We start from the raw sequence: 115,343 nt of genomic DNA, 5'->3' as shown, positions 1-115,343 counted from the left end.
CGGAAGCACGATGCTAAAGAAAAACTTCCAATTGGTGCAACCATCAATAAAAGCGGCTTCACGCAGCTCATCCGGGATTGAAGATTGAAAAAACGTTCTAGCAATGATGAGTTGAAACACCGTTACGGCCGACGGAATAACCATTGCCCACAAGGAATTCAACATGCCAAGGTCTTTCACGAGCAAATAAGTCGGGATGAGACCTCCTTGAAAAAACATAGTAAATACAATGCCGAACATGAAGATGTTGCGTCCTACTAAATCTTTGCGTGAGAGCGCATACCCCGCAGTAATGGTTAAAGACACTTTAATGATCGTCCCAACGACCATGTAAATAAGAGAGTTCATATAACCAAGCCAGATTCGCTGGTCTTGAAAAATCCTCTCATAGCCTATTAATGTTACATCTTTCGGTATCAGCATGGTACGTCCCTGATTGACGGCGTCCGGGTCGCTAATCGAGGCGATGACGATAAAATAGAGCGGATAGATGACAACTGCCAGTATTAGTATAAAGAAGCTCAGGTTGGCCCCGTCGAACCAACGATCCCCGTTGCTCCTCTTCCAAGTTTCATTCAAGATCTATCCCTCCTCACCATAACGAATTTTGTTTCATGGCTTTCGCCAATCTATTCATAACGATTAATATAATAAAATTGGCAACATTATTGAACAAACCGACTGCGGCGGAGTAGCTGAATTGCGTATTCAATATCCCCCGTTTGTAGACATACGTCTGCACGATTTCTGACGACTCTGCATTCAACGAATTCTGCAGCAAGTAAGCCTTTTCAAATCCGACTGTCATAAAATGTCCCATATTCAAGAGAAGCATAACAATTACCGTAGGCATAATGCCCGGCAAATCGATGTTCAGGATTCGCTGCAGCTTGCTCGCACCGTCAACAACGGCCGCTTCATGCTGTTCCGGATTGATCGATGTGAGCGCAGCCAAATAGATAATCGTTCCCCAGCCGGCATTCTGCCATACGCCAGACCAAACAAAGATGCTCTTGAACCATTCGGGCTCTCCCAGAAAGTTGATGGCCTCCAACCCGATCATGCCCAGCATCTGATTGACGATTCCCGTGCGAACGCTCAGAAACAAGTATAAAATCCCTACCAAGACAACAACGGAAATAAAGTGCGGCGCATAAGTAATCGTTTGGACAAGGCTCTTAAATCGCTTGGAACGCAATTGATTCATGAGCAATGCCAGCATGACCGGTATTGGAAATAATACCAGCTCATAAGCTGAGATCAATAACGTATTTTTAAGCACATCCATAAATTGCGGTGAGCTTAAAAACGCTTCAAAGTGCTGCATGCCGACCCATGAGCTGCCCCATATCCCTTTCATCGGTCTAAAATCTTTGAAGGCGATTTGCAAACCATAAATCGGGCCGTACTGGAAAATCACAAAATACAAAAGTGTCGGAAAAAGCAATACATAGAGCTGCCAATTCACTTTTATGGCAAGCCAGGTTCTATTGAAACCTGTGACCGCAAATCTTCTTCTTGGCTGCGGTTCTGTACGAACTTGCATCCTTCCCCATCCTTCCCCAGCTTGATTAACAACTCGATGCAAGCGCTATCAGTTGTTGTTATCCCATCATACGGGCAGCTAGAGTGACGGGCAATTTGTCAATGCGCTTAATATATGCGAGAAGAAGTATGCCGAATGGATCAGACCGAATATGCGCTTTCTCGCATACTTTAACAAGCCTCGCTTATCGAAAAATACGGTAATCACAACAAAAAAGGCGAGTTGAAGCAGCTTCATCCTCATGCTGCTCCCCCTCACACTCTCCTTGCAAACTGCTATGATTTGCGGCGCAAAACACCCGCCTTGCGGTATTCCCCCGGAGTCATCATCGTTACTTGCTTGAACTTTCGAATAAAGCTGGAAACATCGCTGTACCCGACTTTCTGGACAATTTCCTGCACGGGATGATCCGTCTCCGCCAACAACGCCTTGGCTTGATTCATCCTTAATTCATTCACATAATCGTATATCGTCTGTCCGGTCTGCTCCTTGAATATTCTTCTTAAATGAGATACCGAGCAAGATAACTCATCAGCCATATTCTGAATGGCGAAATCTTGAACCAAGGCATGTCGTTGCAAATATCTCATGACGGAACTTATGAATTCATCTTCCAGATCGTTGCTAATCATTCTTTCCACTTGCTTGAAAGCTTCGTCGCATACCGTGTATACTCTCTCGCCCAGCTCTTTAATGGTATGGATTCTTGATAATGTAATCATATCCGGGAATACAATTCTCTGCTGCTGGAAACCGGGAACATCCTGAAGCACTCTCCATACGAAATTAGTAATTTCGAAGCATAAGCTCGTCGCTTGGAATAGCGTACCGCTTTCCTTCATAATCTTTTGAATAAATTCCGCGATAAGTTCCCGGGCTTCCATGAATTTGCCTGTCAACAGATACTGTTTGAGTGCATCAAAGTCAAGCTCCGGCTGACCGTTCGAGTTAAGCTCCAACTGCTGAATACCTTCGAATGATATGACGATCCCTCTCCCCATAACGCTGGCGTAATTAAGCGATGAATTCGCTTGAAGGAACGAGATCGGAAGCTCATGCAGTGTATTTTGAAAGGTACCTACCCCAATCGTAGGGGGACTGCCAAGCTCTTGTGCCAACGTGCTGTGTAGGTCGCTCCAGATGAGATTCATCGTCTCCGTACAATCCGACTTCTGATATAGAATGGCCACACGACCTTGCTCGATTAGACTAATGACGTACATGCGGCCCGTGGATTCATGTCCGGCCGCCTCTTCCAGCTTGTCCATCAGTTCCGAAGAGTCATTGTCCGCATCAGGCAACTCAATAACTGCGACCTGAGTTGGAACGGGCTGCAGACGTAATCCCAGGCTTTTCCCCTGCTCATTGAATGCGTCTAGATCGTCATGCAATCCTCGCAGCAGATCACCAAGCATCTGCTGACGCAAAGCAGGCACTGACCTTTCCATTTTTTCTTTCATGTCCAATTCCAGCTGCTCCGCCAGTTGCAACGCCTTCCGGATTTGCCCGATTCCCCTGGTCTGCGCGGATCTGCTCCCCCACTTCGATTCCACGAATTCGATCAATTCCTGCAGCGGATTAAAGTTCATATGCATTAATAAGAAAATAATAATGGAACCAGCAATCAGAATAAGAGCTAATGCCATAAATCCCCGATTCCGAAGATGATAGACCGCTTCCATTAATTCATCGTGCGGGGTCATCATCATATAATGATAGCCGTTGGAGGATGAAGTCACATGGAACGTCTGGTATTTCACATCCTTGTACTGAAGAGGCTTCTTCACTGGATGTCCCGATGAGGTGATCTGTTCGCGAACGAATGCTTCCGCTTGCTCAATTGGATACAAGGAGGTTAGAATATGACCGGCTTGATCCGCGATTAACGCATTGCCGGCTTTATTCTCCGTTAACGATCCCAGTAATTTGGTGAATTTCATTTCATCAATGAAGAATAGGGCGATCCCTTTGGGCTCGTTGCTGTTAATCGGCAACGGTACGTAATATACGTAATACCTGTCCTTCTCTCCGCTGGGATTAATCTTATGCACAAGAGAGAACTCGGGCTTGGATATAGATTGCATGTGACCAATAATATCGCCGGACTTCTCTGCTTGTATGGCGAATTGACGCTTGAACACATCCTGTGAATAAGAACTTTGATTGGATATGATCGTCCTGTTATTGTAACTGTAAATAGCAAGCTCATCGATAAATTCCGAACTGATTACGTAGTTCAACAAGTTTTGGTTTTGCAGGTTGTGTACGGTTTCATTCGCGGGTGCCTCGAACAACTCCCTGTAATACATTAATTTGGCGGAAATCTGCATGATCTCTCGAAATTCCGTATCCACTTTCTCTGATATTTGAGACAGCATTCTCCAATTGGCATCATAAGCATGCTCTTTCAGCAGACCTAACGTTAAGGTATACAGGGTAAGTCCCATAATGACAATAGGCAAGCCAAGCACCAGAAGATAGGATAATAAGAAACGGTAAAATAAAGGATTCTGCAGTCTTTTCCGCATCATAACTCACGGCTCCTTGAATAGAATTCGCCTTATCTGCAAGCGGTTACATACTATCGTGAAGCTTGTCCATCGATTCATTGCCGGAAGCTGATGGTCTACACGGTTAACATTCAAATAAGAAGAAAGCGGTGTGCACCGCTTCCGAAGTAATATTTCTATTTTATTCGTTTTTGATTTATTTTCAATATGCGTTCTCTGGGAATGACGCCGCACCGATCGGCCCAACGATCGTAAAGCTCTGACAATTCAGCCACCATAGCGGGATAGTTATCCGCTAAGTTCACTAACTCCGAGCGATCCTCTTCCAGATCATACAGCTCCCACTGCTGCGAGTATTTTTTGACCAGCTTCCATCTTCCGATACGAATGGCGCAGTTCCCCTCATGCTCCCAATAAAGCGGCCCTCTGGCAATTGTCTCGCCATCAAAGACAGGTGCAAAGCTGCTTCCTTCAAGAGGCAAGATGGTATTTCCTGCGTAAGTATCCTTATAGGACGTCCCTGTCACCTCAAGCACAGTTGGCATGACGTCGGTCAATTGCAATGGCGTATGATTGATGCCGCCCTTGGTTCGCATTCTATTGGGCCAATGAGCAATGAATGGCGTAGCTATTCCCCCTTCATGCACCCAATGCTTGTATTGGCGGAACGGTGTATTGGACAAGTTGGCCCAAGCTACCCCATAGCTTTGATAGCTGTCCTCCGAGCCGGGCCAGACATCTGGCCGATTACCGAATACGACGTCACTGCCTTCCTTTGTAACCATCGGCGCTACATTTTTTTGACGCGCTCTTTCCTTGGCGGCAGGCTTAATGACCTCAGCGCATCCGCCGTTATCCGACAGGAACAGAATTAACGTGTTATCAAGCTGCCCTGTCCTTTCCAAAGCATCTATGATTTTTCCGATTCCCTGATCCATAGAATCAATCTGTGCCGCATAAACCTCCATACAGCGAAGCAAATAATCTTTATGCTCGGCAAGCTCCCAGCTCGGCTGAGAAGGATCTCTTTCGCTTAATCGACATCCTTCGTTCAGAATACCGCTTTCCTTCAGCCGGGCCAGACGTCTTTCCCTTAATCCATCCCAGCCTGAGTCGAACCGGCCCTTATACTTGGCCGCATCCTCATGCTTCGCGTGCAGCGGCCAGTGAGGCGCTGTGTATGCAACATACATGAAGAAGGGCTGGTCTGCATGGAAGGCGGCATGGTCTTCTACATAGGAAGACGCTTGGACGCTGATTTCATCCGTATAATAATAATCTTCAGGAAGTTCATCTCCGTCAATGTTGTCGTTATCTCTCATTAAGGTCAATGGCCGGAAGTAGCTGCCCGCCCCCGCCAATGTCCCGTAGAATCGATCGAATCCCCGTTGCAGAGGCCATGTATGATTGTCATGACGGATATCGTTGGCCAAATGCCATTTTCCGCTCATGTACGTGCGGTAATCGTTTTGCTTCAGCAGCTCCGCTATCGTCACGCATTGACGATTCAAATTGCCAGGGTATCCCTCAGGTCCGTCATTATCGGTCAAAATGCCAATCCCGGTCTGATGCGGATGCAGCCCCGTCAACAACGACGCCCTCGAAGGACTGCATCTGGCCGTATTATAGAACTGTGAGAATCGAATGCCCTCTGCAGCCAATCGGTCCAGATTGGGAGTCTCGATCTCACCGCCGTAACATCCGATATCGGAATATCCCATATCGTCGTTCAGAATGAGGACTACATTCGGTCGTCTCATTCACTTGTCGCTCCTTCAATAATGAACGTCCCGGATCTTTCCTCGCTATGCTTGTAACCGATGCGAGACGCTCTTACCCTTATTGTTGTTGTTCCTTCTTCAACTCTAATAGGCTCGGAATACAGCTTCCATCTGGCATCTTCCCCGCAATCCGTCGTATAAGCGATCGAGCATCCCTGTGTGGCGCAATAGATCTGAACAAGCAGCGGTCCCGAATAGGTGCCGCCTTCCAATGATCCTTCGATTCCGGGACTACCATCCGCGATAGGAACGAATACGGGGGTCGCCGTCTGCGGTTGTACGCCTTGGGGCCAGAAGCGCTCCACCATCTGATCCTCCGCTACTTCTCCCATGTCCCCAACCCGGTCGCGCCATTCGTCGAGTGCATTCCGAAGCTCATGCAGCTTCTCCCGGTAGTTAGCATCCTTCGCCAGGTTATGCAGCTCGAACGGATCCGATTCCGTATCGTATAATTCTTCGATCGGCCGCTTCTTGAACAAGACCTTCTGCTCTTCCTCCAGCTTCCCTTCCGCATACAAGCGCCAAAGCTCCTGCTGCATAGGATGCTTATTGTTATAGGAGATCCATATCATATAGGGCAACTCCGGGTAATAATTGCGAATATATTTATACCTCTTGTCGCGAACGGCACGAACCATATCGTACGATTGGTCATAGCGATCACGTGTGGCGTAAATATATGTCCTGGCTTGGGCCTGTTCCCCGAGGAACGGCTGACCCTGCATATGGCAAGGCACGTCCACACCGGCTAAGGAAAGAACTGTCGGCCCCAGATCGACCAAGCTCACCAATTGCTCTGATACGGTGTGAGGCTCGATATGACCAGGCCAGCGCACGATAAGCGGAATTCGGATTCCCGCGTCGTACGGCCAGCGTTTAGCCCGTGGAAGTCCTTCGCCATGATCACTCCATAGAAATACAATCGTATTATCGGCCAAGCCGTCCTCTTCCAGTTGTTGCAGGATTCGGCCAACGATCTTGTCCGAGTCGGCGATGTTGTCGTAATGCCGTGCTAGCGCCTCACGAGATTTGCGACTATTGGGAATATACGGAGGAAGCGTCACACGATCGGGGTCGGTCTCCAGCGCATGCCGTTCTTTCTCCGGCCACATACCGCTCTCATGCGTAAGATTGGGGTTAAATACAGAGAAGAACGGTTGGCCTTCTTCCCGGTTCCGCCAATGGGCATGATCGCCTAGTTCATCCCAAGTCGTTATCGGGGGCTCGAATTGATAATCGGTCTTCTTGTTGTTAGTACAGAAGTAACCGGCAGCCCGCAAATATTCGGTGAACGTCTTGACATAATGTGGAACGACCGCCTGATAAGGGGTCGGCAATTCGCTAGAATAAGGATTCGTATGTGTCGTTCTCATATGATGTGTGCCTATGGATGTCTGATACATGCCTGTAATGATGGCTGATCGGCTAGGGGCGCATACGCCGGCTGTCGCGAATGCAAGAGGGAATCGCGTCCCTTCAGTTGCGAGTCGGTCGATATTCGGTGTCCGCGCCAGTCGGTCCCCGTAGCATCCGAATCGCGGGCTTGTATCCTCTAATGATATCCACAATATATTCGGTCGATCATCTGAGCGATTGATCAATCATTCCGCCTCCCGGTTGTCATATGCTGTCATTCTGCTTCATAATCCCATAAGTCCAGCTTTCCCATACCTACCTGTTCCGCCCATGTCTTCATAAATTGCTGTTCCTGTTGCTTCAGGTTAATAGATCTCACGATCTCACTGGAATCCCATTCCTGCTCTACCAGCGCCTCCAGTTCCTCCTTGAAGACAGCATATGCCGGATCGCGAATCACATTATGCCGCTCCATGGGATCACGCTCCAGATCGAACATTAGCATTTCCCTGGAGTCGTGAAAGGCAACCAGCTTCATCTGTCCTCGAATAACGACCCGGATCGCCGTATCCTGCTTCGTCGCCAGTTCGCAATAGAAGGGGCGAGCGCTCCACCTGACTCTGTATGCATCGTTCAACGCATTGGCCAGCAAGCCGCATAAATCTTCCCCTGCCGCTTGAGGCAGGGAGGGCGCTTCTCCTATCCGGCTGAAAGTAGGAGCCAGATCGATCAAGCTGACTGGCACATCCACACGCAGCGACTTCGCAATACGCTTCGTGGAAGCGTTGTTGCCGGAATGCTCCTTCCATATCATCGGCACTCGAACGGCTCCTTCATAGAAGTTGCGCTTCCAGAACATTCCCCGATCGCCCGCCATGTCTCCATGATCGCTCGTATAAATAATAATGGTATCTCTAGACTGTGCCTCCGCCGCTTTCAATACCCGGCCTACATGCTGATCCATAAGCGATACCAAGCCTGCATAGCAAGCTCTCGCCTTCTTCAATTGCTCATCGCTAATCTCATCGGCTTTCAAGCGCTTCCGCCAGCTCTCGAGCCAGGAGTGCTGCATCTCGTCATCTTTGGGTATAAGTCTGTCCTTGTCCGACTCTATTGCTGCCAGCGCCGCATCATAATATGGCTCCGGGCATACATAAGGGTGGTGTGGGCCATAATAGCCAACGGTTAGAAAGAAAGGCCGGTCCGCTTCTTGGTGATCGTTCAAAAATTGCTCGCACGCCTGCGTTACCTGCTCGTCGTACTGAATGACCGGCGAGGTTCCAGGACCTGCATTCCGAATCGATTTGAGCCCCTGTCCTGCGGTACCGGTGAGTTTTCCATAAGGAGTTGACGGGCCACCAGGGTAGCTGGACGTAATATCTCCGACAAGCCTTTTTTGGTAACCGTGTCTTTGATCCGGGCCGACAAAGTGCATCCTGCCGCAAAGCACGGTATCATAGCCGCCTAATGACATGGCATGAGCGATAGTGGGCATATCGGAGCGCAAGTAATCGGAATTCTCGAACACCTGCGTTTGAGACGGATATGTGCCGGCTAGCATCGACATACGCGATGGGACGCAGAGCGGCGAATTGCAATACGCTCGCGTGAATAACACGCCTTCTTCAGCCATTCGGTCAAGATGCGGGGTAGCGACAATTTCGCTTCCCATACAGCCCATGAAATCTCCACGATGTTGATCTGTCATGATCATGATAATGTTTGGACGACTCACGTTGGATCAACCTCCTTCCTTTTCGTGCAATCTGCAATCTATAAGACTACTTCCCTGCCGGTCTCTGCCGAACGATATACCGCTGCAAGAATCGTTATCAGATCTACTCCTTGCTGAGGGCTGAAGATGGGCTCCGCGCCGTGAAGCACGCATTCAACAAAATGATGAATATTCTTTTCATGCGGCGATACGTTTCCTTTGGCGGGCAGTACGGGATGAATATCGGTCAGTTGCCCGGCCGTCTCCGAGAAGATCGACAGCTCCCCTTTCTTCAACAACGCTCCTGATTTCGTTCCCCTCAATTCAACGAAATTCATCTCCTCGCCGATATTGGAAGCCCAACTGAATTCGAGCTGAAGCGTCACATTGTTCTCAAATCGTATAAATCCGATTGCCAAATCCTCGACATCGAATGTTCCGTCCTGCTGCCGCTCCCCGAATTGGCTGTGAACGGAGTCGGACAATTCATTGTTGGCGAACTTCGTGTAGGTAGCGCCGCTTACTGCGACTGGCTTCGGCTGGCCCATCAGCCATACCGCCAAATCGATAAAGTGAACGCCAAGATCGATCAACGGACCGCCTCCGGACAGCTCTTTCGTCGTAAACCATCCGCCTTTACCGGGAATTCCCCTGCGTCTGATCCAACCGCAGCGCCCCGTATAGATCTCGCCCATCAGACCGGAATCGATATAATTTTTAAGATATTGCGACGCTGGAAGGAATCGGTTATTGCGCATCACCATCAACAGCTTGCCGCTATCTTCCGCTGCTTTCTTCATTTTGTACGCTTCTTCGGGATTAACGGCATCCGGCTTTTCGCAGAAGACATGTTTGCCGGCGCGCAAAGCCTGGATCGAGACTTCCGAATGATAGAGATTGGCGGTGCATATGTCAACGGCATCGATATCGTCTCTTGCCAAGAGCTCGCGATAATCCGTGTACACATGCGGCGCCATGGCCTCTGCTGCAATTTGTGCCGCTCGCTCCTCATTCACATCGCACACCGCAACGATCTCAACCTCTTTATGCTTCATAAGCGGCTTTAGATGCTGTTTTTGAAAGATATTGCCCGCTCCAATGATGCCAATCCGTAGCTTATTATTATTCATGCGATTCCACTCCTTCCAGCTCCAGCTGCGCTATCATTCTGTTCACATTATTCCAGCTCACCTGCAAGCAATCCATGGGATCTCGAAGACACTTATCCTGCTCGACTACGTACCACTCCACTCCGTTCCCTTCCCCCCATGACAGTATTTGCTTGAAATCGATTGTCGTGCCGGTTCCAATCTCGGCAAACGCCTGCTCTTCATCGTCTGTCATATCCTTCAGATGAATAATCGGCATCCGTTGACTGAACTTCCGGATATATGCCGATGGATCGTAGCCCGCTCTTCTTATCCAATACACATCGATCTCCGCCAAAATATGATTCGTACTTGCAGGCTCCAGCAAAAAATCAAGTGCCGTTTGCTCATCCACCTGAAGATCGAACTCAAAGGCATGATTGTGGTAGCTCAACCTCATTCCATGTGTTCTCAGCTCTTCGGCGATCCCATTCAGTTCCCGCTTTAGCTGGCGATATCCCAGCTCCGAACGCATAGGAAGCGGGGTGATGGGACATATAATATCCGGCGTATCGAATAGCTTGGCTTCCGCTATGACCCTCGCAAGCTCATTGCGAAGCTCATCAAGCTTGACGTGCATCCCCGCCGTCTTCATCCCCAATTTACGGATTTCTCCGGCCAGTTCGGACGGGTCATAATCGTGGCAGCCCGCCATCTGCACTCCGGCCCAGCCCATTTCACTCAGTCTTCCGAGCACGCCATGAAAGTCTTTTTTGCATTCCTCCCGCAGCGTAAATAACTGCACAGCCAATTTGTCTTTCATTTTCATCCACCTCTTCATTCGGATATTACGAGAACAATACAATGCTAATGCCCGATAGCGAGACGATCGCATACGCGATTCTCTGAACCCAGTGTCGAGGCAATGCGTTGTAGCACTTCAACCCGCTAACGACACCGAGCCATACCGCTCCGAACCCTATTACAATATAGAACCAAACGACAGACGAAATATCTCCGTTCACGCCGTGAACGGATAAAGTGAACACATTTGTGATTACGGCTACCATATGCATGTTCGCCGTATATTCTCCCTTGTCTTGAAAACGATGCAGAAAATACAAAACGAAGAAAGGGCCGCCCACAGCAAATGCTCCGCCAACAAAACCTCCTAGAAATCCGGTAGCAATGACCACGATACGCAAACGGAATAAACCGGTTTCATCGTTGCGTTTTCGATTGACTATGAAGACAACGACGATCGCAATCAACACCATACCCAGCATTTTTTTAATCCATAACGTCTCGCCGAAAACATCCAAAAAGAAAAAAGCAGCAATCCTTCCCATTATCGCGCTTGCTATAATTGCCCGTAACTCTCTTAGAACAACAGATCTTCGGTACTTGATAATGATCCCTAACGATGACACCGTGCTCAATGCGAGAATAATAAGCGTACTGTCTTTTACAGATAAAAAAACGGACAATAAACCAACCGCGACCAAGCCGAAGCCAAAACTGGCCGAGCCTTGAATAAAACTGCCAACGTACAAGATAAAGCAAATGAACAGCAGTTCATATACACCCAAAAACGTTCACGCCTTTTACTCTGATTTCATTGTCTGAACCTTACATCCGTCTCCGCCCTTCTCATTCATCATTCAAAAATGCTAATGTAAGCGTTATCTGTCGCTACCAAATAGTGTTACGGATTAAAGGAATGAATGCAATTTGCCAATTAGAACAAAATATGCGAGATGAGGCTACGAGGATAAATATGACTATTTATCGGCCTCTCTCGCATATTTTTATCAATATCGCTTATTGAGCTTTACTTAGCCGTGCGATACATTCATAGCCCGCAACACTTGCTCCGCGGCTTCCTCCAGCAGTCCTTCCGTCGCAGCCATCGCCTCGCCCAGCGTCATCGGCCGATTCACGATGCTGAATATAGCCATTATCCCATGCTCATATAACAATTCAATGCCCTCACCTACCGAGCCCGCCAATACGATAACGGGGACACCATGGATCTGCGCAAGCCTGGCAATACCAGATAACGTCTTGCCTCTTGCTGTCTGGGAATCGATGCGCCCTTCCCCCGTGATAACAAGATCCGCTCCTGCTATCGCTTCATCCAGACGGGTAAATCGGGATACGATAGATACGCCGGATTCCAGCTTGCCACGCAAGAATGCCTTGATCGCCCCGGCCAGTCCGCCAGCCGCGCCAGCGCCAGGTTCGTGATGGATTGAAATACTCAGCGTCTGTCTAATGATGTCTGCGAAGTGCTCGAGGTTGCTGTCCAACTGCTCCACCATCTCGCTCGTAGCGCCCTTCTGCGGACCGAATACGACGGAAGCTCCATTCTCGCCAATGAAAGGGTTGTCTACATCGCAAGCGACGAGGAAATCGCAATCCTTCAATCGGGCATCCATACCGTCTATTGTAATCGCGTTCAGCTCGCTTAATGCTTCGCCTCCGAAGCCGATAGCTTTGCCAGTGTGGTCCAACAACTCCACGCCCAGCGCCTGCAGCATGCCTGCCCCGCCATCATTCGTCGCACTGCCGCCAAGGGCGAGAATGAACTGCCGACAGCCATGATCCAATGCGGAGACAATAAGCTGGCCGAAGCCGTAAGTCGTCGTCAGCATCGGATTCCGCTCATGCTCCTCGACGAGATATAATCCCGATGCCATCGCCATCTCAATCACACATGTCTTCCCGTCTCCCAAGATGCCGTACCCGGAGCTGATCTCCCTGCCTAGCGGGTCGAGTGCCTTACAGCTTATGTATGTGCCGCTTGTCGCTTGGATTAAGCATTCCATCGTACCTTCTCCGCCGTCCGCCATCGGCATTTTTATGGTATCGCTTTCAATACCTGCTTTCCTGATGCCACGTTCAATCGCAGCGGCTGCGTCTTTAGCAGACAGACTCCCTTTGAATGAGTCAGGCGCAATGACAATTTTCATGTTCGCATCCTCCCGTTTTTGTGCTATCCATTCCTTCCTTTACATTTGATTATAAAGTGGGAATGCAGCTGCCGCTATGTATGAAACATACAAATGATAGATGATACAAAACTATTTTTTTGTATAATTGATACTATTAATCGATTTCCATATCCATCAAACAAACTCCTGCAATGACTCCATCCTGCGCCGCATCATCATCGCCACTTGAAAGTTCACCGCCTCATGGAATTGGCGCGGGTCTCTGCCCGTAAGGGATGCAATCCGATCGAGCCGATACAGTAACGTATTGCGATGAATGGAGATTGCCCCTGCTGTTCGATGCAGATTCATCCCATGATCGAAGAAGGCCTGCAGCGTGTCCAGCAGATGTGGATGCGTCACAAGCTCGCCAAGCACCTGTCGAATGAGTCGCTGTGACGAAGCTGCCGATATCTCGGACAAGACATATGCCAGGCCCGCATCCTCCACATGCACAACCGGTTGGTCATCGTCATGCAGTCGGACGAGCTCCAGCAGCTTGGCCGCTTCTTCGAACGCCTGGCCGATATGCTGCACCTGCTGGCATGTTCGGCCTATGGTAATGATTGTCTCCGCTTGGAATCGTTCCAGCATAAGGGAACGGATGTCGGAAGCAATACGGGTCAGTGATTGTTTGGCATGCTCGCTGGAGGAATACGCTGATACGTCGGCCAGAACGATCCAGCGTCCTCTCGCCAACTGGGCCATCAGCGTCTCTTCGGGTGCCGGGAACAACGCTTCAATCTCCCTTGGATGTATGCGATACACTCTCGTATCTGCAATAAACTTCAGCTCTAGGAGCAGAATAGCGCGAGGCAGCTTCAGATCAATTCCCAGCAGCTCGCCGCGCATATAGAGACTGTCGAGCGCCTCCCGATCCCTGCTTTCCTGACTGATAAGCTCTTGTGCCAAATAGACCTTGGATCGTTCCTTCAGCTCGACTTGCTCCGTCAAATACGATTGCTGCAGCAGCAGCTCTGTCATCATGCGTACCGCGCGGCCGAACGGGCCGACCTCTGACTGTTCCCCGGTGATGCCGATCACTCCGATAACCTCGCTATGGAAAATAATCGGCATATTCATGCCGGGCTTTGCCCCTACCCACTGTTCCGTGTCCGTAACCGTCACTTCCTCACCAAGCCGTACCGCTTCCGCAGCTCCTTGATGCAGCATGCCGATTCGCTCCGAATCACTGGAGCTGATGATCACACCGGACTTGTCCATCACGTTTATATTTAATTGAGTTAATTCCTTCGTCTTCATGACGATCAGATCGCCGATTCTCTTCGTAATCCGCATAGCGCCTCCGGAAGGGTGTATAGTTGGACATATCTTATCATATTCATGATCTACACACATCATAAAAAGCCTCCAACCCACCCTCTGGTGAATTGGAGGCTCTCACTATGTTATTCAGTCATTGTCTCTGCATCAGCAGCGATACGGAAGCCGCAATTGCCCGTCGAGCTGTCGGGCGTATTGGAGCTTCTGGCTGCAACCCGGTATCGATTGCAATACGAGCGATGGCACAGGTAGGATCCGCCGCGCATCGAGCGCTTGCCCGTCTCCTTGCTGTAATAAGGATTATTGTCGGAGGTGGTCCGGTGATAAGCCGGGCTGAACCAATCCGCTACCCATTCCCAGACGTTGCCGGACATATTGTACAAGCCGTAGCCGTTGGGCTCATACGCATGAACAGGCGCCGTGCCGATATAACCGTCGGAAGCGTTGTTCTTAACCGGGAACTTGCCTTGCCAGATGTTGCACATATGCTTGCCGTCTTGCTTCAGCAGATCGCCCCAAGGATACATGCGCCGCTCCAGTCCGCCGCGCGCCGCATATTCCCACTCCGCTTCCGTCGGAAGACGTGCGCCGACCCAATCACAATAAGCTTGCGCATCATTCCAGGAAATATGCACGACAGGATGATCCCAGCGACCTTCCAGATCGGAATCCTCGCCCTCCGGCTTCCGCCAATAAGCGCCCTCTACGACGAGCCACCAAGGCACACCTTGCGGCACGTTCTGCACCTTCGCTTGCGTCGCTTCAGACGCCAGCAGATGGAAGACGAACGACCAGCCGAATCGCTCCGCCTCCGTCACATAGCCCGTCTCTTCCACGAAGCTGTGGAATGCCTTGTTCGTCACGCTATACGGGGCGATGCGGAACGGCTTCACGGTCACTGCGCGCACCGGCCCTTCCCCGTCGGCGGGGAACCCTTCCTTCGTATTCGTTCCCATATGGAATGTGCCTCCGGGAAGAGCGATTAGAGCGTCCAGCGCTTCCCTTGCACTTGTAATTGTATTGGAATCCGTTACCGATTCCTCTGCTACTCGCAGTGCCGTTACAGCAGCTGCGGCCTGCTCAACGCTTGCGCCTGTAGCTGCTGTCGCTTGTTCCCGGCTTGCGGCACAGCACGCCTTCTTCTGTTCCATATTCGCAACATCCTCCTTCGTCCATCCTGACATCACCCATTGTCTTCCTGCAGCGTTCCGGCTCTATCTCCAGCATCATATCAGGAGAAGAAAGCGATGCCTCCGATAGCCGAGAAAAGCAGAATATAGACGGGATGCATCCGGTACTTGACGAGCATCATCCAGCATACACCTATCATAACAAGTCCGAACAACAATTGCATCGCCCACTCCGAGGCGTCGATTGAACCGACGCCAAGCCGATAGACGGCGAACAGAATCAGCGACGTCACAATCGGCATCAGGCCGTAGAATATGCGGTCGATCCATTCCTTCTTGCGCAAGCGATATATGATGATGAAGACAATGGCCGCTACAATAACCGAAGGAATAATAAGTCCCGCCAGCGCGGTCAGCGCGCCGCCAATCCCGAATGTCCGATAACCGATGATCGTACCCAGATTCACCGCGATTGGTCCCGGCGACATGCCAGCAACAGACACCGCTTCAATGAACGCTTCCGTGGACATCCACTGCTGCGCCGCCGCTTCCCGTTCAATCATTGGAATAAGTGCATAACCGCCGCCGAAGGAGATGAAGCCAAGCTTCAGGAAAAACAAAAACATGTGTAACATAGTAATCTTCTCCTCTCTTCGGGGATTAAATAAATTAAATAAAATACATATACCCTTCATCGGCTGTCTTGCCAGCTTCGTGCTTCCTCTCGTACCTCTGCTTGAATAAGGTTGCGACAATGCTGATAACGATACCCGCTACGATCAGATAGGCGGGCGATAATCCTGCGAACAGACAGATCAGACCGCCAAGCATGAGCAGCAATGTGAACTTATCCTTGATTGCCGATCGGCCCATTCTTAATGCTGAAAACAAGATCAACGTTATGACGCCCCATGTGACGCCGGATAGTGCGCCTTTTACCTTAGGGGAATCTCCGAACTGCATATACGTAAAGAATACCGCTAACACAATAAAGAAGGTTGGCAGGATCGCCCCGATGCCTGCCGCGATCGCCCCGGACACACCGTTCAATCGATGTCCCAGCAATATGGCCGCATTGACGGCAACACCGCCTGGCGCAGCCGAAGCCAGCGATAGCGTCTCCGACATCTCCTGTCCGCTCAGCCAGCGTCTTCGATCGACAATCTCCCGTTCAATGGAGGGAAATATCGCATAGCCGCCCCCGAACGCGATCGGAGACAGCTTCAGGAAACTCCATAGAATGGAGAAAAATGAAGGTTTTATCGTTATTGTATCCATTATAATGGCCACCTTAATGTTTGGTATCTCTATCATACCTCACTTTTGACCATTTCGGAATAAACTTTTGCTGATAAAAGCAATAAGAGTTCCTTATTTGCTTTTCCAATCCTGTAAATCCCTTAATTCCGAGTTCTTTAATCCGTTTTGGTATTTATTCCGTCACTTTCTTCAACATAATCGCCGCAGCGCCTGTCGCTACCGCATCGTCGCCCAATCCGCTCTGTTCGAAGCTAACGTCATATTGCGGGTAATGATACGTCTTGGACCTGGCTACTCTTACCGCTTGCTCGAAGAATAAGGCGTTCCCGGATACAAGCGGTCCGCCGAGCACAACCTTCTCGGGATGAAGAATGTTCAGCAGATTGGACAGACCTATCCCGAAGTAGCTTGCCGCCTGCAGGAACAACTCCCTGACCATCTCATCGCCTTGCGCCAGAGCCCGCTCAAGCATGGGGTACGTCACCTCTTCAGGCCGTGTCACCATGCTCCAGAGCAGCGTCTCCCTGCCCAGCTTCAAGCCGCGGACCGCCGCTTGCTGCAGCGCGTAAGCGGAGACGTACGTCTCCCAGCTGCCGCAATTGCCCCCTTCCTGTCTGGATGGAGGGCCGTCTGCCTGAATAATCATCTGCCCTACGGCGCCTTCCATATCAACTGCCCCGTACACAATCTCTCCGCCCATGATCATGGCTGAACGGAGCCCGACTCCGGCATGCACATAGAGCAGATGCTGAATGCCGCTGTTCGCCTGCGTCCAATACTCCCCCAACAGCGCAGCATTCGCGCCATTGTCGATATGTACAGGGAAGCCAAGCTGTCTCTCCAGCATCGGCCCGATCGCCACATTCAGCCACCCTGCTGCGGCGAAGTGCATCGGATTCAGAATTATGCCGCCTTCGCGATCCAGAGGCCCGACCGTTCCGATGCCAAGACCGAGCATCGACGTGCTCTCTAGATCGCGCTCCCGCATCATGGCGCCGATCGACCTGACCACTTCTTCCATCAGACGTTCCGGCGTCATGTAGCGGTTCATCGGCCATACTTCCACCGCCAGCTTGTTCAGATGAAGGTCGCACAGAAGCAGCCTGGATACGGAACGCGATATTTCCAGTCCGAACACATAGGCGTATCGGGCATTGGTCCGGTATAGAATCGGACGTCTGCCGCCGCGCGATTCGCCGAAGCCGACTTCCTCGATCCACCCTTCCTGGACCAGCTCCTCCAGCAGTCGAGTCAATGTGCTGGTCGTCAGTCCGGTTACTTGTTTCAGATCGACTTTGGAGATCGTACCTTTCGCCCGAATATGCCCGTATACTTCCTTCACTTTTCGCGTTGCCATGCGTTCGACTTGCCGCATTCATCTAACCCCCCGACCTTAATTCAACCTATCAGCCTAGACTGTTCACAACCATTGTCACAGATCGTGTTCCTACACTTTTATCCATTATGACATAAAGCGGCATAAGCCGTCGTCTTCGTCTCAATCGCACTTTCATGACCTCTTGCCCCATTATTCCACATCATATCATGAAAGTACCATCGAAAGTCATCACAGTCACTTATGCTGGCTGCTCCGCCACGATAAGATATAGAAAACAATGGCGTAATTAGAGGAGGAATTAGGCATGATAAGAGAAATGAAAGCAGACATCGTCATTATCGGAGGCAGTCTGGGCGGCTGCTCGGCGGCGCTCGCTGCAGCCAGAATGGGCAAGCAGGTCATTATGACAGAAGAGACGGCGTGGATCGGCGGGCAGCTGACAAGCCAAGCGGTTCCTCCCGATGAGAACAGATGGATTGAGGAATTCGGCAGTACCGCATCCTACCGCGAGTTCCGCACCAGAGTGCGCGATTATTATAGAAGAAACTTGCCGCTGACGAAGGAAGCGGCAGCGGAGACGAATCTGAATCCCGGCAACGCCAATGTCAGCCGGCTCAGCCACGATCCGCGCGTCGCGCTTGCCGTCCTACAGGAAATGCTCGCCCCTTATACACTGAGCGGCAAGCTTACGATTCTGCCCCATCATCGTCCGGAATCCGCAGAGATGACGCAAGACAGCATCGCCTCCGTCACCGTGCGCAACCTGCTGACGAGCGGCTTCACCGTATTGACGGCGCCTTACTTCCTGGATGCGACGGAATGCGGCGATCTGCTTCCGATGACAGGAACCGAGTATGTGACGGGATCGGAGTCCAAGGCGGACACAGGCGAGCGGCACGCACTGGAAGGAGCAGCGGACCCGCAGGATATGCAGGCCATTACGCACTGCTTCCTGGTCGATTATATCGAAGGCGAGGATCATACGATTCATAAGCCGAAGGAATATGAATTCTGGCGCTCATTCCGTCCGCGCTTCTGGCCGGATCACTTCCTGAGCTTGTCCGGCGTCAAGCCGACGACGAGAGAGCATGTCCGCTACGATCTGTTGCCAGGCGGCGACGGACTGGCCCACTGGAAAGGCTTCTCGCTGATGTCTTACCGCCGTGTAGCCGCAGCGGACAACTTCGCTCCCGGCACGTTCCCCGGCGATGCCAGTGTTATTAACTGGCCGCAGAACGACTATATTCTGGGCTCCGTCATCGATGTTCCGGAAGAAGAGCGGCAGCTTCATCTGCAGAGGGCGAAGGATCTGAGCCTGTCCCTGCTGTATTGGCTGCAGACGGAAGCTCCTCGTGCGGACGGCAAGCTTGGCTATCCCGGACTCCGGCTGCGTCAGGACGTCTTCGGAACCGACGACGGTCTTGCGATGTATCCTTATATCCGGGAATCCAGAAGAATTAAAGCCGAGTTCACCGTGACGGAGCAGCATGTCAATCCGGAAGATCGCCCGGACGGCAGAGCTCAGACCTTCCATGACTCCGTAGGCATCGGCCATTATGATATTGATCTGCACCCAAGCACCGGCTATCGGCATTATATCCATATGTTGGCGCTGCCGTTCCAGATTCCGCTTGGCAGCCTCATTCCCGTGCGGGTTAATAATCTATTGCCAGCCTGCAAAAATATCGGAACGACGCATATTACGAACGGCTGCTACCGACTTCATCCTGTGGAATGGAACATCGGGGAAGCGGCCGGTGCGCTTGCGGCATTCTGCCTGCAGCGCGGCGAATCGCCTCGCGCTGTCCGGAACGGACAGCATCTGCTAGAAGAGTTCCAGAGCGAGCTGAAGCGGCAAGGCTTCCGGCTGGAGTGGCCGGACAGCATTAGAGAGTAGCCTGGCATACGGCAATTCATAACTCCTTATATGGCATTATTTTCGCTTATGCTAGAATAGAAGCAGAGAATAACCGGATTGAAACCGATGATATCCTCATCGGTTTTTTCCCGCTTGACGAGGAGGCATTGCCGTGCATGGCACGCTAAGTTCTATAACCGTCACTACCGATGCAGGACTTCATATAGCCGTTACTCCTGTAACTGCACATGCTTTTCATATCCATTCTTCCTGGTCATCCGATCTCATACAAGCGCACTCCCCGCTCATAAGAATCGGGGCTGTATCCGCCACATCTTCCGTGCAATATGACATGAGAGAGCGGGATGAATGGCTGCATATATCTACCGGAGACGCAGAAGTCGCCATCCATCGGAACAGCGGAGAGCTGCTGCTTCGCAGCGGTACGGGCGAGCGACTGGCCAGACAATTCCCACCTCGGCTGCATGAGTGTGAAGAGTCTGGCTATCACACCGAGTTCGAGCTGTCCGGGCATGAACAAATATATGGATTGGGCGATGCGCCGAATATCCCCTTAATGAAGCGAGGCTGCAAGGTGCCCATTCGTATGAGGGGCCACTCTGCCCACGCTCCCGTTCCGCTGCTGCTATCTGCCTCAGGATGGGGGATGCTCGCAGATACAATAGAAGAGCATGAATTCGACATCGGACGGAGTCGTCCTAACCGCATTCGCTATAATCGCAAGTGCGAGGAGCTCGCTTATTACTGGATAACGGGAAATTCACTGACTGGATTGTTGAAGACCTACAAGGATCTGGCCGGTCCTCCCGCACTGCTGCCGCTATGGGCATATGGCCTCTCGTTCAATTGCAACCTGCAGACGACTGCGCGCGATATGATCGAAGATGCGCTCAAATTCGGAAGAGAGGACATCCCTTGCGACTTGATCGGACTGGAGCCGACCTGGATGGAGCAACCGGAGGGACAGGGAGCGGACGAACCGTTCCGCTGGCATCCAGATCGCTTCTATATCCCGCAGTGGATGCCGGAAGGCGAGCACACCTTCATGGGCGCGCTCAATCGCATCGGCTTCAAGCTCAATCTCGGACTATATCTGTCCCAATTAGAGGGCGGAGAGCCGGGTGTGTACGACAACTCTGACACTGAGCAGGGGCAACTCTACAGCAGAATCGCACCGCTTGTCAATCAAGGCGTGCAAGGCTTCCATCTCTGTTCCAAGAAGCCGTACATGGACAGCGCCCAGTCCCATCTCCCCCTTCCGCAGCACGAAGCGGCTGGAGAGGCCGGACTGACCGATACGCTGCGCATAGGCAAGGAGCTGGCGGAGGGCTACGCCGCTCATACGGGCAAGCGCCCGATGCTGTCCGTGCCCGCCGGCTATGCCGGCATCCAGAAGTATGGGGCCGTCTCGTCGGGCGGCACAGCCAGTCCGCAGCTCGCGGTCATGAACGCCGGATTGTCCGGCATTCCGCATATGAGCGTCGATATGCATCTTCATACGAGCGAAGGCATCCATTACGCCTTCTTCCAGCCTTGGGTGAGAGTGAACAGTTGGGCATATTGGCGGCATCCGGCATTGTTGGAGAAGAAGCTGCTCGCCATATTCCGGACCTATGCGAAGCTGCGCTACCGGCTGCTGCCCTACATCTATACTGCGGCGCATGAAGCAGCAAGAAGCGGCCTGCCCATCTTGCGGGCGATGCCGCTTATGTTCCCTGACGATCCGGAGTGCGCGACCTTGCACAATCAATTCATGTTCGGAGATTCGCTGCTGGTAGGAGCATTCACCGAACGGGTCTACTTGCCGGAAGGCACATGGTTCGACTATTGGACGGGACAACAGTATGACGGGCCGGGATTCATCGAAGTCACTATCCCCGACACAGCTGGCGGTCCGCTTCTTGTGCGTGCGGGAGCCATCATCCCGATGTGGCCCGATGTGCGGCATACGCTTGAAGGGGCGAGAACGGAGGAGCTGGAGCTACACGTCTACTCCGGCTGCGATGGCGAATTCATGGTTATCGAGGACGACGGGGAAAGCTACGGATACTTGCACGGACAAGCAGCTACGACTGTGATCTCCTTCCGCGACGAGGGAGACAGGCTGACGCTGCAACTCGAACCGCGACAAGGAAGCTATCCTTCCATGCCGTCCGGAAGAAGCTGGCGCGTCTGCTTCCATATGAACAGAAGAGGCGCTCCGGCGACCGTACGGGTAGATGGCAAAGCGCGGCGGAAGAGATGCGGCGGCAAGGCGAAAGTGAAGGCAGAGGATGCGTGGCATTTTCATCGGGGGAACGGTATGGTGGAGCTTGGAGTGAAGGAAAGCGCTGATCGGACGGAAGCTCGCACCATTGCGCTTCATATGAAGGATTATGGTTCCAGCAATTCCTTGAAGAAGCAGGAAGAGAATGCTGGGAAGACTGAGGCGAAGGCTGATCGCAACCGCTCAACGATATCAATTGAGCTGCATAATCGAGAGAATGTGCGAGACGAAGGTATCCGCAGGGAGAACGGCACAGGGGATGAGAGCTCACCTTCATCAAGAGGCGAGAATAGGATCGTGAGCCAGACATTGGAGCTGATCCATATGCATTTGAATAAGGAAGAGCTCACGCTGCAGCACGTTGCCGACCGACTGCATATTAACTCCTCTTACTTAAGCCGCCGCTTCAAGCAGGAGACGGGGAGGTCCTTCTCCGATTATGTGCAGGCGGCGAGAATGGAACGGGCGCACCAGCTTCTGCTGGAGGGCTCCACTGTCAGTATGGCGGCGCAGGACTGCGGCTTCAAGGACGCCAGCTACTTCATCCGCGTCTTCCGCAAGCATTGGGGCGTGACACCGGGAGAGCTGCGAAGGCCAGAGGCGTGACGCCAAGATTGCTGCGAAAGCGACGGGCGTGACGCCAAGATTGCTGCGAAAGCATGTTAGACAGGCGATGCATACATCATAGTGACTAATAACTGCATTTTGTGTACTAAGTTGTAGTCGGAATCCATGATCTCCCCACTTGAAATGGAAAATGTACAGTTATTTCGGATCATTTCGCCTAAGCAGCAATGTAGAGATCGAATTAGTAGCCAGAAATCCATCTCATTGTCTTAACAAGGTACCACTCGACGAAAATAGTAGCATAAAATCCATTTATACGGATTGATATGCGATGGCATGATAGCCATCGCATGTCATGATATGTCATACCATGACATGGCTTCACAAAAGTAACAAAGTAGGACTACCATTCGCTCATAACCTCTCTCAAATCCATCTCATAGATCTGCCTGCTTCCCTCATGGGTCGAATCGAATGAAATATGCGTACCGGCGTAGTTCCAGCGGGGATGGAGATCGCAGCGCGCATCCAGCTCCGACGGCATGGCGGAATAAGAGCCCAGCGTCATGCCGCGCCCGCTCGCGGGATGATAGAGATACAGATGCTGCATCCGGTTCTCGTCGGGATAGCTGTCATACAGCAGCCACTGCCGATCCGGCGAATAGCTGCAATGACCGTCCTTGCGGAAATACCCCAAGTCGATTGCAGATAGGTGCGGGGACTGATCCTGCCATTCGTACAACTGATTGCCCTGCGGACCGTCGCTATAGATCAGCAATTCCCGTTCGTTTTTCCAGTAGTAATGCGAAGCGAAGGAATAGGTCTCCCTCTTCGCATACAGTCCGCTTCCATCCCTGTTCGCCGTCACGACAACCGTTCCCCAAGTACGTCCCTCCGAAGGAAAGTTGCGCAGCAGCATGACGAACCGGGAACCGTCGCTGTTGAAGGTGATGTGGTTCACGAGCAGCTTGCTGTCTTCACCCGGCAGATACGCTTGCGTGAACGATTGCAGCTGACGCAGGGACAGCACCAGCTTGCAAGCTCCGTTCTCCAGATTAAGCAGGTACACCCCGTCTTCCTCCGGAGCCAGCTTGCGGTCATGCTCAGCTTCCGAACCTGCATATCCATAGCCCGGCCGGAACTGGAACATGCGGCCGAAGCTGACGCTGAGCGCGTATTGTCCGTCGCGAGATACGGATGCGATCGGAAGCGGAAGCGGCAGCGACGTGCCGTTCGCCACATTCAGCATCACACCGCATAAGCGACCGTCATTACTATAGGTGTTGAACAAGATTTCCTTATCCGCATGCTGCGGCCGCCATTGCAGCATCGCGCCTTGCTGGAAATTCCATGCCTGCGTCTCCGCCAGCGCTGTGAATGCTCCGCATTCCCTGTCCAAAATACCGATTTCGCAGCCCTCCGTCCGCTCGGGTATACGCCCCGCGAAAGATGTGCGATGCGCCAGGTGAGAGCTACCCTCACTTCCGTAGGCGCATACATCATAATAGCCAAAAAAGTAATGTCCCTCCCCGTTGCTCAAACGCTTAGACAGCACTCTCTCCCACTTGTACAAATAAATCCCTCTTTCCGACTTTTCTCTATTCGATGATTTCCCGATCATTGGGGTCGGACGCTTCCAGCATAGATGCTTCCAACACACGGAACAGCTACCAAGGCATCTTCCAGCAATTGACACAGTCCCATCTTGCCTATACAATGTTGCCAAACGACCAACTCATGAAGGGGGCGTGCCCATGTCCCGCTCGATCATTATTCCATATCCCTCCGAAGCATTTCTGGATGTGAATTATTTGCAACGGCAGCATGATTGGTCCAAGGAACCTCATCGACATAGCTATCATCAGCTAATCTGGGTGACGGAAGGCGTGCTGCAGATGCGCTTCGAGGACAAGCTGCACGAACTAAAGTCTGGCATGCTGTGCTTGATTCCGCCCGGTATGACGCACGATCTCTACACTCCTACCGGCTACGAGCAATTCGGATTGAACCTGAACCACAAGACAACATCCGACATGCGATCACTGCTCATCTCCCATATGATGGAGCTGACGATTGTGAACTATGCCCATATGCAGGGCAAGATCTCTGTTATGCTTCAGTTGGCCAAGCATGCGAACAAGTTGTCCAGACTGAAGCTGGCGAATCAGTTGGACGCTCTGCTCATCGCCATCGTCGAGCATTCGCTTCAGCGCAGCGATACGGAATTTCGATTTAAGCTGCTGCAGAAGCTGCGTCAGCATCTGACCCGCAAGCTTTCCCTACTGGAGATTGCCCGCCACTTCTGCATAAGCCCCTCGCATCTGGAGCGGCTCGTCCATCGTGAATTCGGTTGCGGAGCAATCGAGCTGCACAATCAGCTGCGCATCGAGCAAGCGTGTACACGACTGATTCAATCCGATGACGCCATAGAGAGGATCGCGCATGAGTTGGGCTTCTATGACGCTTCGCACTTCTCGCGCTACTTTAAGCAAAAAATGAATCTGTCACCCACCCAATACCGACAGGCTTCCAATTCTGATTAAGCCGTGGCCGTGCTTCACCTCCAATTCTGCCCTTACTATAACAAAGCCTCCCAACGCCAACCAATAGAAAAAGTAATCGTAAACTTGTACATTCTGCTCACCTTGCTCCAATTGCCGTCTTGCTGCGTCGGAAAGAATCAAAAAAGAGGCTGCGATCAGCCCCTTTCAACTTGTATCCTTATCCCTATCCTAAAATTGCAGTGGTATAATAGAAAAAATACGAACGATTGCCAATTGCCGCAAGGAGACTCGACATGCAATTATCACAGCGAAAACTGAATCTCGACGACTTGTCGCCCGTGCTGATTCGAAGCGCCAGGAATGTACTTCGTTCCGGATTCGATACCGGCATCCGCGTCATCGGCCACTACCAGCTGCAATATATTCAAGATGGAAGCGGAACGATTAACGTCGACGGACACAGCTATGCCGTCGGCAAAGGCATGCTGTGCTTCTGGGGCCCCGGAATACAGCATCGTATCGTTGCGAACACAGAGAAGGAGCTGGTTATTCTTGGGGCGCAGTTTCATCTTGTGCCGGAAGCTGTTCCGGTTACTTTCCGTGATTCCCCCGATTTTTCACCCCTTTATAACGTTCATGCGCAATCGCGCGTGGAGGCTTTGCTGCTCGAGATAGCACGAGAGTATGCAGGACAACGACTGTACTGGCGAGAGACCACCAGTTCACTGTGCAGACTGCTGCTATTGATTCTGGCGCGTCAGACAACCATGAAGGTCAACAACCAAGGTGTAGCCGCCGTCGCTGATCGCGTAATCGATTTCATACAGGAACGATATCGCGAGCCATTGACGAACGAAACCCTTGCGCAGCAGTTCCATTTCCACCCTTCCTATCTGAACAAGCTCGTACAAGCTGCGACCGGACTGTCAGTTCATCAACTGCTCATACATATTCGAATTAATCATGCCGCCGAACACTTGCACACGACGACAATGACTATCAGCGAAATCGCAGAGGCGGTTGGTTACAGCGATCTTCCTTATTTCTCTCGCCTGTTCAAGAAAAAGATGGGCGTCTCGCCTTCCGTATTCAGATCCGCTGACAGTCGCAGATAAGACAAATACGGTATTGGAATGTGCAAAGGCTCGGATAGCCTCCGGTGATACAATGGAGAGGAGACCAAGACAAGGAGTTGAACGCCTGCGATGAAACCACGTAATATCTTGTTCCTGTTCACCGACCAGCAACGCTTTGATACGATCGGAGCGCATGGTAATCCCATTATCAAAACGCCGGTTCTGGACAGGCTTGTAGCCAAAGGAACTACATTCACAAGAGCCTATTCTCCATGCCCGGTATGCGTGCCGGCAAGGTTCGCGTTGCATACCGGATTGCTGCCCCACCGCACGAATTGCGTCATCAACGAAAAGATGCCTGAGGGCTTTCCCAGCTTCATGGAAATTCTCAGCGATCACGGATATCAGACACACGGCGTAGGCAAGATGCACTTCACGTTCAAAGATAAGCCCGCAGATGAACCGTGGGGATTCCAAAGCCGCGACTTCAGTGAAGAAGGTGGGGGAGCAGATGACTTCAAGCAATATCTGGAGGACAACGGATTCGGCCATGTACACGACCCTCACGGTGTCCGTTCCGACTATTATTATATTCCTCAACCGTCCCAGCTTCCTGAACATCTGCATCATACGACTTGGGTAACCGACCGCAGCATCGAATTCCTGGAGCGGCGAGATCCCGCAAGACCGTTCATGCTCATGGCCAGCTTCATCAAGCCCCATCCTCCATTCGAGACGCCCACGCCATGGAACAAGCTATACAGGTCGCCTGAAATGCCGCTTCCGAAGCGACCGGCGAACAGCGAACATCTAATCACATATTGGAACCGCTTCCAGAACCGGTACAAATACCGCGATCAGGGGGTAGACGATCATCTCATGCGCTTAATGAAAGCCGCCTACTACAGTTCGATCTCCTTCATCGATTATCAGGTTGGCCGATTGCTCGACTACATGGATGCCAACGCCTTGCTGAATGACACGTTGATCGTATACGCTTCCGACCATGCTGAGATGCTGGGCGATTACAACTGTGTAGGCAAGAGGAACTTTCTTGATTCCGGAGCCCGCATCCCTCTAATCGTCGTATCCCCCGATGGTCCCGTGAACACAAGCTGTGCAGACCCCGTATCACTCGTGGATATTATGCCCACATTTCTGCAAGCTGCGGGAATTCCGCAGCAAGAGAACCGAAGCGGCGAGAGTTTACTGGATATCGCAGCGGGCACTGTCAACCGGCAATGGGTTGCCTGTCAATACCATCGCGGTGAGCATGGCATGTACATGCTGTCGACCGCTCGTTACAAGTATATATACTCGGCGCCGGATGACAAGGAATGGCTGTTCGATCTACAGACGGACCCTGAGGAAACACGCAACTTGGTGAACAATCCTATCTATCGCGACCAGGGTTCCCTTATGCGGGATCAATTGATTGGCTTCTATCGAGCAGAAGGCTACGAGCTCCCGCTGGATGGCGATGACTGGAGACGGTTTCCCGTTCAATCGCTCCCCGATGATCCGGAAGCCCTCTTGTTGTTCCAAGATCCTCCTGCGAGCATTCCGAACGTGTCCGGCTACGAACGAGATGTGCCTACTACTCAGCCACAACCTCAATTCAATGTCGGGTTTTGAAGAAGCAGGAGCAACATGATAACAGGGCTGGCGCCTTTGCGTCAGCCCTCTGCCATGTCTACTGATTACCATCGATCATTCCTGGAGTCGTTACAGTTCCAACCGCTAAGAGCTTGCATAATTTCCCACAGTCATGCACACCCTAAGCATATTGCCAAATTGTAGACGAAACTCATGTTTCACACAGGAGGTCGATGGTTGACGATGAAAAAGATGATACTGTTCATGGGGGCTCTGCTACTGGCTTGCTCCATCGCTTACGCGTCCGCACGCGAGGACATTGCGGAGGAGGGCATCAGTCATACGGAAGAAGCAGGTCCTATCGCCGATGTGGCTGCCCTGACTGTCGATATGATGAATCAGCAGGGGGAGCGCATCGGCAGGGCCACCATCTCCGAGAACACTGACAAAGTACGCATCCATCTGGAAGCGGAGGGACTCCCGCCCGGCAAGCATGCTCTTCACTTCCACGAATTCGGCAAGTGCGAGGGGCCCGACTTCAAAAGCGCCGGCGGTCACTTCAATCCTTACCATACCCAGCATGGCTTCAACAACCCGAAGGGCTTCCATGCCGGAGACTTGCCCAATATTGAGGTTGACGCTTCCGGCAAAGTAAAGGTCGATATGATTAGCGCCGCTGTAACACTAAAGCCGGGCAAGCCCAACTCCCTAAAGCGGGAAGGCGGCCTGGCGCTGATCATTCATGCGAAAGCCGATGACTACATGACGGATCCTTCCGGCGCGTCTGGCGACCGCATCGCGTGCGGCGTCGTGAGATAACTCCGTTCGTAGCTTCTTGCGCCCAGACAGCATGAAGGGAACGCTCCACCATGAGCGTTCCCTTCACAATCCGCATAACAATCAGCGTAGCCTGTCACTTCTTCACACGCTCCAGCTTCTTCTCGGTTTATATGCGGCTCCTTCTATGAAAGCTTGCTCCACGTCACTTGGCAATCCCTTCATCTCAATGCCTGCCGATTGCGATACGATTAACATTTTGCAGGCCATTTCCAATGTATGAAGCGCCATTCTCGCCTCTCGAATAGACGTATCGTACACAAGAACGCCATGATTGTCGAGAAGCAAAATGTTGGCCGATTTCGCTTTGCCGCGCACTCCTTCGCCCAGCGCCTCGCTACCCGGGTGAGAATAAGGAACACGTTCCACACGCTCCAAATAATACATCGATTCAATGAACCAATTAGAAGGAATCTCTATGCTGGAAGCCGCCACCAGTGTACTGTAGAAGGGCGATGCGTGCAAGACGGCATTGATCTCCGGCCGTTCTTCGTATACGGCGCGATGCATCGGGGTTTCCTTGGAAGCCCTGCGTCCTTCCACGCCGAATACGTTACCCTCCAGATCACATACAATCAGATCCTCGTCATCCAGTTCGGCCATGAAAGTGCCGCTGGCTGTTATGACATAGCGATCTGCAGACGCTCTAGCGCTAATATTCCCTGAGTTCCCCCATGCGAGACCGTATTCCATCATGTATTTACCGGTCTGCTGCAGCTCTCTCCTGATTGCGTCGATCTCTCTCATCATTATCCTCTCCTCTCCTGAAGACCTGAATGATGCCAATCTGATCAGTTCAGCCTATACAAATGAACATGCCTTATTCCAACAAGTTGGGCAGGAACATCGTCAATTGCGGAACGAATGTAATCAGAAGCAGCGTGACTAGCAGTAAGATATAGAACGGTACCATCCCTCTGGTAATCTGCAGAAGATTAATCTTGGCCAATTGGGCCGAGATGAACAAATTGACGCCAAGCGGCGGTGTGCACATACCAATAGCCAAATTGACAATCATAATGATGCCGAAGTGAATCGGATCAATGCCAAGCGTGACAGCCACGGGAACTAGCAGCGGAGCCAGAATAATGATGGACGCGTTCGTCTCCATAAACATCCCCACGAACAGCAAGAACACATTCACAAGTAACAGGAATACGATTGGATTATCGGAAATGCCGATAAAGAACTGCGCAACATCCTGCGGAATGCCTTCACGCGTAAGAATCCATCCGAACAGCCCTGCGCTTGCCAAAATGAACATAATCGTTGAGGTCGTCGTAACAGATTGGGTTAGAATATGAATCAGCTTATTCAATTTAATCTCCCGATAGATCAATACGCCAACGATGAACGCATAGGCCACAGCGATGCCAGCCGCTTCCGTTGCCGTGAAGAAGCCTCCGTAAATGCCGCCAAGAATAATCACCGGCATCAGCAAAGCGAAAAAGGCATTCTTGAACGCTTCCCAAAGCTCCTTGCCGGACTTCCGGGTTTCCTTCGCATACTTGCGCTTCTTCGCGATGATCAAAATCGTCGCAATGAGCGACATAGCGACCAGTATGCCCGGCACCATGCCGGCCATGAATAACGCACCGATCGACGTCTCCGTCGATACGCCGTACAAAATCAACGGAATACTGGGCGGAATGATGACGCCGAGCTCACCGGATACGGACTGAACCGCGCCCGTAAAATTCTTATGATATCCCCGGGCGATCATCGCCGGAATCAGAATACTGCCCAGCGCTGCGGTAGTGGCTGCGCTAGAACCCGATATCGCCGCGAAAAACATGGACGTCACGACCGTGACGATCGCCAGTCCTCCCGAGAAATGACCTGTCAGCGCATTCGCGAAGGCAATCAGCCTTCTTGATATTCCACCGTACTCCATCAAAACGCCGGCAAGTACAAAAAACGGAATAGACATGAGCGGGAATGAATCGATAGATGTAAATGAGCGCTGCACCAATACGGTAAGCGGCGTGCCGCCGTCCAACCATAACGCCACAGCAGCGGCAAGTCCCATTGAGATGGCTATCGGTATGCCAAGAGCAAAGAACAAAATGAGAAATAGAAACAGCACTGTACCCATTAAGCCTGCTCACCTGCCTTCAGCGCTTCGGATACTTCCGAAGTGTCGATATCGTCCTGCGTCAGGTAATCGATTATATTAGCTATCGAGTTAATAATCATGAGCAAGGCGCCCAGAGGAATGGCCATATAAGGGATATCCATGTTGATGCCAAGGCTCGCGGAGGATTGCCTGCTTACAACATCAAGCATCTCCACCCCTTTGAACAGCAGGATGACAAAAAACACGATAGAAATAAGCGAAATTATAATTCTAAGCACTTTACGCACCTTAGGGCTGACACTTTCCACAATAATCTCGATTGCAATCATCTTATGGTTGCGTAGCGCCAAAGGAGCGCCAAGAAAAACGGTGTAGATCATCAAATATCGCGCAGCTTCCTCGGACCAGGCTAACGGAAAATTAATGACAAAACGGCAAAATACTTGAACAACAATAATAATAGACATAGCGCCAAGCATAAGGCCGACTACGATGCCCACAAACTTATTCAGGCTATTTATAGCTTTCATAGTTGCCTTCATTGAGGTTGTCCTCCTGTTCAGAAACTCTCGATGCCGTAAAAACTTCTACAGAAAGGCCGGTGTCCGCTTGTCTGCTCCACGCATATCCAGCACCCATCGACACCGGCCATCTATCTAACGTTTACCTATTTTGTATTCACAATGCTGTCATACAGCTCCTGACCATACTTCTCGGCGAATTCCGCATGCACCGTTTGCGCTTTCTCCATGAATGGGGCCGTATCCAACTCGACAACTTCCATGCCGTTCTCTTTCAACTGCGTCAGCAGCTCTTCTTCTTGCTGGGCTACCAGCTCATTCTCGAATACAGTCGCTTCCTTGGCGGCTTCTTCGATCGCTGTCTGCTGCTCTTTCGTCAGCTTTCCATAAGTGATATCGCTCATCGTCAATTGCACATATCCATAGACGTGGTTCGTCATCATCAGATATTGCTGCACCTCATTGAATTTATTGCTGGAGATGAGGGCCAGAGGATTTTCCTGTCCGTCAATCACTCCCGTCTGAAGGGAAGAATACACTTCACCGAATGCCATTGGAGTAGGCGACGCGCCCATTGCTTTCCAAGCCGCTATCGATGCCGGAATTTCCGGAACGCGGACCTTCAGCCCCTTCAAATCTTCCACTTTCTCGATCTTGCGATTCGCTGTCAGCTCACGCGGGCCTCGCAGCCAGAAGTCCAAACCGCGAACTTGAGCATTGGCCAGCAAATCTTGCTTCAATTGCTCGCCCACGTCTCCATACAGCACATTTTTCAAATGATCAACATCCCGGAACAGATAGGGAAGCTCCAGTATGGAATACGGCTCATAGAAGTTGGACAAGACTCCCGCAACGAGAGCGAAGTCAACGGATCCCAGCTGCATGCCTTCAATCAGATCACGGTCGTTGCCCAATGTGGAGCTAGGGAATACTTCGACCTCTACACTGCCGTCGGTTTTTTCCTTCACCAGCTCGGCGAATTTGAGAGCGCCTTTATGCCACGCATCGCTTTCGCTCGTAATATGCCCCAATTTTAGCTTTACAACTTTATCGGAATTGCCGGACGAGCTTGAACCGGCATTGTTATTCTCGCTTTTCCCGCAAGCTACAGCGCTTACAAATAGCATCACAATCATCATGGTAATGGCAATAGACTTTTTCATCATTTCAGTATGCCCCCTAGTTGAGTTAGATTAGTCATGAAAATGAACAAGTACTTTAAGTGAACGATCTTCTTTCTTGTCCACGATACGGAATCCTTCCGCTGCTTGCTCGGGTGCCAATCGATGGGTGATAAGCGCTTTATCGTCGACGAATCCAGCTGCAAGCAGATCGATCGCAATGAAGAAATCCTCACGGGTATAGGTCATGCAACCCAAGATCTCTTTCTCCTGGTTTTGGAGATTATGAATGTTGAACGTCTGATCTCCATGGAACATAGCAATTGTAACGACACGCCCCCCTTTGCGGAGCAACTTCAGGGATTGATCCACGATGCCGGGAACCCCGGCTGCGATGAGAACCTTGTCGAAGAGACCTCCTCCAATAAGCTCCCGCGCCTTCTCCGTCCATTCTGCATTGTGAAGAATGTTAAGCGTATGGGTGGCCCCCATCTGCGATGCGCTCTCCAGTGCGTAGTCCATGACATCTGTAACGAGAAGCGTCGTTGCACCCGCTGCCTTGGCTGCGGCCATAGCAAGCAGTCCGATCGGACCCGCTCCCAGAATCGCAACTTTATCTCCCGCGCTAATGCCTGCCTTGCGCACAGCGTGAACCCCCACCGCAAAAGGCTCGACCAGCACGCCTCGCTCGTAATCCATGCCTTCCGGCAGCTTGTACACCGTCTGCTCAGGTGCCGCAAAATACTCGGCCATCGTCCCGTACCATGCACCAATGCCCGGAGCGCCTCTATCTTCGCAGTAATTCACTCTTCCCGTCAGGCAATATTCGCAGGTTCCGCATCCCACTTGCGGCTCTACCGTGACGCGATCGCCCGGTTGAAACTTCGTGACCGCCGCTCCAACCTCCACGACTTCGCCTGCAAGCTCATGCCCGATAATAACCGGAGGCTTCCGGAATGGGTGGAGACCTTTGTAGGTATGAATATCGGACCCGCAGATGCCGGCCGTCTTCACTTTAATGAGTACTTCCAGATCTCCCAGCTTGGGAATGTCCACCTCTTTGACGATAACTTCATAAGCGTCTTGCACAAATACAGCTTTCATGTTTGTCCTCTCCGTTCAGTCTTATCGTGATGCAATTCCCGGTTTATTCAAAAAGCTTACTCTTGGAATGCTGCAGATGATCACGCATTTTGTTCATGCATGCTTCATCGCCTTGCTTGAGCAGCTCGTATATCGCAACATGATCCTGCCAGAACCCGACCATGCGATGCGGATCCTTTCTCAAATGACGGAGCGTAATCCGAAGCAAATGGTCCTGGTAGTTTAGCAATACGCGATAAATCTCTTGATTGCCCGTGAACTGGCAGATCAGCAGATGAAATTCATGATCAGCCTTGCCAAAGGCTTTTACGTCCAAGCGCTTCACGATTTCTTCCGTCTCACTTAAATTAGTCAGCAGCAATTGACTCTGCTCTTCGTTCAACTTCCCAAGAATCGATTGCAAATTATACGTTTCAAGCGCTGTTCTCAGATCGTATATATCGATAATACGGTTAATGGCGAGATCGTTGATGATGATCCCTTGCTTGGAAGATACGGTGACAAAGCCTTCCGCCTCCAGACGCGTAAGCGCTGACTTGATTGGCGTCTTGCTCATCTCCAGCAGTTCGATCAGCTCACGCTCCGATAAGAATCGTCCCGGCTCGAATCTTTCGTCCAGAATCCGTTCTTTTATTTGGTCGTATGCAATGTCTTTCAATAACAATGAAGCGCCTGATCCCCTGGAAGCTGCCATCGCATGGTCTCTCCTCTCTCACTCTCTATATTTTCAATTCATGGCGGCATCCCTGACCTTCGCGAAGTAGTCGGGACTGCCGAATTGGCCGCCTTTCAGGGCCAGCTCGACGCCGTCCATGCTGTCATTATGCGAATACACTCTGCACAGCGGCGCGCCAGGCGAGATCGACATCAACATCTCCATGCCGTAAATCCCCATCTCGCTCGTTACGAAGCCCGACGTATCCCCGCCTGCAATCACGACTCGCCGAAGCTTGGCCTTGAGCATGATATGTCTTGTCCAACGGCCTAATTGCCGCCCGATAAGCTCCCCGGCTTGCGAACTCTCTATTCCATTATCCCGTATTCGCTCTCGCGCCTCAACAATTGCTTCGTCATCCGGGCCGAGCGCTGTATAGAGCACAACGCTTTCCCCTCTATCCAGCAGGCTGATCGCTTCATTTAACAGCTCCTCCGGCATGCAATCTCTCTGCGCCAGCTGCTCCGGCGAGATACGAATGCCATGGAATCCTTCTGCGAGAGCGTTCTCAATCTGACGCTGACTAACCGATGAAGCGCTGCCGGATACAACCAGAATGCGGTCTGCAGCCTTCACTGGCGCGGAGATCAAGCCTTCCCCCCCGGACGCCGCCATGCCTTGCTCCTTCCAATAGGCGGATAGTGCATATTCGACGCCGGAAGAACCAACCACGAACCGGTCTCCCTCTTCCGCGGCTTCCCATATCAATCTGCCGCTTAGCGTCATTCTCGCCTCGTCCAGCACATCCAGCAGAAGAACCGACGGCTTGTCCTTCAGCTTCCCCTTGTATCGTTCCACGACATGGTCGTAATCGCCTTCCAGCTCAACAATATTCATGAGCTCGACTTTCTCCCCCAGCTGAGCTTCAAGATGAAGGCGGAGATCCGCTTCATGCATCGGAGTGACGGGATGGCGGGACATAACAGGATGGCGATCGAGCCTGTATACCTCGTCATTCATACGGGCGAAGTGCTGACCGAACAGCGTATATCTGCCCAGAGCCGGCGCTCCTACCAATAACGGAACAGTGCTCTGCTCCGGGAAGAACGGCCGGGAGATTCTGATCGCTTCTCCGATGCTCCCCACCTCCGGCGACGAATCGAAGGTGGAACAGGTTTTGTAATGAACGATAGGCGCTTGAAGCTCCGACAGACGCGACATCACCGGGCCGATCTCCTTCGCCATGTCGGACGGGGTCTTCGCTCGGCTCGTCCCCGCGACGCCTATGCAGCGAATGCCTTCGAATCGCTCAAGCATGCTAGCTGAAGGCGGCTCCAGGAACAATAAGGTCCGATTGCCGCTTAAGGCCAGCGCTTCCATGGCATCTGTTGACCCTGTGAAATCATCGCCATAGAATGCAAGTAAAATGGAATTCTCTCTCATGATGCCTTCCCTCCAAGATGTTACTAGCTGCCAAACACACGAATGGCGGCTTGAAGCTCCGGATGTGACTCAGCAAACTTCTCCAGCTCGACGCCTTGCACCGCCGCTTCCCATCCCAGCTGCATGCTGCGGACGCCTGCGGCAACTCCGTCGGGATGCGCCAATATGCCTCCGCCGGCAAGGTGAATGACATCCAGTGTGCCGACCGACTGATAAGTCGGTATCGCGCTACCTGCCCATTGCGCTGAGGATAGCACCGGCATGGCCTGGTATCCGCCGAACATCGGCTGCAAGCAATCCCGAATCGATTGACTGACCGACTCGTTGCTTTCCGCGAACTTGCTGTTCAATCCGTTCGTATGCAGATGATCCACGCCGGCTATACGGCAGAGCTTCTGATAAGCGGTAAAGCTCATGCCCAGCAGCGGACATCTCGACATCGCTCCCCACTGTGTGCGGTGACCATGAACAGGCAACTCCGTATAACCTCGAAGATGCGATACGCCAGCGAATCCAACGCTGTTCACACATACCATGACGCAAGTGCCGCCCGCTTCATAGACGATGTCGTGATTGCGCTTCATCTCATCAATGTCGCCGGTAATGTTAAAGGCATACATCAGCTTCTTGCCGGTGCGATCTGCCACTCTCTCGATTTCGGTCATGACGGTCTTCACCCGCTGCTCGAAAGGCGCATACGGCGGATTCCCGCATAGTTCATCATCCTTGATGAAATCAAGGCCCGCTTCCGCAAGCATGCGCACCAACGGACCGTATTCGTCCAGAGGAAGGCCGATACTCGGCTTGATGATGGTACCGATAAGCGGCCGATCATGTACTCCCGCCAGCTCTCTTGTTCCCGCTATGCCGAACTTCGGACCCGGATACCGGTTCGCGAACTCCGACGGGAGCTCAATATCCATTAATCTTAATCCCGAAAATTCTCGAAGCTCGTATAAGTTCCCGGCTATCGTCGACAATAGGTTAGGGAGAGAAGGACCGAAATTATGAAGCGGAAAACGAATCCTCACAATGGCTCTCCTGTAGACCGGATTGTTCATCTCCTTCGTCAAGTACACGCCCGGCAGCGTAGGAGTAATCGATTCCTCTATCGGTTCGATAGCAAGCACCTTCGCTGCGTGAAGCTCCTTCAATTCATCTGTTTCACCCGGCACTGCGATGAAGGTTCCTGTCGATTGCTCTCCTGCCATAATGGCAGCGGCTCTCTCCAGAGGATACGGCGTCTCTATGAGATACGTGGCTGTCACTTCCTTACCCCTCAACTGTCGTTCCCTCCTCTTGTAGTTCTTGTCCAATCAGCTGCACGACCTGCCAAACATTTACGATTATTGTATAGATCTAACATAGATCTATGTTGTATCTATTTGATATCCATCATAATTGAAGCGTTTTCAGTTGTCAACAGGGGATTTTTTTCCTTCATTTCATTCGGATGTCAGCACGACTATACCGTTCTCTTAGGTGACTGTATGAATTATAATAGGAGAGAGACTAGAGGGATGAGGTGAGGGGAATCTGACCGTTATATCGAAGCAACATTACTTCCGAAGCAGCACGTTCCCCTTTCATATTGAACAGTACACCATCGGTCGAAATGAACGTATTGCTTCTCATACGCATGATTTCATTGAATTGGTGTTCGTTCATAGCGGAAGCGCCCATCACGAGATGGGGGGGCATCGCTACATGCTGCAAGCAGGCGATGTATTCGTTATCGAACCGAATGTCTTTCACAGCTATGAGGGATCTCCGCAAGAAGAGACGACGATTTACAATGTGCTGTTCGACTCCAGCTTTTTGCAGGCGGAGCTGGGTACGTTATTGCAGATGCCTACCTTTGCCCGTTTTTTCTACCTGCTTCCCTTCATGAGGAGAACCGCATCGTTCATCCCATTCCAGCCGTTGTCGGAAGAGCAGCGCGTCGTCATTCAGCAGCATCTGGATACGATCCATCATGAATACATGGCAGAGATGGAAGGGTGGCAGCTCATCGTCAAGACGCGATGGATGGAATGCATGGTCTGGCTTAGCCGCTATCTGCCAGCTGAGCGGCAACTGGGGCAGAGCGCGTCGCCGGACTACGACTGGATCGGCTCAGTCTGCCACTTGATTCAGCAGCAGTTCCGGCAGCCGATTAGTCTTGCTCAGGTTAGCCGGATGTGCGGCATGAGCGAATCCTCCTTCAAGGCCAAATTCAAGGAGGCGACCGGCAGCAGTCTGCTGGACTACAAGCACGCCGTGCAGATCCGTCACGCCTGCTCGCAGCTCAAAGAGTCCAATCGCAAGGTGCTCGACATTGCGTTGGACTCCGGCTTCAACGATATAAGCTTCTTCAACAAAATATTCCGCAAGCATTGCGGCATGACGCCGAGGGAGTACCGGGAGCGCAGATAAGCGAAGCGGTTGTGCGGTGCTCTTGTGTAGGTGGCCTACACTATTTCCACTTAGTCGCAACTTTTCGGCGCTCCAATGTAGGTGGCCTACACTATTTCCGCCTTGTCGCAACTTTTCGGCGCTCCAATGTAGGTGGCCTACACTATTTCCGCCTTGTCGCAACTATTCGGCGCTCCAATGTAGGTGGCCTACACTATTTCCACTTAGTCGCAACTTTTCGGTGCTCCAATGTAGGTGGCCTACACTATTTCCACTTAGTCGCAACTTTTCGGCGCTCCAGTGTAGGCACACGCTAATTGGAGCTGTTCTCACCAGGCGCTTCCCTCTGCGTTCCTCACATGCCTATTCCTCTAGCGAGGGTGTAAAGCTTGCGATCCGGCAAGACTTGTGTCCGCCGGTCAGATTCCTTACCCGGAAGCCGTGCTGCGACAGAATACGCGAAGCAATATAGCCGCGCAAGCCAACTTCACAGTAGGCATAGATCTCCTTATTCCGATCCAGCTCATGGAGGCGCTCGCGCAGATCATCCACCGGAATGTTCAACGCCCCATCCAGATGTCCTCTTCCATATTCCGCCACAGTTCGCACATCAAGCAGCTGTACGGCATCCGCATCGATTCCATCCAGTTCATTGACTGTAAGCACATCCAGTCGGCCTTCCAGCACATTCTCCGCCACATAGCCAGCCATATTCACGGGATCCTTCGCGGAGGAATACGGCGGTGCATAGCTCAGTTCCAGCTCCGTCAGGTCATAGACCGTTCCGCCCAGTCGAATAACCGTAGCGATCACATCGATCCGCTTGTCCACGCCCTCTTCACCGAAGGCTTGCGCGCCCAGCACGCGGCCCTGCTCATTGAACAACAGCTTCAGAGACATCGGCTTGGCGCCGGGATAATAGCCTGCATGGGAGATAGGATGCACGTAGATGGCATGATAAGGAACACCCAGCTTATTTAATGTGCGTTCGTTGCTTCCCGTGCTTGCGCCTGTCAGGCCGAACACTTTAATAATCGCGGTTCCTTGCGTCCCCTTGTAGCTGCTATCCAGGCCGCATATGCGGTCAGCCGCAATTCTTCCCTGCTTGTTCGCCGGACCCGCCAGCGGCACAGCGGTCTGGCCGCCATGCATGAAGTCCGTCGTCTCCACCGCATCGCCTACCGCATAGATACTGGGCTGATTCGTCTCCATATGCTCATTCACAATAATATGGCCTCTCGCGCCCATCTGGATTCCGCTCCCCTGAAGAAAGCCCGTATCCGGCATGACGCCTATCGCCAGAATTACAATATCCGCCGTAACCGAATCCCCATTTCCGAGCTCAACTACAGTGCCTATGCCGCCCTCCGCGACCCGGAATGCTTGCACAGGGCTGTTCAGTCGAAGCCGTACGCCATGCTCCTCCAGCTCCTTCTCCGCCAGCACGACCATCTCCGAGTCGAATGGTGCCAGGATGTGCGGAGCCGCTTCGACGAGCGTCACATCCAGACCCCTCTCCCGCAAGTTCTCCGCCATCTCCACACCTATGTAGCCTCCGCCCACGACGACCGCGCTGCGGGTAGCTTCACGATCCACAAGCTCCTTGATCCGATCTGTGTCGGCAATATTTCGCAGCGTATGGATGGATGGATTATCAATACCTGGAATAGAAGGCCTTATTGGCTTCGCTCCTGGAGATAATATAAGATCGTCATAGCTTTCTTCATAAGCGCCGCGATCTCTGCTCTCGATCTTGATCATCTTGCGCTCAGGATCGATGGATACCGCTTCACTGAAGGTGCGCACATCGATTCGGAATCTGGCCTTCAAGCTCTCCGGCGTCTGTACCAGCAGCTTGGAGCGCTCCTGAATCGTGCCGCCGATATAATAAGGCAATCCGCAATTGGCGAACGAGACGAATTCCCCTCGCTCCAGCATAATGATGTCGGCCGACTCGTCCAGTCTGCGCAGCCGCGCAGCAGCCGATGCCCCTCCCGCTACTCCGCCGACGATGATAACCTTTTTGCTCATATGATCTTCTCCTTCCCGTATTCAGCACGCTGTTATTTCTTCATAGGACCGTTCCACGCCATGATTCCGCCGTTCAGATGCGCCACTTGAAAGCCATTACGAGCCAGCAGCTTGCCGGCTTGCTTGCTTCTCATGCCGCTGCGACAGTATAGGTACAGCTTGCTCCCCTCCGGAATTTCGCCAACTCTGCTGTGTAGGCTGCTAAGGGGCATATTAACTGCCCCTGGTATATACCCCTGTCGATACTCTCCTACCTCGCGCACATCGATAATCCGCCCTTCCGCGCTCTCCGCCTTGAATGCTTCGGCATTCAAATGGCGGAGTCCCTTGACCGGAGCGAACTGTTTATAGAGCAGCCACGCCGCCAACACGGCAATAATCGCATACATCCACGTACTCATTTCCATTCACCGTCCTTATCTTATCACTCATCTTCAGTAAGCGACAGGCCCTGCCCATTCCATCATACCGCCCGTCATATTCACGACATTGTATCCGCTCGCCTCCAACAGCTCACAGGCTAATCCGCTTCTGTTGCCGCTCCTGCAGATGACGATTAGCTCGCGGCCGGCGTCCAGCTCTGCCATTCTTTGACTCAACTGACCGAGAGGGATGTGGTTCGCCCCGGCAATATGGCCCGACTGCCACTCTTCATCTTCTCGCACATCAAGCATATAAAGCTGCTCTCCCTGCTCTAATTTATCTTGTACTTGTTTCGGAGTTGTTTCCTTTGCATATTTCCCTGCCATTTCCGTCATCTCCTTCTATTTTTTAAATAATAATCCCTCTTTATACCTCATGGGGTATATTTTTAAGAAAAAAATAAAGACGAACTGTCATGCAACGCTTATTCTGCAATCGCCCTGCCCTTTAATACCCCTATAGGTATAATAGAATGTTTTAGACTCTCTGTCAACTCCAGAATCTTCGTTAAAAAAATACCCCCAAATCTATTAGAGTCCGGTTAAAACCGGGAATAGATTGAGGGTATGACGGAGCATCTTCCTGTTTTCATCCAAATTTTAATGCAACGTAATCTTCGTCATTCCAACAGGCGAACTTAAAGCCGTTCCGATACGCAATGAAGAGTCCACCTTATCATCGGCATAACAAGCTGCAAATAATGCCGTCGATCCGTTCCCTTCAAGCCATATAAACGGCATGTTGCTTGTAGAGGTGCCGCTCGTGTGATAGAACGTGCAATGATGCAAGGCGGACTTCGGCTTCTGCGTTCCGTCCGCTCTAATATGCAGGACATAATTCCCTACTGCAACATCCTTCTCGAATCGGCAGCCATGGAACTCTGTTAGAATATCATGACTGTTAACGCCACTTCCGCGCACAACTCTGAAAGCCTCTGCGCCCGATAACTTCACAATGGAATCATACACGGTGACGCGGCCAGCCGTAGTCAGCGCCAGAGCGCCTTGCACGCTGCAATCGCGCAAGCTGATCGGGCCTTGAACGCTGGCGTTGCCCAGTAGATGCGGAGAGCTTCCGAATGTGCAGGATTTGAATTGCACTTCCGTAAAACTGTTCAGGAACGGAACAGATATATCGCTGTTCGCAATCCGAAGCGTAACAGCGCCGCTGAAGCCTTTGACCACAACATGCTCAGGCTGGCTCACATTCGTAAAGTGATCGACCGTTATCATCGCACTAGCCGCATTAAGATAAACAATATCGCCTGAATGGCTGCTTGTGGAATAAAGGCTAGAACGATCACCGTCTCCCAGAACGGTGCTGCAGTTTTTAATGTTGACGACAGGTGTTCTTTGCGCGTCCGCCCCGCCGTTGTAGATAATAAAGTTGACATATGGTTTTGCGGCATCGGCGAATGACAGATGAGCAACACAGTTATTGAAATGGAATGCGTCAAGATCGTCTTTACCAGTTATATGAAAGGCGTAATTGGAACCGTAAGCGAAGCAGTTGCTACATGTAACGGATATTGGAGTATCACTGCCGTTCAACACGAACGCATAATCCGTATTATTAATCGATAGGCAGGAGTCAAGCATGAATGACGATACGAGGGTTGGCCTCTCATCCCGAGCGGGACCAGGGGCGTGCATCGTTACACAAACAAATCCGCGATTCGAGTTATCTTCGGCGACGCACTGCGAGAAGCTGATGCTCTGCGACTGCTCCGACCAGAACCCGGCATTGCTTTCCACACCTCCATAATTGCGCGATGAGTGATGCCCATTCTTGGCGTAGCATTGCGAGAAGGACACGTTATATGCGCCCTTTTCCGTCACATAACCTATACGGGTATAATCTTCCGCGAAGCACCTGTCGAACTTCACATCATAAGAGGCTTGTACATAGACGGTATCGCCGAAGTTCCCTCGCGCTTTCCGCATCACACAGCTTTCAACATCAATCGCATGGCAACCGACCATTCGGATAGTGGAAAAAAAGGTGTTTTGAAAGGTGCATTTTTTCAGTTTGATGTGATTCGCGTTCAATAAATAGAAAGCGACGGACCCGGAAAAAGCATTATAGGTGGCATTGCTCCATGTCGTTGGATCGGCGCTTACGTTCCCGTCAAACGTCAGTCCTTCAAATACCAGATTACTTTGATCTTCGACTAAGACGAAGTCGCCATGGAAGACGGACTGCTGTACCGACGCATTACTGCGAATAACCGCATTCTCGAAGGAATACCAGGAGGTAGTAGGCTTAAGGTTACTCCCTCTATACGTCCCATGGGGGAAGCAGAGCGCCGAATGTACAGAAGCCGCATACGCATTTGCCGCCAGAATTGCCGCCGAATCGTCCGTCGTCCCATCTCCTTTTGCACCGAACCATGTGACGCTGACGAACTCCGTCTCCGGTATACGCTTGAATCGTTGTCCTCCGGCCGTTACGAGCACAGTGCCCGTATTGTCCAAGGTAGACGTGTCTGAGGCGTCATAGGCAAAATGACCTTCATGCCCGGGGTCCGTAATCATGTACACGTCCGCTTCTGGCTGTGTGCTTGCTCTAAGCTGTGCTATCGTTGTGAGCGCAACCATGCTTGTGCTCATTAAGTTTTTCACTTTCACTTTCTTGCGGTTTTCGTCCGGACCGGCGTAAGCTTTAGTTAACGCTCCGTTCATAATGCCCGTAGTTGCGAGGGCAACTCCTGCCATTCCGATCGAAGCGAGAAGCTTACGTCTGCTGATGAACCCCTTCTGCCCCGTAAGCGGCTCCTCCTGATGGTGCGGACGTTCCACGTTCTGCTGCTCCTCCAATTCAACGCTTTTTTCGTTCGACATTATTATTCCTCCTTATTGATACATAATGGGCAAATAAATGATAGCGCTTTCTTTTTAGAGGAATAGTGTGCATTCGCGGCTACCTACTCCCCCATTCATTCGACCAAATACTACATGTACTTGCATTCGTGCATGGATTCTAGCGCTTCTCTTCATCGATCGTGCGAAGACTTCGATTCTCCATCGTATCCAGCTCTTCCAGCAGCGGCTTCGTTCCGGCTTTAAATTCATGCAGCGTTCGACCGACTGCTCGTCCAAGCTCCGGCAGCTTCTTGGAACCAAATAGCAATAACGCAATCAATACAATCATAACGATTCCAGCAGGTCCGATCCCCATCATCCCGATTCACCTCCCTTACAATAAATTGACTTGCTGCGACCTATTCCCTAATCACCACCTCCTGTTCTATGTGAAATTGCCTTATCCCTTAACAGAACCGACCAGCAGGCCTTTAATAAAGTACTTTTGCACGAAGGGATAAACGCATGCGATTGGCAATACGGTTATGACAGTGATCGCCATTTTGAACGATTGCGGCGTAATCTCGTTCCTCTGCGACTGCCCTACCGCCTGCAGCTGCTCCAGTGAAGTGAACTGGTTCAGCGCATTATAGAGCACATACTGCAGCGAGTACAGATTCGGTGACATCGTATTGTATATCTGCGTATCCATGAAGGCGTTCCATTGATTGACGCATTCGAACAAGACGACAGCGGCAAACACCGGTGTACAGACCGGGAAGATCACCTGGTAAAACAGACGTAAATCATTCGCTCCGTCCACGATGGCAGCCTCTTCAATCTCTTTCGGCAGTGATTCAATATACGTTTTAATCAGCACCAGATTAAACACAGATACGGCGCTCGGCAAAATATAGACGAGAAAGGTCCCTTTCAGCTGCAGAAAGCCCATCAACAAGTACATCGGGATAATACCGCTGGAGAAATACAGCGTAAAAATAAAATATTTGCGAAACCACTTGATGCCTCCAAGCTCGTTACGCGTCAGCACATAGGCGGCCATCGACGTAATGAACAACATGACAGCTGGGCCAATGACCGCCCTCAGCACCGATATACCGACCCCCTTAATAACAGCAGGGTCCTCCAGCGCTTTGCGGTAGGAGTCAAGCGTAAAGCCGGACGGCCAAAGCACGAATCCGCCTTTGAGCATGCTAGGTGTGCTTAACGAATAGCTGATGACATATAAGAAAGGGACGAGCATGGCCGCCAGAACAACGAGCATAAACAACGTATTGCCAATATCGAATAGTGTGCCGCTTGCGGAACGTTCCCTCATAATATTCTCCTGTCTGGTTAGAATATAGCTTTACCTGTTGCTTTTTTGGCAATGGCATTCACCATTATAATCAGGATGAGACTGACGAACGTCTTCATAATGCCTACTGCAGTCGCATACGGATAGTTCAGGAGCTGCAAGCCGTATTTATAAATGTAAAGTTCAAGAACCTCCATCTTCTCCCAGTTGGTTGAGTTGGTAAAAAGATAAAATTGTTCAAAATTAGAGTTGAGAACCCAACCGCTATTCAGTATGAGAAGTACGATCAGCGTCGGAACGAGTGCAGGAACTGTAATATGCCACATGCGCTGAAAACGGTTCGCCCCATCCATTGACGCCGCTTCGTAATAGTCCTGAGGAATGGATGCGATGGACGAAATAAAAATGACACTGTTATAACCTAGGTATTTCCATACACCAAGTAAGATCATAAACATCCAAGCATACTTCGGATCACCCAGTACATTGACGCCTTCTTCAATGAATCCCCACTGCACGAGTGTCTCGTTGACCGCACCGCTGGAAGTGGCAAGCAGAGCGCTCGAGAGCGAATAAATGATAATCCACGATATGAAAAACGGAAAAAAAGTGACGCTTTGTATGATTCGCCCAAAAAATCGATAGCGTATTTCATTCAACAACAGTGCAAAAACGAAAGCCGCGCCCAGATTGGCGATCAGCGAACCGATATTCATAGCCAGCGTATTGCGCAGCAAGTATATAAAGTCTTTACTATCCGTAAAAAAACTTCTGAATTGCAGCAATCCCGTCCACTCCGCGGGAAACAGCTTAAAGCCCGGCTTGTAGTTGATAAAGGCGATCAGCCAACCGAATATCGGCACATACCAGAAGACAAACAGGAATAAAACGGCGGGTAACAGCATCAGGTACAAATACCTCTGCGCGAACAATACGGATGCTTTCTTCCTCTTCATGGGATGCATGGCTGCACGATTCATGATGGATTCCTCATTCCCGAACCGGCGGGAAGAAGAGAAACATGCCGCTTAACCCTTCTTCCCGAATCCGGTCTATTATTTAAGCTGCATCAACTGCGCCTGTTTCTCTGCATAGAGCTTATTGTATTCGTTCACGACGATTTCCGGCTTTAACTGCTTGTAGCTGGCGATAACAGATTCATACATCGTCTCGAATTCTTCATCCGTCTTCGGCGAGACGATCAGCAAAGCTGAATTTTTGACGCGGAAGTCAACCATCTTCTGGTGTTGGGCGCCGAGCTCCGACGTCGTATCAATGGTGATCGTGCCGGCTATCCCCGTGTTCGCCGCTTCGCCGGTCTGAATGAAATATTCCTTGGAGCTTTCCCAGCCCAGCTGCTCATACGCATCCCGCATGCCTTGCGTAAGCTGCAGCTCATCTTGAATCTTCGGATCGTACTCCATGCTGTAAGGGACGCCGTCCGGCGCATTCGACAGCACGCTGCCGAGGAAATCGAAAGCGCCGAAGCCGATGCTTCTGCCCAGCTCCCTATCTCTCAACGCCTCCTTATAGCTATCCGTCGGTACGCGTTTCCCGTTCTCGATGGTATATTCTTCGCCTTCAATACCCGACTGTAGCATAATCCGTCCTTCTTCCGTCGCCGCCCATGCCACCAGCTCCTTAATCCGTTCCGGATGCTTGGCATTCTTCGTAATTGCGAAGATGGCGAACGGCCGCGTATCTTCCACGCGAATTTGCCGCTTCTCATTGCGTTCGATCTGCTTCATGCTGCGTATCGGCAGGTTAATATATTGCAGCTCCGGATGTCCGGCTTCGATTAATCCCTGATTTGCTGTAACCAATCCCCATACGACATACCAGCTAGACAACGCCCTGCCGCTATTCAGCTTTTCTTGGAACTGATCCATTTTGTCTGTGAACGAGTCTTTATCCAAGATGCCTTCCCGGTACAACTTGTTGAAGAAAGCAAGATTTTCCTTCACATACTCGTTGGTCATCATATCTTCGAACTTCTTGTCTACCTGATTCCAGATTACTCCGAGATTACCAGCAGCTGTGGAATATCGGCCGCCCTTCTCATACATGATCGAGGAGATTCCTTGCATGCCCCACGGTTCCCCGAATGGTACGATCATGCCAATTGTCTTCTTGCCATTCGTCATCGGATTCTCTTCGAGCGCCTTCTTTAGAAATTGGATGTAATCATCCGTTGAGAGCAGCTTCGGCCAGCCCTGTTGCTCCAGAACGTCAATACGCACGCCGACGTCGTTGACTTCAACCTTGTTCTGGAAGTCGACCGGCACCTGACCTTCCCATTTGTACAGCTTGCCGTCAAATGCTGATAATTTCCATAACGGAATTTGAACGTTGTACCGTTCCGCGAACGCCGGCGAGCTTTCGACCACATCGTCGAGCGGCAGCAGCGCGCCGGCTCTCACATACTTGTCGAAGGTAGCATTGTCCTGAATGGTGATGATTTCCGGATAGTCGCCGCCGGCCAGCATCAGGTTCAGCTTGTCGGCATAATTCCCCGGTGTTTGCATATACTCGAACACAATGTTGAATTTCTCTTTAATCTTCTTTCCAATCTTCGTCTCGTCACTTCGCTTAATCTGATTGTTCGTCTGAACCAACACTTTAATGACGTATTCTTGTTTGGCTTCCGGGCTATTGGAGCTTTCCTCGACTGGCGAACCTGACGACTGGCTGCTTTGCTCGCCTTCCCTCATCTCGTCTGTATTGCATGCCGACACGAATAAGAGACTGCTGACAAGCGCTGCGGATACGAGCTTTCGAACAGCGGATTTCATGCTTTTTTCTCCCCCAATCACTTTTACTTTTTATTGAATGAAAGTAACTTTTTGCGTTATTTCATTTCTGTTTCCATTATATAGCCGTGCCCATAGGAGCGAACATGGCCATTCTTTAGATGCAGGATGTTCATCTTTTAGATAACGCTTACATTTTTATCGTTTCAGCCTATCGAATGGGCTTCGCGGTATTGCGTAGCGGTCTGGCCAGTACTTCTTTTGAACGTCTTGGCAAAGTGAAAGTAGTCCATATATCCCGCTAGCTCTGAAATTTCCTGAACCGTCGTCTGAGTAGTAACTAGCAATTCGCAAGCGTATGCGATTCTCTTCTTCGTTAAATACTGCAAAAACGTCTCCTTGCTTTCCTTGCGAAACAGCTGGCTAATATAACTCAGGTTCAAGTCCAGCTGCTCAGATACGCTCTGCAGTGAAATATTCTCACGAAAATGATCGTCGACGAACGTGACGATGCGATGAAAGGTCGAATTTTGTGAGACCAACTCCGTTGCCGGGGACGTGTGGGAGTAATGCTCCGTCAGCAGTGACTTTATATAATCGTATAGTCCCTCCAGATCATGGAATCTCCCGACGAGCTCCTCGTATGTCAACAATTGCTCCTCGTCAAGCTGATACAAGCTGGATAGCACCAGATGATAAAGGGACAACGCATTGCGAACCGTGAAGCAGCTGCTTTCCTGCAGTTCTTTTCCCTTCTCCACGAACAACGCAATGTTGTTCATGTTCTGCGTGCGTCTTAAGTTCCACAGAATCTCCTTCAATGCATCCAATCTGCTCTCCTGCGAGACGGCTCGCCAGCAGCCGGCATGACCGGCTATGAAAAAATGATGCGCTGCCGTATTCGCTTCGCCGATCGCTTGAACGAGCCCTTCGATATCATGGGCGCAAGTTCCAATGCCAATCCCCGTAATTGCGTCAGGAAGAAAAGCAGAGAAGCGTTCGTACAGAACTTCTGTCCGGTCCCCTTCCATCAGATAAAGTCGCTTGTTTAAGCCTGTTTGAAGCACGAGATGAGGCATGCTGTTCAGATGAGGCAGCGAGCAAACGCCTACTGCAACCAGCGCGGTAACGCCGGCCGAACCATCCCACGGCAGTCCCAGCCTTCTCATAATATCTTTCATGCGCGGATAAGTGGAGGCATCATTCTCCTGCAATAAGTGGAGCAGCTCGATCTGGAGATTGGCCCCATACACTTGCACCTTCCGCTTGTATACGCGAAGAACTTCCATGATTTCTTCTTCATCGAACGGCTTCAGACAATAATCGAGCGCGCCGTACTGTATCGCTTTTTTGGCGTAATGAAATGTTTTGTAGCCGGAGGTAATAACAAAGGAAATATCCCTGTTCCATTCCGTGACTCTTCTCATCACCTCGAGCCCGTCCATTCCGGGCATGCGAATATCGGTAAATACTAAATCTGGCGTTAATTGTTTAATTTTCTCGTAGCCATCCTCGCCATTGAATGCCTCGGCAATAATTTCAAAACCAAGCGAATGCCAGTCAATCGAGTTTTTCAAGCTTTTGACAACCCACTTCTCATCATCGATCAGCATCACCCTGTACATACGATCATCCCTCCCTGTTAGGCAATCGTAGTATAACTTCGGTTCCAACGCCTTCTACGCTTTCTATACTCAAGCCATAAGGTTCCCCGTAAGCGGTCAGCAACCGGTTGTGAACGTTCATCACACCTAAGTGTTCGCTATCTTTGATCAGCTCCAAAAATTCGTCTCCGGAGGCAAGCTGCATCCGAATGGTGTCCAGCATGTCAGCGGACATGCCGCTTCCGTCATCCTGAATGCGTATTTCAATATCGCCTTCCTGCGACAGCTGTCCGCTAAGCAGCAAATTCCCCTTCACCATTCTGCACTCCAGCCCATGCGTGATAGCGTTTTCTAGAATAGGTTGGAGAATCATTTTTATAATCCGCGCTTGAAGGAGCTCCTCTGGAAACGCAATGCGCACATTAAAACGGTCATCAAAACGGAACTGCTGGAGGGACAAATACGCCTTTGCGATCTCAAGCTCTTGCCGAAGCGTGACTTCCTCCTGGCCTTTGATGCTATAGCGCAGCATTCTCCCCAAAGCGCCGAGCATTTGCCTTATCTCTTGAGCACCGGTCTCTCCGGCCATTCCCTTGAGCGATTCTAGCGTGTTATACAGGAAATGAGGATTCACTTGCTGCTTCAAATAAGCCAGCTCCGCCTGCTTCTTCATCAAACCGAGTGCTATAATCCGCGTTCTTGAATCAACGACCTCATTCGTCAAACGATCGATTTCATTCAGCATTTCATTGAACTTGTCGGCCATGACCATAATTTCATGATAACCGAACAGCTGCAGCCTTCTCTGCTCATGGTAAATGTTTTTGATTTGATGCACTTGAATGAACCGCATGAATGTGCGTATCGGCCCGAGAATATTGCGACTGATTAACCAGATTAGCAGGCACATGAAAGGAATAAACAGCGCCAATATCCATAAATACACTTTTTTTGTTTGCTCCAACCCGCGAAACAGGTCGTCCTTTGAATATATGTGGACGATCTTTCCTTCCATCTCTTGCAAGTCCGTCGACTGAACGATATATTTGCCTTTCTCGTGATCAGAGAATGACGCCACATCCAGCTCATGGCCAACCATCGACGCAACGTTGCTAGAACAAACCGTTCCATTGCGATCGAGAATGTAAAAATCTCCGAAGCTGTTCTCAAGCATCGTATTGAACTTGGGGAACAACGTTTGCAGATCCAAAATGACGACCAAGTGCCCAAGTGTGTACACCGGAAATATATTGCTGATCGTCGTTCCTACGGAAAAATATTGTTTGGCGACCCGTCCGTCGATGATTTCTCTATATCCGAAATAATACGGCTTCAAGTGCGAGTCACTCGTTTCTTTTATTTCTGCAATCGTGTCCAAAACCAGTTGTTTTTTGTTAGAATCCAACATAAGATTCAAGTTATTTCCGTTCTCACCGATGATCGTCATCGCGGCAACGCCATTTTGGAGTTGGATCACTCTCGTTACCTGGGAGTCGACCCTTTGGAAGAAATCGATTTTGTCGAGCATATCCGTCGTTTTCAAATAATGATGAATATCTGTATTAATGCCAGTATTCATAAGCACGCTGTCAATCGAGTCGACCTGGGATTGAATATATTGCGTGATTTTATCTAGTAATGCAATAGAATATTCCTGATTTTTTTCATAGATCATCTTTTTGGATTGCGTGTAGGTGACGAACATAACCAATACAATAACCAGCAGGAAGAGCACAAACATCGCCATCAGTTGAATCTTGATCGGGCGTTTCTTCAGATTATCCATCGGAAATCACTCCTCGCAGCTTGTGTACACCCATGTATGGAATAAAGGAATCCTCGACCATTATTACTTTCATTATAATTTTGCGCTCTGAGTGGAGGCATGTCAGATTTTTAGGCGGATATGTTTATCTTTTAGAGTCACCATTACTTCTCTCTCACTGTCCAGATTATACCTGTTGCTTGCTGGACTTTGTATGTAAATATTTTTATAGTAGATATGCGGGTTCATATTTTCGCACCACTACTGGATGTAGAAAGAGGTTTTCATTCTGAAACGATTGTGCACATTCATTCATGACAGCTTGAGTTCATTGGAAGGCGCGGCATATGAACGGACAGCGGCAAGAGGCATCATTATGCGCGGCTCGAACATTCTGCTGCTCTATACACAACGCTATAACGACTATAGCTTTCCTGGAGGCGGGATTGATCGTAATGAGGATGCCGTCGAAGCATTATTGCGGGAAATACGGGAGGAAACGGGCGCTGTCAATGTTCGCGTACTTTCCGAATACGGCTACATTGATGAGTATAGGCCCCATTACAAGCCGGAGTATGATCTCATGCATATGCTGTCTTATTTCTATATTTGCAATGCAGACGAGCAGCTTGGAGATGCTGATCTGGAGGACTATGAGGTCGCGAACGGCATGAGCGCTATATGGATCAATATTCACGAAGCCATCGCGCATAACCGGGAGGTCATCGCCGCGAAGGAAGCTTGCATGGGGTTATCCATCCAGCGCGAGACTTGGGTGATGGAGCAGATCGTTAAGGATTTGCTCTAAGATGTGAGGTGAGGTGCTGGACTTTGGCTAACAAAGCGGGGAATGCCGACGGGATGGGGCGAAGCACAATTGGCGGGTCTATCTGGATTTCTGGGGCCCATCCTCCGTAGCCCCTTCCGCTGCGTTTTGTACGATTTTTCGTACAAACTCCACCCTCTGGGGCCTTGCGTGCTGCGTTTTGTACGATTTTTCGTACAAACTCCGTCCTCTGAGGTCACTTATGCTACGAAAGGACCTTATTATCCGCCTTGAACGGAAAATAAGGTCCTTTTCGCTAATTAAATTTGGATTTAATGGCAGCTTGATCATATTCGAAAGACGCTTACCAGAACGTTGTACGAAATATCGTACAAGTCCTTTACTTTCCTCAGCTAACTTGCCATTTTTGTACGAAATATCGTACAAACTCAACATCTTCGCCAGCCCGCCCGTCAATTGCTACAGGTCGTAGAATCCTTCCGTCTGCTTCGGACGATCGATCCACTTGCCGTTCGTGAAGTCGGGGAAGCCTACCGGAGCGCTGCCAAGCGCAATGGATTGCTCCGACAACGTAGTAACGGCCATCCATGCCGCCATGTCGTACACATCAATCGGCGGCTCCGTGCCGTCTGCGATGGATTCCACATATGCTCTGAGGACGAGATAGTCCATGCCGCCATGACCGCCGCGCACGCCTTCATCCTGATACCACTTCCACACCGGATGCTCATGCTTCTCCTTGTAGCCATCGAAGCTTTCCCACTCATGCTTCGGACTCTGTCCCTCGATGTGAATCGAGTTGTTATCCTCCATCCAGATTCCCTTCGTTCCTTGTACGCGTCCGCCTCTGGAATATGGACGCGGTAATGAAGTATCATGCGTGAGCAGAATCGTCTCGCCGTGCGCGCACTTGATCATCGTCGTGACGATGTCGCCCAGCGCGAAGTCGGCTTTCGCCGCCGGATGTCCTTCCTCCAGATTGTCGGCCGCCCACAGCGGAATCCCCCGCGACTTGGAAGCCATGGAAGTCAGGCTGACGAAGCGGTTGCCCCGGTTAATGTCCAGACACTTCGCCCAAGGGCCCAGGCCGTGAGTCGGATAAACATCTCCATTACGGTTCAGGTAGTTGTGAATCCGATAGTGACGCTGCTCAATTCCCATTGCCACTTCATCACGAAGATCATGTTCATATGCTCCTTGGCAATGAATCAGCTCGCCGAACAGGCCTTGGCGGACCATATTCAAGACAGCCATCTCTTCGCGCCCGTAGCAGCAATTCTCCAGCAGCATGCACGGTATGCCCGTCTCCTCGGATGTGCGGACAAGCTGCCAACATTCTTCGATGGATGCAGCGCCCCCTACCTCGGAAGCGACACGTTTGCCCGCTTTCATCGCCGCAACTGCAATTTCGGTATGTGACGTCCAGGATGAAGTAACAAGCACCCCAGCTATATCTTCGCGTCCCAGCAGCTCTTTATAATTTTTATAACAAGCAGGTTCCGGTTTGCCGGCCTTCTGAGCTTGCTCGACGGCCAGTCCCATACGATCGTCGTGATTGTCCGATACCGCTACAATTTCCACATCGTCCATTTCAAGCAACAAGCCGAGCAACCCTCTACCTCGGCCTCCAAGCCCGACAACGCCCAGCTTTACATTCGGTTTGCTTTGGTTACTCATTCGTACGCACTCCCTCGCTCATCTGAAATTCTAGTTATATATACTATGGTGATCATGCTACAGCTTTTGAGAAGGAATGTATTTGCTATTATCCGATTTTAATTTGTGAATTATCGATATTTGAACTATGATGTCTGTAGAGAACACTTCTTATCAACAAAGGCTAAGGAAGCGATTACTACTCTAATAACCGCTTCACTATTATTGTGAATTACAGGTATATAATGAATACAGCTATACGCCAGGAGGTTGAAGATGACAAGCGACACTTCATTCAGACATCCCAACATCAGACTCTACAACCCTGCCGAATTCTCTCCCAGCATACATTGGTCTGAACATCAATACGTCCCGCATAATTTCAAAGGCGATGTTCGAAGATTGTACGATTATGAGCTCATGTACGTCTATTCCGGCACAATGACTGTTGCATTCGAGGATATGTCAGAGCCGATCCGGTATGAAGCGGGCGATCTCCTCATTCTTGCCCCCGCGTTGCGCCACAGCATACATCTTAATTCACAATCGGATTCGCTTGTCCATCTGCTCGGCATTCACTTCGACTTGTACGACGAGCTTGACATCACGATTGACCGGGATATGGTCGTATCCGAAGAGGAGGTACATCCCGAACGCTTCTGCTATTGGCCCGTCCATGAAGGAGAAGACCGTCTTCCCGTATTCGCCAGATGCTATCGCTCTATCCCTCCCGATATCGTACAGGCGATGGAAGAGATCGCCGATGAGCATAAGCTGAAGAAGCCGGGTCATCAAGTAGCATGCCGAGGATACATGCTGATCATATTGACCGCCATCTCCAGACTGCAGCAGGATAACAAACGCAACGCCGCGGCCTTCTACCGCGATCAGTTGCTCGAGCTCGTTCATGACATGCAGAATCAGATCCACCTGCCTTACCCGAATGCCACTTTGGCTGCTCAGCTGAATGTGAGCGAGGACCATTTTATCCGTTTGTTCAAAATGACCTTCGCCCTGTCGCCTCAGCAATTCCTGCAGCACATACGCCATCAGTCGGCCAAACGTCTGCTGCGCGAAACGAAACAGTCCATCCAGCAGATCGGGGAGCAGGTCGGCTATGAGGACATTCACAACTTCAGCCATGTGTTCAAAAAGTGGCAAGGTGTATCGCCAAGGGAATACCGTAATACGCACAGCATTTTGTAACGAAGCGAACGGAAGACCTCTTGTCCACTGCAGACAGAGGCCTTCCGTTATACACCTTACGGTCATTCATTGAACTGGATTTCATGTCATTATGTCCATTGAACTTCTCCTGCTTGTCGCCAACAACTGGATTCCGTGCTACTCAATCGGCCGATGATTATGAACCTGTGCCATATAGCCTCATTCAACTGTACTTATTCCACTTGCGGCAGTGAGAACGACGCATTCAACTTCAATAGTGGCATAAAATCCAATTAACAGTTTCCGCCTCCACCTCTGAATCTTCTCCTTCACCTACACCCACAACCTTATCCACAATTCATCCACATATCCGTTTGATATATCCACATAATTTTATGCGGTTATCCACAGACTCGATCAAATCATACCCTGTTTCCAAGTGTGCAAAGGAGCAGCTCCGGGAAGATGTCCGCTTATCTCTTCCCAAAACTACTCCTTCGTCCTAGTTCAGCCGTCCATGCTTCCCTAGAAGGAAGGTCGCTAAGTTCAAGCCAGCTTCGGGAACAATCCTCCCTTCAATGCCTCACCGCTAGCCAGTCCCAAGCCGTCGGTGCAGGCATGCCCTGCTCCACTGTACGTTGTGCCATCCTCCATAAACACAATGGCAAGTGCTCTTCGAGGTCGCTCCGTCGTATTGGCGTGGGCGTAGTGGAAGGTCAGTCCATCATGGAACGTGCAGCTTCCCGCCTTCATTTTGACGATAGCCGCGGAATTGCGATCCACTTCCTTCGCTCCTTCGTCGGCGAACAAATCTTGAGGATCTACGAGATCAATCGTTCTTAAATTGCGAATACGCTGCGACTTGGGCACAAACATCATACAGCCGTTGCGCTCGTCGACATCGTCTAGTGCGATCCATATTGACATGGCCCGAGCTTCATTCATCGGCCAATACGGCCAATCCTGATGCCACGCTGTCGGCTTGGAGTCTCCCGGCATCTTGAATAGCGCATGATCGTGGAACAATCGCACGCCATTATAACCAGAGAGCTGCCTCGCTACATCCGCGAAGCGGCTCGACAAGACGAATCGGGCCATTCCGCCATGATCGCGCCACGTATTCACCCGCTGATTGAGCACCCGATAGTAACCACTGCCTTCGCTGGATGTCTGCAACGACCTGCCTCCGTCAGCCCCCATCACTTCATCAAGCGCCTCGCGCAGCTCTTCCAGCTCAGCAGGCGATAAAATATTGTCCACCTGTACGAATCCATTCTCCCGATAGTATCGAATATGTTCCTCCGTTACTTCTATCCCGCTATCCAGCATTTGCGCTTCCTCCTTCATTAACTTGGTATTGATGTCTCTAATGTACCGTTCTCCACAACTAAAATTCTTGGAGAATGCGCTAATCAAGTAGGGTGATCCGCCAAAAGTTATGCCCAGTATGTCTTTCATTCAAATCACAAATCCAAGTCATCCACAAAAGATATGCACATATTACTCACATTATCCACTATCTTATTCACAAATGAATTTGTTTTGTCCACAAATCAAAATGATTTATACACAAATCATCAACCACTTATCCACAAATTCACAAGTGAATATCCTCTAATCCAGATTCCAGACTTAGCATCGACTTGTACACACTCTTTCCGAGCACCAACCGATGCCACACGCCATTCATACACAGCACAAAAAAACTCCAATCGAGCGCTGAACACTCAATCGGAGTTTTCTTCAAATGCTGCTACTAATTAGCCTTCGTTTGTAATCGGCTCAAGAGGCTGCGCATTGCCATAGACCGGCTTTTCGCGCTTCGTCGGAGCTGCCCAACGCGCCGCATTGGAAATAACGCGTCTTACTTCCTCCTGATAATATGTCGGATAAGTCTCATGCCCCGGTCTGAAGTAGAAGATCTTGCCTTGGCCGCGATGGAAGCAGCAGCCGCTACGGAACAACTCTCCGCCCTGGAACCAACTGGCGAATACCAGATGATCCGGCTCCGGAATGTCGAAGTGCTCGCCGTACATTTCTTCATGCTCAATTTCGAAGTATTCTCCGATGCCTTCCGCGATTGGATGGCCCGGCGACACGACCCAGATACGCTCCTTCTCGCCCGCTTCCCGCCATTTCAGATCGCAAGTCGTGCCCATCAGCTTCTTGAACACTTTGGAGAAATGACCGGAGTGCAGGACGACAAGTCCCATTCCTTCCAGCACGCGCCTGCAGACCCGTTCCACAATCTCGTCCTGCACATCGCCATGGGCGCTATGTCCCCACCAGAGCAGCACATCCGTGTTCGCCAGCTTCTCCTCCGTCAGGCCGTGCTCAGGCTCGTCCAGCGTAGCATAGGATACGTTGAACCTGTCGTCGAAGCTGCCGCCAATCGCCATATGAAGGCCGTCTGGATATACTTTGCGAACCGCTTCGTTCTGCTTTTCGTGCCTGAATTCGTTCCACACGGTTACATTCAACTGATTTGCCATGCTTTTCATCTCCCCTATGGTTCGATTTTCCTTATACTATACCAATAGCGAGGCGAAAAGCGAATGCTTAAGTTTGTCTCATTTATATTCGATTTTGTTGTCTGATCCGCTACAGGCGAATCATATGCAATAACTGGCTATAGAAACATGCGGGACGCTCCGATGAAGGTATGGTACAGAGCATCCTCCAACGCCTCCACGACGATATAACACTTCCCTGTCTGTAAGCCTTGCTGAAGCCCTTCGTCAAATAGGTCCAGACTGCCAGCGATCTGCCCGCCTATGACGAGCCGTTCCGCGGAGAATTGCCTCATAAAAGGAGCGAGGAAGGAACCGAGCTCGAGACCAAAGGACCAGAACAGCTCACATGCGCGCGCGTCGCCGCGCCGGGCAAGCTCGGCATACTCCTTCACATCATACCCGTCATCAGAATATCCCGCCTCCCGGAACAACGCAAGGATGCCGCGCCGGGAGAAGCAATGATCGGCGATACCCTCCCCGTGCGGCAAGCCGAACAAATACCCGTCAGCTGGCACTGATGGCCCCTTCGTCACCAGCTTGCCGCGATCGATGAAGCAGGAGCCGATTCCCGTTCCCAGTGTAATTACCGCCAAGCGTTCATCCGGAAACCGGACGGAAGCGCCTAGTCCGAACAATCGGGCATCGTTCTGAAACACGACTTTGAATTGTCGGGCTGGCTGAGTCCGATCAAAAGCATGCAACTCTTCCAGCAGCCTCTCCCTCACATTGACGCCATACAGCGATTCGAACTTGTCCAGACCACGAATCCAGCAAGTCCCCTCATCGTAATCGAACGGTCCCGGGAAAGCCAGGCCGACGCAGAGCTCATCAGGCAAATTTCGTTGCGTCAGCTGCACATATTGTCGCAGCAAATCCGTTACAATCGCCGCCAATTGGCCGATAATGACCGCCGCCGGCTCCTTCCCATAAGAGGGATAGTGCGTCAGCGTATGCCTCAGCACTTCTCCCCTCTCCACTACGCATGCCTTGACAGAGGTCCCTCCGACATCCATCGCCAGTACTAGCTTATCCTTCAAGCAGGCTCACATCCCAAGCGGGAGACACTCCCGCTTTCACAAGCTTGCACGGCGCGTCCGTCATATTGACGATTTTGTACGCTCCGAACACCGACGGTATAATGTAAGATTCCGCGTAATTCAGCTCCACGAACACCGACTCGTCCTTGCAGGATTCGATACGCACGCGTTCGCCCTCCACCAGATTATACATGACGAATTCCCCATTCGTGTTGGCATGCCACACTGTTTGAAGATGTACGCGATTGACATAGAATAGCAAGTCATCGTGCTGTCCCAGGCTATACTCCTCATTATCCCCTTGTCGATCGACCAGCTTGGGCTCCGGGATCAGATTGTCCTTCACCCATACCCTCGATTTATCGAAGTCAATATTGCGGAAGCCGTGATCAACGTTGATGGGGCGAGGCTTGCCGTCCAGATCCTTGCGCAGATAATCGTAAATTTTGAAGGTGAACCACCACGTCGTGGACGAAATCTCGAGAACCAGATTGTCCTTGCCGGAACAATGTACCATTCCAGGAGGAATCAGGAACAGATCGCCTTTCTTGGCATCCCATTCATTGACATAGTTCGTGAACGCCATAGGAACGCCGCTCTCCTGCGCCCCTTCCACAGCCTCAAGAAATTGCTCCTTCGTCGTCCCTTCCGTCATCCCCAGATAGACCTTGGCTTCATTCTTCAAATCCATAATGTAGTACGATTCCTGCTGCGTCATGAACTCATTGAACGTCTCCCGCACATACTCCTGCTTCGGATGAACCTGGCATGACAGATTATCCCCGTCCATCGTATCCAGGAAGTCGAAGCGTACGGGGAAGTAGTCTCCGAACAAGGAAACGGCGCGCGCTCCCATGATCGCCTCGTACTCTAACGCCATGACGATCAGGAACGGAACCTCGATTCGATCTTCGCCGCATCCGATAAGGATGGAATTCTCCGGTGCAATCGGTTCGAAGCCCCATGCGCAGTTCACCCATTCCTTCGGCAGATCCGCCAGCTTCTTCAGATACTGGCCGCCCCATACGCCGGGCGCGAAGAACGGCTTGACACGCAGAGGTGACAGGGCAATATCTTTAATCATCCTTTGCAAATGCTCGCCCGATACGATGACCGGATACGCCGGCTGGTTCATATCGATATAATAGTGAATGCTCGGCCATAGCGTTTTGCGGTAGTTTTCCAGAATCGGCCATTCTACGAAATAACAAATCTTGTACTTCTCCACCGCATCCTTGTTCCAGGTCATGCCGAAATTTAGTAGTTGCTTCTTATGCTCAACCTGTTGGTACTCTCTCGAGACGTCTGCATACAGTACGAGCGCTTCCCGCCCGCCGGCTAGCCAATGCGCGCCGGGACCGAATAGCAGCTGAACCTCCGCAGCATCTCCTTCGTCCATTCGCTTCGCTGCTTCAGCTCTGGCGTTATCGTGGAAGTAATCGGCGATTGCCCCCTCGACGACGTAACCGAAGGCGCGATTATCGGTAATATTGTCTGCGAATTGCTCCCGCAGCTGCTCACCTGACTTCAGATAACCTGCCGTGCTTTGAACGTTGACCTTGCGGCCTTCCTTCTCCATGAGGGCTACCGCTTGCCGCACAAGACGTTGAAACTCCGCTCCATGGGTGCCGTCTATGACGATACACGCCGGTGAATCGCTGTGTCCGTGAATATAATCCAGCATCTTACCGCAGACGGCTTCATATCCTTTCGCAAGCGGTGCAGCCGAGAATGCTTCTCTGCGAACGGGGTTTACTGGATATTTGTTGAACATATTCCGTCACTCCTTCTGCTGTATCCAGCCTGTCTTCATTCATTATGATTTATCCAAAAGTCCCTTCTGGAGCGCCTTCCATACCAGCTGCGCGAACTGGCTGTTCGACCAGGCGAACCAGTCGCGAGTGAACCGGGTCGGATCATCCTTATGGAATGCTTCATGCATATAACCCGTGTCGGCATCTGTCGCCTCCAGCAGCTCGATCATCTGCAGCATTTCCTTGTCGTCGGACGCAGTCAAGCCCTGCATAGAGTACGCCAGCGGCCATACGTAATCCGGCGGCGTATGAGGGCTTCCTATGCCGCTTATCCGTTCTCCCTTATAATAGTAAGGATTGTCCTCACTGAAAATAAATGCGCGCGTATTCGTATAAATCGGATCATCCGCCGCCGCGTAGCCGATGTACGGAATAGACAGGAGGCTTGGCGTACCCGCGTCATCCATTAGTACATGATTGCCGAAGCCGTCCGTCTCGAAAGCGTATATGCGGCCATGCTTCGGATGATCAACAATGCCGTACAAGGCGATGGCGTGTTCAATCTCTTCTTCCATAGCTGCCATCGCCGCTGTCAGAGACTCGTCCCGATACACGTCGCGTACAACCTCCTGCATCTGGCGAAGCGTCACGACAGCGAGCATATTGGACGGGATGCTGAAGTGAAAGTCGCAGGCATCGTCGCTAGGCCGGAAGCCGGACCAGATCATGCCCGTGTCGTTCACCGGCATGCCCCGCCCCTGCTTTCTCAACGTATCGATCATTATGCCGTTATGCCGCTGGAACCGGTACCCGGAGCGTTCGGCATGTTGCTGCTCGATCTGCCATACATTCAACATGCTCTTCAAGGCAGTCTTAAAGCTATCGTCGAATATAGTCGTTCGCTTCGTCTTCTTCCAATAATGGTAGGCCAGCCGGAACGAGAAGCACATGGAATCCAATTCGAACTTACGCTCCCATACCCAAGGAGACATCTCCGTCTCGTCGGATGCATTCCAGTGCCAGTCATTCGCCGTCTCATTGAACGCATTGGCATAGGGATCGATGCCAATGTAGAACATATGGCGCTTGATTACCCCCTCCAGAATGCGCTGCAATTGCTCGTCTTCTCTAGCGAACGGCACATAATGAATGACTTGCTCTACGGAGTCTCTCAGCCACATAGCGGGAATATCTCCCGTCAGTACAAAGGTCGTTCCATCCTCCAGCAGCTTCGTTGTCGTCTCCAGCGTATTCGGAAAGCAATTCCGGAACAGCCGGCTCAGCTTCGGACGGTGAGCAAGGCGTCGCTCCGCCTCTGCGATAGCTTCTTCGACCGCTTGTGGCAACGGTAAGTGGGGAATATCAATTTGCGGCAGTCGATGCTCTTTCATAGTAATCGCTACTCCTTTATCTGCTCCTGATTGTCAATCTCTACATACAATTCGACTTTCAGACATTGATCCGCTTGTCCGCCTACTTCGATGACGAACAATCCGGGCTCCACAAGCCATTGATAGTTGGCTCCGACGAATTGAAGCTCTTCACTTGTTATCTCGAACGAGACAGGTACGGTTGCGCCAGGCTCCAAGTAAATTTTGCGGAACCCCTTCAGCTCCTTCGCAGGTCTGGCTACAGAGCTGTAGACGTCGCTCACGTATAACTGCACCACTTCGTGTCCGGCCCGCTCTCCTGTATTGCTGACTTCGACAGTGACAGTGCAGCTTTCTTCCGGGTTCATGCTCGACTTGCTCAGCTTAAGGTCGCTATAACGGAATGTGGTGTAGCTTAAGCCATAGCCGAACGAATAACGCGGCGCCAAGTCCATCTCGACATACCGCTTGCCCTTCGTCCGCTTGGCGGAATAGCTAATCGGAAGCTGGCCGACATGCTTCGGAATCGAGAGCGCAAGCCTCCCCGATGGATTATAGTCTCCGAACAGCACATCGGCGATCGCATGTCCGCCTTGCTGACCGGGGTACCAGGCTTCGACGATCGCATCGGCATGCTCGTCCACCCACGGCTCGATAATCGGGCGGCCATTAATGTAGACGACGATCAGCATCTTGCCCAGCGCATGAAGCTCCTGAAGCAGCTCCAGCTGCACGCCGGACAGGCCAAGCTCGGCACGGTCGAATCCTTCTCCGCAATCCATGTCGCTCAAGCCGGAACGATCTGTAATGACGGCGGCCCCTGTCTTCAGATCGATCGTTCCTTCACCGAAGTCCCGGGCGCTGGAGCCGCCGACGACGGCAATGACGGTATCGGCTTGCTTCGCGCACTGCAGAGCATGTGCGAACCCCTCCTTCGACGGATCCTTGATGCGGCAGCCCGGCGCGTACAGCACTTCGTTCGCTCCCGCTGCCCGCTGCCTGATACCATCCAGAGCGGTAACGATCTCCTCACGCCTCTGAGGCGATGTATAATCGCCAAGCTGATTATAGGCATTATCCGCGTTCGGCCCAATCACGGCCAGCTTGCCGGCTGCCGCCGACAGCGGCAGCGCCTGCTTGTTCTTGAGCAGCACGATGCCTTCTCGGGCCATCTCGCGGGCCAGACGGAGATGCTCCTCGCGGCCGATAACCTCTGCTGCACGGCCGGGATCGACATATGGACGCTCGAACAATCCCAATTCGAACTTTACGCGCAGCACCCGCTTCACAGCCTCATCGATATCATCCTCTGATAACTGTCCATCCTGTATAGCCTGCTCCAGATGCTTGCCGAAGCTGTCGCCCGACATCTCCATATCTACGCCCGCCAGCAGCGCCTGAACGGCGGCTTCCTGCTCCGTCTCTGCGGTATGGTGGCCGCTATGCAGCATATTGATTGCGCCGCAGTCCGTAATGACGAAGCCGTCGAAGCCCCATTGCCCGCGCAGAATCGTCGTCAGTAATTCCCGATTAGATGTGCACGGCACACCGTCGATCTCATTGTAAGCCGTCATCAGCGACATCGCGCCCGCCCGCACCGCTTTCCGGAATGGCAGCAAGTCCTTCTCCATCAGCTCTCGCCTGCCTATATGCACGGGAGCCGCATTGCGCCCCCCTTCAGAAGCGCCATAACCGGCGAAGTGCTTCAGTGTGGCCATGATCGAGCTCTCGGAATGAATGCCCTCCCCTTGCAGGCCTTGGACGGCAGCGACTCCCATCTCGCTAATCAGATAAGGATCTTCGCCGAATGTCTCCTCTGTCCGCCCCCAGCGGGGATCGCGAACAACATCCAACACAGGCGAATAAGTAGCCACTCCCCCCTGGGCACGCGTCTCGACTGCGATGACGCGGCATACATCCTGGTAAAGCTCTGTATTCCAGCTACTCGCCATGGCTAACGGAACGGGAAATACAGTGGCTCCGATCGCCATATGTCCGTGCGAGCATTCCTCTCCGAACAGAATCGGAATGCCAAGGCGCGTATGCTCGACCGCATATTGCTGAATTAAATTGACCGCCTCAGCGCCTTCCCGCGGAGAAAAGCCCGTCTCCAACGTTACGCCCGTCCAAGGGTCGGCGCGAAGCGCGCCGTATAATGAACCGACTCCCCCCTCACGCATAGCGGCAAGAAATTGTTCCTTCAGCCGAAGCTCGCCGTCGCTCGACCGTTCGTAGGCTTGCCAGCCGAAGGGCTGGATTAATTGTCCGATCTTCTCCCTAAGCGTCATGCGTTCCAGAAGATCGGCTACCCGTTCTTTGACCGTGCAGGACGCGTCCCTATACTTCATCGATCATACCTCCCTCCTTCGAGTCGCCTCACTTAGCGGACTCTCCATGCGAGAATGCCTGCGTTCATACTGCGGCAAGCTTCCAGCGCCGCCTCCGGCGTCGCCGCTCCGTCTCCCCATGCTACAAGGTATCGGAATTCGTAGAAGCCTCCCAATGTCGCTGCGAAGTTCGTCTCCCAATAGTTGTTCATGGCCCAGGAATAGAGATGGGCAGGCTCCTTCTCCAATCTCTCATCTCCGTTCAGCAAGCGGTAGCCGTGCTGAAGCGAACCGAGCTGAATGAGCGGCGTATCAGGCATCGCAATGGCCACGCCTGTCCCGTTCCCGACATAAGCTGCGCCTTCACCGATGCAATAATAATCCGCGAGGCTGCCCGGCAGCTGATCCACGCGCGGCCGGACGAGCGCGTTCACCTTGTCGATCCACAGCTCCGTTCCTTCCGTTGACTGAGGTCCGCCGAACGGGATGGAGATATAGAGATTCTCCGGGTCCCATACACTGTCCTTATGCATTCTAACCGCGACGTCTACACGAGGACGATCGGCATAAGCCGTGACAAGCAAGGAATAATGCGAGCAGCCGTTCACTTCATAGGTTAGCTGTACGGTTCCGTACACATCGCCTTGCATGATCACCTCCGCGCCCGTGAGCACTCCAACCGATATATCCGCATCCGGCCCTTTCCGATTGCGCCCCATCTTGCGCCGCACTTCATACATATCCTGCACTTTCGGAGCGCGGGTCACATCGTAGACCGGCGTGAAAGCTTGATGCAAGCGGTCCTCCCTCAGCAATTGCTTGCCGTCCTTCTTGTCGTACCAAGAAGTAATTCCTTCCCCCTTGCGCCAATCAATGCGTACATAAGGCGTATCGATATAAGTCGACGTCACCTTCCATGAATCAATACCCTTCGGCTGCGGAACATCGATATCCATCATGCGGTCCGAACCTACGTAGTCATTGCGATACGCCGTATTGCTCCGCTCCGCCTTCACCGGCTTGATCGCAATCACCTTCTCTTCGCCGGCCTCCAGTCTGACAGGCACGCTAATGATTACGCCGCGCGGCGCGATTCTAAGCTGAGCCTCATAGCTCTCGCCGCTCGTCTCGTCGCGCACCTCGAATCCTTCCTTAATCAGATCATGATGCCAGAATTCCATGATGAGATGGGCGCAGTCTTCTTGCGCATAGCCGTGAGGATTATGCAGCTTGAATCTCATAGGCCGATTCGGCGCCAGCAGCGCGTCTCCCCGCGCTTCCAGAATGTCATACAAGGCGCGGTGCGCCAATGTGCTGGCATTCGCCGCGAACGCTTCCTTGCGCAGCCCCAATTCCTGTACGAACGGATTCCACGGCTCCGTCACCGAGGAGTGGTAACCCCACGTATGCTCCGCGAACAGGGTAAGCTCATATTCCATCTGCTTGATTCGGTCTTGTGATATGATCTCGCCCTGCGGGTCCAGTCTTCTTACTTTCTGATAGACGCGCTGCGCTTCGCGGAATACCTGCACATGCTTCGGCGTAGAGCCTACACCATCCGTCCACCAATCGGGCCAATCGCCTCGATGAACGGGGATATCTTCGGGATGCCGCTCTGCATGCTCCCTAACAACGGCGAAGAACTCGTCGAGCGTGACCGGCTGAATCCGGATGTCTTCTCCATGCTTTCCGTTCCATTCATTGACGAAGTCCATCAGCTGCGCATTGGGCGATCCGTTGTCCGTCGGCAGTCCCGACAGCATGACCGGAGCGAACGGGAACGGATAACCGTCCTCCTGTAGCCGTTTCACATAGCGGGGGATGCGTACTTCCGCCATATCGAAGGTAACCCCTTGAGCGGTATCAATGACGAATTCATCCTTGATCGTATAGGAGCCGCCGAGGCCCGGCATCAGACCCAAGTCGTTCCCGAACACATAATGCTCCCCGTTCCACACGAGCAGCTTCTCGCCGCTTGGCAGCTCCCACCAGAAGGGCTGCTGCTTCTTCCACAGCGGATACATGGAATGATGCGTATGAATGCATGTGATCGCATTGCGAATGCCCGCGCTATGCAGCACATCGCCATACCCCCAGCCGAATCCCGTAATATCGGCGGTCATCGCCGATTCCACAGGCACTCCGATCGATTCGCCGTAGTCGCGGACTCGCGCGATCATCGACTCCAGCAGCTCCTTGCCGGTCAACTCGCTCATATTCAGATAGGTGCCCGACAACCCGATATCCCCGCGCCGCACGGCCCCCGCGAATGCTTCCCGCTCCTGCTCCGTCGCGCGCTCCAGGAACGATTCAATCGGCCAGAACGTCTCGCATACCCAGCGGAACCCCTTCCACTCCGGCCTTCTCCCGGATTCAATCTCCTGGAAGATCGCTAGCGCTTGACGGATGAAGTCGACATGATACTGCTGAATCTTCTCTTGCCGCTCTGTATAGCCGACATCGGTATGGGAATGATGGATGGCGTAGAGCGTCCATGGTTTTTTCACTTGTGTCATCATAGTCTCTCCTTCTAATAGGTATATCTGTTATTCCTTCACTCCGCCCAGCACCATGCCCGATACGAAGTACTTCTGAAGGAACGGGTAAAAGGCAAGGATGGGCAATGAGCCTACAAATATCTGCGCCGCCTTCACAGTCCGGTCAGATACGGTAGCGAGATTCGCCAGCTGCTCCGCGGACATATTGGTCAGACTGGACTGCACGATAACCGTCTGCAGATAGCTCGAAAGCGGATAATTATGCTGGGAATTCATCAGAACCAGCCCGTCGAACCAGGAGTTCCAATGTCCGACAATCGTAAACAGGCCGATTGTGGCAATGGACGGCATCGACAACGGCACATAGATGCGCCATAATGTCTTCCAATAGCCGGCGCCGTCTACGAATGCCGCCTCCTCAAGCTCCCTCGGCAAGCCTCTGAAAAAATTCAACAGCAGAATGACATTGAAGACGGGCACCGCCCCCGGTATAATCAGCGCCCATAACGAGTCGAGCAGCCCTGTTGACCGAATCGTCATATACCACGGAATCAGTCCGCCGTTGAACAAGATGGTGAACACGAAAAACCACGCGTAAATTGTTCTGAATTTCAGATCCCTGTTGCTCTTGGACAACGGATAAGCGATCAGAATAGACAACGTCATGCTAACCGCGGTGCCAATCAAGACGCGCTGTACCGTCACCCATAACGAGAGCAGGAACTCGCTCTTGGACAGCACGAACTCATAAGATTTGAACGTCAGCTCCTTGGGCCATAGCTTCACGATGCCCGCACTGGCAGCTACATTGGAGCTGAGCGAGACGGCCAAAATATGAATTAAAGGCACAAGGCAGAGCAGGGCCAGCGTAATGAGAAACGCATAGTTGAACAGATGGAATAATCTCGTCCCCATCGATTTCCCTTGTATCATAGCTTTCTCCCCTCTCCCTTAGAAAATCCGATAGTCCGCCACTTTATAGGCAAGCCAGTACGATACCGAGACGAGCATAAAAGAGATGAACGATTTGAACAAGCCCAGCGCAGTAGCGGCGCCGTATTGCATATCGATCAATCCGACCCGGTAAATTAACGTATCTACGATATCCCCGCTTTCATAGACTAACGGGCTATATAAATTAAATACTTGGTCGAACCCCGCATTTAATACATTTCCAAGACTTAATGTCGCCATCAGTACAATGACCGGCAGCATGCCGGGAATCGTAATATGCCATGTCTGCTTCCACCGATTGGCGCCGTCAATGACCGCCGCCTCATACAAGCTGGGATTGATCGTCGTCAGAGCGGCCAAATAAACGATGGTGCTGAAGCCGAATTCCTTCCAGATCTCCGATAAAATGAGTGTGAACGGGAACCAGTCGTTGTCGCCGAGGAAGAAGATAGGCTCGATCGAGAACAAGCCCAGGAACTGATTCACAAGCCCTGTTGAAGGCGAAAGAATGTCGATCAGCACACCTCCTAGGATGACCCACGACAGGAAATGGGGAAGATAAATGAGTGTTTGCACCCATCGCTTCACGAATCGTTTGCCCACTTCATTCAGCAGAATGGCGATCGTAATCGGGACAACAAGGCCGAAACCGATTTTCATAATCGCGATAAAGACGGTATTCCAGAGCACTTGATAGAAATCAGGCATATTGAACAAATATTCAAAATTTTTCATGCCTACCCACTTGGAATGCAGCAAGCCTTTCGTCGGAATATACTTTTGGAATGCCATGATAATGCCAAGCATGGGAATGTAGCTATAGATGAACACAATGACAATGCCCGGTATGAGCATCAAATGTAGCGGAAGCTGCTTACCAACGGCTTTTCTCAACAAGATGTCCACTTCCTTATCCAGCTTTTGGAATGGGGAAGGGGCAAGCTGATGTTATCCTCTCGCCCCTGCTCTCCGTTCTTATTTTTGTGATGCGTTCCACTCATTGACTTCTTGCGTAATTTGATCGCCGCCAAGCTTCTTCCAGTCCTCTACGAACTTGTCGAATTGATCCAGCGGAAGCGCACCGTATATAATTTTTGTGAACGTTTCTGTCTCCATCTTGTCCAGCGTCGCTCGCTTCTCGCCCATCGTATCGGTCGGCGCTCCGCCGTAGCCTTCCGCTATGATCTTGCCTTCGTCCGTCAGCTGCTGAAGTACGACCATTGCGCCTTCCGGACCGCTTTGGTACGTTTCACCATAGAAGTTGAGATCGCCGCCGTCCCGGTAAGCCAACACTTTGTCATACGTTGATTTCTCCTCCGGATTCAGTCCGGCCGGATCACCCTTCTCAAGAGCCGCCGCTACGTTCTGTGCGCGCTTCAAATCCTTGTCCGGGGCGAACAAATCGATCAGCGAGTATTTGGCTGTGGAGATGCCTTCTCCATCCACGCCATACTTCAAGTAATCGGCCGTCTCGCCGTACAGCTTCTCCAGGAATAAATTCGCCATCTTAACCGCAACTTCCGGATGGTCCATATCCTTCTTCACCACATAATAGAACGATGCGCCGAACGGCATCTGCACTGTGGCATTGCCTCCATCAACAGATGGTATCGGATACGGACGCCACTCCGCCTCATTATTCTTCTTCTTATTGTCCTGAATCGGCCATTGCGAAGCCCAGCTCGGACCGAACAGCAGGCCAACGCGATCGCTGACGATCGATTCCGCCACCTTCGAACCATCCTTCACGCCGAACTCCTTGTCCAGTTGCCCCTTCTGATACAATTCGGCCAATACGCCAAGCGCGGTCTTCACTTCCGGCTGAATGCTGCCGTAGATCAGATTGCCGGAATCGTCCTTCTTCCAGATGCGGGGATGCGCGCCATAAGCATTGAAGAACCCGTTCAAGGAAGGATAACCGTTAATAATCTCCTTGCCCAGTGCAATGCCGAACGTATCCGCTTGCCCGTTGCCGTCCGGATCTCCTGTCGTGAACGCTTCCGACAGATTCAGCACTTCTTCCCATGTCGTCGGTTCAGGCAGGTTCATGGCACTCAGCCAATCGGTGCGCACCCACAGCACCGGCGTCTGAGCTCCGATCATCGGCTCTGTCTTGGGTATCGCGTACAGCTTCCCGTCGAATGTAGCGGATTGCAGCGCCATCTTGTCCTTATGGAATACGTCCTTGACCGCCGGCGAAGCATACTTCTCGAATGCTTCCGTCAGGTCTTCCACCATGTCCGCCTCAACCAGCTGCTTCAGCTGCGAGGAATTGACCATCAGAATATCCGGAATCTCGCCCGAAGCAATAGACAGATTCAGCTTCTGGAAGTACTGCGCATCCGTCCCCTTCACGATCCAGTCATAGCTGAGATTGATCCCCATCTCTTGATAGAGCGATTCCCATGCGTTATCCGATTCTGACTGACCGTCCGGATAGACGACATCCTGCGTAATGAATCGCGCCGCTGTAACATCGATCGGCGGATCGTATTTACCGAACGGCTCAATTGCCGCTGAGTCATTACCCGGGCCATTACTGCTGTTGTCCTCAGCTTGCTTATTGTTTGCTTCTCCGCACGCAGTCAGTGTAAGCGACAGCGCAAGAACACTTGTCAGAATGAAACTAAAATGTCTTCTCCCCTTCATCGTGAACACTCCGTTTCAAGTAGTTTGTCTTTGCTACGCTTTCATTATAGAAGCTACCGAAGGGTGCGAACTAGTTTCCGTTCATGACTTTTGTATCTTTTATTTACCCTTTTCTATCCCGCTTCAATTCCCGGTACTCCTGCGGGGTAAGATGCGTCGCTTTCTTGAAGAACCTGTGAAAATACTGCGGTGACAAAAAGCCCAATTCCTTGGCGATCTCATGCACCTTATAGCGGTCTTGCTCCAGCATATGCTTGGACTTGTCCAATCTCAGCTCGTTAATATAAGCGGACAATCCCTGCCCAGTCAGCTTCTTGTACAGTCTGGACAAATAAGACGGGTTATGTCCGACCACCTCGCCGATTCGCGTCAACGACAAATCGCCCTCCAGGTGGCTCGTAATATACTGTTGGATCTTCGTAATCAGCTCATGCTCTTGTACGTTCATCCCATCTTTCTTCCATCCGAATATTCGCCATGCGAACTGTGTGAATTCCTCGCACACTTCCTGCCACGATTCATACCTCTCCAATTGCGTATAGCGCCCAAGCTCTTCCCTGCCTGCAGCCCCGCTCAAGGAGTGCTTCAGGCCATGCGGCATATAGACGGAGACAAGCAGGTAATAGAGCTCTAATTGTACACTGCTAGGGAACGGCCCTGTGAAGCTGGCGAATGCCAGAAGCTCCTCCAGTGTCGAGAAAAACTCATCCTCCTGGCCGTTCTCCAAGCAGGACTTCAAATACTCGACTTTGTTGAAATGGACGGTCGTCAGCCTCGTCTCCTCGTTATAGTTGTGGTCCAGCTCGCCTGGGGCCGGTTCCAGCAAGATGAGCTCGCGTCCCATCCCCAATCCGCTATGATAGAGCAGATTCAGCCACTCCACCTTCCTCGCCACTTTGTCCCAAGCGACGAATTCGGATGCCAGCGCGAGCGATATCGGCAACTTCAGGAGCGCAGCGGAATTCCGCTGGATCTCCTCCAGCATTTCCCGCACGAATATGCCGGCTCGCTTATACGTATCCTCTGTAGGCTCATCTTCCATCGGCTGTATGAACCACACCATCTTGTTTTTCTCGAAATGGATGGACAATACTTTCGTTAATGGTGATAACAATTCACGCGTCATATTATCAAGCGCGAACTGAATAAGTGTTCGATCCGTCAGGCTCTGCAAGCGGCCCCAATCGTCTATTCTCGCAATCATCAGCAGGCAAGGGCCTTCGGCGTCCAAATCAATTCCGAGTTCGGCGAACTTCAGACCGATCGCACCAATAGATTCGTCGCTATGCAGCAATTCACTCATATATTGCTTCTGAAGATGGGGCAGCGCCATCAGCTTCTGCTGCTTGGCCTGAAGCAGCAAGGAATCAGTGAGACGTTCTTTCTCCAATTCTTTCACTGCAGCGGCCACGCTACCCACGATTTTAGCGTTGCCCTCCGTTTTCAATATATAATCCACACTACCTTGGCGGATCGCCTGCTGAATATAAGAAAAGTCACTGTAGCCGGTCAAGAAGATCACCTTGCACCTCGGCCATTGCTTAATAATTTCTCCATGCAGCTCCAGACCGCTCATTCCCGGCATATGAATATCTGACAGCACAATATCAATTCTGGTGCGATACAACCAGCTTAACGCCTCCTCAGACGTTGAGGCCGGAGAGACGTCAAGCTGCGGCTCTTGCAGCCTGCTGAACAGCTCGACCAGGCCGTTCAGAATGAACGGCTCGTCATCTACGATTAGTAATCGGTACATGCATACTCCTCCTCCATACCTACGGGTATCTTCACTGCTACGCCCAGACCGTTCCATTGATTGCGGTAGACATCAACGCCTGCGGAAGGTCCGAATTTGATTTGCAGTCTCCGGTGTACATTAAACATCCCCGTCGTCTCCATTTCGTTGACATCCTTGTACAGCTGCTCTCTTAGCTTATATAGCTCGTCCGTCGTCAATTCGGAGCCATTATCTTCGACGCGAATGTACAGCATGCCGTCCTTCGTCTCGTTCGTCATATGCAGCTTGCCTGACGACACCTTGGATTCCAGCCCGTGCTGATAGGCGTTTTCGATAATAGGCTGCACGATCAATCGGGGTACGTACAGCGCTTCATATTGCTGCGGGATCGATTGAAATTGCACATCGATTCGAGGACCGAAGCGCATCGTCTGGATGTTCACATAGGCTTCGGCATGCTTGATCTCTTGCCCCAGCGGCAGCTCCGACTTCGCATCCCTTGTTATATATTGAAAGTAGTTCCCCAAGTAATGCACGAACTTCCGCGCATTGGCGATATCTTCGAATTCAATTAGCTGATGCAGAATAAAAAAGCTATTGTACAGGAAGTGAGGATTGATCTGCGACTGCAGCTGCTTCAATTCCGACTGCTGCCTGCGAATCTGCTGTTCGTACACCTCCTGAATCAATGCTTGCAGCTGACCCACCATCTTATTGAACTGATCGGACAAGTCCCTGAACTCATCATTGCTCGATTGTGTGATCCGCACGGAGAGCTGACCTTGCTCCACCTTGCGGAAAGCCTTGAGCACCTTGCGAAGCGGTGTCCGTATCGCTTTAAATATCCAATAAGAAAATAGGGCAATGACGATCATGGACAAAATAAACAGCAGCCAGAACCATCTGTCGAACTTTTCAAAATCGCTCATAATATAGCTTTCCGGCGTGTAGATTGCGAGTGTCATGTCGTAGTAGAGTGATTTCTGCATCGATACCAGATAGTGATTGTCCGAAATTGTGAATATGACTGAATTCGCGGTGCTGCTTCCTTCTTCTTCAAGCAACGTCATAATGTCATTTTCGGCTTGATTCAAGGCATGATTGGAAATCGTCTTCTTGAACCCGTTAAAATAGAGCACGGCTCCGCCTTGCTCTACGGCGTTCCGCAAATCATGCAAAATCATCTTCCGATCGATTTCCACCTCGATGAGAAAAACAGGGGAACGTGCTGTAAGAGCGCTATCCGGATAATACGAAGCAAGCATCAGCTTCTCGTTCCACCAAAACAAGGGTGATTCTTGCTTCTGCATGACCGCGCGCATCGCATTCATATCTTCATGTGATACCCCCTCCTTGTAATTCCCCGGCTTGATTCCTTTATTAATTAGCGGAATATGAATCGTGACGTCAGCGATATACGAGCTGGAATCCTGCAGCAGAGTCAGCTTCCGTTCCATGCGCAAGATCGCTTCTCTAAGCTCATTTTCGGACATGGCGGGCGCTACCGTAGCCAATGTCATCAGATCCTCGTCAATGACAAGGGATTCCTTGAATTTTTCGATTTTGTTCAACTCATCTCCAAGCGAGGACAAGTAGAACTTGACATTGGTCTGCATCGATTGCAGTATTTGTTCCCGCAGGCTGTTCGCGACTCCCTGATTCAGCAATATGCCCAGTAAATAGACGGGAAGAATCGCAGTAAGAAAGCCCAACAGCAACTTCGGATAAATCGTAAACCTCTTCCTACGAATAATTTCCATTGTCATCCCTCCACACACTGACGTCGAACATAGTATGTATTATAAACAGGAAGAGGTAAAAGAAAAAAGAGCCTGCATGAATCAAGGTTGGCAATCCCTCTTTTCATACAAGCTCATATTATGCAATTTGGCTACTAGCCAATGGAGCGGCAGGACAATGTGTTTTGAATCACTCTTTCCTCGTTCCCCGATTACTCTCTAATCGATAAATTCCGTATATTGCAGAAATCGCTTCAGCATAGCCGTCGCGTGCGCCCGGGTTGCAGGTTCAGAAGGCATATACGTGCCGTCGGGCATACCCGTAATGATACCCGCAGCCACAGCTTGAGCAACCGCATCTGTAGCCCAGGCGGAGATCGACGTTCGGTCTGTGAACGATTCCAGCACTCCCATGTCTGCTGCCGCCTCCTTGCCCGTGAACGATAGTGCTCTGGCAACCATTACGGCCATCTGCTCGCGAGCGATCCGCTCATTCGGCGCAAACCGGTCAGGCGACATGCCGCTCACAAGGCCAGCGTTCACCGCTGCTTCGACGGCAGGCCTATACCACGCATTTGCCGACACATCGGCGAAGCCGGAAGCTTGCCCGCCAGGGGTCAGCGATAGTCCCAGCGCGCGGACGAGCAGTGCGGTAAACTCCGCCCGCGTCATGTCCGCGTTCGGTGCAAACCGGCTGTCCGTGACGCCTTTGACGATCAGCTTTGACGTCAGCAGCTCCACATCCGCCTTCGCCCAATGTCCGCTAAGGTCATCGAATGTCATGCCCTTCGATTCCAGGACAACGTACATACTGTTGTGCGGCACATTCATGATGATTTCCTGTGTACCATCCGGGCGAGTACCTGTATGCGAAGGAACGAACGTGAACGTCTTCGTCTCCCCATCATATAGAACGCCTGTCAGGTTGCGATTCCCGGCCCCTTCCTCCGTCACGATCGCCCGCGACATATATGTCCTGCCAAAATCGCGGATCTCCTCCGTCTGACCGTCCGCCTCTACCGTCACCTTGAAGTCGATGACCGCACTCGCCAGGTCAAAGCCTTCCAGAACAGCAAGCTGCTGGACCTGCATCTCCGTAGCTTCGTCAGCGCGCTCCATGATGATGTTCACCTTCAGATCTTTCAGTTCGACGCTGAGCTGTTCCGCCAAGCCCGCCAGATCAAGCGCATGGATGACGAGCTGGTAGCTGGCCCCGTTCAGCTTCACCTCGATAATCGCATTCGGGAACGATTCGGCGCCCGCGGCGATTGAAGCGGCAGGAAGCTCTATCCGAACGATCCGCTTGGAATCGTCCACTTCGATTGTGAGGACCGGTTGCTTGGCCGCCTGCAATCGATTCAACGCGTCATCCAGTATCTCTTCATTGAGCGAGACTTGCTCGACGATGACACCGTCCGGACGGGTTACTTTTCTTATCGCTACTGCTCCAATCACAGTCGAGTCTACCAACAAGCTCGCTTTCCCCGCCAGTTCCACCGATTCGCCGCTTGATCCTCCAGAAGTTCCGGCGTTGCTCGCAGCACGCGTCACAGTGACAGAGTACCTCTTACGCGCCCCGTTCAACGCCGTAACTTCAATTGCCATGGTATTGTCACCTACATCCAAGTCCAACGCTCCACTCGCTTGTCCGCTCGTTACCGATGATGGCGTTCCACCGTTGACTCTTACGGTAATGAGGTCCGTCGCATCGAGGGCAACCGGCGTTAAAGTGATGCTGCTCACGTTGTTTGGCACTCTTGCCTTATAGTCCATCGTGGATGCGTCGAACTCCATATTCAGCGTTCCTGCGGAGAGCGCAAGCCCGCTCAATTCCGCAGCAGACGCATCCAGTCTGAACCGCTCCGATACTTCGTCCGCCGTATTGCCGGCTACATCCTGTGCCCGAATATGCAAGTGCCAGTCTCCATCCACTCCGCTTTTCATCAGATCAGCCCCGCTCGTGAACGGCGCCCAGCCATCTGCTGGCGCAGTGTCGCTTTGCGACCAAGCGAATGCCAGAGCAGCCAAATTCAAGCCGCTCTCCGTATCGCTCGCCGTTACGATCGTCGATACGCCTAGGCTCCACGTTTCATTGCCGTTCATGCCGAACTCGATGCTCGGGTTAGTTTGATCGATCTTAACCGTCAGGGCATCTTCCAATTCGTTGCCCGCTTCATCTTCGGCTTTGACCTTGATCATGTGCGTTCCGACTCCCGAGATGGACAGCGGTTCCGTGTAATGGAGCCAGGTTGCTCCATCATCCAGTGAGTAGTCTAAGGTTGCGATGGCTATCCCTTGCTGATTGGAGGCATAGACCTCCGCCGCCACAGTTCCGTTCGTCCACTCTCCGGAAGCGTATGAATTGCCGTCCTGATTGTTGGCAGAAATCGTGATAACCAGCCCGTTTCGATTGATCTTCACCGTTCTAGTTTCTTGCCCTTCATTCCCTTCCTCATCGGTCGCTTTAAAAGTCAAGGTATGGATGCCTTCCTCGCTGTAGGTCATCTCTCCGTCAACCGGCTGCCAGGAATCGCCCCCGTCCTCCGAGTATTCAAGCGCTGCCAGTCCGCTGCCGTCATCCGTTGCGTATACACTGACGGTCACGCTTTGATTTGTCCATGTATCGTTTGCGTAAAGCGATTCATCCGCTGCTTTCATTTGAATCGCAACCGCTGGAACGATGTTATCCAACCACTGTGCGTACAGAGTTACATTGCCCGCGCCCATCGTAAAAGCGTCACCTGGCGTGTAGCTCGTACCGCTGCCGTCAGCTGCGGTGTTCCAGCCTGCGAACGTATAGCCCGTCCTGCTCAGGCTGCCTGTGTTGCCCAGCACGGTGACGCTGTCGTCCGGACTATATGCGCTATTGTCAGTCGGCAAGTTGCCGTCGTTGCTGCCATTGCCGTCATACGTGACGGTATAAAGCTGCGACACGGTAATGGTATACGTCTTGCCCGGCAAGAGATACGGCTCGACCCGGACTGAGATTGCCGTGGTGTCCCCGGTCAAGGGTACGGCAACAGGTGTACCGCTTGTCTGCTCCTCGTCATTAACCAGCAATATGGAGTTGGCTTCGTCAGACAATATAGCCGTCACATCGATGCTGGCGGCAGATGAGCCCACAAGCTGGTAGGTATACGCCGTGACGGAAGGGGCAAATGGCGGGCTCAGCTCACCCGCATCCATCACAAGACCGCTCAGATTCGCCTTGCCTGGTACGGTCCCTAGACCTCGCGCATCATATCCCCAAGTGACTACGCTGCCGTCCGCTTTCAGCGCAAGTGAATGAAATCCTCCTGCGGCAATGGATACAACGCCGCTTTGGGCTGCTGCTGGAACGTTAGTGATATCAGAAGAGCCCCCCCATACCACTACGCTGCCGTCTTCTTTCAGTGCAAGTGAATACCGCAAACCTGCGGCAATGGACACGACGCCGCTTTGGGCAGATTCCGGAACAGTCCTTTGACCGTAAGTATTCATGCCCCATGCGATTACGCTCCCGTCCGCTTTCAGTGCTAGTGAATGATTTCCTCCTGCGGCAATGGATACAACGCCGCTTACTGCCTCTGCCGGAACAGTCGTTTTACCGTAAACATCAGATCCCCATGCGACAACACTGCCGTCCGCTTTCAGTGCAAGTGAATGAAATCCTCCTGCGGCAATGGACACGACGCCGCTTTTGGCCTCAGTCGGAACATCCGTTTGACCGTGATCATAAGATCCCCATGCGACAACACTGCCGTCCGCTTTCAGTGCAAGTGAATGAAATCCTCCTGCGGCAATGGACACGACGCCGCTTTTGGCCTCAGTCGGAACATCCGTTTGACCGAAAGTAGTCTCTCCCCATGCCACTACGCTGCCGTCCGATTTCAGCGCCAACGAATGATTAAATCCCGAAGCAATGGACACTACACCGCTTTGGGCAGCTATTGGAACAGTCCTTTGACCGTAAGTATTATCTCCCCATGCCACTACGCTGCCGTCCGATTTTAATACCAGTGAATGATACCTTCCCGCGGCGATAGCGATCGCCTTGACAGGCGAAGACAGACTTTCCGGAACGGTCGTTTGGCCGCTGTTATTCGCTCCCCATGCCACTATGCTGCCGTCCGCTTTCAGCGCCAACGAATGAAAATGTCCCACAGCGATGGACACCACACCGCTTTGCGCTTCTGCTGGAACGGTCGTTTGACCTTGACTATTGGCTCCCCACCCGACAACACTGCCGTCCGCTTTCAGTGCTAGTGAGTTAAAACTTTGCGCGGCAATGGACACTACACCGCTTTCCGCCTCTACCGGAACATTCCCTTCACCGTTAAAATTAGATCCCCATGCGACTACCTTTCCGTCCGCTTTCAGTGCAAGTGAATGAGTATCTCCCGCGGCAATAGACACTACGCCGCTTGCTGCCCCAGACGGAACCGTCGTTTGACCGCGAATATTAGATCCCCAAGCAACTATGCTGCCGTCTGCTTTCAGCGCCAATGAATGGAACTGTCCCGCAGCGATGGACACGACGCCGCTTTGCGCTTCTGCTGGCACAATCCTCTGACCCTGATAATTCAATCCCCAGGCAATTACGCTGCCGTCCGCTTTCAGTGCAAGTGAATGATAGTTTCCCGCGGCAATGGCCACGACGCCGCTTTCTGCCGCGGCCGGAACAGTCGTCTGACCGCGAGTATTATCTCCCCAGGCAACTACGCTGCCGTCCGCTTTCAGCGCCAACGAATGATGATTTCCCGCAGCAATGGACACCACACCGCTTTTGGCAACTGCCGGAACATTCAATTGGCCTTTACTATTTGACCCCCAAGCGACTACGCTGCCGTCCGCTTTCAACGCTAGCGAATGATACGCTCCCGCAGCGATCATCTGGAACGATCCCCGACTCCAGCTGCCGCCGGAAGACCTCTCAGCCGATACGACAGCAGGTACCATGCATGTCCACAGTATGATAAGTACCAGAACGACCGGAATCAGTTGCAAGCCTTCCTTTACATGCCGTTTATTTTTTGACATCGATTGAACATCCCCTTCTCTATTGCCCTCTAAATCTATGATTGGATCACAGCTCGCTATTTTTAACTCTACCATTTTATGTAAGGCTAAAGTCTTAAAGGATGCTTAAAGAATTTCATTCTTTAAAGGAGAATAGCTTGGCTGTATTGTATAATGAAAAAAACGTTAGACAATAGAAGAGAGTGTGCCATGGAAAATCACCACGTACTGATTGTCGATAACGAACCGGAAATTGTTCAGCTGGTCAAGCTGCATTTGCGGAATGCAGGGGCCCTTACTTCTGAAGCCTCTTCAGGGCAAGAGGCTATTGCCCTACTGGAGCATTACACAGTCGATCTGATCGTGCTGGACTTAATGATGGAGCATGGGGACGGCTGGGAGGTGCTGCACTATATACAAACCCGCCAGTTGAATACGCCCGTTATCATCCTTAGCGCCAGACAACTGGAAGAAGACAAGATCGAAACCCTCGGATTAGGAGCAGACGATTACGTCACGAAACCGTTCAGCCCCGGCGAGCTGACGGCCCGCATCAAAGCCTTGCTGCGGCGTTACAAGCCCGCTATGTACGGGAATAAAATCAACTGCGGGAACCTCATCTACGATCGTGCCGCTCAGCAAATCGAGAAACCAACCGGCACCATTTCCCTTTCTCCGATAGAAGGAATGATGCTGGAGCTGTTCATGCGCCAGCCGGGACGCATTTTCACCAAGCAAGAACTATTCAAATATGTCTGGAAGCTGGATCAATTCGATGCAAATTCAGTCAACGTGTATATCAATTTTTTGCGCAAAAAAATAGAAAAAGACCCGGCAAACCCTCGCTATATTGAGACTATACGCGGTGTCGGCTATCGGTTTGTGGAGGGGACACATGAATCTGAAGACTAAATTGTGGTTAATGGTCATAACAGCCAGTTTTACCGGACTTGTATTATTCATCGCGAGCATCGTAATCATGGGTTCGCTTACTTCGCGTGGGTATACCCATGAATCGTTGAATCAAATAGGCCATCAATTGGTAGAAGATGCGGGCAATCAAGCACTTGATTTAAAGAGGGGAGAGGTGGATGAGCGAATTCAAAGCCTACTGGATCTTACTCGGGATGAACACCCGCAGATGAGTCTGGAGTGGTTTTCCAAGGAGGGCACGTTGCAGTATGCCACCAATCAGCGGAAGGAGCCCTATGCGTTCGATGAGATGATGGAGCGTTTTGTAGGCATGCCTAATAAGCTGTGGGGCTTTGACGACGAAGCGGTGACCTTAGTGTTTCACTGGGCGCTTGATAATGAACCTCAGTATTTGATCATGTCCATGCCCAGCAAGGAAATGCGAGGAACGCAAGTCTTTGTTTATGTCCGGCAATCCTGGATGCTTCTAACCTTGTTCATTCCGCTCGGCATCTTTTTTATTACGCCGATCATTTTTTCACTGCTCTTCTTCACCCGCATTAACCGTAGACTGAAAACGCTGAATAGAGCCGTACAGGAATTCGATGCGCGGAGTACGAGGATCGTCCTGGATGATCGCGGGAACGATGAAATCATTCAACTGAATCGCCATCTCAATCATATGTCTGATCGCATCCTGGATCAGGTAGCGCAAATTCAAGATAACGAGCGCAAGCGACATACGTTGATCGCGAACCTTTCCCATGACCTGAGAACGCCGCTCACCATGATTCAGGGGTATGCGGAGACGCTTTACGACGGTTTATATCAAGATGACAAAGAAATCCGGGCCTATTCGGAAATTGTATTGCGCCGGTCTCGTTACATGAATAAGCTGCTGCAGAAGCTTCTGGAGATATCTCGTATGGACATGCATCCTGCTCGCGGTCAGTTGAAGCGAACCAACCTGTCCGAACAACTCCGAAAACTGGCGGCAGATTACATTGTCATATTAGAAAATTACGGCATGTCCTTTGCGATTGAAATTCCGGAGCAATCCATTGAGGTCATGATCGACCCCCCTCTAATGGAAAGAGCTGTACGCAATCTGATTGAGAATGCGTTGCAATATGGCCGTTCCGGCGGATACATGGGACTTTCCCTGCGCAAAGTTATCGTTGCGGACGCCAGCGACCGTAATGAAGGACGAGACAGTCAGAGACATTATGAGGTTGAAATCAGCGTAACGGATAAAGGACCCGGTATTCCCGTCGAAAAGCAGGAGATCATCTTTGAACGCTTCATCCGGGGATCTCGTGCAAGAGAAGGGGAAGGCCTCGGCATCGGGTTATCTATCGTCAAAGAGGTGGCCGGCTTCCATAAGGGAAGCGTGCGGCTGGAGAGCAAGCCTGATATTCATACGACTTTCACACTCGTTATCCCCAGCCACTGAACAGATTCATCAGTCTATTGTCTGTGAGATTATAATCTGGACAATCGTACCCTGATGATTATTCGACAGAATCGTTACACCATACGATGGGCCGTAATATAATTTAATGCGCTGATCCACATTTTGAATACCGACACCGCCAAGCTTTGTCGGTCTGCTCGCTTCACTTTTCGATAGGGCGTCAACATCAAAACCGTCGCCATTATCTTGAATTGTAAATATGAGCTTATGCTCATGTGCCTCCGCAGTGATATGGATATAACCTTGATGATCTAACTCACGAATACCGTGATAGAGTGCATTTTCCACCATCGGCTGTAGAATAATTTTCGGTATTTTTAATTGCAATAAGGCGGGGTCGCAAGCAATATGATAGGCAAGCTTGTCGCCATATCTTTCCTTTTGAATGAATAGATATTGCCGCACATGATCCAGTTCATTTTCCACAGTCGTGAGCTCGCTCCCTCCACTTAAGGACAGACGAAAGAATTGCGCCAGCGCTTTTGTCATTTCTATTACCCTTTCACTGTCATTAAACTCTGCCATCCATACAATCGTGTCGAGCGTATTATAAAGGAAGTGCGGATTAATTTGACTATGGAGTGCACTAATTTCCGAACGTCGTAAATCTTTTTCCTTGTCACTAATTTCCTGCATCAATTTCTTAATCTTCAACATCATGTCGTTAAAATGTCGGGACAGACTTTGTGCCTCATAGCACCCTCTATCATCAATCGGTATTTCTACTAAGCCATGTTGAATATCTTGCATAGCAAGTTCTAATTTCTTGAAAGGGGTCGTTATGCGTCCGGTAAAGATAACAATGCTGACCGTGGCAATAACTAACAAAACGAGCCCGACTTGGATGAAAATATGAACCAGCTTGTCTTCAATAGCTGCCAATTCGTCTTGCGATGATACACCTATAAAGAGCCAATCCGCATTTCGTAATGAGAACAGGTGTGTAAAGGTCTGCTCTTTGCGATCGAAAGCTGTTGGATCGTCAACGATTTTTTGCAAAAATTTCCGCTTGGCCGCATTTTGAAAATAAGCAGGATCTTGGTGATACACAACTTCTCCATTAGCATTTAGAATAAACGAAAAACCAAGGTTTCCCAGGTCTAAATTAGCCAAATAATCTTCAATGACTTTGTATTGCACATCAATGAGAAGAACGCCAATGTTCCTCCCTTCCGTATTTTTAATCTCTCGACTAAGCGATATCACCCAGTTATCTTTATCCATGGTGAAATCTTGCATACGCGCAGAGGTGAGTACGGGCGTTCCTTCATGATTAATAGCGGATACATACCACGGTTCCTTCATCATATTGCTTGACATACTCATAGATAGGCCGGTTTCATTCGATATGATCTGTCCATCCTTACTCACCATGACAATCGACTTCATGAAGCGATCCGTAGCCATTGCCGTTTCAATCGTAGAGAGAATCACTTTTTTCATTGCCGGGTCTCGAGAGATATCAGAGAAATAAGCGATGAGTTGCGGACTTTCCGCAAGTAAGCGTGATACTGCCTTCAGCCGTTCAATATACAAATCAATATGCATTCCGCTCTGCTCAACGGCATCTTCGGTATTGGTTATCGCTCTCTCCTGGACGATTGCAGCTATGCTATTGTATAAAATTGACCCCATTAACAGAAGTGTCAGCACGCTCGCGACTACATAATGCATTGCGATTTGAACGCGTAATTTTTTCAATACCTGAAATCGTGACATGCTCATTCTCTCGCCTTTTCTCGGAATTGGTTAGGGGAAAGCATGAACTTTCGTTTAAAGGATGCGCTTAAATAATTGGGATCGTCAAAACCGACAGCAGAAGCAATTTCATAAATTTTCATTGGGGTGCTCAGCAACAAAATCTTCGCGCGCTCTAATCGTATGGTCATCATATACTCTTGGAACGTTTGGCCATATAGGCGTTTAAAGAGACTACTGAGATAAGAAGTGCTTAAAGCCAGTTGTTTGGCTAAATACGCTAGTGAAAAATTCGCATTGGCAATATTGTCTTCGATCTCCTTATGAATTTTCACTTTGTATCCCGTATCATCTGCTGTATCCGCATTTTTAATTAACTCGTGAACAAGGCGCGATACCTGAATCGCATTGTCCGCTTGTTGTTTTTTTTCGATGAGTTTTTGAAGCGTTTGTTGAATATCCTTTTTGGAAACAGGTTTTAAGACATAATCATCTACACCGGCTTTTAATGCGGCCAGCGCGTAATCAAAATAATCGTAACCTGTAATTAGAGCAATTTTCACATTCGGTTTAAGTATTTTTACAGCATTGGCAAATTCCAGTCCATTCATTTTTGGCATATTAATATCGGCTAGAATGAAATCGGGCTCATGTGTTTTGAAAATATCCAATGCAGCTTCCCCGTTCGAGGCTTCATACACCTGGGAGATCGATAACGCATCAAAATCTACAAATGAACGAATTCCACGAATGATGATCGCTTCATCATCGACTAAAAGCAGTTTATACATGACCCTCTCCCTTTCCCTCATGCTCTTCACTCTTCACTCTTCAACCGCAAAGAAAGATGGTGTATACCATCTTTCTTACGTCCTTGCTTATATTTATTGTGACCCTTATGTTACTGTACCAGATGTTTCAAATATCCGTAACCGGCTTCCTCCATATTCGCCTCCGGGATAAAGGTAATGGCCGCGCTATTGATACAGTAACGCAATCCCCCTCGATCCGCCGGTCCATCATCGAAAACATGACCCAAATGACTGTTTCCTGTACGACTTCTTACCTCTGTACGAACCATGTTAAAGCTTGTATCTTCGTACTCCAGCACGACAGCTGGATCGATCGGCTTGGTGAAGCTAGGCCAGCCGCACATGGAGTCATATTTATCTGCCGAGGAGAACAGCGGCTCACCCGTAACCACATCTACATAAATGCCCGGCTTGTAATTATCCCAATATTCATTCGAATACGCTCGTTCAGTGCCGTTGCCCTGCGTCACTTCATATTGTTCTATCGTTAACTTTGCTTTAATTTCCTTATCACTGGGCTTGGGATAGAGAGCAGGATCAATTAATGAAGGTATTTCCTGATTTTCCACACCGTCAAATTCCACATGGCAGTAACCGTTAGGTTTTTTTTCCAAGTAATCTTGATGATATTCTTCTGCTAGCGTAAAGTTTTTCAGAGGTTCTACCTCCGTAACAACCGGCTTGTCATAACGTTTTTGTTCTTTCTCAATAATGTTGTTAATGATCGCTATATCTTCCTCATTGTGATAATAAATACCCGTACGGTATTGCTCGCCGCGATCATTTCCTTGTTGGTTAAGCAACGTAGGGTCAATAATTTTAAAATAATGGGTAAGTAATTTCTCCAAGTTCACACGTGTGGAATCGTATTTAACGTGCACAGTTTCGGCATAACCCGTTTTTCCTGTGATGACTTCTTCATAGGTCGGGTTCTCGGTGTGTCCATTCGCATAACCTGATGTCACATCATATACGCCATAGATCCTTGACATATACGCTTCTACCCCCCAAAAACAACCGCCTGCAAACCATATTTCTTTCAGATTACTCTCATCAAACGATAAATTCGTATTGGGATTGTCAGGCAGACTGGATTGTGATTTCTGGGTTGGAAATAAGTTCGTCGCTGTCACGGTTCCGCACCCCGCTATCACAATCACCAAGCTTAGAATTAGAAACCATCCCATCTTCTTCATGACTATTCACGCCTTTCTTTATTGTATGGTTTCCATTTTTTGAATAATTACTTCATTGCTAACATGCCCTGGAAGGACTTGAACGAGTAGGCCATTGGAGTCAATATACGCAGAAGTCGGATACCCGCGCACTTGGAATTGATCCGTGATTTTTCCGCCTTCATCTAACAGTACGGTCAGATTCTTCGCTTCCTCAACACCGCTAAACCACTTTTTAAATGAATCGGTATCCTTTTCATTTCTAAAGCCTGGAGATACAACAGTTAACACCATAAAATCTTCTTCGTCCTTGGCAAGTGTATTTATATCTTCCATTCCTGCTAAGCAAATGGAACACCAAGATGCCCAAAACTTCACATATACTTTTTTTCCGGCATAATCACTCAAGGTATGCGAACCCCCATTCACGTCGTATAACGTGAAGTTCGGTGCGCTATTAGCACTTGCTATACTCTCTCCGTTGGGCGCTTCTTCGCTTGAAGAGCAGCCGGCCAGAACAAGTAGAGTGATCATTCCGAATAGAATAAGCATGAACTTCTTCATGATTTCCCGCTCCTTTACCGTACAATAAGTGTCGTAAACCAGTTTAAATTATTGGTCATCAGGATAATCCCCATCATGATAATGATGACACCCCCAGCTATCTTCAGCTTGTTTATGTGCCGATTTATTTGTTTCATCTTCCGTAACAAGATATCTGAAAAAAGTGCCAATACCAGGAAAGGAACAAGTAAACCGAGCGCATAGATGAACATAAGAAAAGCCCCATGCGTTGCTTGGCCTTCACTTGCGGATAGACCTAATACAGCGCCTAAAATTGGCCCGATACACGGCGTCCAGCCAATACTAAAGGTAAAGCCCAACAAATACGCCCCAAACACATCCCTTTTGCCACTGCGTTTCATTTGTACTTTTTTCTCAAGATTTAAGAATGATACTTGATACAATCCCATTTGATGTAATCCCAGAAGAACCACCACTGCACCGCAGACAACGATGAACCATCGTGTATGAATCACAGAGCCTAGAAACCCGGCGCCAAAGCCTAATAAAACAAAGCTCGTCGATAAACCGATGACAAAAACAATCGTTTTTATCAATAGATACGGGTTGGCAACAAGCTTGCCCCGTGACATCCGATGAGCCGATAGACCTTGTTCATTGGTTGATAATATCGAAAGATACACCGGTAATAACGGTAATATGCACGGAGAGAAAAAAGAAAGTAAGCCGGCAACGAACACGGAGCTAAGTATTAGCTGTTCAACGGCCAATCGGAACACCTCCCTATTAACTGGATATATTAATCCTACAAGAAAAGGCCTCTCAACAACATAGAATGAGATTTCGCAAATCTTAGAAATGATCGGGTCTTGTTATAATTATATCCCCCATGTAGGTGTGTAAGCTCCCCACTCACTTTGAATTACAAAAAAAGCCGGGGGACCACGCAGTTTGCGTTGTCCCCCGGCATTCATTCATGATGTTTATGTTTCATCCCGTTACTTATTCATCATCGTTATCATCTTCGTCATCATCTTCGTCCTCTACATCTACATCTTCATCCTCATCGACGTCATCATCATCGTCATCTTCTTCTTCGTCGTCATCGTCTTCAGTGCCATCGTCATCATCGGAACCATGCCCGTTTTTCTTGATGACGCGTACGTGTAACGGCTCAGAAGTGATGGTGTTCCCTTCATAAGTCGCTTCTACCCATATATCCGCTTCCCCCGTTTTTTGGGTATGCACTTTGCCATCGACTACATTAGCCACTTTATAATTTGTGGTAAAGAACGTTAAAAGCGCTTGAGATTGATCCAATACTTTCCCGTTGCTTAGCTTCAGCATAACCTGTAATTCTGCCTTGTCCTTGCGATTAATGGGATCACAGCTACCGCAAGAGAGCGATACTTCCGCCAGAGTCGGAGTGGCCGGCGAACCGTATATCTTCACCTCAGTGTAGCTGTTCCAATGGTTCTGATTGTTGCCGAAGCCTGTGATGCGGACATAACGGCCCGACTGCTCAGGGAATGCGAACAACTCATGATCCACCGATTCGCCGGAGCTGTTGCCTTCGAACGCCTGCTGCCATGTCTGTCCATCCTCCGAGACTTCAATTTTGAAGTAACTGGATCTGATATTTCCATTATAGAACGCGGCGCTAATGGCACCAATCGGACGGCTTTCACCCAGATCGTACTGAATCCATTGCTCACCTGCAGCCGACCATCGCGTAATGATGCTGTCATCTATTGTATTTTCCGGTACGTTGCCGTCATGGTCGCTTGCTGTAACCGACTGCGGCTGCCAGATGGGACGATTATCCGGGATGCCATACGTTACAGGATGCTCCATCGTCACATAATAGGTAGTCGGTTTGGCGAAGCCTTGCGGGTCGGTCACTGTAATTTTGGCATAACCCGGAATCCCGCTTGCTTGCTGAACTTGAACGTTATAGCTTCCTGCGGCAGTTGCGCCAATAACTGGAATAGAGGCCTCGCTAGCAGGAATAGATAGCTCATACATATAACGGGCAGAGTCGAATTCTTCCAGCGCTACACCGTCTATCGTTAATCCGCTTAGCTTGGCAAGCTGACCATTCTGCACCGACCACGATTCCAATGGCACAACAGATGGCAGCGTGCTCGGAGGCGTCTCTCCCGGCATCAACGGCACCATCCATACGCTAATCGTCTCGTTCAGTACATCTTCCATATGGATCGTCAGCTTCTTCACGCCGTAGTTGGATGTCTGACCAGACGGATTCGGAGAGGTCGGCAGCGGTACAGCGTCCATCACCGAGAATGCGGCATTTCCCGGCGTCAGCAGCTTCACATACAGCTGGCGGCCGTCTTGACTCAGTATGGCGCTGGTGCCGTCCTGACCGATCTCAATCGAAGCTCGCGTATGCATGAACCAGTACAGCTCCGATGGCATTTTGTTCACAATCTCATCCTGTACCAGGAATTGGCGCCGTTCGTCAATCAGCGCTACGCCGCGCTTGACCGAAGCAGACTGCTTCTGATAAGCAGGGGTCAGATCGGATATCGCATAAGCCCCGCCGGTCTGATTGAACGAAGTAGTTGTTATGGGGGACAGACTGTCCACGTCTTGGTCCGGTCCTGCAGATGGCGAGATAATCAGCGTATTGTGGCCTTCCGCACGCTTGCGATAATACGTCCAGCGCTGCCCGTTCTCACTCATGTTCCAGTAGCCCGGCAGGTTATAATTCTCCGATCCGATATCCAGCGCCCAACGTACGCCATGCGCATCCAGCACGAATGTGCCCGTATCCAGATCGCCATGCGGCGCGCCGTTCATGCCGCCCTTGAAGCCGGCGAACATTGCGCCCGGATCATCCCAATCGCTGCGCATCGTGACGGCTTCCGGAATCTCGAACTGGCGGTCAAGCTCCTGCGGAGCGTTGGCCCCGTATAATTCAGGCCTATACCACAATGCGTCGTACAACCCGCCGGTACGTCCGCTCTTCTCGGCGAACTGATGATACCAGGTATACTCAGGCTTGTTATCATGCTTGGCGAACCATAGCAGCGTTCTTCCCGGTATGAGCGATTCCGAATTATCGAAATAATTGAAGGCGCCTCCCGGTCCTGCTATATGAATCGGATACAGCGGCGTCTCATCTAATCCTTCACTGCTAGAGAAGCCGTAATCATGACCGAAGGTCGTCTCCAGTCCGGACAAGAAGTACAACAAGTAAATGGTACCGTATTCCCAATAGCTTGGCCCTTCCTTCGCGGACCCGTCCGGCGCATATTGCGGCAAGCCATATTGAATCGACTTGAACGCTTCTCTCAGAATGAGTCCTGCCAGTTGCTCCTCTTCATCGGCAATCGCAAGCGCGCCAATGGTCATCCCCGCATTGCAGACAAAATTCCAATTATCGCGGTTATACACCCACCAGTACGTCTTATCTACATACATCGGCACTGCAGGAGTCAAGCCTTTGTCGACGATCGCCTGACGGACCGTATCCCGCTGCGCTTGTGTCAAATAATCGTACAGCCAATCATAGCCGATACCTACACCATATGTCATCGTAGCCGTATCCAGATAATGACCGGGGCTCCAGTCAGGATAAGCGCTGCTGGACACATGCGCCAGCTCCTGCCAAGCCCGATCGGCATAGACCGTATCGCCTGTAAGCTGATAGGCGAAGGCAAGGGTAACGATACGTCTTGAGGAGGTCGTATCCAGTCGAAGCCCGTCCGGCTTATCATAATCCTTCACCGGCTGAAGTAGAATCTGATCCGCTTCTTCCTTCACCGTATTGAACCATCCCGTGAATCGGGCATCCACGTCAACCAGGTCCCGCATCCGCTGGAAGTCGGAAGCTGTCGCTAATATGCGCGGATGCTGATTCTGCGGATTGGCAGCCTTCAGTGAAGCGATAATCTCCTCCGACGTCGGCGCCGTATACACCCGCATGATCGACTCCAGCAAGCCGCCGTTGCCGTCACTGACTGAGACTGTGAATTGATCTGCGCCAGTATAATCCGTGTTCGGCGTATACGTCCAATCGCCGTTAGCATCCAATGTAACAGAACCATGCTGTGGATTGCTCAGCATGCTATAGAGCAGTATGTCACCATCGGGATCGGTTGCGGATACTTTCGCTTGAACCGGTGTATTTTTATCTGTTGGATGAATGCCTTCCCCTCCTGTAGGGGGTGCATTCACAGCATTAATCTGCAAGCTGACGCGCGAAATAGTGAACCCTCCGTTCATGTCTTCAACAGCGATGATAAACTCATCGGCGCCCGTCACATTTTCGTCCGGGTAATAGCTCCAGACACCGTCTGCCGTCACATGGGCAATGCCCTGGGCAGGAGTGGTCAGCACCCAATAGGACAACGAGGAGCCGGTGGTTGATGTAGCGTTCACCTGACCTTGTGCCGATCCGTTCTCATCCAAAACTGCACTTGCATCTTCCGCGGTAATTGTATCCGATTGCCCTACGATGACTGTCGCTGAAGCTTTAAGCCCTCCGTCATTGCTCGTAGCCGTCACCACAGCCAATCCTTCCGCATGCGCCGTGACGACTCCATCCTGAACCGAAGCTACTTGAGGATGGCTGGACGACCAAGTGACCGAAGAATCGGATGCGTTGCTAGGCATCGTATTGACTGTTAATGCTTGCGTTCCGCCTATACTCATCGTCAATCCATTGCTCGACAGAGTGATTCCCTGCAGCGGCACCCAGTTCATGAATGTGGTATCGTCGAACCAGGCCGTTCCCGTGCCTTGCTCGAAGAAATGCTCAATCTTCACATACACGATATCCAGATTGTCCGGCACTTGAACGACCTTCTCCAGCTTGGTCCAGTCTTGCGTTCCGGAGACGGAGCCGAACATAACCAGATCCCCCGCACGCGTGCCGGAGCTGTTCACGAACTGCAGTCTTGTCAACGCGCTGCCTGTCAAATCCAGCGTCTTGATCCAGGATTCCACCTTGAACGTGCCGCCGATATCCGCAGGGGACAGCTGAATGCTCTGCACAAGTGCAGCGCGCCCTGTACTTGTGGCTTCTACGCGTACCGATGAAGCGCCGGAATGATACTGACTATTGTCCAGTTCAATCGCAGGAGTACCTATGGGAATCCATGTCCCCCAGCCAGTCGGCTTGCCGTTGCTGTCCGCCTCCTCGAAGCTGCCATTAATAACCCGGTTAAGATCAGGCACGATCTCCTGGAAGACAGCATCGTCGAACCAGGCTTCCCCGGTACCCGTCTCGAAGAAATTCTCCACTTTGATTCCTGCGATCACAGGATCGTTCGGAATGGATACTTCATGCTCGACAAGCGTCCAATCCTGCGTACCTGTTAGTCTAGGCAGCTCGATTAGATCGCCCACCCTACTGCCGGAGCTATTCGTGAAGAACATCCGGTTGAATGCCCCGGAGCCTGTCACATTCTCCGTCTTGATCCACTGCGACAGCTTATAGTTTTTGCCCTTTTGCTCAGAAGTTAGTGGAATAGTTTGAAAGATGGTTCCGCGACTTACGGTTGTAGCCGTAATTTTAAAGGAACGCTGCCCTCCCTTATACACACTTTCATCTACTGAAAAAACAGGGCTGCCGCTTGATACCCATGCCCCCCATCCAGCCGGGATCGTCCCATTCAACGTCTCGTAGCCTCCATTATTCAACAAATTGCCGCCGCCAGACGCATGTACACTAGATCCCCCCATTCCTATTGCCGGACATAAGCCCACCAACATGGCAAGTGCCAGCATGCTTGCCATCTGCACCTTCCATCTTCCTAATGCGTGCTTCATCCACATTTCCGCCATACAACTCTTCTCCCCTTTCAAAGGAAAATTAAGTTTTCACACCTAGAATTATAAGCGCTTACATGGCGAAATGTAGACAAACCATCCTTCACATCGACCAACAAGTGTTCATTTGGCAACGAACAACATTTACTTTTTCCTGTACAAAGAAACGTTTGAGCGCTAACCGTAAGTAAACTGTCATGATCACATTTATTCGCTTGCAACGAACTTCATGGCTGCTAGGGGGCAGACGTGGTCATTAATCATTCGATCCGAGGAGCGAGTCGCATTCAATAGCGGTACAATCAACCGTACATGACGTTAGACACATCTAACTGTATTTCGTGTAGTTAATAGATGCGAGATCGCCATTCTGATCTCCTGTAAATGGAATAGGTACAGTTATATGAGGTCATTCAGCGCATCATCCCGACAATCGATCATATTAGTATCATAAAATCCAGTTAGTGGCGACAAAAAGGTGCATATTGAAAAATGTACAGCATGAAATCCAGTTAGACGAGCTGGCAAGCTGCAAGCCTATAAGCTGCAGCTAAAAAGCCGGCAAACTTGCAGGATCAGCACAGCTGATAAAGTTAACAGACCCCGTAGAGACAGCAATGCTGGCATGATTGACAGTATCGCCAGTTATAGAAGCCTGCTTCCAAATCAAGAGATTTCGAGCAGAAATCTTCTGATATTGAAAGCAGGCTTCACTATGGAGTAGTCATCTTCCACACCCATTCATCTAATCGCCATCATGCTCAGTCGGTAATTACTCGCTCAGCCCATGAACGACAGACTGGTAAACTTCATCGAATGTTGCGCCATGCCGACGTGCAGCGCTAGCCACATCTTCGTATTCAGGAGTTGCTTTCAAACGCTGACCACGCCAAATACCTTCCTTCACCCGTATTTCGCCATATGGTGTTTCCCTCTTGGTGATGGTACGTTCCAGTGCGCTTCGCTGTAGGAAGCTTCGGCGTACGCCGAATGTAGAAGATTCCTTGAATAAGATGGCTTCCAGTTCATCCGCCTGTTCAAGAGAAGATAGTACCGTTATCAGTGTACCGGGGCGATTCTTCTTCATCTGGACCGGCGTGTAATAGACGTCCTTCGCCCCCTCGCGGAACAAGGACTCCATCAGATAGCCAAGCGCTTCGCCCGGCATATCGTCTACCTGTGCTTCCAGCACCGCAATCTGCTCCTGATGACGATCCCTTCTATTGGCGGACTCATCCTTATTAGAGGGGTCAATAATAAACGCCCTTAATATATTGGGGTGGGCAAAATCCTTCGTTCCCGCGCCATATCCTATATGCTCTATAGAGGAAGGAGGCAGATGCTCCAGCTGCGTCGCGAGCGCTCTGATGATACCCGCTCCGGTCGGCGTCGTTAGCTCGCCCTTCGCATTGAAGTCGGCAAGGCGCAACCCCTTCAACAGCTCCGATGTTGCCGGCGCCGGCAGCGGATACAACCCGTGCGCCATGCGCATGTAGCCGTAACCCGTCGCCACAGGCCCCGCATAAATATGCTCGATCTGAAGTGATTCCAGCGCCAGACAGACGCCGATAATGTCGATAATGGAGTCCATCGCGCCAACCTCGTGGAAGTGCACGTCTTCAATAGATATGCCGTGAATCTTGGCTTCCGCGACGGCAATCTCCTGAAAAATACGACTACTTCTCTCCTTCACCCTTGACGGCATGTCACTCTCTCTGATCATCGCAAGAATATCCTTCGCCTTGCGATGGACATGATCGTGATCATGACTATGTCCATGATGATGCCCATGTTCATGATCATGACTGTGCGCATGATCGTGATCATGGCTATGCGCATGACTATGCACATGATCGTGATCATGGCTGTGCGCATGATTGTGCACATGATCGTGATCATGGCTGTGCGCATGATTGTGCACATGATCGTGATCATGGCTGTGCGCATGATTGTGCACATGATCGTGATCATGACTGTGCGCATGGTCGTGGGCATGTCCGCTTCCGCCGTCCAGCTCCACCTTCAAATGCAGTCCTCGCATGCCGCAGCGCATCACATGATTAGTCTCGAGCTTGAACGGATCAATGGGAAGCCGCTTCAATTCGGCGGCAACGTACTCCCTGTCCGCCCCAAGATCAAGCAATGCGGCAAGGGTCATATCCCCCGCGATCCCGTACGAGCAATCCAAGTATAACGATTTCATCTCTCTCCCCCGCTCTCTTCAACCAGCTGCAAAATATTCGCCGCCTGATACCCGGCTCCGAAGCCATTGTCAATATTGACGACCGATACGCCTGCGGCGCACGATGTCAGCATCGCGAGCAGCGGAGTCAGCCCTTGGAAGTGAGCGCCGTAACCGACCGACGTCGGCACTGCGATGACCGGACGGCGGACCATGCCGCCGACAACACTCGCCAGAGCGCCTTCCATTCCCGCTACAACGATCAGTACGCTGGCTTCCCGTATTTGCGATCGATAAGCCAGCAGGCGGTCGATGCCCGCAACTCCTACGTCGAATACACGCTCCACCTGACAGCCAAGCCATTCCGCAGTACCCGCCGCTTCCCCCGCTACCGCAATATCTGATGTACCGGCGCTAAGCACCAGCACTTTGCCCGGCAGCTGTCGGTTCCTTCTGCCATAGGTCAGCAATCGCGAGGTCTCATCCAGCTTCGCATCCGGGTATAACTTCGCTACTTCTACGGCAGCCTCGTCCGACGCCCGCGTCACCATCGCGCAGCCATGCGCTTCCGTTAACGTGCGGAAGATGGCCGCAATCTGTTCCGGCGTTTTGCCAGCGCCAAATATGATCTCGGGATGTCCCGTCCGTTGTTCTCTGTCGATGTCGATTTTGCCAAACCCCAAGTCCTGGAATCCACTCATCATCGCGCCACATCCACATCTAAACTTCTGTTCATGCTGCCGCTTTTATAGCCCGCCAGATCCATCGTAACGAATTGATAGCCGAAGCTTTGCAGCGCCTCATGAATCGATTCCCTGTATTGCATAACGATCGGCACGGCATCGGCCTCCACTTCAATTCTGGCCATATCCCCATGTGTGCGCACCCGGACTTGTCTGATGCCCAGCTTCCGCAGGAACAGCTCCGACTTCTCGATCCGGCTCAGCTTCTCTTGCGTGATCCGTTCGCCGTAGGCGACACGGGAGGACAGACAGGCGAAGGACGGCTTATCCCAATTGGGCAGCCCCAGTTCCTTGGCAAGCAGGCGAATTTCATCTTTATACAACTCTGCTTCCTGCAGAGGTCCGCGAACGCCGTGCTCCTTCGCCGCTTGCGTGCCGGGACGATGCTCGCTCATATCGTCTGCGATCAAGCCGTATACGAGCCCTTGATAACCCGCCTGCTCCATGATCGGCTTAATCTCCGTGAATAACCCCTGCTTGCAGAAGTAACAACGGTTCCTGTCATTCTCCGCATATCCGGGAATAGACAATTCCGAAGTCTCGATCACTTTATGCTGCACGCCCAGCTGCTGTGCGATCGCGATTGCCTCCTGCAGCTCGCTGGACGGGTACGTTTCCGAATCGGCAGTAACAGCCAGCACGCGCTCTCTCCCCAGCGCATCGATGGCGCCCTTGAGCAACAAGGTGCTGTCCACTCCCCCCGAGAAGGCAACGACGACACTGTCCATCTGACGCAAAACCGTTTTCAGTCGCTCATATTTGTCCCATGGCATCTTAAGCAGCAACTCCTTCCTCTTACCCGGTTTCAAAACGCTTGCATGCCTATATCGTCATCGCGCCAAAGCCGCCGTCCACGCGGACAAGCGTGCCTGTGACGAAGCCGGAAGCTTTCTCCGACGCGAGCCATACCGCTGCTCCCTGCAGCTCTTCCGGATTGCCGAATCGGTTCATCGGCGTATGGTTCATAATCGACTCCACGCGCTCCGGCTTCAATATTTTACGATTTTGCTCCGCCGGGAAGAAGCCTGGTATAATCGCATTCACGCGGATATTATGCTCAGCGAACTCCCGTGCCAGGAACTGCGTCATATTATTGACGCCGGCCTTGGAGATGGAATAAGTGAATACCTTCGACAGCGGCGGTCCGGAAGAGACGGAAGAGATATTAATGATGCTTCCCCCTTGCCCCTGCTGGATAAGCACTTCGCCGAATACTTGGGAGGCCAGCATGACGCTCTTCAGGTTGACATCCAGAATGGAATCCCACTCCTCCTCCTCCAGCTCGAAGAACGGCGTGGCGCTGTTCGTTCCGGGACAATTCACCACGATATCGATACGGCCGGTCCAAGCCTTCACTTCCTCGGCCACACGGCGCAGATCCGCCTTGCTCGTCGCGTCCGCCTGGAATTTCTCGCTGCGGCCGCCGGCTTCCACGATGCTCGCCTTCACTTCCTCCGCCTTCTCCTGATTCCGCCCGACGACGGCAACTGCGCAGCCATGCTGCGCCAGTCCCTTGCTTATTGCGCCGCCCAGCACCCCATTGCCGCCAAATACAACCGCAGTCTTGCCCGTCAAATCGAATAAGTTCACCATAGCACTCTCCATTTCTCCCTATTTAGGATAATATGTTTTATGATTTCTGGAATTCGCTTATTTCATCGAACGACGCCTTCAGCGCTTCGTACGTTCTTCTATAGATCGGCAGAATCTCCTCGTATACCTCATGATGTCGTTCATTAACGGTATAAAGGCTGCCTCCGTCCTTCTTCCAGCCGGGATCGATCGACGGCGTCACGCCGAGCGCATACAGCGCCAGCTTCGCCGCGCCAAGACCTGAGCTCTCGATATCGTCCGGCACACGGGTCGCTACGCCGGTAATATCCGCCATCATCTGGCGCCAAAGCAGCGAATTCGCGAAGCCGCCGGATGCCCACAGCTCTTCAATATCGCCGCTTAACTGCTCCATGGAGCGGACGACGCTCGCGATCTGGTACATGACGCCTTCCATGACGGCTCGCACCATATGTCTCTGCTTATGGGACAGCGTCAATCCGACGAAAGCGCCTCTGGCGTTGGCATTATAGTAAGGCGCGCGCTCGCCCGTGAACAGCGGCAGACAGAGCAGTCCATCCGATCCCGGCGCGACGGATGCAGCCCATTCGTTCATCGCCGTCAGCACGTCCCGATCGGACAGCTCTTCCCCGACGTGATCGTACAGCAGCTCCTTGATCCATTGCAGCGCAATGCCGCCATTGTTCACGGCGCCGCCGATAACCCAATGCTGCTCCGTCAGGCAGTAACAGAACAAGTCGCCCGCAGGATGCGTCAGCGGCTGGCTCAGCGTCGTACGCACCGCTCCGCTCGTCCCGATGGTGACGGCAGCAGCCTCCGAGCTTACAATGCCGACTCCCAGATTAGCCAGCACGCCATCGGATGAACCGATGACTACCGGCACATCCACATCCAGCCCGAGCAGCTGGCGGGCACTATCCCGCATACCGCTCAATACCGCCGTCGTCGGCACCAGCTCCGGCAATTGCGACGCCAGCACGCCCGCCGCCGCCAGCGCTCCCTCATCCCAGTTCAGCGTCTCAATATTGAACAGCCCCGTCGCACCGGCTATAGAGTAATCCATGACATACCTTCCGAACCAATCGTGCAAAATATATTCCTTAATGCCGACGAACATGTCCGCCTGACGGAAAGTCTCTTCATCCTGCTCCTTCATCCATATGAGCTTGCACAGCGGCGACATGGGATGGATCGGCGTCCCCGTTCGTCGGTAAATGTCTAAGCCGAGGCCGCTCGCCTTAAGCGCATCCGCTTGCCGTATGCTGCGTTGATCCGCCCAGGTGATGCACGCCGTCAGCCTGTTCCCTCCGCCGTCGATGGCAATAAGAGAATGCATCGCTGAGCTGAAAGAGATGCCATGCAGGTCCGCAGCGCGAAGGTCTGCATCCTCCATCACCTTGCGGACAGCCTTCGCCACGGCTGCGGCCATCTCATCCGGGTCTTGCTCCGCGTAGCCTGGCTTCGGCACGTGAAGCGGATACGGAAAAGAACAGGAAGCCCTGATTCCCCCTTGCTCGTCGACAGCCATCGCTTTCGTGCTCGTCGTTCCGATATCGATTGTAATGATGAATTTGGATGTCGATGTCATTTGGTCAGATACCCGCTTTCATCGAATGTCAGCTCGTAAGGCTCCGTTAATATGTCAATGTCCGGATGCCGCCGAGCTTCCTCCAGCAGCGTCTCCGAGATCTCGATCTCTCCCAGATGAAGCGTATCCTTGATCCGAACCATCCGGCATGTCGTGTAATCCAGAATGTTGCACGTCTTCACCGCGGCCTTGATCGCATCGCGATCGCTCGACAGCGTCGTGGCGATCTTGGTCGGAGCGCATACCGTGGAGGTCAGCCCGTTCGCATAGGTGGCCGGCCAGTCCGACTTGTCGACCAGCCGCGACGTCGTGAAGTCCGCCGTACCCACACCGTTGGCATTGCCCTTCGTCTCCGGCGTCAGATCCAGCACGACCATCTTGCCCACCTCCGGGCCGCCATGCGCGTACGGCGTAGGATAGCGGCCCGTCACGTTGGGGTCCATGCCGTCGCCGCTAATGTTCTTGCCGATGTAATCGATCACGAGTACATCGATCTGCGGGAAGAGCAGCTTCGGCAGTCGCGCCTTCGCTTCCACCAGCAGCGCCGGCTCCTCGGCTTCCACTTCATCGGCAGCCAGCACTTCTATGCGGCATGTCTCGTCATATGCATTCTCCACCAGCGCTACGCCGAACAGAATCGGCAGCTTGCCCATCATCACCTTCGCCATCTTCGGCACATTCTCCGCCATATGGGCGAAGCCGAGCTGATGGCAAGCTTCGGCCCCCTTCTGCTTGCCTAGACCGATGGCAATCATTTTCATAATACCGCTTTCAACCGTGCCCCTGAATGCCGTATGCGGCTTGACACGGTTAATAACGACGATCGCGTCCGCCTCCGAGGCAATTCGGTCAACGTAGACGGGAAGTCCGTTCTCCAGCTGATCCAGCTTGATGACTTCCATCGACGACTCGATTGGCGCGCCTACCGACGCCTCCGTAATGCCCAGATGCTCCAGCACTTCCTTCTGTCCTTCATCCGTCGCTCCCCCGTGGGAACCCATGCAAGGGACGATGAACGGCTTCGCGCCTCTCTCCTTTATCGCGTCAATCAATGTTTTGGTCAGCGAGATGATATTGGCGATGCCTCTGCTGCCCACCGCCACCGCTACGCGCTGTCCGGGCCTGATCCCGTCCATTGCAGGAGCGGCCTGCAGCTTCTCCTCCAGCACCTGAGCCGGATTTTCCAGCTTCATATCATCGAATTTCTGTCTGATCCGCACCATTCTTGGTACCGGGATCGGCTCCAGCATTTTGCTCAATATATTCATCTTCCGATTTCCCCCTCGCATTCCAGTTCAATCTATCAGCATTTCCAATTCATATAGAAGACCCATCTTAACTCATTATAGCAACTGCGCCATGCAGAAATCTTTCCTCCTGTTGTCACAAATGAAAGAAAGACTTAATTCTTATTGCACCAAAAGAAAAACATCAGCCCCCACGACGTGTTGACTGATGTCTCCTCATCTATAAATGATGACTGCCTGCCGCCCAGCTTGCCGATTTTCTCTTCAATATTAGCGATATACGCCAGTGCGCACTCCTCCAGCAGCTCGACGAGCTTCTCGCCTTTCTCCTCCGTCGCCAGCTCCGGATAACCCCAATAGCCGTCTTCCGTTAGAGCCATGTCCAGGTCATCCATGTATTCCTGCGGATAGAATGTGCGCTCTTTCATCACTAGGCACTCTCTCACATGTTCCTTGGACCGATGCATCTATAGCAGATGAATATTGAAATACTTCCGAAGCGCTTCCTTGTATTCATCTTCCGACTTCGGCACAAAGGCATGAACGCCATTGTCATCGAAAATGCGGAATTCCTCGCCCGCCACCGTATTGCGGCCTGAACTCGTACGGACAGCCAGCATAGCGCCTTGTCTGAAGATGGAGTCCTCCGCATGCTCGCACCAGAAGGAAGGCATAATGAAATCCTTCGCATACTGCGGTTCCTCCGTGAAGGAGTAGATCCACTCCCAGCTTCCGTGCTTGAGCTCGCATAGCAGCCAGCCGAATTCAGCGTCGCGCTCCAGCTTGTAGCATTCATCCCCCTGTACCTGCTCCAGTCCCTCAATCATACGGATGGGCCGGCGCGGCACGATGCCCCCTACGCCTACATCGACCAAATAAAAGTCTCCCTCGGCCTCTACCTTCAACACCTGATGACGGCGCTTCGGCGGTACATTCTCCTCTTGCCTCCAGAACCGAGCCATCCGGTCATGCACGGTATAGCCAAGTTGCCGCAGCAGCCAGCCGAACAGCGCATTCAACTCGAAACAATAGCCGCCACGCTGCCGGTACACGATTTTATCCAGAAGATCCGGTATTTCCAGCGATAGCGGCTGCCGGTTCAGAATATCCAGATTTTCATAGGGCACGGTGTGCAAATGGCTGTTTTGTAACTCGAACAGCAGCGCTGCATCCAGCTTGCCTGCTTCTTCTTGTCCGATTCGTTTCAAATAGGCCCGAACATCTTGCTTTACAGTCGTTTCCGGCTGCTTCATGCTCTTCCCCCGTTCATGTTCTAATCTATTCATTTAGAACAATTTCTTTATTTCATGTACTAATCCTGCAAATTACATAGAAATAATCACTGCGAGGATATTCGACCGCATTCCATCATCCCGGCTCTAGGTATGCTCGGAGAACCGGGATGGCGACACGTTGTGGAATCGTTTGAATTGCTTCGAGAACGTATAGGGATCTGGATAACCGAGCTTGTACGCAATCTCCTTTACCGACGCTCCCCCTTCCAGCAGCAGCTCCCGTGCACGATTCATCCGAATACGGGTGATATAGTGCTGCGGCGTGAAGCCGATATTCGCTTTGAAGAAAGTGTAGAAGTACTTGGGTGACATGTCCGTCTTCTCTGCTAGAAGATCGGCCGATATCGGCTTCCCGACATGCTCCTCGATATAACGAAGCGCCGGCTGTAGGCGGGAAAGCGCCCTCGACAGGCCTTCTTCTGGATTCCGTCGTTCTTCATCATGATCCGGTAAGGGAATTGCAAGCAATCTGGCTATCAATGCGAGGAAATAGCCCCTCAGCAACAACGATGCCATTGGCCTGCTCTCTCTATAGGCCTGGAACGCTTGACGCAGCATCCCCACCTCCTCTTGGACCAGTCCTTTAGGGATAACGCCCATGGACACATATTCATGAAGAATGTTATACCTCTCGCCCAGCGAAAAGTCGAAGTGAATGAACAAATGACTGCACGATGACTGCTCGCAACGGGCTGAATAAGCAATCCCGGGATGAAAGAAGACCAGATCACCCTCGCGAGCGACCGCTTCGCTTCCTGCAAAATTGAGAATCACTTCCCCATCCGTTATCATCCACACGTCGTAGTCGGGATGGCGCTTCCTCTCCATCCAGCTGGCCTCATGGCTTGCATAGCCGTAATTGTTCAGCTTCAGCTCCGCATAATCGCCAAGCTCGTCCAGAATGCTTCGTTTCACCTTCTACCCTCCTGTTTCGTACTTTTGGCACACCTGCCATGAACTTCACAGAATAATGAGGTGTTCAACCGCTCATTACAATCGTACTATCTGACATCAAGCCATACTATAAGCTATTCTACTCCTCTTCCCACCACCGTACAATTATACAAAAGCATGATTTATCCAGGAGGGATTGGATGATGATACAAATAGGCTGGTGTGCGGGAATGCAGCAAGCCGGGATGCTGGCAGAGGCAAAGCTTGATTACATCGAATGTCCCCTGTCTTCTCTACCCTTGGAAGGAAATGAAGCGGCATTGGCCGAGCAGCTGGCATCGTATGCCGAATCGGCCATTCCCGTGCGGGCAATGAACTTATTCGCGCCTGGCGATATGAGGCTGGTCGGGCCGGACACCGATCCCGATCGCTTCCGTCGTTATGCGTACAAGGCAGGCGAAGCGGCCAGCAAGATTGGCGCGAAAGTCGTTGTACTCGGCAGCGGCGGAGCCCGCAAGGTGCCGGATGCGTGGGAGCATCAGCGGGCCGAGCAGCAATTGCTGGGATGTCTGTCGTTTATTGCAGAGGAATGGCGCGGTACAGGAGTCACGCTGGCACTGGAGCCGCTGAACCGGAAGGAGACTAATCTGATCAACAGCGTCTCCGAAGCAGTGCGCTTAACTGCACAGATCAATGACCCTGCCATACGTGTGCTTGCAGACTTCTATCATATGGAGGAAGAGAATGAGCCTCTGAGCACCCTGATGACCTATAAGGACTGGATTGTCCATATTCATATCGCCGACACCGGACGCCTGGCGCCCGGAACAGGTGTCTATCCCTATGAAGAATTCATGGCGACTGTTGCCGCGATGGGATATAAAGGCATGATCTCCGCGGAATGCGGTAGATGGCCCGAGTCGGATGAAGCGCTGCACGACAGCATTGCATTCATGACGGCGATGAGAGACCGGATCACGGACATGGCACGAACGAAGTCGTCTGGCCATGCGTAATTCTGTCGTGCGTTACGTTAATCCCTGCTCACCCTCAAGCTAGGTAAAGCATTTTTACGAATCTCTCCATTACTGACCTGTATGATGCGGCTGTAATGAGAGTTTTCCAAGCTGGTCTCCCCCTTCGCTAATTCAGCTGTAAGTCTGCTAGAAAGATACAGCGGCAGCGGATCTAATTGGGGTTGGAGAAGGTCTTGATGGTAGTCATGCCGGGATAGATTAAAGAACACTGATCAAAAGAAAGATGCTTTCCCGTGTGAAGGAAAGCATCTCTTTTTTGCATAAATTCACCCTTCAATATCAAGCACTGGCTGTATAAGAGAGAACAGGAAGCTCCTGCCGTCGCTATAACTTTTCAGAAATGCCTGCGCGTATGGCTGTTCTTTTTTCAAATTCTCAAGCTCCGCAAAATTAGAGCAATGATGCGCATAGTTGGATATCATTTGGAGAATAAAGAAGGTTTCCAGTTGTGACATATCCGCCGCCCCGTGACCTCTAATCTCCTCGTAGCCTGCAATAACCGCCTTCCTCTGCTGGATTCCAAGCTCTAGCAGAGGGGCAGCCACACAAGCCAAAATCAATTAGACGGGGGTATCCTTCACGAAATACGATATTTCCCAAGTGAGCGTCACCATGAATGAGCCCCCGATTTCTGCTGCCGCTTTGCTCTATTAGTGCCAGATAGGCCAATATTTTGCGAGCAGCTTCTTGATACTATGCCCACTCCTTGTCGCTTAAAAACCGGTCATAGTATCTCTCCAGCTTCGCCATGCCATTGGAGAAGCTGGCCCTTCCCCAAGCCGGCCTTGTAAATCCCGCTGGCGGGATATAAGCTCCACTCGTCTCATGCAGCTTGCCGAGCAGCTGTCCCACCTGACGCAGACTCTCCTCCTCCGGCTTATCGTCATACTGGCCGTCAACCCAATGCATTAACGTCACAAGGAAATTCTTCGCACCCTCGCGCGTTTCAACTTCTATAATCATATCTCCATTCGAAGCGGCTGCGCCTCTTGGCACTATCATACCGCCGGTTGCATGCAGCCACTCCAACAAGTGCAATTCCGATTGGAGCTCAGCCTTGCACAATGAATGGATATACAAGCGGAGCAAGTAGCTCTCTTGCCGCTCGGTATCGATTTTGTATGTAATGGTGTCCGACAGTTGGATGAAAGTCGTAGCCGACCGTTCCAGCCCGTATCGCTGTAAAGCAATAGTCGCAGCCTCGTTCGCTCTCGCCAATAACGTCGTTCTCTTGTCCACGATATCTCAACAGTAAGAACCTCTCATCCACTGTCACTCTTTTCCCATATGTTATGATGAATTCCATTATGCAAAAGAGTGGCTTGCTTGAAACGGTCAATTATGCTTGTAAATTGTTTTGTACGCGTCACGACAAAAAAGGGAAGTCCTGTCGGTCTCCCCTAATGCCTTTATGTTAAGTAATACAGCTTTCACGTATTCATTTCATTGGATATATATTTCATTTCAAAGTGCTGGAGAGCCAGCTGTCCCAGTATCGATTCGTGTCGTGCTTGTCCAATCTTCAGCTCTGTCACGTCTTCTGCTGTCTTGGCCAACGTTTCACGCATGCCCTCTATACTTCTCTCCATCCGATCCGTCCGATCTCTGAGCTCTGCGACATCCGATTTCAGCTCCGCGACATCCGATTTCAGCTCCGCTACGTCCGACTTCAGCACAGTCACATCGGATTTCAACTCCGCTACGTCCGACTTCAGCACAGTCACATCGGATTTCAACTCCGCTACGTCCGACTTCAGCACAGTCACATCGGATTTCAACTCCGCTACGTCCGACTTCAGCACAGTCACATCGGATTTCAACTCTGCTACGTCCGACTTCAGATCTGATACCTCTTCCCTCAGGCTCGACACTTCACCTTTAAGTCCGTTAAAACCTTCTTTCAAACCGGATACGTCTCTCTTCAATTCCGAGACATCACTAGCAAGACCGTCCAGCTTATCCAGCTTGCTGAGTACCAACGACATGAATTCCGCTTGTTCCATCGGCATAGCCCTCCCAAAACGTATGACATGCATACATTCATAGTATAACACAGACATTAGAGGCGGGGGACGTGTGACTTAACCTGATGAATTCTCATTAATTCTTCTCAATAATTCGAGTAACTTCTACATCATTATACTATTTAATTTAAATTTTGCATAGAACGTTTGTTCTCATATTGAACTCTGCATTATGCATAATAAAGGTATTGACGTACTGCCGAATTACTGAGAACAGCTGCAGCAACTTCTAATCGCTACGGGGCTGTTGCCGAATCAATGGAGAATTGAGGACCGAGCAGCAGACTCATTTTATATGTTTTTTCGTACAAATTCCATTCCAAATGGAGGAGATTCACGCTTTTGTTTCACACAAAAAAGGTTGCTCCATTCAAGCAACCGATCATTTTGTACGATTTTTCGATCAAAAAAACCACTCTAGAACACCTTTAATGTTAGTTTGTATGATAAATCATACAATTCCCCAACACTGGCCGGCAGAGCTCATCGACAGCCCAGACCCAGCCTCACGTCTAGCTAGATTGCTACTGACAAAGGCTGTCGATGACCCGAAAAAGAGAAAGCTAAAAACCGAAATTGTGCCGGAACGGACAGCTCGGGGAGGCGGCGTTCGGTCAAGTAGCGGTCAACTAGCCCAGCATCGCGGCCTGACGCTTGTAATGATCCTCAAGCACGATGCACGCCATCGCTTCGATCACCGGAACGATGCGCGGACAGATGCACGGATCGTGGCGTCCGATCGTACGAATCTCCACTTCTTCTCCGTCTACGTTTCTTGTTTGCTGCGGCAATGAGATGGAAGAAGTTGGCTTCACCGCTACGCGGAATACGATCTCCTCGCCGGTGCTGATGCCGCCGATAATGCCGCCGGCATAATTGGTCACGAAGCCTTCGCTGTCCATCTCGTCATTATGCTCGCTGCCCTGCATAGCAGCAGCGGCGAAGCCCGCTCCGAATTCGATTCCCTTCACCGCTCCGATCGACAGCATCGCCTTGGCCAGCTCTGCATCCAGCTTGTCGAACACAGGCTCACCGAGACCCGGCTGCACACCGCGAATCCGGCATTCTACTATGCCGCCGCAGCTGTCGCCGATGGACGCCAGATGCTCGATCTTCTGAATCATCTCCACAGCCGCTTCCGGATCTGCAGCCCGAACCGCATTCTGTTCAATGACCGATTCATCGAATGTTCGTCCCGCAATTCCGCCTACTTCTTGCGTGTAGGCCACCACCTGCACGCCTCTGCGCTCTAGCAGCTTACGTGCTATGGCACCGCCAGCTACGCGTCCTGCCGTCTCCCTGCCGGATGCGCGGCCGCTTCCCCGGTGATCGCGCAAGCCATACTTTTGCAGATAGGTGAAATCCGCATGACCCGGCCGGAAGGAATGCTGAATGTCGCTGTATGCGCTTGGTCTCATATCTTTATTGTGCAGAATAATAAAGAGGGGCGTTCCCGTCGTCTTTCCTTCGAATACACCCGATTGAATATAGACCGTGTCCGACTCCTTGCGCGGCGTCGTGACGGAGGACTGTCCGGGCTTTCTGCGGTCCATCTGCACTTGAATATATGCTTCGTCTATCTCAACGCCGGGTGTAACCCCGTCCACGATGACCCCTACCGATTCTCCATGCGATTCTCCAAAGGTCGTAATCCGAAACATCTCGCCAAACGTATTGCCAGCCATTTCTCATCATCCTCTTCTAAGCGTTGTATTATGCATTATACCATTCACATGCAAGAGCAGCATGTCTTATCGCATTTGCACGTCCAATCCAAGCCCGATCAGCCGATCGAAGTAATCCGGACATGTCTTAGATACACAGCCGGGATTGCTGATACGAATATCGCCGCTCATCATGCCGATCAGGGATAGTGACATCGCCATGCGGTGGTCGTCATGGGAATCCAGCAAAGCCGGCGCAGGCACCCCCGGATAGACCGTTAATCCGTCCTCAGCTTCCTTGACGGTCAGGCCAAGCTTGCGCAACTCCGTACAGATCACCGCAATGCGATCACATTCGTGATGCCGGATATGCGCCACATCCTTCAACGAGATTGGGCCGCTGGCGAATGGCGCCAAGGCGGCAACCGTAAGCGTCTGATCGGAGCATTCTCTCATGGAGAGCTCGAATCCCCCTTCCAGCCGTTCCGGCCCCTGCACCTCCACGAATCCGTTTCCTTTAATGACCGTGCATCCCATACGCTCCAGCACACCGAGCAGCATAATATCCGGCTGCCTCGTGCTATCGGCATGAATGCCCACTGTCCTTATGCGCCCGCCTGTCAGAGCGGCGAGCGACCAGAAGTAGCCGCAAGTGGATACATCCGGCTCTAGCTGAATGTCTTGCGCCCTGTACGTCCCCTTCGGGACGGCGATGACACTGCCATCCGACGACACCTCCGGCGAGATGCCGAATGTAAGCATCATCTCCAGCGTCATCTCCACGTATTCGCGCTGTACAACTTCTCCTTCGATATGAAGCACTAACGGCTCAGCCGCATAAGGCGCGGCCAGCAGCAATCCGCTAATGAACTGGCTGGAAGTCGAGCCCGGCAAAGTAACGTTGCCGCCCTTCAATCCGTGTGCTTGCAGCGTGAACGGTAGACAGCGCTCCGCTCCCCCGTAGGTCAAGCCTGCTCCTTGCTCCTCCAGCGCCTTCAGCAATGGTCCGATCGGCCGTTCGCTCATGCGCTTGCTCCCCGTCAGCGTCCAGAAGCCTTCCATTGAAGCAGCCAGAGCAGCCGGCAGGAAACGGGCGACTGTACCGGCAGCGCCTACGTAGATCTCTCCCGATACATGCGGCCACTTGCTGCCGCATCCTTCCACCATTGCCGTATCACCTTCCACCTTAACGGCTATGCCCAGCTGCTTCAGGCTCTGGATGCACCAGTAGGAATCATCGCTTCTCAGCAGGCCTTCTATCCTTGTCGTACCTTCCGCCAATGCCGCCATGATGAGCGCACGGTTCGTCAGACTTTTACTGCCCGGAACGATGATGTCGCCACGTATTGGAGCACTCGACTTGCCAATTAGCACCTCTTTGGCTTCATCCATAACAGACCAGGGAGAGCGCGCCTCCAGATCGCCGGAAGGCGGTTGAATGAACGGCTGCATAACGTCTCCTCCTCGATTGCTCATTTCAGTTAATCCCATTATAATGATTGTTATGAAATAAATGAAATCGTAATAATCAAATGATGTCATAGAGGTGATCTATACCATATGATCCAAATGGAATGGTACCGCATGTTTCTCTATACGGCCCGGAAGGGGAATTTAACGAAGGCTGCCGAGGAGCTGCTCATTACGCAGCCGTCTGTCAGCTACGGCATTAAGCAAATGGAGGAGGCGCTTGGTCTCCGGCTGTTCCACCGGCTGTCGAAAGGCGTGCAATTAACGGAGGAAGGGCGAGCGTTGCTGCCCTATGTGGAGCAGGCTTTCTCCCTGCTGGAGGCGGCGGAGCGCCATGCGAACGACCTGAAGCGGCTGGAGGAGGGCGAGATTCGGATCGGGGCAAGCGACTCTCTGATCAAGCACATGCTGCTGCCGCAGCTGAACCAGTTCCATCAGGAGCATCCCGGCATCCGCATCCGGCTATCCCACGGCAAGACGCCGGATATTGCACGGCGCCTCAAGGACGGAGCGATTGACTGCGCCATCGTGCATATGCCTCTGAACGATACGCAACTCCACATCGAGCCGCTGGCCGAGCTGGAGGATTGCTTCGTCGTCGGTTCACGCTACCGGACATATGCCGGCCGTATGCTGTCGACTGAGGAATTGGCTAAGCTGCCGCTGCTGTTCCTGTCGCCGGGGAGCAGCACGCGAACGCATGTCGAGAGCTGGTTCGCCGCGCAAGGCCGGGCGGTGAAGCCGGACATGGAGCTGGGCAGCGTCGATCTGCTTGCGGAGTTCGCGGGGCAAGGTTATGGCGCGGCCTTCATCACCCGCTCCTTCGTGGACGAGGAGCTGCGGAGCGGCAAGCTGTTCCGACTGCAGCTGGAGCAGCCGCTGCCGTCCCGCGGCATCGGCCTCGCCGTCCGTCGCGATACGGCGCTGCCGCTCGCCGCGGAACGGTTCATCGAGATGCTGCGAAGCGGTCCTAGCCTTTAATCGCGTCAATCAGCGTGCCCTTAATGAAGTACTTCTGCAGGAATGGATAGACGATGAGGACGGGCAAGGTAGCCACGACTACGACCGCCATCTTCATCGTCTCCGGAGGCAGCTGCTGAACCATGGAAGGCGCCAGCATTTACACTCTTACAGTTTCCAGGATGTTACTCGACTCTCTTACGGTTGCCAGGACATTCCTTTTTGATGCTCTTACGGTTGCCATCGAGCTTATTTCATCTCCAAGCCCACTTTTTTGCTGTAACGAGCGCCACGGAGCCTATTTCTCACAGAGATACTCAGGCAACCGTGCAACCGTCCCTCGTATTTAAGAGTTTTTCTTACGAATGCTCACTCATTCGCAGGATTTCAACTAGATGTGAAAGTGGATAACGCTGGTGAGCGTAGTGGATAGATACGTTGATGGCGTTTACATCCGCTCTTGCTTCTGCACTGCACAGGTGACAAGTCGGCCATCACACCGCTTACAGCCACACTTTACCAACGGACCACTCTGCAGCCAAGATCACACAGCCTACCACTCTCCATTCACCCATTTCCTTTTTCTCCAACCGATGCCACATGCCTTACAACTCCTAAACTAGCTACTTCTCACCCTCCAACCGATGCCACATGCCTTGCAGCTCCTAGATTAGCTACCCCCCACCCTCCAACCAAGATCACATTACTTACAGCCCCACTATCTATCCAACTGCATCATTCCTAAGCGCAGTTTCATGCATAAAAAGAGCCCCCTACCGATTCAATCGGTAGGCGACCCTCTCCAATTTCATTACTCTTCTTTCCTTCACACTATCTTTCTTCATCCTTCAGTCCTTGATCATTCACACTATCCTTCTTCATCCTCCAGTCCTTCATCCTCCGTGCTATCTTCCATCCATCATCATTCATCCTTCATCCGCACAATCAGCATATCCCAGTACAGCAGCGGCGGAAGTTCCATCACAAGACAGCGGCCCCGAGCAGTTGTCTCTTCCCGATAGTCCAGCCGCAGCGGTGCACCTTCCCGTTCATCGGGAGTGGCCAGCAGCACGGCAGCCACTTCTCCATCTACCGCAACGGATACGGTGCGCCCTTGAATTTCTCGCGGCGCTTCCTTGGACTCATTCCAGTAATCGTCGCTGCTGGCAGCCAAGTTAATGAAATGGATGAGCTTCAAGCCGGCATGCTCCCGAATAACCGTCCATACCTTGCCCGCTTCTCCATAGGTGCTGTATGGAAATCCCGAGAAGCTGTATTCCAGATTATCACCGTCGGCATGGGTCATGGAGACATCACGCAGCCTTTCGTCATGAAGGACATGTCCATAGCGGACACCGAAGTCGGCATAGTCGCGAACAGTGCGCATAAAGTTTTGCCTGAGCTTGGAATGATCGACATAATATCCTTGCGTCAACACCCCGCCATACTCGCCATGCAGCAGATGATAAGCCCCTTGCGCCGTTACGGTCGCATTCAGCAGGCGGAAGGCATGCTCCGCCCCCGCTTCGCCTATTGCACCCGGCTCGCGGAACGGCTTCAAGTAAGCGGCCAGTATTACCGGCTTGCCGCCGCTGTGACGATTAGCGGCATGAATAATCTCCCGCAGCTGATGGTAACGCTCATACGGCTTCCACACCTCTACGTAGATGGCATCCTGATTCGCTGTGGCAACCGTATCTACCGGCCAATTGCCTACATTGTTGAAGATGAGGCATATATCCTCTCTCACCTGCGTCAGCTCTTCTCTGGTCGCTTCGATTAATAGCGGGAATTGCTCCTCTAGCCGCTCCAGCCGGGGAGTGCCGCCTAGCCGGGACCAGCCCGTCTTGGGAAAGCCGTACGTGTCCATATGAATGCCGTCGAAGTCCAGCCGCTCCACCGTCTCACGATACTGCTGCACAATATGGCCGTGCCAGGGACTATCGGGCGAAATATTCATAATATTAAAGATCCCGATAAAATCATACGGCTCTCCCGCGCTCGTATACAGCCGCCATTCGGGATGGCGGTCGGCGAACGTCTTGCTGGCCGCGTATATCGCGCCGTAAGCGATCGCCTTCATGCCGTGCTCGTGACAAAGCGCAATCTTCTCTTCCACTACGGGGCGACTTACCTTGCGCCCCATCAGATCAGTATATTCTTCCTCGTCGCTGACCAGCTCGTCATGCCGGTACATCCAGTCGTAGAACTGCACCAGATTGAGATGAAGCTTGGCCATCCAATCCACATCCGACCGGTCGCCCAGCTCCTCCGCTCCGAAGTCGCTAAGGAAGCCGTAGCGCGGCGCCAGCCGCCAATCCGATACGACATCGAATGCGGTCGCGGCCCTTCCTGCAGCCGCTCCATTCTCCAGCAGCTCTACCTCAACGCCGTAGCCCGTTCGATCCGTGACGAACGGTCCAACCTCCATGCGATGGCCGACAGGAACGTCATCAGCGGGCAGCATCAACACCCATTCCTGCTGTTCCGCCATGGCATCCAGCTCCCATACCGTACAACGCACCGTCACAGCGCGCTCTTCGCCGGTTCCATTCAGCAGCTCCAGGAGTAGCGTCACCTTGCTGCCGCTGTCGTATTGCGCCTTCGCTGGATAGCAATCAAGAAGCTGGACACTGCCCATATTCCCATTATTGTTCATTTCATCTGTCATCCTTTCAAAGCACCCGCAGTAATGCCTTTAATAAAGAAACGCTGGAATACAAGGAATGCCAGTACCGCTGGAGCAAGGCCGATCAGCGCCGCCGCGGCCATCAGATTCCACTTCGCTCCGTATGTTTGGAAGAACATGCTGACCGCCAGCGGAATCGTGCGCATCTCCTGACTCTGCAGGAAGAATACCGCCTGACCGTAGTTGTTCCAGATACCTAGCCCCGTTAGAATGACTACCGCAGATGTGACGGGACGCAGAAAGTGGAACGTCACCCGCCAGAAGGCGGTAAAGTACGTGCAGCCGTCTATAACGGCGGATTCCTCGATCTCCTTCGGCTGCGTCCGGATAAAGCTCGTATACAAGAAGACGGACAGCGGCAGCGCGTTCGTCGCCGTCAGCAATATCATCGCCCAGTGGGTGTTAATGCCGTCAATGGATTTCATCAGCGTATAGAGCGGCACCGTAATAATAATAGCGGGAATCATCAGACAAGCCAGCAAGGTGTTGAAGATGGCGATATTGCCCTTGCTGCGGAACCTGGCGATGGAGTAGCCCGCGGAGCTGGCTACGAATACAATGACCGTCACGGCACTGAACGTAATAATGATAGAGTTCATCATCGCCTTCCCTAGCTTGGAACCTTCCCAGGCGTCGGCGAAATTGTTCAAGTGGAAGTCCGGCATCAGGAACATGCCTTGGAACATGCTGCCAGACGGAGAATTCAGCGACAGGTACAACAGAACATAGAAAGGGATGATGGAGATGATGACCATCATCCCCGCGATCCCATATTTTAAAATCACTTTAAGTACTTCTGGCATCTTCATAGCAGTTCCCTCTCACAGCTCGTATTCGGATTTTCGTGTAATACGCAGGAAGAGCACGACGGGAATAAGGATGATGACGAACAGAATCAGCGCAACGGCTGTGGAATAACCCGTGAAGCTTCCGTACAGCATTCTGAGAATGTAGATGCTAAGCGACTCCGTCGCATAGCCCGGTCCTCCATCCGTCAAGGCGACGATAATCTCGAATACGGATAAGGAGCCGATAATATTGGTCACGACATTAATCTTGATCGACGGATACAGAAGCGGCAGCGTCACATAGCGCAGCGACGCCCATTTCCCTGCTCCATCAATCCTGGCAGCCTCGTAGAAGTCCGCCGATATACCCTGCAATCCCGCCAAATAGATGATCATCGTCATCCCTACATATTGCCACACGTTCACTACGACCAGCACGATAAGCGCCGAGGAGCTCTCGCCCAGCCAGTTCACATCCAGGAAGCCAAGGCCCAGCCCCTCCAGCACATGCGCCAGATAACCTCTCTCCGGTTGAAGAATGAAGTACCATATATACCCCATTATAAGCGGGCTGATGACCGCCGGCAGATAGACGACCGCTCTTACGAAGCCTCTTCCTGCCAGCTTGCGGTCCAGGAACAGTGCATACATCAGCCCGAACAAGTTCAGCAGCGGCGCACTGCCCAGCGCGAAATAAATCGTAATAAGCACATCGTTGCGCGCCCGGTCATCCTTGAAGAAATCGATAAAGTTCTGCAATCCGACGAAGTTGGGCGTAGTTATGCCGTTGGAATCCGTTAGTGCAATGCCAACGCCCTGCGTAAGCGGGTAGAGAAAGAACAAGCCAAACAGCAGGATCGCAGGAACCGCCATGAAGTGATGTAGTCGTGCATTTAGTTTGTTGATCCATACGCGCATGGTCTCTCCCACCTGCCCTATTATTTAAAAAAACAATCGTTAAAGGTTTCCTTACTTATTCGTAGCGTTCCAGGCTTTATCCCAAGCTTCCTTGTAGGCGGAGGCGAACTCCTGCGAATCCTTGTACTTGCCTGCAAGCAGCTCCTGTACCATACGGCCCGCATCATCTCCAGAGAAGCCCGACGGCGTATCCGTGAAGGCAATGTTGACACCCGCTTCCAATGCTGCGGCAGCCTGATCCTTCAGCGGTCCCCAATCAGCGCTGACATCTGTGAAGGCTGGCGGAGACTTCAGGAACTCGCTATACGCCTTCAAGTTCTCCGGCTGGAACAGGAACTCCAGGAACTTCTTCGCTTCCTCCGGATGCTTCGATTCCGCAGTTATGGCATAGACGGAATCTTCCGCTGACAGCGTGACGGGCTGCGTGCCGTCAGCAATGGCCGGGAATGGAGAGAATCCGATCGTATCCGCCATATCCGGCTTCATGTTCAACAGATCCCCAAGCACCCACATGCCTTGACTGAACAACGCGGACTGTCCGTTCACGAACGCTTCCTTCTGGTTATCGTAAGTCGCAGTCAGCGCATCCTTGTTGATTAGTTCCGCTTCCTTCAGCTCCATCAGCCTGCCTGCGAACGCATCGATGCCTCCGCCGGCCACATCGAACTGCAGCTTGTCGGACTCATTGTTAATGAATGCCGCGCGCGCTTCCGCCACGCCGTACTTCTGCTTGATCACGCCGTGCGCCATGAATTCAATCAGATGGCCCAGCGTCCAGGAATCCTTGCCCGCCAGGAACATCGGCGTCATGTCCGGCTTCTGGTCCTTAATGGCTTGCAGGTTGGACTTGAACTCCTCCCACGTATGCGCCTCTTGCAATCCCAGCTCCTCGAACACTTTCTTATTGTAGAAAATGCCCGCCATCGTCACGTTCGTCGCTACGCGGAATTGCTTGCCCGTCTTGATGTCTGTGTTCAGCTCCTTGATGGCAGGCAGGACGCGCGACCAGAACGACTCGTTCGACAGATCCAGGTATTTCCCTTGATCCACATAATCCTGCGCGTACACGGTTGTAATATCCGGCACATCTCCGGAAGCGAACTTGACCTTGATGACATTGCTGGCATCCTTCTGATACTCCTGCTCCACTTTAATGCCCGGATTATCGGCTTCGAATTTGGCGATCAGCTCATTCATCAGGTCCACTGTCTCTACTTTTCCCGTGAAAAATTTCAGCGTTACATTCTCTTTCGGCTTCTCTGTCGCCGACTGCTTCGTCTCCGTATTGGTAGCCGGCTTCTCCGTTGCAGCGTTCTTATTGTTCCCTCCGTTATTGGAGCTGCACGCCGCGCTCAACATAAGGATGAGCATAATGCTTACAAATGAAATCCACTTATTGCGTTTCACTGTATTTCCTCCCCCAAGGTTGTATTGATGCTACACCATAAGCTTACAGCGATTACCATGTCGACGAAATACCGAAGATTCACGAAGAAGGTACGTTTTTTTCAGATATGCTTTACAATTGGACAGGGTTAACATAACAATTAATGTAAGCCTTTCAATGAGTGAATCTGCGGCAAGCATTAGCGAGGAGAAGAGGAGCGATAGTTATGAAACCGTCATTCCGATTGTGGAAATTCAGCGAATGGAGCATTGTATCGAAGCTGATCATGATGACCGGCTTGCTGCTCTTCCTCACCGTCTTCTTCGCATCCTATCTGTCCTATACGCGCTACACCCGAGACTTCCAGCAGCAATCCGCCGACAAGGTGCAGCAAATTATTGATCAGGTATCCCTGAACATGGATACGTACCTGGACGACTTGTACAGGCTGACCTTGTTCCCCTATCGCAATGCGGGCATTATGCAAGCATTGGAAGAGCCGCCGGCCAAGACAGAGCTGGCGCAGCTGGAGAAGCGGAGACTGATCGAGAATTTCCTGGACGAGATGATGATCTATCCTCGCGAAGACATTCTCCGCGTCTCCATCGTCACCGACGCCATCTACTCCAGCGCCCGTCTCCCTACCAAGCTTGTGCCAGACGAGAATATGGAGGCTTACGATTGGTACAAGCGGGCGCTGGCATCCCAGGAATACATCTTCGTCTCGGCGCGCGACAACGAATTCATACGCAGCAGCGGCAATGTGCAGGTATTCTCGGTTGTCAAGCAATTGAGAAGCATCAGCAATTCCCAGCATATACTCGGCGTGATCAAAGCCGACGCCAACTATAAAGGCATCGAAGACATTATGGAGAAAGCCAAAATGAGCGAAGGCGGAGGGCTGTTTATTCTGGACGAGCAGCGCGAATTCATCTACGCCTCTAATCCCCTGCACAAAAACATTGCGCTGTCGGTCCTGTCCGACCGGAACGCCGCGTCGCATAAAGGATATATCGTCAACAGTACAACCATTCCCCGCATGCAGTGGCACATCGTCGCCGTGAACTCCATATCCGACATGAACCGGGAAGCGATTCGCACCCGCAATAACGCCTTGCTTCTGTCCATCAGCGGCGCCCTCATTGCATTAATTGTGCTTGTCTTGCTGGTCCGTCACTTCTTGAAGCCGCTGCTCGCCATCGTCAAGCTGATGAAGGAGGTGGAGCTGGGCCGGCTGGACGTCACCTTCCAGAGCAGCCGCCGCGATGAGATGGGCTATCTGGGGTTCGCCTTCAACCGGCTGGTCGGCCGGATCGGCGAGATGCTGCGGGAGAATACGTCGCTGGTCAAGGAGGTGTACGAGTCCAAGCTGCTGCAGCAGGAAGCGCAAATCAATGCCCTGTTCAGCCAGATCCAGCCGCACTTCATCTTCAACACGCTGAACCTGATTAGCCTGTCGATGCAATCCGGCAAGAGCGGGCAAGCGATCCAGCATATTAACGGCCTGAGCAGCATACTTCGCGGCATGTCCCAGTGGGACAAGGAAATTACGCTGCGGCAAGAGATCGAGCTGCTCCACGCCTACTTGGGCATCCAGAGCAGCCGTTACGAAGGACGGCTCCATTACCGGATTGACATCGATCCCTCGCTCACGGATTACCCCGTCCCTGCCCTGCTGCTCCAGCCCGTCGTGGAGAATGCCGTCGTGCATGGCTGCGAGCGGAAGAAGGAGCCGACGACGATCACCGTCGTATCCTCCACCCGGGACGGCCGACTGCTTATTGTCGTACAGGATGACGGGCCGGGAATGGACGGTGATGCGCTGCTGCAGCTTCGGCGGAAGCTGGACGATTCGGCGGAAGCCGGCGGAAGCGCCGACCGGCGGCATGCGGGGATCGGGTTGATTAATGTGAACAAGCGGATTAAGGTCAAATACGGCGATGCCTATGGTTTAAGCGTAGCAAGCGCACTGAGCGAAGGAACGACCGTCACTTTAGCTATCCCCTATACCGCAGCGAAGGAGCAGACCAGACATGTATAAGCTGATTATCGTTGACGACGAGCCTCTTACCCGCAATTATATAAAGGCCAATGCCGGACAGCTTAGCGAACACTGGGAATGTGTCGGAGAAGCCGGCGACGGCGAAGAAGCGCTGGCTGTTATAGATGGAATGGAAGGTATCGATCTTGTCATTACGGATATCAAGATGCCAGGCTTGTCGGGGCTGGAGCTCGCCCGTCAATTGTCGGAGCGCAGAGACCGTCCTCACATCATCATCTTGTCCGGCTACGATGAATTCGCCATGGCCAAGGAAGCGATGGCTTACGGCGTGAATGATTACTTGCTAAAGCCAATTGTGAACGAGGAGCTGGCCTCCGTGCTGGATAAGCTGGCCGGGAGGCTAGCCGCCGAAGCCGCAAGCAAGACGGCTGTGAAGACGCTGCAGGCGCTGTCGGAGCAGTCTCGCGAAGGCGTCGCCCGCAACTTCCTGCGCGCCGTCGCTTATGACAACAACAGCGAGATCCGGATGCTGTATCCCATCCTTCACCGGCTGAAGCTCAGTCTGCTGGAA

88 protein-coding genes and 1 pseudogene (2 of these 89 only partly in view) are annotated in these 115,343 nt (G+C 51.6%); 15 read left to right on the top strand and 74 right to left on the bottom strand.

Annotated elements, in window-relative coordinates:
• From ACFQ2I_RS02195 to ACFQ2I_RS02120, 16 genes are all read right to left on the bottom strand, one after another.
• A protein-coding gene (locus ACFQ2I_RS02195; RefSeq protein ID WP_377561849.1) for a carbohydrate ABC transporter permease crosses the window boundary here: on the bottom strand, window positions 1-579 show its 5' portion. Its footprint begins 315 nt before the window's first position; the window shows 579 of its 894 coding nt (coding positions 1-579); it begins with the start codon at window positions 577-579; its stop codon lies off the left edge, out of view.
• A 13-nt stretch (window positions 580-592) separates the two neighbouring features.
• A complete protein-coding gene (locus ACFQ2I_RS02190; protein WP_377561847.1) occupies window positions 593-1,360 on the bottom strand; it encodes an ABC transporter permease in 768 nt (255 codons plus the stop codon).
• Window positions 1,361-1,624: 264 nt separating this feature from the next.
• Window positions 1,625-1,789 (bottom strand): hypothetical protein, encoded by a 165-nt coding sequence (locus ACFQ2I_RS02185; protein ID WP_377561846.1) that lies wholly within the window; start codon window positions 1,787-1,789, stop codon window positions 1,625-1,627.
• 32 nt (window positions 1,790-1,821) lie between these two features.
• A complete protein-coding gene (locus ACFQ2I_RS02180; protein WP_377561845.1) occupies window positions 1,822-4,077 on the bottom strand; it encodes a helix-turn-helix domain-containing protein in 2,256 nt (751 codons plus the stop codon).
• 155 nt (window positions 4,078-4,232) lie between these two features.
• Entirely contained in the window at window positions 4,233-5,816 is a 1,584-nt protein-coding gene (locus ACFQ2I_RS02175; RefSeq protein ID WP_377561844.1) for an arylsulfatase, read from the bottom strand.
• A complete protein-coding gene (locus tag ACFQ2I_RS02170) occupies window positions 5,813-7,438 on the bottom strand; it encodes a sulfatase-like hydrolase/transferase (protein WP_377561843.1) in 1,626 nt (541 codons plus the stop codon). Before ACFQ2I_RS02170 ends, ACFQ2I_RS02175 begins: the two co-directional genes overlap by 4 nt.
• Window positions 7,439-7,467: 29 nt before the next feature.
• A complete protein-coding gene (locus tag ACFQ2I_RS02165; protein ID WP_377561842.1) occupies window positions 7,468-8,928 on the bottom strand; it encodes a sulfatase-like hydrolase/transferase in 1,461 nt (486 codons plus the stop codon).
• A 38-nt stretch (window positions 8,929-8,966) separates the two neighbouring features.
• Complete coding sequence (locus ACFQ2I_RS02160; RefSeq protein WP_377561840.1) at window positions 8,967-10,037, bottom strand: Gfo/Idh/MocA family protein; 1,071 nt, start codon at window positions 10,035-10,037, stop codon at window positions 8,967-8,969.
• A complete protein-coding gene (locus tag ACFQ2I_RS02155) occupies window positions 10,030-10,818 on the bottom strand; it encodes a sugar phosphate isomerase/epimerase family protein (protein WP_377561839.1) in 789 nt (262 codons plus the stop codon). Before ACFQ2I_RS02155 ends, ACFQ2I_RS02160 begins: the two co-directional genes overlap by 8 nt.
• Window positions 10,819-10,843: 25 nt before the next feature.
• The gene (locus tag ACFQ2I_RS02150; RefSeq protein ID WP_377561837.1) at window positions 10,844-11,584 is read right to left on the bottom strand and encodes a sulfite exporter TauE/SafE family protein; all 741 of its coding nucleotides are present in this window, start codon (window positions 11,582-11,584) and stop codon (window positions 10,844-10,846) included.
• Window positions 11,585-11,830: 246 nt separating this feature from the next.
• Window positions 11,831-12,967, bottom strand: coding sequence for a glycerate kinase family protein (locus ACFQ2I_RS02145; RefSeq protein WP_377561836.1), 1,137 nt, complete (start codon window positions 12,965-12,967; stop codon window positions 11,831-11,833).
• Between the two features lie 156 nt (window positions 12,968-13,123).
• Window positions 13,124-14,287 (bottom strand): CdaR family transcriptional regulator, encoded by a 1,164-nt coding sequence (locus ACFQ2I_RS02140; RefSeq protein WP_377561834.1) that lies wholly within the window; start codon window positions 14,285-14,287, stop codon window positions 13,124-13,126.
• A 110-nt stretch (window positions 14,288-14,397) separates the two neighbouring features.
• On the bottom strand, window positions 14,398-15,423 hold the full coding sequence (locus ACFQ2I_RS02135) for a formylglycine-generating enzyme family protein (protein ID WP_449290077.1): 1,026 nt from the start codon (window positions 15,421-15,423) through the stop codon (window positions 14,398-14,400).
• An 80-nt stretch (window positions 15,424-15,503) separates the two neighbouring features.
• Window positions 15,504-16,037, bottom strand: coding sequence for a chromate transporter (locus tag ACFQ2I_RS02130; RefSeq protein ID WP_377561832.1), 534 nt, complete (start codon window positions 16,035-16,037; stop codon window positions 15,504-15,506).
• 34 nt (window positions 16,038-16,071) lie between these two features.
• Window positions 16,072-16,680 (bottom strand): chromate transporter, encoded by a 609-nt coding sequence (locus ACFQ2I_RS02125; protein WP_377561831.1) that lies wholly within the window; start codon window positions 16,678-16,680, stop codon window positions 16,072-16,074.
• A 154-nt stretch (window positions 16,681-16,834) separates the two neighbouring features.
• Window positions 16,835-18,037 (bottom strand): ROK family protein, encoded by a 1,203-nt coding sequence (locus ACFQ2I_RS02120; RefSeq protein ID WP_377561830.1) that lies wholly within the window; start codon window positions 18,035-18,037, stop codon window positions 16,835-16,837.
• Window positions 18,038-18,305: 268 nt separating this feature from the next.
• Between ACFQ2I_RS02120 and ACFQ2I_RS02115 the strand changes: the two genes are divergently transcribed.
• Both ACFQ2I_RS02115 and ACFQ2I_RS02110 read left to right on the top strand, forming a co-directional pair.
• The gene (locus ACFQ2I_RS02115) at window positions 18,306-19,898 is read left to right on the top strand and encodes an FAD-dependent oxidoreductase (RefSeq protein ID WP_377561829.1); all 1,593 of its coding nucleotides are present in this window, start codon (window positions 18,306-18,308) and stop codon (window positions 19,896-19,898) included.
• Window positions 19,899-20,031: 133 nt separating this feature from the next.
• Complete coding sequence (locus ACFQ2I_RS02110; RefSeq protein WP_377561828.1) at window positions 20,032-22,752, top strand: helix-turn-helix domain-containing protein; 2,721 nt, start codon at window positions 20,032-20,034, stop codon at window positions 22,750-22,752.
• Between the two features lie 364 nt (window positions 22,753-23,116).
• Here ACFQ2I_RS02110 and ACFQ2I_RS02105 read toward each other — a convergent pair whose 3' ends face one another.
• A complete protein-coding gene (locus ACFQ2I_RS02105) occupies window positions 23,117-24,286 on the bottom strand; it encodes a hypothetical protein (RefSeq protein ID WP_377561827.1) in 1,170 nt (389 codons plus the stop codon).
• A 181-nt stretch (window positions 24,287-24,467) separates the two neighbouring features.
• On the opposite strand from ACFQ2I_RS02105, the gene ACFQ2I_RS02100 reads away from it, so the two are divergent.
• The 4 genes from ACFQ2I_RS02100 (at window position 24,468) to ACFQ2I_RS02085 (ending at window position 28,708) form a co-directional block, all read left to right on the top strand.
• The gene (locus ACFQ2I_RS02100) at window positions 24,468-25,256 is read left to right on the top strand and encodes an AraC family transcriptional regulator (protein WP_377561826.1); all 789 of its coding nucleotides are present in this window, start codon (window positions 24,468-24,470) and stop codon (window positions 25,254-25,256) included.
• A 254-nt stretch (window positions 25,257-25,510) separates the two neighbouring features.
• The gene (locus tag ACFQ2I_RS02095; RefSeq protein ID WP_377561825.1) at window positions 25,511-26,332 is read left to right on the top strand and encodes a helix-turn-helix transcriptional regulator; all 822 of its coding nucleotides are present in this window, start codon (window positions 25,511-25,513) and stop codon (window positions 26,330-26,332) included.
• 90 nt (window positions 26,333-26,422) lie between these two features.
• Window positions 26,423-27,928 (top strand): sulfatase family protein, encoded by a 1,506-nt coding sequence (locus ACFQ2I_RS02090; RefSeq protein WP_377561824.1) that lies wholly within the window; start codon window positions 26,423-26,425, stop codon window positions 27,926-27,928.
• 204 nt (window positions 27,929-28,132) lie between these two features.
• A complete protein-coding gene (locus tag ACFQ2I_RS02085) occupies window positions 28,133-28,708 on the top strand; it encodes a superoxide dismutase family protein (protein ID WP_377561823.1) in 576 nt (191 codons plus the stop codon).
• A 102-nt stretch (window positions 28,709-28,810) separates the two neighbouring features.
• On the opposite strand, the gene ACFQ2I_RS02080 is transcribed toward ACFQ2I_RS02085, so the two are convergent.
• From ACFQ2I_RS02080 to ACFQ2I_RS02045, 8 genes are all read right to left on the bottom strand, one after another.
• Window positions 28,811-29,473 (bottom strand): class II aldolase/adducin family protein, encoded by a 663-nt coding sequence (locus tag ACFQ2I_RS02080; protein ID WP_377561822.1) that lies wholly within the window; start codon window positions 29,471-29,473, stop codon window positions 28,811-28,813.
• A gap of 73 nt (window positions 29,474-29,546) precedes the next feature.
• Window positions 29,547-30,821, bottom strand: a complete 1,275-nt coding sequence (locus ACFQ2I_RS02075; protein WP_377561821.1) for a TRAP transporter large permease — start codon at window positions 30,819-30,821, stop codon at window positions 29,547-29,549.
• On the bottom strand, window positions 30,821-31,345 hold the full coding sequence (locus tag ACFQ2I_RS02070) for a TRAP transporter small permease (RefSeq protein ID WP_377561820.1): 525 nt from the start codon (window positions 31,343-31,345) through the stop codon (window positions 30,821-30,823). The genes ACFQ2I_RS02075 and ACFQ2I_RS02070 overlap by 1 nt, the downstream gene beginning before the upstream one ends.
• Before the next feature lie 125 nt (window positions 31,346-31,470).
• On the bottom strand, window positions 31,471-32,490 hold the full coding sequence (locus ACFQ2I_RS02065) for a TRAP transporter substrate-binding protein (RefSeq protein ID WP_377561819.1): 1,020 nt from the start codon (window positions 32,488-32,490) through the stop codon (window positions 31,471-31,473).
• A gap of 27 nt (window positions 32,491-32,517) precedes the next feature.
• On the bottom strand, window positions 32,518-33,549 hold the full coding sequence (locus tag ACFQ2I_RS02060) for a zinc-dependent alcohol dehydrogenase (RefSeq protein ID WP_377561818.1): 1,032 nt from the start codon (window positions 33,547-33,549) through the stop codon (window positions 32,518-32,520).
• Window positions 33,550-33,592: 43 nt separating this feature from the next.
• Window positions 33,593-34,243, bottom strand: coding sequence for a GntR family transcriptional regulator (locus tag ACFQ2I_RS02055; protein WP_377561817.1), 651 nt, complete (start codon window positions 34,241-34,243; stop codon window positions 33,593-33,595).
• Window positions 34,244-34,276: 33 nt separating this feature from the next.
• Window positions 34,277-35,647, bottom strand: coding sequence for a four-carbon acid sugar kinase family protein (locus tag ACFQ2I_RS02050; RefSeq protein ID WP_377561816.1), 1,371 nt, complete (start codon window positions 35,645-35,647; stop codon window positions 34,277-34,279).
• A 23-nt stretch (window positions 35,648-35,670) separates the two neighbouring features.
• Window positions 35,671-36,930, bottom strand: coding sequence for a ribulose-bisphosphate carboxylase large subunit family protein (locus ACFQ2I_RS02045; protein ID WP_377561814.1), 1,260 nt, complete (start codon window positions 36,928-36,930; stop codon window positions 35,671-35,673).
• A 253-nt stretch (window positions 36,931-37,183) separates the two neighbouring features.
• On the opposite strand from ACFQ2I_RS02045, the gene ACFQ2I_RS02040 reads away from it, so the two are divergent.
• Window positions 37,184-38,062: a helix-turn-helix transcriptional regulator gene (locus ACFQ2I_RS02040; RefSeq protein WP_377561951.1), complete on the top strand. Its 879-nt coding sequence runs from the start codon at window positions 37,184-37,186 to the stop codon at window positions 38,060-38,062.
• Between the two features lie 342 nt (window positions 38,063-38,404).
• Here the strand turns inward: ACFQ2I_RS02040 and ACFQ2I_RS02035 are convergent, their stop codons facing one another.
• The 10 genes from ACFQ2I_RS02035 to ACFQ2I_RS01990 all read right to left on the bottom strand — a co-directional run bounded on the left by ACFQ2I_RS02035 (window position 38,405) and on the right by ACFQ2I_RS01990 (window position 50,754).
• A complete protein-coding gene (locus ACFQ2I_RS02035; protein ID WP_377561813.1) occupies window positions 38,405-40,072 on the bottom strand; it encodes an FAD-dependent oxidoreductase in 1,668 nt (555 codons plus the stop codon).
• 32 nt (window positions 40,073-40,104) lie between these two features.
• A complete protein-coding gene (locus ACFQ2I_RS02030; RefSeq protein ID WP_377561812.1) occupies window positions 40,105-40,473 on the bottom strand; it encodes a rhodanese-like domain-containing protein in 369 nt (122 codons plus the stop codon).
• A 33-nt stretch (window positions 40,474-40,506) separates the two neighbouring features.
• A complete protein-coding gene (locus ACFQ2I_RS02025; RefSeq protein WP_377561810.1) occupies window positions 40,507-40,821 on the bottom strand; it encodes a rhodanese-like domain-containing protein in 315 nt (104 codons plus the stop codon).
• A 273-nt stretch (window positions 40,822-41,094) separates the two neighbouring features.
• Window positions 41,095-43,335 (bottom strand): right-handed parallel beta-helix repeat-containing protein, encoded by a 2,241-nt coding sequence (locus ACFQ2I_RS02020; protein WP_377561809.1) that lies wholly within the window; start codon window positions 43,333-43,335, stop codon window positions 41,095-41,097.
• Window positions 43,336-43,474: 139 nt separating this feature from the next.
• The gene (locus tag ACFQ2I_RS02015; RefSeq protein ID WP_377561808.1) at window positions 43,475-43,675 is read right to left on the bottom strand and encodes a twin-arginine translocase TatA/TatE family subunit; all 201 of its coding nucleotides are present in this window, start codon (window positions 43,673-43,675) and stop codon (window positions 43,475-43,477) included.
• An 81-nt stretch (window positions 43,676-43,756) separates the two neighbouring features.
• On the bottom strand, window positions 43,757-44,635 hold the full coding sequence (locus ACFQ2I_RS02010) for a carbohydrate ABC transporter permease (protein ID WP_377561807.1): 879 nt from the start codon (window positions 44,633-44,635) through the stop codon (window positions 43,757-43,759).
• Window positions 44,636-44,652: 17 nt separating this feature from the next.
• Window positions 44,653-45,594 carry an ABC transporter permease gene (locus ACFQ2I_RS02005; protein ID WP_377561806.1) on the bottom strand — a complete coding sequence of 314 codons (942 nt, stop codon included), beginning with the start codon at window positions 45,592-45,594 and terminating at the stop codon, window positions 44,653-44,655.
• A gap of 75 nt (window positions 45,595-45,669) precedes the next feature.
• The gene (locus ACFQ2I_RS02000) at window positions 45,670-47,406 is read right to left on the bottom strand and encodes an extracellular solute-binding protein (protein ID WP_377561805.1); all 1,737 of its coding nucleotides are present in this window, start codon (window positions 47,404-47,406) and stop codon (window positions 45,670-45,672) included.
• A gap of 164 nt (window positions 47,407-47,570) precedes the next feature.
• On the bottom strand, window positions 47,571-48,989 hold the full coding sequence (locus tag ACFQ2I_RS01995; protein WP_377561804.1) for a response regulator transcription factor: 1,419 nt from the start codon (window positions 48,987-48,989) through the stop codon (window positions 47,571-47,573).
• 4 nt (window positions 48,990-48,993) lie between these two features.
• Complete coding sequence (locus tag ACFQ2I_RS01990; protein WP_377561803.1) at window positions 48,994-50,754, bottom strand: sensor histidine kinase; 1,761 nt, start codon at window positions 50,752-50,754, stop codon at window positions 48,994-48,996.
• 277 nt (window positions 50,755-51,031) lie between these two features.
• Here ACFQ2I_RS01990 and ACFQ2I_RS01985 point away from each other — a divergent pair, with 277 nt between their 5' ends.
• Window positions 51,032-51,541, top strand: a complete 510-nt coding sequence (locus tag ACFQ2I_RS01985; protein WP_377561802.1) for an NUDIX domain-containing protein — start codon at window positions 51,032-51,034, stop codon at window positions 51,539-51,541.
• Window positions 51,542-51,979: 438 nt separating this feature from the next.
• Here the strand turns inward: ACFQ2I_RS01985 and ACFQ2I_RS01980 are convergent, their stop codons facing one another.
• On the bottom strand, window positions 51,980-53,197 hold the full coding sequence (locus tag ACFQ2I_RS01980) for a Gfo/Idh/MocA family protein (protein WP_377561801.1): 1,218 nt from the start codon (window positions 53,195-53,197) through the stop codon (window positions 51,980-51,982).
• Between the two features lie 255 nt (window positions 53,198-53,452).
• On the opposite strand from ACFQ2I_RS01980, the gene ACFQ2I_RS01975 reads away from it, so the two are divergent.
• Window positions 53,453-54,382 (top strand): AraC family transcriptional regulator, encoded by a 930-nt coding sequence (locus ACFQ2I_RS01975; RefSeq protein WP_377561799.1) that lies wholly within the window; start codon window positions 53,453-53,455, stop codon window positions 54,380-54,382.
• Between the two features lie 507 nt (window positions 54,383-54,889).
• On the opposite strand, the gene ACFQ2I_RS01970 is transcribed toward ACFQ2I_RS01975, so the two are convergent.
• From ACFQ2I_RS01970 to ACFQ2I_RS01910, 13 genes are all read right to left on the bottom strand, one after another.
• Window positions 54,890-55,672 (bottom strand): phytanoyl-CoA dioxygenase family protein, encoded by a 783-nt coding sequence (locus ACFQ2I_RS01970; protein WP_377561798.1) that lies wholly within the window; start codon window positions 55,670-55,672, stop codon window positions 54,890-54,892.
• A 431-nt stretch (window positions 55,673-56,103) separates the two neighbouring features.
• Window positions 56,104-56,835: a ThuA domain-containing protein gene (locus tag ACFQ2I_RS01965; RefSeq protein ID WP_377561797.1), complete on the bottom strand. Its 732-nt coding sequence runs from the start codon at window positions 56,833-56,835 to the stop codon at window positions 56,104-56,106.
• A gap of 137 nt (window positions 56,836-56,972) precedes the next feature.
• Window positions 56,973-57,893: an ROK family protein gene (locus ACFQ2I_RS01960; protein WP_377561796.1), complete on the bottom strand. Its 921-nt coding sequence runs from the start codon at window positions 57,891-57,893 to the stop codon at window positions 56,973-56,975.
• A complete protein-coding gene (locus ACFQ2I_RS01955) occupies window positions 57,883-59,667 on the bottom strand; it encodes a class I mannose-6-phosphate isomerase (RefSeq protein ID WP_377561795.1) in 1,785 nt (594 codons plus the stop codon). The genes ACFQ2I_RS01960 and ACFQ2I_RS01955 overlap by 11 nt, the downstream gene beginning before the upstream one ends.
• Window positions 59,668-59,709: 42 nt before the next feature.
• Complete coding sequence (locus ACFQ2I_RS01950) at window positions 59,710-61,038, bottom strand: glycoside hydrolase family 125 protein (protein ID WP_377561793.1); 1,329 nt, start codon at window positions 61,036-61,038, stop codon at window positions 59,710-59,712.
• A gap of 8 nt (window positions 61,039-61,046) precedes the next feature.
• A complete protein-coding gene (locus tag ACFQ2I_RS01945; protein ID WP_377561792.1) occupies window positions 61,047-63,365 on the bottom strand; it encodes a glycoside hydrolase family 3 N-terminal domain-containing protein in 2,319 nt (772 codons plus the stop codon).
• A gap of 32 nt (window positions 63,366-63,397) precedes the next feature.
• Complete coding sequence (locus tag ACFQ2I_RS01940) at window positions 63,398-65,860, bottom strand: glycoside hydrolase family 38 N-terminal domain-containing protein (RefSeq protein WP_377561791.1); 2,463 nt, start codon at window positions 65,858-65,860, stop codon at window positions 63,398-63,400.
• A gap of 30 nt (window positions 65,861-65,890) precedes the next feature.
• Complete coding sequence (locus tag ACFQ2I_RS01935) at window positions 65,891-66,775, bottom strand: carbohydrate ABC transporter permease (RefSeq protein WP_377561789.1); 885 nt, start codon at window positions 66,773-66,775, stop codon at window positions 65,891-65,893.
• 18 nt (window positions 66,776-66,793) lie between these two features.
• Complete coding sequence (locus ACFQ2I_RS01930) at window positions 66,794-67,651, bottom strand: ABC transporter permease (RefSeq protein ID WP_377561949.1); 858 nt, start codon at window positions 67,649-67,651, stop codon at window positions 66,794-66,796.
• A gap of 120 nt (window positions 67,652-67,771) precedes the next feature.
• Window positions 67,772-69,445: an extracellular solute-binding protein gene (locus tag ACFQ2I_RS01925; protein WP_377561788.1), complete on the bottom strand. Its 1,674-nt coding sequence runs from the start codon at window positions 69,443-69,445 to the stop codon at window positions 67,772-67,774.
• A 103-nt stretch (window positions 69,446-69,548) separates the two neighbouring features.
• A complete protein-coding gene (locus tag ACFQ2I_RS01920) occupies window positions 69,549-71,201 on the bottom strand; it encodes a response regulator transcription factor (RefSeq protein WP_377561786.1) in 1,653 nt (550 codons plus the stop codon).
• The gene (locus ACFQ2I_RS01915; protein ID WP_377561785.1) at window positions 71,186-72,943 is read right to left on the bottom strand and encodes a sensor histidine kinase; all 1,758 of its coding nucleotides are present in this window, start codon (window positions 72,941-72,943) and stop codon (window positions 71,186-71,188) included. The genes ACFQ2I_RS01920 and ACFQ2I_RS01915 overlap by 16 nt, the downstream gene beginning before the upstream one ends.
• A 198-nt stretch (window positions 72,944-73,141) precedes the next feature.
• Entirely contained in the window at window positions 73,142-77,941 is a 4,800-nt protein-coding gene (locus ACFQ2I_RS01910) for an RCC1 domain-containing protein (RefSeq protein ID WP_377561784.1), read from the bottom strand.
• Between the two features lie 189 nt (window positions 77,942-78,130).
• Here ACFQ2I_RS01910 and ACFQ2I_RS01905 point away from each other — a divergent pair, with 189 nt between their 5' ends.
• Together ACFQ2I_RS01905 and ACFQ2I_RS01900 are read left to right on the top strand one after the other, a co-directional pair.
• On the top strand, window positions 78,131-78,832 hold the full coding sequence (locus ACFQ2I_RS01905) for a response regulator transcription factor (protein ID WP_377561782.1): 702 nt from the start codon (window positions 78,131-78,133) through the stop codon (window positions 78,830-78,832).
• Window positions 78,816-80,285 (top strand): HAMP domain-containing sensor histidine kinase, encoded by a 1,470-nt coding sequence (locus tag ACFQ2I_RS01900; RefSeq protein WP_377561781.1) that lies wholly within the window; start codon window positions 78,816-78,818, stop codon window positions 80,283-80,285. Before ACFQ2I_RS01905 ends, ACFQ2I_RS01900 begins: the two co-directional genes overlap by 17 nt.
• 9 nt (window positions 80,286-80,294) lie before the next feature.
• Here the strand turns inward: ACFQ2I_RS01900 and ACFQ2I_RS01895 are convergent, their stop codons facing one another.
• The 15 genes from ACFQ2I_RS01895 to ACFQ2I_RS01825 all read right to left on the bottom strand — a co-directional run bounded on the left by ACFQ2I_RS01895 (window position 80,295) and on the right by ACFQ2I_RS01825 (window position 99,854).
• Window positions 80,295-82,025: a cache domain-containing sensor histidine kinase gene (locus ACFQ2I_RS01895; RefSeq protein WP_377561780.1), complete on the bottom strand. Its 1,731-nt coding sequence runs from the start codon at window positions 82,023-82,025 to the stop codon at window positions 80,295-80,297.
• 2 nt (window positions 82,026-82,027) lie between these two features.
• Window positions 82,028-82,795: a response regulator transcription factor gene (locus tag ACFQ2I_RS01890; RefSeq protein WP_377561779.1), complete on the bottom strand. Its 768-nt coding sequence runs from the start codon at window positions 82,793-82,795 to the stop codon at window positions 82,028-82,030.
• 110 nt (window positions 82,796-82,905) lie between these two features.
• Window positions 82,906-84,012, bottom strand: coding sequence for a peptide-methionine (R)-S-oxide reductase MsrB (msrB, locus tag ACFQ2I_RS01885; protein ID WP_377561778.1), 1,107 nt, complete (start codon window positions 84,010-84,012; stop codon window positions 82,906-82,908).
• An 18-nt stretch (window positions 84,013-84,030) separates the two neighbouring features.
• Window positions 84,031-84,555, bottom strand: coding sequence for a redoxin family protein (locus tag ACFQ2I_RS01880; protein ID WP_377561777.1), 525 nt, complete (start codon window positions 84,553-84,555; stop codon window positions 84,031-84,033).
• 14 nt (window positions 84,556-84,569) lie between these two features.
• Window positions 84,570-85,286 (bottom strand): cytochrome c biogenesis CcdA family protein, encoded by a 717-nt coding sequence (locus ACFQ2I_RS01875; protein ID WP_377561776.1) that lies wholly within the window; start codon window positions 85,284-85,286, stop codon window positions 84,570-84,572.
• A gap of 232 nt (window positions 85,287-85,518) precedes the next feature.
• Window positions 85,519-90,327, bottom strand: coding sequence for an Ig-like domain-containing protein (locus ACFQ2I_RS01870; RefSeq protein ID WP_377561775.1), 4,809 nt, complete (start codon window positions 90,325-90,327; stop codon window positions 85,519-85,521).
• Window positions 90,328-91,084: 757 nt separating this feature from the next.
• A complete protein-coding gene (larC, locus tag ACFQ2I_RS01865; protein WP_377561774.1) occupies window positions 91,085-92,515 on the bottom strand; it encodes a nickel pincer cofactor biosynthesis protein LarC in 1,431 nt (476 codons plus the stop codon).
• Window positions 92,512-93,198 carry a nickel pincer cofactor biosynthesis protein LarB gene (larB, locus tag ACFQ2I_RS01860; protein ID WP_377561773.1) on the bottom strand — a complete coding sequence of 229 codons (687 nt, stop codon included), beginning with the start codon at window positions 93,196-93,198 and terminating at the stop codon, window positions 92,512-92,514. The genes larC and larB overlap by 4 nt, the downstream gene beginning before the upstream one ends.
• Complete coding sequence (larE, locus tag ACFQ2I_RS01855) at window positions 93,195-94,010, bottom strand: ATP-dependent sacrificial sulfur transferase LarE (RefSeq protein WP_377561772.1); 816 nt, start codon at window positions 94,008-94,010, stop codon at window positions 93,195-93,197. Before larE ends, larB begins: the two co-directional genes overlap by 4 nt.
• A gap of 49 nt (window positions 94,011-94,059) precedes the next feature.
• Complete coding sequence (locus ACFQ2I_RS01850; protein WP_377561771.1) at window positions 94,060-94,830, bottom strand: SDR family oxidoreductase; 771 nt, start codon at window positions 94,828-94,830, stop codon at window positions 94,060-94,062.
• Window positions 94,831-94,867: 37 nt separating this feature from the next.
• Complete coding sequence (locus ACFQ2I_RS01845) at window positions 94,868-96,397, bottom strand: gluconokinase (protein WP_377561770.1); 1,530 nt, start codon at window positions 96,395-96,397, stop codon at window positions 94,868-94,870.
• The gene (locus tag ACFQ2I_RS01840; RefSeq protein WP_377561768.1) at window positions 96,394-97,665 is read right to left on the bottom strand and encodes a lactate racemase domain-containing protein; all 1,272 of its coding nucleotides are present in this window, start codon (window positions 97,663-97,665) and stop codon (window positions 96,394-96,396) included. The genes ACFQ2I_RS01845 and ACFQ2I_RS01840 overlap by 4 nt, the downstream gene beginning before the upstream one ends.
• Window positions 97,666-97,799: 134 nt before the next feature.
• Window positions 97,800-98,072, bottom strand: a complete 273-nt coding sequence (locus tag ACFQ2I_RS01835; protein ID WP_377561767.1) for a hypothetical protein — start codon at window positions 98,070-98,072, stop codon at window positions 97,800-97,802.
• A gap of 39 nt (window positions 98,073-98,111) precedes the next feature.
• Window positions 98,112-98,897: an arylamine N-acetyltransferase family protein gene (locus ACFQ2I_RS01830; protein ID WP_377561766.1), complete on the bottom strand. Its 786-nt coding sequence runs from the start codon at window positions 98,895-98,897 to the stop codon at window positions 98,112-98,114.
• A 126-nt stretch (window positions 98,898-99,023) separates the two neighbouring features.
• Window positions 99,024-99,854 (bottom strand): helix-turn-helix domain-containing protein, encoded by an 831-nt coding sequence (locus ACFQ2I_RS01825; protein WP_377561765.1) that lies wholly within the window; start codon window positions 99,852-99,854, stop codon window positions 99,024-99,026.
• Between the two features lie 179 nt (window positions 99,855-100,033).
• On the opposite strand from ACFQ2I_RS01825, the gene ACFQ2I_RS01820 reads away from it, so the two are divergent.
• Window positions 100,034-100,849: a sugar phosphate isomerase/epimerase family protein gene (locus tag ACFQ2I_RS01820; RefSeq protein ID WP_377561764.1), complete on the top strand. Its 816-nt coding sequence runs from the start codon at window positions 100,034-100,036 to the stop codon at window positions 100,847-100,849.
• 287 nt (window positions 100,850-101,136) lie between these two features.
• On the opposite strand, the gene ACFQ2I_RS01815 is transcribed toward ACFQ2I_RS01820, so the two are convergent.
• The 5 genes and pseudogenes from ACFQ2I_RS01815 to aroA form a co-directional block, all read right to left on the bottom strand.
• Window positions 101,137-101,430 (bottom strand): hypothetical protein, encoded by a 294-nt coding sequence (locus ACFQ2I_RS01815; protein ID WP_377561962.1) that lies wholly within the window; start codon window positions 101,428-101,430, stop codon window positions 101,137-101,139.
• A pseudogene (locus ACFQ2I_RS01810) lies at window positions 101,345-101,935 on the bottom strand (phosphotransferase enzyme family protein). Before ACFQ2I_RS01810 ends, ACFQ2I_RS01815 begins: the two are co-directional and overlap by 86 nt.
• A 365-nt stretch (window positions 101,936-102,300) precedes the next feature.
• A complete protein-coding gene (locus ACFQ2I_RS01805; RefSeq protein ID WP_377561763.1) occupies window positions 102,301-102,873 on the bottom strand; it encodes a hypothetical protein in 573 nt (190 codons plus the stop codon).
• A 650-nt stretch (window positions 102,874-103,523) separates the two neighbouring features.
• Window positions 103,524-104,579 carry a chorismate synthase gene (aroC, locus tag ACFQ2I_RS01800; RefSeq protein ID WP_262679105.1) on the bottom strand — a complete coding sequence of 352 codons (1,056 nt, stop codon included), beginning with the start codon at window positions 104,577-104,579 and terminating at the stop codon, window positions 103,524-103,526.
• Between the two features lie 66 nt (window positions 104,580-104,645).
• A complete protein-coding gene (gene aroA, locus ACFQ2I_RS01795) occupies window positions 104,646-106,010 on the bottom strand; it encodes a 3-phosphoshikimate 1-carboxyvinyltransferase (RefSeq protein ID WP_377561762.1) in 1,365 nt (454 codons plus the stop codon).
• Between the two features lie 108 nt (window positions 106,011-106,118).
• Between aroA and ACFQ2I_RS01790 the strand changes: the two genes are divergently transcribed.
• Complete coding sequence (locus tag ACFQ2I_RS01790; RefSeq protein ID WP_377561761.1) at window positions 106,119-107,009, top strand: LysR family transcriptional regulator; 891 nt, start codon at window positions 106,119-106,121, stop codon at window positions 107,007-107,009.
• On the opposite strand, the gene ACFQ2I_RS01785 is transcribed toward ACFQ2I_RS01790, so the two are convergent.
• The 5 genes from ACFQ2I_RS01785 to ACFQ2I_RS01765 all read right to left on the bottom strand — a co-directional run bounded on the left by ACFQ2I_RS01785 (window position 106,999) and on the right by ACFQ2I_RS01765 (window position 112,790).
• Window positions 106,999-107,148 carry a hypothetical protein gene (locus ACFQ2I_RS01785; RefSeq protein WP_377561759.1) on the bottom strand — a complete coding sequence of 50 codons (150 nt, stop codon included), beginning with the start codon at window positions 107,146-107,148 and terminating at the stop codon, window positions 106,999-107,001. The genes ACFQ2I_RS01790 and ACFQ2I_RS01785 overlap by 11 nt on opposite strands.
• A gap of 762 nt (window positions 107,149-107,910) precedes the next feature.
• Window positions 107,911-109,647 carry a glycoside hydrolase family 66 protein gene (locus ACFQ2I_RS01780; RefSeq protein ID WP_377561758.1) on the bottom strand — a complete coding sequence of 579 codons (1,737 nt, stop codon included), beginning with the start codon at window positions 109,645-109,647 and terminating at the stop codon, window positions 107,911-107,913.
• A gap of 8 nt (window positions 109,648-109,655) precedes the next feature.
• Window positions 109,656-110,486 (bottom strand): carbohydrate ABC transporter permease, encoded by an 831-nt coding sequence (locus ACFQ2I_RS01775; protein ID WP_377561756.1) that lies wholly within the window; start codon window positions 110,484-110,486, stop codon window positions 109,656-109,658.
• A gap of 12 nt (window positions 110,487-110,498) precedes the next feature.
• Window positions 110,499-111,383 (bottom strand): carbohydrate ABC transporter permease, encoded by an 885-nt coding sequence (locus ACFQ2I_RS01770; protein ID WP_377561755.1) that lies wholly within the window; start codon window positions 111,381-111,383, stop codon window positions 110,499-110,501.
• Window positions 111,384-111,434: 51 nt separating this feature from the next.
• On the bottom strand, window positions 111,435-112,790 hold the full coding sequence (locus ACFQ2I_RS01765; RefSeq protein WP_377561753.1) for an ABC transporter substrate-binding protein: 1,356 nt from the start codon (window positions 112,788-112,790) through the stop codon (window positions 111,435-111,437).
• A 206-nt stretch (window positions 112,791-112,996) separates the two neighbouring features.
• Here ACFQ2I_RS01765 and ACFQ2I_RS01760 point away from each other — a divergent pair, with 206 nt between their 5' ends.
• Together ACFQ2I_RS01760 and ACFQ2I_RS01755 are read left to right on the top strand one after the other, a co-directional pair.
• Complete coding sequence (locus ACFQ2I_RS01760; RefSeq protein WP_377561752.1) at window positions 112,997-114,811, top strand: cache domain-containing sensor histidine kinase; 1,815 nt, start codon at window positions 112,997-112,999, stop codon at window positions 114,809-114,811.
• Window positions 114,804-115,343: the start of a response regulator gene (locus ACFQ2I_RS01755; protein WP_377561751.1), read on the top strand. Its footprint extends 1,107 nt past the window's final position; only the first 540 of its 1,647 coding nucleotides appear in the window; it begins with the start codon at window positions 114,804-114,806; its stop codon lies beyond the right edge, outside the window. The genes ACFQ2I_RS01760 and ACFQ2I_RS01755 overlap by 8 nt, the downstream gene beginning before the upstream one ends.

This window comes from Paenibacillus chungangensis (genome assembly GCF_042675905.1).
Taxonomy (GTDB): Bacteria; Bacillota; Bacilli; order Paenibacillales; family Paenibacillaceae; genus Pristimantibacillus; species Pristimantibacillus chungangensis.
This window is presented reverse-complemented; position numbering and strand designations above follow the sequence as displayed.

Coding starts and splice junctions, on each gene's coding strand:
- ACFQ2I_RS02190 (WP_377561847.1), bottom strand. CDS start 1,360: ATGAAAGGGATATGGGGCAGCTCATGGGTCGGCATGCAGCACTTTGAA.
- ACFQ2I_RS02185 (WP_377561846.1), bottom strand. CDS start 1,789: ATGAGGATGAAGCTGCTTCAACTCGCCTTTTTTGTTGTGATTACCGTA.
- ACFQ2I_RS02180 (WP_377561845.1), bottom strand. CDS start 4,077: ATGATGCGGAAAAGACTGCAGAATCCTTTATTTTACCGTTTCTTATTA.
- ACFQ2I_RS02175 (WP_377561844.1), bottom strand. CDS start 5,816: ATGAGACGACCGAATGTAGTCCTCATTCTGAACGACGATATGGGATAT.
- ACFQ2I_RS02160 (WP_377561840.1), bottom strand. CDS start 10,037: ATGAATAATAATAAGCTACGGATTGGCATCATTGGAGCGGGCAATATC.
- ACFQ2I_RS02155 (WP_377561839.1), bottom strand. CDS start 10,818: ATGAAAGACAAATTGGCTGTGCAGTTATTTACGCTGCGGGAGGAATGC.
- ACFQ2I_RS02145 (WP_377561836.1), bottom strand. CDS start 12,967: ATGAAAATTGTCATTGCGCCTGACTCATTCAAAGGGAGTCTGTCTGCT.
- ACFQ2I_RS02140 (WP_377561834.1), bottom strand. CDS start 14,287: ATGCGGATTACGAAGAGAATCGGCGATCTGATCGTCATGAAGACGAAG.
- ACFQ2I_RS02135 (WP_449290077.1), bottom strand. CDS start 15,423: ATGGAACAGAAGAAGGCGTGCTGTGCCGCAAGCCGGGAACAAGCGACA.
- ACFQ2I_RS02130 (WP_377561832.1), bottom strand. CDS start 16,037: ATGTTACACATGTTTTTGTTTTTCCTGAAGCTTGGCTTCATCTCCTTC.
- ACFQ2I_RS02125 (WP_377561831.1), bottom strand. CDS start 16,680: ATGGATACAATAACGATAAAACCTTCATTTTTCTCCATTCTATGGAGT.
- ACFQ2I_RS02120 (WP_377561830.1), bottom strand. CDS start 18,037: ATGCGGCAAGTCGAACGCATGGCAACGCGAAAAGTGAAGGAAGTATAC.
- ACFQ2I_RS02115 (WP_377561829.1), top strand. CDS start 18,306: ATGATAAGAGAAATGAAAGCAGACATCGTCATTATCGGAGGCAGTCTG.
- ACFQ2I_RS02100 (WP_377561826.1), top strand. CDS start 24,468: ATGTCCCGCTCGATCATTATTCCATATCCCTCCGAAGCATTTCTGGAT.
- ACFQ2I_RS02095 (WP_377561825.1), top strand. CDS start 25,511: ATGCAATTATCACAGCGAAAACTGAATCTCGACGACTTGTCGCCCGTG.
- ACFQ2I_RS02090 (WP_377561824.1), top strand. CDS start 26,423: ATGAAACCACGTAATATCTTGTTCCTGTTCACCGACCAGCAACGCTTT.
- ACFQ2I_RS02085 (WP_377561823.1), top strand. CDS start 28,133: ATGAAAAAGATGATACTGTTCATGGGGGCTCTGCTACTGGCTTGCTCC.
- ACFQ2I_RS02080 (WP_377561822.1), bottom strand. CDS start 29,473: ATGAGAGAGATCGACGCAATCAGGAGAGAGCTGCAGCAGACCGGTAAA.
- ACFQ2I_RS02075 (WP_377561821.1), bottom strand. CDS start 30,821: ATGGGTACAGTGCTGTTTCTATTTCTCATTTTGTTCTTTGCTCTTGGC.
- ACFQ2I_RS02070 (WP_377561820.1), bottom strand. CDS start 31,345: ATGAAGGCAACTATGAAAGCTATAAATAGCCTGAATAAGTTTGTGGGC.
- ACFQ2I_RS02065 (WP_377561819.1), bottom strand. CDS start 32,490: ATGATGAAAAAGTCTATTGCCATTACCATGATGATTGTGATGCTATTT.
- ACFQ2I_RS02060 (WP_377561818.1), bottom strand. CDS start 33,549: ATGAAAGCTGTATTTGTGCAAGACGCTTATGAAGTTATCGTCAAAGAG.
- ACFQ2I_RS02055 (WP_377561817.1), bottom strand. CDS start 34,243: ATGGCAGCTTCCAGGGGATCAGGCGCTTCATTGTTATTGAAAGACATT.
- ACFQ2I_RS02050 (WP_377561816.1), bottom strand. CDS start 35,647: ATGAGAGAGAATTCCATTTTACTTGCATTCTATGGCGATGATTTCACA.
- ACFQ2I_RS02035 (WP_377561813.1), bottom strand. CDS start 40,072: ATGAGCAAAAAGGTTATCATCGTCGGCGGAGTAGCGGGAGGGGCATCG.
- ACFQ2I_RS02030 (WP_377561812.1), bottom strand. CDS start 40,473: ATGAGTACGTGGATGTATGCGATTATTGCCGTGTTGGCGGCGTGGCTG.
- ACFQ2I_RS02025 (WP_377561810.1), bottom strand. CDS start 40,821: ATGGCAGGGAAATATGCAAAGGAAACAACTCCGAAACAAGTACAAGAT.
- ACFQ2I_RS02020 (WP_377561809.1), bottom strand. CDS start 43,335: ATGTCGAACGAAAAAAGCGTTGAATTGGAGGAGCAGCAGAACGTGGAA.
- ACFQ2I_RS02015 (WP_377561808.1), bottom strand. CDS start 43,675: ATGATGGGGATCGGACCTGCTGGAATCGTTATGATTGTATTGATTGCG.
- ACFQ2I_RS02010 (WP_377561807.1), bottom strand. CDS start 44,635: ATGAGGGAACGTTCCGCAAGCGGCACACTATTCGATATTGGCAATACG.
- ACFQ2I_RS02005 (WP_377561806.1), bottom strand. CDS start 45,594: ATGAATCGTGCAGCCATGCATCCCATGAAGAGGAAGAAAGCATCCGTA.
- ACFQ2I_RS02000 (WP_377561805.1), bottom strand. CDS start 47,406: ATGAAATCCGCTGTTCGAAAGCTCGTATCCGCAGCGCTTGTCAGCAGT.
- ACFQ2I_RS01995 (WP_377561804.1), bottom strand. CDS start 48,989: ATGTACAGGGTGATGCTGATCGATGATGAGAAGTGGGTTGTCAAAAGC.
- ACFQ2I_RS01990 (WP_377561803.1), bottom strand. CDS start 50,754: ATGGATAATCTGAAGAAACGCCCGATCAAGATTCAACTGATGGCGATG.
- ACFQ2I_RS01980 (WP_377561801.1), bottom strand. CDS start 53,197: ATGAGTAACCAAAGCAAACCGAATGTAAAGCTGGGCGTTGTCGGGCTT.
- ACFQ2I_RS01975 (WP_377561799.1), top strand. CDS start 53,453: ATGACAAGCGACACTTCATTCAGACATCCCAACATCAGACTCTACAAC.
- ACFQ2I_RS01970 (WP_377561798.1), bottom strand. CDS start 55,672: ATGCTGGATAGCGGGATAGAAGTAACGGAGGAACATATTCGATACTAT.
- ACFQ2I_RS01965 (WP_377561797.1), bottom strand. CDS start 56,835: ATGGCAAATCAGTTGAATGTAACCGTGTGGAACGAATTCAGGCACGAA.
- ACFQ2I_RS01955 (WP_377561795.1), bottom strand. CDS start 59,667: ATGTTCAACAAATATCCAGTAAACCCCGTTCGCAGAGAAGCATTCTCG.
- ACFQ2I_RS01950 (WP_377561793.1), bottom strand. CDS start 61,038: ATGAAAGAGCATCGACTGCCGCAAATTGATATTCCCCACTTACCGTTG.
- ACFQ2I_RS01945 (WP_377561792.1), bottom strand. CDS start 63,365: ATGAAGTATAGGGACGCGTCCTGCACGGTCAAAGAACGGGTAGCCGAT.
- ACFQ2I_RS01940 (WP_377561791.1), bottom strand. CDS start 65,860: ATGACACAAGTGAAAAAACCATGGACGCTCTACGCCATCCATCATTCC.
- ACFQ2I_RS01935 (WP_377561789.1), bottom strand. CDS start 66,775: ATGATACAAGGGAAATCGATGGGGACGAGATTATTCCATCTGTTCAAC.
- ACFQ2I_RS01930 (WP_377561949.1), bottom strand. CDS start 67,651: ATGCTCATACCGGGCATTGTCATTGTGTTCATCTATAGCTACATTCCC.
- ACFQ2I_RS01925 (WP_377561788.1), bottom strand. CDS start 69,445: ATGAAGGGGAGAAGACATTTTAGTTTCATTCTGACAAGTGTTCTTGCG.
- ACFQ2I_RS01920 (WP_377561786.1), bottom strand. CDS start 71,201: ATGTACCGATTACTAATCGTAGATGACGAGCCGTTCATTCTGAACGGC.
- ACFQ2I_RS01915 (WP_377561785.1), bottom strand. CDS start 72,943: ATGGAAATTATTCGTAGGAAGAGGTTTACGATTTATCCGAAGTTGCTG.
- ACFQ2I_RS01910 (WP_377561784.1), bottom strand. CDS start 77,941: ATGTCAAAAAATAAACGGCATGTAAAGGAAGGCTTGCAACTGATTCCG.
- ACFQ2I_RS01905 (WP_377561782.1), top strand. CDS start 78,131: ATGGAAAATCACCACGTACTGATTGTCGATAACGAACCGGAAATTGTT.
- ACFQ2I_RS01900 (WP_377561781.1), top strand. CDS start 78,816: ATGAATCTGAAGACTAAATTGTGGTTAATGGTCATAACAGCCAGTTTT.
- ACFQ2I_RS01895 (WP_377561780.1), bottom strand. CDS start 82,025: ATGTCACGATTTCAGGTATTGAAAAAATTACGCGTTCAAATCGCAATG.
- ACFQ2I_RS01890 (WP_377561779.1), bottom strand. CDS start 82,795: ATGTATAAACTGCTTTTAGTCGATGATGAAGCGATCATCATTCGTGGA.
- msrB (WP_377561778.1), bottom strand. CDS start 84,012: ATGAAGAAGATGGGATGGTTTCTAATTCTAAGCTTGGTGATTGTGATA.
- ACFQ2I_RS01880 (WP_377561777.1), bottom strand. CDS start 84,555: ATGAAGAAGTTCATGCTTATTCTATTCGGAATGATCACTCTACTTGTT.
- ACFQ2I_RS01870 (WP_377561775.1), bottom strand. CDS start 90,327: ATGGCGGAAATGTGGATGAAGCACGCATTAGGAAGATGGAAGGTGCAG.
- larC (WP_377561774.1), bottom strand. CDS start 92,515: ATGAAATCGTTATACTTGGATTGCTCGTACGGGATCGCGGGGGATATG.
- larB (WP_377561773.1), bottom strand. CDS start 93,198: ATGATGAGTGGATTCCAGGACTTGGGGTTTGGCAAAATCGACATCGAC.
- larE (WP_377561772.1), bottom strand. CDS start 94,010: ATGCCATGGGACAAATATGAGCGACTGAAAACGGTTTTGCGTCAGATG.
- ACFQ2I_RS01850 (WP_377561771.1), bottom strand. CDS start 94,830: ATGGTGAACTTATTCGATTTGACGGGCAAGACTGCGGTTGTATTTGGC.
- ACFQ2I_RS01845 (WP_377561770.1), bottom strand. CDS start 96,397: ATGACATCGACATCCAAATTCATCATTACAATCGATATCGGAACGACG.
- ACFQ2I_RS01840 (WP_377561768.1), bottom strand. CDS start 97,665: ATGAATATATTGAGCAAAATGCTGGAGCCGATCCCGGTACCAAGAATG.
- ACFQ2I_RS01835 (WP_377561767.1), bottom strand. CDS start 98,072: ATGAAAGAGCGCACATTCTATCCGCAGGAATACATGGATGACCTGGAC.
- ACFQ2I_RS01830 (WP_377561766.1), bottom strand. CDS start 98,897: ATGAAGCAGCCGGAAACGACTGTAAAGCAAGATGTTCGGGCCTATTTG.
- ACFQ2I_RS01820 (WP_377561764.1), top strand. CDS start 100,034: ATGATGATACAAATAGGCTGGTGTGCGGGAATGCAGCAAGCCGGGATG.
- ACFQ2I_RS01805 (WP_377561763.1), bottom strand. CDS start 102,873: ATGGAACAAGCGGAATTCATGTCGTTGGTACTCAGCAAGCTGGATAAG.
- aroC (WP_262679105.1), bottom strand. CDS start 104,579: ATGGCTGGCAATACGTTTGGCGAGATGTTTCGGATTACGACCTTTGGA.
- aroA (WP_377561762.1), bottom strand. CDS start 106,010: ATGCAGCCGTTCATTCAACCGCCTTCCGGCGATCTGGAGGCGCGCTCT.
- ACFQ2I_RS01790 (WP_377561761.1), top strand. CDS start 106,119: ATGATCCAAATGGAATGGTACCGCATGTTTCTCTATACGGCCCGGAAG.
- ACFQ2I_RS01785 (WP_377561759.1), bottom strand. CDS start 107,148: ATGCTGGCGCCTTCCATGGTTCAGCAGCTGCCTCCGGAGACGATGAAG.
- ACFQ2I_RS01780 (WP_377561758.1), bottom strand. CDS start 109,647: ATGAACAATAATGGGAATATGGGCAGTGTCCAGCTTCTTGATTGCTAT.
- ACFQ2I_RS01775 (WP_377561756.1), bottom strand. CDS start 110,486: ATGAAGATGCCAGAAGTACTTAAAGTGATTTTAAAATATGGGATCGCG.
- ACFQ2I_RS01770 (WP_377561755.1), bottom strand. CDS start 111,383: ATGCGCGTATGGATCAACAAACTAAATGCACGACTACATCACTTCATG.
- ACFQ2I_RS01760 (WP_377561752.1), top strand. CDS start 112,997: ATGAAACCGTCATTCCGATTGTGGAAATTCAGCGAATGGAGCATTGTA.